Genomic DNA, 112697 nt, shown 5'->3' with positions numbered 1-112697 from the left:
GGTGTCGATCGGCTTGAACCCGGCGGGCGCTTCGAGCTTGCGCCGCAGCCGACCGACCAGCACTTCGATCACGTTCGGATCGCGCTCGTCGTCATCGGGGTAGAGCTGCTCCATCAGGCGCTCTTTGGGGACCACTTGCTGGTGGTGGCGCATGAGGTATTCGAGAATCCGGTATTCGTAGGCGGTCAGCGCCAGGGGCTGTTCGTCCAGCGACGCCTGCTTGCGGTTGAGGTCCAGGCTCAGCGGCCCGGCGACGATGGTCGAGTGGGTGAAACCACTGGAGCGTCGCAGCAAGGCGTTGAGGCGCGCTTCGAGTTCTTCGAACTGGAACGGCTTGACCACGTAGTCGTCGGCGCCGGCGGCCAGGCCTTCGACCTTGTCCTGCCAGTTGCCGCGCGCGGTCAGGATGAGGATCGGGAACGCCTTGTTCTGCACGCGCAGCTGACGGATCAGGTCAAGACCGCCCACACCCGGCAGGCCCAGGTCGATGACCGCCAGATCGTGGTTGAACTGGCCCGCCTGATACAGCGCTTCCTCGGCGTTGCCCACCGCTTCGACGACGTGACCGCTTTCGGTCAGACGGGTCTGCAGGTGGTGACGCAGCAGGGCTTCATCTTCGACAACCAGCAATTTCATGACGCTCTCCCAGGCAAAGGCATACCTCTCGTTTCAAGAGTCTCAACGAGGCGCTGCCGAGCGCGTGCAGTGTGACGAGCCCGGCAGCGATTGTGCAATTCAGACACCGCGAAAAACAGGCTGGCGGCTTATAAAACCGGCTTATAAAACGTAGTGGACGGGTAAATAGGTGTGCTCACTCTCGCTCAAGCTCAGCGAGGGCGGTTGCTGCAGTGTGCGGACCGGTAAGCGGGTGTCGAACAGTCTAGTCGTACTCGGCAAGGACATCTGCGGATCGTAAGCGGTCGGCAGGTTCGCCGTTTGCAGGCTCACACCGTTGACGCGGGCTGTGAGATTTCCGTAGCCGACTGCGTAGGGATCATCAGCAGGCTGCTGGCTCAACGTCTGGCTCCAATTGCCGACCTGGGTGCTGCTGGCAAGGCTGCGGCGCAGGCCGTTGAGGCGGTCGGCGCGTTCGGTGTTCTTGCCGAAATCGGTGCGGGACACGTCCGCGTTGCCATCAGCCGCTTGCGCCGCCGCGCTGCTGCCGAGAAACGCCAGCGCCAGAAAGAGCTTGTTGAACGTCAGCATGAGCAGGTCCTCCGGCGCCAGGCGCCTTGTTGGGTACGGTTTGGAGCATACCCAGCCAGCGCTGAACCCCTCCTGAACATGTACTGACCCACCGCATTCGTCAGCAAGCTGACTCCCACAGGTTCTGTGCGTGCCTTGGGTTTTGCATTCACTGGAATGCAGTTTTGTGCATGACGCTGAAATCCGGGGCAGCGCCGATCCATTGTGGGAGCGAGCTTGCTCGCGAAGGCGGTCTGCCTGTGTCATCAACTTTGCCTGACCCACCGCATTCGTCAGCAAGCTGACTACCACAGGTTCTGTGCATGACGCTGAAGTCTCGGGGCAACACACATCTCCTGTAGGAGTGAGCTAGCTCGCGAAGGCGGTCTGCCTCGGCCATCAACTTTGTCTGAGCCACCCATTCGTCAGCAAGCTGACTCCCGCAGGTTTTGTGCTTGCCTTGGGTTTTGCATTCACTGGAATGCAGTTCTGTGCATGACGCTGAAATCCGGGGCAGCGCCGATCCATTGTGGGAGCGAGCTTGCTCGCGAAGGCGGTCTGCCTGTGCCATCAACTTTGCCTAACCCACCGCATTCGTCAGCAAGCTGACTCCCACAGGTTCTGTGTCCCCCCCTGGATTTTGCGTTGGCCACACAGAGGGTCTGTGCATGACTGTGGATTGGGGATTCAAAGCAAACCGGTTTTGCGCCCAACACCGCGGTTCCGGCAGAATGCCGGGCATGACTCGATCCCCGACACTGCCCGACTGCTGCCCTGCCCTCACCGCTCACTGGCCCTTGCCCCATGGGCTGGCGGACGTGGTGTTGGTGAGCAGTCGGTTCGATCCGCAGAAGCTCATCGACGGCGACTTTCAGCGCTGTTTCATCGAGCCGCCCGCCTCCATTCAACGGTCGGTGGCCAAGCGGCAGACGGAATTTCTCGCCGGTCGTTTGTGCGCGCGGGAGGCGATGAGCCGGTTGGACGGCCGTTCCCATGTCCCGCTGATCGGCGAGGACCGCGCGCCGATCTGGCCTGCGGACGTCACCGGCTCGATCACCCACAGCACCGGTTGGGCCGCCGCGATCGTTGCGCGCAAAACGGACTGGCGCGGATTGGGGCTGGACGTCGAACAGTTGATGAGCAACGAGCGCGCCGTGCGCCTGGCCGGCGAGATTCTGACCCCCGCGGAAATGCAGCGCCTGAACGCCGGGCCCGAACATCAAGCTGCCAAGGTCGTCACCCTGACCTTCTCCTTGAAAGAAAGCCTGTTCAAGGCGCTCTACCCCATCGTGCTCAAGCGCTTCTATTTCGAAGACGCCGAGTTGCTGGAATGGTCAGAAGACGGCAGCGCGCGGCTGCGGCTGAAGATTGATCTGTCGGAGGAATGGCACAACGGCAAAGAGCTGGACGCGCAGTTCAGCGTGCAGGATGGGCAGCTGCTGAGTCTGGTGGCGATTCGGGGCTGACATCAACCTCCTATGCGGCGGAGTACATTGTGGGAGTGAGCTTGCTCACGAAGGGGCCCGTTGATCCACTGATTTTCTGGCCGCCATACCCAACGGGCAATGCTCACACCGCCCCACCCACTCCACCCGATAACTTAGGCAGCACGTGCGCCGCTGCCGAACCGTCTGCCCGTCCTGCTCTATATAGCTAACGGCATTGAACAGCGGATTGCGCCGCCCATCCGGCCTCAGCCGTTCACGCAACAAGCCATACCCAGCACTAAAAGAAACGTCGCCCGACGCGGACAGCTGCCGCAAGCAGGTTTCCAGATAATCCCCGGCGGTGCCCCACAGCACGGCCGCCGGCACATCACCGTAGGCACTCAAGCGGTCGATCACCTCTTGAAGATTCCCCAACAGCGGCGCAAACCGCTCGAACGGATTATCCGAAACCGACACCTCCATAACGTCCCCGTGAAACCGCACCCCATCCAGATAGCCCCGTTCGTGCAGGGCGAAACTCAGGCGGTCCAGCTCCAGCGGCCACCCCGCGCCATGGGCCAGACTCGCCACCACCACCGGCGGAATCAGCTGCATGGCGTAGTACTTCATCCATTGCGAGACCAGTACCGGCAACTGGTCCTTCATCAGTTCCGGCCCATACACCTTCAGCAGCAGGCGATCCAGACCCTCATCCCGCAACAGCTCGGTCAATGGCGACACAGGCCGCTTTTGATCAACCACCACCGTGCGGGCAAACCCGGCCAAGGCACCGTCAAACATCACGCCTCCCCCTGCTGGCGGGGCCAGGCCAGGCTGAAGCACGCGCCGCCCAGGGTTTGACTGCGCCCGATCAGCGCACGCCCGCCATGCCAGTGGATGATGCGGCGCACGATCGACAACCCCAGCCCGTGGCCGCCCGACGCCCGGGTGCGGCTGTCGTCCAGGCGCATGAACGGCGTGAAGATCCGCTCCCAGGCACTTTCCGGCACGCCGGGGCCGTCATCGTCGACGTCGATGCGACAGCGCTCTTCACTCAACTGATAGCCAATGCGCACTTCCGACTCGGCGTGGCGCATGGCGTTGCTCACCAGATTCTGCAGCGCACGGTGCAAGTACCGCGGTTCGGCCTCAACCCAATGCGTCTCGTCGGAACCAATAGGATGCAGCGCATCAACGCATTCTCCGCGCCTGACGCTGATGTGCGGCCGCAGCGGCGCCAGTTCGGCAATCACCTGATCGATCAGGGCGTCGAGGTCGATGCGCTGGAAACTCAGGGTCGGCGCGCCTTGCTCCAGGCGCGCGTAGGTGAGCATCTCGTCGACCAGCTTGTCGAGGTCCTGGATATCGCTGTCCATGCCGACCATGTATTTATGCCGCGCTTCCGGGGTCGTGGCGTCGTTGATCATCTCCAGCCCGAAACGCAACCGCGCCACCGGCGTGCGCAGCTCGTGGGACACCGCGCGGACCAATTCGCGCTGGATCATCAGCGAGCGCTGCAGGTGCTCGGCCATGCCGTTGAACGCCGACGCCAGCCGCCCGACCGAGTCCGCGCCGGCTGCGGGCACGCGGGTTTCCAGGCTGCCCTGGGCGATCTGCGTGGCCGCCGCTTCCAGGCCGCGCAACCGGTGCTCAAGCCGACGCACCAGCAGGTACACGACAAGGCCGATCAGGCACAGACCGAGAAAGGTGATGAGGATCAGCAGCTCCGGCGGATAGGGGTTCATCTGAAACAGCGGGCCGATCTCCAGCACCCACGGGGTTTCGCCGACGCCGGACAGCACGCGGATCGAATCGCCGCCCTTGCCCAGCGCCATCACCGTGTCGCCCTCGTCGATGCGCCGACGCTGGTCGTCATCGACATCCAGTTTTTCCAGCCGGATCAGCTGCATGTCGAAGCCGAACCCCTTGGTATGGTGCAAGGCTTCCAGCCGCGCCGGCTGCTCATCGACCGGCAGACGCACCAGCTCGTCGAGCAGCAGAAAGATCGTCGCGCGAGCCAACTGCTCGCTGATCTGCCGCACCTCGCCGGTCAGCAGCAAGCCGCTGGACGGATTGCCCGACAGCGCCGGCTCGACCTCCCGAAACACCCGCGCGGCATGGGGGCCGGTCTGCTCGACCACTACTTGCCCGCGACTCAACCGGCTGCGGGCGCTGCCATCCAGATGCGCGTGCTCGGCGGTTTCCAGCGTCAGCGGAATGCCCAGCAAGCGTTCCCACACGGCGAGGGCGCGGGTGCGTTCAATGTCATTCATGCCGCGCAGATTGTCGGCCATCAGCGTGAAAGTGCCGTGGGCCAGTTGTTCGCGGTACTGATCGGCGCGCACGGCGTTGACCAGATGCAGGGTCAGCACGCCCAGCAACGCCACCAGCACCAGAACGCCGAGCATGCCGCCATAAATTCGCAGGAAGATGGAATGCATCGGTCAGCCGCCGCGCTTGAGGGAAGGCAGTTGCGCGGCGGCGTGGGGCACAAACAGGTAACCCTTGTTGCGCACGGTCTTGATCAGGCGCGGGTGGTCGGGGTCGTCACCGATGCGCGGGCGGATTTTCGAGATGCGCACGTCGATGGAGCGGTCCTGGCCGTCATAGCCAACGCCGCGCAGGGCCGTAAAGATTTCTTCGCGAGAGAGAATGCGCCCGGCGTTGGCGACCAACAGCCACAACAGGTCGAATTCGGCGCTGGTCAGCTCGACGCTCTGGTCGTTGAGCCAGGCTTCACGCAAGGTGTTGTCCACCACCAGCGCGCCGAATTCCAGACGGTGCTGTTGCTGGACCGGGCTGTCGACGGTTTCGCTGCGCCGTAATAACGCATGGATGCGCGCGAGCAGCACCCGGGGATGCACCGGTTTGCCGACGTAATCGTCGGCGCCCATGTCCAGGCCCTGAATCTGGTCGCTGTCATCGGTGCGTGCAGTGAGCATCAGTATCGGGCCGTCATAGTGGCTGCGCACCTTGCGACAGATGCTCAGGCCGTCTTCGCCGGGGAGCATGAGGTCGAGGATCACCAGATCCGGCTGCTCGTCGATGATGCGCCGGGCCGCCCGCGCGCCGTCCCCTTCCAGGCTCACGCGCAGGCCGTTGTTTTCGAGGTAGTCGCGGGTGAGTTCGGCCAGCCGCTGGTCATCCTCGACGATCAGCACCTGCCAGGGTTGTGGCTGCACGGTGAGGCTCCTTGTTTTTTCTTATTAAAAGTGCTTGCCCAACGGGCTTTTGCGATGGCCTTCACGCCCGCAAAATTCCCGAAAAAATGATTTTGGCCGCCGACAAAGCGCTCATCCCAGACGCCATGCGGCCTACACGGGATTTCCCTGTTTCACACACAAATTACACACAGCTTTATCCACAGCTCATGCGTTGCAGTAAGTGTCCGAAACGCATATCTTGTAGCCCTTCGACGGCGGAGACCCTACATGTGGGGTTTTCGCCTAAATCTCAAACACAAGTCGGTGCGCGATTTCAAGGTTTTTTTCTCGCGCATTACGTGTGTACGAAGGGCTGAATAACCCCCGAATCTACCGCTCTACCCCGCCAGCGCGAACGGCAGACCACCCAGCCTTGGGATCTGCGCGCAGCGGCATACGAGTTGCAACATCAGATGCGCATTCTGCAACAGTTTTTCGGGTGACGGGCTCAAGTCCGGCACCCTTTTCGACTTCAACGCCAGGGAGGGTAATCCACCTTCCCATTCGTCCTGAAGTCATGGCCTGACATTTGTCAGTCCACTGCCGCAAGACGAAACGGTGGGCGTGCATTTTGCGCCCAAACAAACTTAAAGAACGTGGAGACACCCATGCAAACCGACACAACTCGCGAGAATCCGCAGGCCACCGCGCCGCAGACAGGTGCGACCCAGCAGGACCTGTCCGCCACCGCGCCGGGTCAGCTGCGTGTGATCAAGCGTAACGGCACCGTCGTTGCGTACACCGATGACAAGATCACCGTCGCCATCACCAAGGCCTTTCTCGCAGTTGAAGGCGGCACTGCTGCCGCATCGTCGCGTATCCACGACACCGTTGCGCGCCTGACCGAACAGGTCTCCGCGACCTTCAAGCGCCGCATGCCGTCGGGCGGCACCATCCACATCGAAGAAATCCAGGATCAGGTCGAACTGGCGCTGATGCGCGCCGGCGAGCAGAAAGTTGCCCGCGACTACGTGATCTACCGCAACGAGCGCTCCAAGGAGCGTGCCGGTCGCACCGCTGGCGAAACTCCTGTGCAGGCGCACCCGTCGATTCGCATCACCGCCAAAGACGGCAGCCTCGCGCCGCTGGACATGGGCCGCCTGAACACCATCGTTACCGAAGCGTGCGAAGGCCTGGCCGAGGTCGATGCCGACCTGATCCAGACCGAAACCCTGAAGAACCTGTACGACGGCGTTGCGCTGACCGACGTCAACACCGCACTGGTCATGACCGCGCGTACTCTGGTTGAGCGTGAGCCGAACTACTCGTTCGTCACCGCCCGCCTGCTGATGGACACCCTGCGTGCCGAAGGCCTGGGTTTCCTCGGTGTCGCCGAAAGCGCCACCCACCACGAAATGGTCGACCTGTACGCCAAGGCACTGCCGGCTTACATCGAGAAAGGCATCCAGTTCGAACTGCTGAACCCTGTGCTGGCCGAATTTGACCTGGAAAAACTGGGCAAGGCGATCAACCACGAGCGCGACCAGCAGTTCACCTACCTGGGCCTGCAAACCCTGTACGACCGTTACTTCATCCACAAGGACGGTATCCGTTTCGAACTGCCGCAGATCTTCTTCATGCGTGTGGCCATGGGCCTGGCGATCGAAGAGAAAGCCCGCGAAGACCGTGCCATCGAGTTCTACAACCTGTTGTCGTCCTTCGACTACATGGCCTCGACCCCGACACTGTTCAACGCCGGTACCCTGCGTCCACAGCTGTCGAGCTGCTACCTGACCACCGTTCCGGATGACCTGTCGGGCATTTACCACGCCATCCACGACAACGCCATGCTGTCCAAATTCGCAGGCGGTCTGGGCAACGACTGGACCCCGGTTCGCGCGCTGGGCTCTTACATCAAGGGCACCAACGGCAAATCCCAGGGCGTCGTGCCGTTCCTCAAAGTGGTCAACGACACCGCTGTAGCAGTGAACCAGGGCGGCAAGCGCAAAGGCGCTGTCTGTGCGTACCTGGAAACCTGGCACATGGACATTGAAGAGTTCATCGAGCTGCGCAAGAACACCGGTGATGATCGTCGTCGTACCCACGACATGAACACCGCCAACTGGATCCCTGACCTGTTCATGAAGCGTGTCTTCGACGACGGTAAATGGACCCTGTTCTCGCCGTCCGAAGTGCCTGATCTGCACGACCTGACCGGTAAAGCCTTTGAAGAGCGCTACGAGTACTACGAAGCGCTGACCGAGTACCCGGGCAAGGTCAAGCTGTTCAAGACCATTCAGGCCAAAGACCTGTGGCGCAAAATGCTGTCCATGCTCTTCGAAACCGGCCATCCATGGCTGACGTTCAAGGACCCGTGCAACCTGCGTTCGCCGCAGCAGCACGTCGGCGTGGTTCACAGCTCGAACCTGTGCACCGAGATCACCCTGAACACCAACAAGGACGAGATCGCGGTCTGCAACCTGGGCTCGATCAACCTGCCGAACCACATCGTCGACGGCAAGCTGGACACCGACAAGCTCAAGCGCACCATCGACGTGGCCGTGCGCATGCTCGATAACGTGATCGACATCAACTACTACTCGGTGCCGCAAGCGAAGAACTCCAACTTCCGTCACCGTCCGGTCGGTCTGGGCATCATGGGCTTCCAGGACGCGCTGTACCTGCAGCACATTCCTTACGGTTCCGACGCTGCCGTCGAATTCGCCGACCGCTCGATGGAAGCCGTCAGCTACTACGCGATCCAGGCTTCCTGCGATCTGGCGGACGAGCGCGGTGCCTACGAGACGTTCCAGGGTTCGCTGTGGTCCAAAGGCATCCTGCCGCTGGATTCGCAACAGATCCTGATCGAGCAACGTGGCCAGAAGTACATCGACGTCGACCTGAACGAAAGCCTGGACTGGGCGCCAGTTCGTGCTCGCGTTCAGAAAGGTATTCGTAACTCGAACATCATGGCCATCGCACCGACCGCGACCATCGCCAACATCACTGGCGTGTCGCAGTCGATCGAACCGACTTACCAGAATCTGTACGTGAAATCGAACCTGTCGGGCGAATTCACCGTGATCAACCCGTACCTGGTCCGCGACCTGAAAGCCCGCGACCTGTGGGACTCGGTCATGATCAACGACCTGAAGTACTACGACGGTTCGGTGCAGCAGATCGAGCGCATCCCGCAGGAGTTGAAAGACCTGTACGCGACCGCCTTCGAAGTGGACACCAAGTGGATCGTTGACGCGGCCAGCCGTCGTCAGAAGTGGATCGACCAGGCCCAGTCGCTGAACCTGTACATCGCCGGCGCCTCGGGCAAGAAGCTGGACGTGACCTACCGCATGGCCTGGTACCGTGGTCTGAAAACCACTTACTACCTCCGTGCCCTGGCCGCGACCAGCACCGAGAAGTCGACCATCAACACCGGCAAGCTGAACGCCGTTTCCAGCGGTGGCCACGGCCCGGACGACTCGGCGATCACCGCCCCGCGTCCAGCCGAAGCCGCGCCGGCCGGTCCAGCGCCAGTGCCAAAAGCCTGCGCGATCGACGAGCCGGATTGCGAAGCCTGCCAGTAACACCGCGTTAAGCGTCACCTTCGGGTGACGCCCTGATTGAAGGCTCCGCGTCCCCTAGGGCGCGGGGCCTTCTTGCGTTACACTCCCCTCATTCCCAGCCAGGAAAATGCCCATGCCAGCTGCCTCGCTAGAGTCCAAAAAAGCCTACTGCGCCAAAACGCGCCGCTCCAACTACGCCGCCAGCCTGCGTCTGGAAGGTTACGAGAGCTCGCCCGCCGACTCCGAACGCCGCCTGCCCTCACGGGAAGAGCTGCTCACCAGCTACCGCAAAAAACAGGCCTGATGGTCGACAAATACGGCGTCGGACAGGACCCCTACTGTCCGCCCGGCAGCACCGTGCTGCGCAACCGCCTCGACCTCACCGACGCAGAAACCCTGGCGCAAGCCGAGCGCGACCTTTCCGAAGTCGCCGCCGAAGCCATTGACTTCTCCCCTCCTCCTTACGACCTGCGCTACCTGCAAGCCATCCATCGCCAGCTGTTCGCCGATCTCTATGACTGGGCGGGCGAACTGCGCACCGTCGACATCTCCAAAGACCAGACCCACTTCTGCGTGACCCACCGCATCGAGCCCGAGGCCAACAAGCTGTTCAAGGTGCTGGCCGACGCGAACTGGTTTCAGGAGCTGGATCGTGGAGCTTTGATTGCGGCGAGCGCGGAGCTGTTTGGGGATTTGAACGTGGTTCATCCGTTTCGAGAAGGGAATGGGCGGGCGCAACGGATTCTGTTTGAACACCTCATCGTGAATGCGGGGTTTGAGATCAGCTGGTGGCCGGTGGAGGCGGAGGAATGGATACGGGCGAATGTGGAGGCGGTGGGGTGTGATTATGAGGGGTTGGTGCGGGTGTTTGAGCGGTGTGTTGGGGGGGCGATTGGCGCTTCGCCTGAATAAGCATCCCCCGTCTTCGGAGCGCAGATGCCGACACCATTTGTCAGGTCGGCGATGACTCCATTGAGCGCCTTATCGGAGGGTCTTCGGCCGAAGCTCACGTATCACGGGGCTCTCCAAGGTTGAGGTCGTTTGTCGCACACTGACCTGCGTCACGAACGCGCTCACATGTCGAAATACTCATTCCCTCCAATACCATATCGTGTGTATTCTTACGCCACAGACCACTAGATAGGCGATTCAGAAGCATCGAATCGTTGACAGGTCAAGAACAATCCAGCACTGATTCGCCAATCCGAGCAGTCGCTGAAATGACAGACAAAAGGGTCGCAGCAAAGACGTACGGAGCAAATTTCCGTATACTCGCGCCCCCCAATCAAGGACAACGCCATGACCACCTGCGCACCCAAAGCCGACCGGATTTCTATGGTCACCGTGCGTTTGCCGCGTCAGCGTTTTGCTCCTCTCCCGGGTGACAGGCCTAGCGCCTGACAACGTCAACCGGAACACCGAATACCTAGATTTTCAGAGAGCCTCTCTCGACCGCTGTATGGCGTGACCCGTGTCACAACAGCAGCAAACCAATTACTCAAATCCACAGGCCGCGTAAAAACGGTCCTCTAGCAGGAGCCTCCTCACCATGCTGAGCTGGGACGAATTCGACAAAGAAGACGCCGCTGAACCCGCCAAAGGCGCCAACGCCGGCCATGCTTCCGAAGCCGCGATGGACAAACTCGACAGCGCCGGTGGTGCTGCTGCGCTTGAAGCCCGCGCCGTCAGCGCAAACGACTCCGACGCCATTGCCCGCGCCAAAGCTGCGCTGGACAAACTGGACGTCGCTGAAGGTCTTGCCGAACTCGAAGGCTCCGCCGCCCGCGTCGCGGTCGACGAAAAACGCATGATCAACTGCCGCGCCGACCTCAACCAGCTCGTGCCTTTCAAGTACGACTGGGCCTGGCAGAAATACCTCGACGGCTGCGCCAACCACTGGATGCCGCAAGAGGTCAACATGACCACGGACATCGCCCTCTGGAAAGACCCGGAAGGCCTGACCGACGACGAGCGCCGCATCGTCCTGCGCAACCTGGGCTTCTTCTCCACCGCCGACTCCCTGGTTGCCAACAACCTCGTGCTGGCCGTGTATCGCCTCATTACCAACCCTGAATGCCGCCAGTACATCCTGCGCCAGGCCTTCGAGGAAGCGATCCACACCCACGCCTACCAGTACTGCATCGAATCGCTGGGCATGGACGAAGGCGAAATCTTCAACATGTACCACGAGATCCCGTCGGTCGCCAAAAAGGCAGCCTGGGGCCTCAAGTACACCCGTTCGATCTCCGATCCGAAGTTCGAAACCGGCACCGTCGAAACCGACAAAGAACTGCTGCGCAACCTGATCGCCTACTACTGCGTTCTGGAAGGCATCTTCTTCTACTGCGGCTTCACCCAGATCCTCTCCATGGGTCGCCGCAACAAGATGACCGGCGTCGCAGAGCAGTTCCAGTACATCCTGCGTGACGAGTCCATGCACCTGAACTTCGGCATCGACGTGATCAACCAGATCAAAATCGAAAACCCACACCTGTGGGATGCCGAAATGAAAGAAGAAGCAACCCAGATGATCCTGCAAGGGACACAACTGGAAATCGAATACGCCCGCGACACCATGCCCCGCGGCGTACTGGGCATGAACGCAGCGATGATGGAGGACTACCTCAAGTTCATCGCGAACCGTCGTTTGAGCCAGATTGGTCTAAAGGAAGAGTATCCAGGGACCACTAACCCGTTCCCATGGATGAGCGAGATCATGGACTTGAAGAAAGAGAAGAACTTCTTTGAGACGCGGGTTATTGAGTATCAGACTGGTGGGGCGCTTAGCTGGGATTGATTTGATCCCGACTCAGTAAGCTGCACACGAAAGGGCTGCCAGAAATGGCGGCCCTTTTTATTTGCTGAACGCCGAGCAGGCACTCGAGAATTCCTACCTGATCGTTCCCACGCTCCGCGTGGGAATGCAGCCCTCGACGCTCCGCGTCCATCGCGCTGGAGCTAACTAACCAATCTGAAGCACCCAGCAACACCAACCCGGTTCTACCAACCGCCCGCTTCCATTAGCCTCCGACGCTCCGCCCTCATCTCAGATTAAAGGACGAATCCATGGGCCGAAGCCGCTACACGATTACGGAAATCGACAAACCCCATTTCCTGACCTGCACCATCGTTGAATGGCTGCCGCTCTTCACCCGCCCGGCCTTGGTCGATATCGTGCTTAACACGTGGCGCTTTCAACAAGCGAATCAAGGTCTGCAGCTCTATGGATATGTCGTTTTAGAAAATCACCTTCACTAGCTTGCCCAATCACCAGACCTCGCAAAATCCGTAGCTGGCTTCAAGTCTTACACGGCGCGAAACATCATCGACTACCTTCAACTCGCCCATGCTGAGAGCACCCTCCAACGCCTTCGATTCGCTAAGCGCGCGCATAAGGTCGACCGCGTCTATCAGGTCTGGCAGGAAGGCGTGCACGCGGAGATGGTCTCCAGCGAGAGTGTCATGCAGCAGAAGCTCGACTACATACACCAGAACCCGGTAAAGCGGGGGTATGTGGACTTCGGGGAGCAATGGAGATATTCGAGTGCGCGGGATTATCACGGTGAGTCGGGGCTGATCGAGGTGCAGCGCTGGTGCTGAAGGACGCGGAGCGTCCTGGGCTGCATTACCACGCAGAGCGTGGGAACGATCGCTAGCGCAGGAAAAGCAGCTGTCTTTTGTAGGAAATTTCCTAGACGTAGATAATGGCTATTCAGTATCGTTCGAGGGTTTAGAGCCTTCGGCGGTCGCATGGAAATTAAGAACGGCAGTCTCAGATGGACTGATGCCGAGATTCAAGCGTCAGTCGATGCGTATCTTGACATGCTAGAACGCGAGCAGAGTGGCCAGAAAATCAACAAAGCCCATGAGAACCGCACCCTACGCGCAGGGCCGCTGGCGGGACGCAATGCCAGCGCCGTCGAGTACAGAATGCAAAACATCTCAGCGGTTTTGAGTCAGATGGGCCGTCCCAGCATCGTTGGCTACAAGCCCGCAGGTCACGCTGGCGCTAATGTCGAAAAGATCATTCGCGAGAGGCTTACCGAGTGGGACAACAGGCCTAATCCTGAAGACCTCGAGCCTACCGCTGATGACGCGACGCTTGAACGGCGAGCGACTCAGCTTGAAAAGCGCACGATTAAGAATCCTCCGGAAGGTATTGCGAAGCCCCAACAATCAGCCTCGTCTAGAGCGATGTTTGTTCGCGATCCGGCGGTAAGAGCGTGGGTACGTCAGCAGGCCCAAGGCATCTGTGAAGGATGTGGCGAGTCAGCTCCGTTTCTTATGAACGGGGTCCCATTCCTTGAAGTTCATCATGTGAAGCATCTGGCTGATCAAGGTTCGGATCGGATTAGCAACGCAGTCGCACTCTGCCCAAATTGTCATCGCCGCTGCCATCATTCAACCGACAGGGAGACGTTCACCGCGTCGTTGTATGAGAAGGTGCTCAGATTGACGCGAGAAGATTAGGCGGGTGACCCCACTGTTTTCGAACTGAATCGACCAAACTTCACCCGGACTTCATGCGAGCGAGCGACAAAAAGGTAGGCCTATCGCAGCGGCGCAGCCAGCCGATATATCGATATCCGCCTCACCGCATCGCGAGCAAGCTCACCCCTACAGATCGTGCAGCGCTCACGAAATCTCCACTTCAACGGACTAAAGAAAAGACCAAGGACATGGCCAAGAAAACCTCCCTCTTCGAAGACCTGTTTCAGATCGCCAGCAAACTACCCTGGTGGCTCAGCGCACTGATCGCGATCAGCTCAGGCGTTTACTTGCACTCGGTAGCGACCGCGCCGATGCCCGTCTACTCCGATCCTCAACATTTGCAGTCAGTGGTCTTCAGCACCGTGGCGCACACCGGGGCAATGATCGGCCAGTATCTGCTGCCATTCATCTTCACCGCCGGTGCCATCGCCTCAATCATCGGCCGCCGAAAACGCCGTAACCTCCTTGAATCGGCGGCCACCACCAAAGGCAACCCTCTGCTGAGCATCACCTGGCACGAGTTCGAATTACTGGTGGGCGAAGCCTTGCGTCGTCGCGGCTACTCAGTACGAGAAACAGGCCAAAACGGCCCGGACGGCGGGATCGATCTGATCGCGCGCAAGGACGGCGAGACGTACGTGGTGCAGTGCAAGCAATGGCGTTCGGTGCAGGTCGGTGTGCCGGTGGTGCGGGAGTTGTATGGCGCGATGGCAGCTGAGGGCGCTGTCGGTGGTTTCGTAGTCACCAGTGGGACGTTCACTAAACCGGCGAGGGATTTTGCCGCGGGGCGCAACGTGCAACTGGTCGACGGCACAGTGCTGAAGCAGTGGATCGCCGAGGCGAAGAAGCCTGGTCCAAAGCCGAGCGTCGAGGTGGTGCCCGAGCGTGTCGAGCCAGCCATCGTTGAGCCGGAGGTGGTGGTTACGCCAAGTCCCGCTCCAGCTCCAATTCCCGTTCAAGCGCCCGCTCCAACCGCGACGCCACCCGTCACACGTGAAGCCGAGACTGAACCTGCTGCCCTACCCCCAGCGCCTCTGTGCCCGCACTGCCGCAAAACCATGGTGATACGTGTCGCAAGAACCGGCGCCAACGCTGGCGGGAATTTCTGGGGTTGTGTGGCTTATCCGAAATGCCGCGGGATCCGGCCGATTTTCGCGCCGATGACGGTGAAGTAACGCCGCAAGACCAGATGAGCACGTCAGCCAACCCATGACGTGCTTCGCACCAACAAGCCCCCCGCGCAAACACTCTGGCGGCGTCATGAGATGGCGGCGTATCAGTGACGAATCAGGTGCTGACACGACTCTCGCGGGCAAGCGCGCTCCTACAGTGGATGTGTGCCTGGCAGGAACTATCGGGCCGCCCTCATACAGAGCGCCGTGCCGCGAAGGCCTGAAAGTTCCCGCCCCACCCCCTCCCCGCACATAACATTTTCGCTAACAAATAGTTACCCGGGTTTCATTTGCCCCCGCCGCCCATCGTTCCTAAAGTGGCTTCACCCCATCAAATCCGCCTAGCGCAGGAACGATGGAAATCCACACCCAAGCCGGAGAACGTCAAACGCCCGATCAGCTTTTAGCATTTTGTTTCTGTCGTTCGCTGCGTCGTTGCTCCCGACGTGGTGCCTCCAAGCTCCAAACTTCAGCCGCTCCCCAGCGGCTTTTTTTTGCTCAGGATTTGCTGAATCCGCCCTGCCATCTGCGCCATATCAGCAACCGGCCGAGCATGCAGCCGACCGCAAGCCCCAACGTGCAAAACATCACCCAGCAGTCGCGCCACATCCACCATATCCAGCGCGTCCATCCCTTGCCGCGTGATGAATTGCGTCCCCAACCGCAATGCCTGATACCCCCCACGGGAAGGATCAACACACGTCCCGATCAGAATCCCCTGCGCCTCCAACGCGTGCATCACCGCGCGAGGATCAGCATCAAGTGACAGCGGCAGCAGCAATTGATGGGTGTGCGTTTCCCCGTCATTAGCCCCGATGACAGGCAACCCAACATCGACCAGCGCGCGATGCAGCGCCGCGCTGTTGCTGACAATGCTGGCGGCGTATTCGCGGCCACTGGCCTGGGCTTCTGTGAGGGTGACCGCCAAGGACGGCAGCCGGCCCGCGTCGTAGTTAGCAAGCATCCGGGTATCGAGCACCTCGCGCAAAGCGATCGCGTCTTCCGGGTCGCGGCCGAGCACCAAACCTTGCGGCCGGCCGGGCAGGGTTTTGTAGGTGGAGCTGGTGATGAGGTCGACGCCGGCGTTGAACGGGTTGGGGTACGTGCAGCCGGTGATCAGGCCGAGCACGTGGGAGGCGTCGAACAGTGTTTTGGCGCCGACCGCGCGGGCTGCGCTGACCACCGGGGCGATGTCGTCGGCCTTGATCATGATGCTGCGTCCGAGCACGACGAGCCTGGGGCGGGTTCGGGTGATCATCTCCGCCGCGCGCGCTGCGTCCAGCTGGCAGTTGCGGCGGTCGAACGGCAGGTCTTCAACCACCAGACCCGCTAATTCAGGGGTGCCCCCTCGGCGCTGGCTCAGGTGCCCACCGTGCTCGGCGGCAGGTGCCAGCACTTTGTCGCCGGGTCGGCAGTAGGCGTGGAAGATGGCCAGGTTGGCCAGCGTGCAGCTGGCCAACCGGACTTCCGCCCATGCCGCGCCGAACAGGGTCATGGCGGCCTGGCGGGTGAAGGTCTCGAGCTCGCTGACCAGTTCGGTGTCCGGCTGTTCTTTGTAACCGGTCGGGCCCATGGCCGGGTAGGCGCTGAGCGCAGGGTTGTAGGCGGCGATGGCGCGGGCGCTGGGGAGGTTGGCGCCGGCGTAGAGCATCAGGCGCTGGGTTTCCAGTTGCGGCAATCGGTCGGCACAAGCGGCCAGCAAGGCATCGAGATCACGGGGCATGGTCGGCAGCTTCCTTAATGACGCATCAACGACGAATGGAATCCGGGTGCTCGGATTCATCCCTGACCAGCAGCATCAGGGCATCGCGTTTTTCCAGCAGGTGGTGGCGCAGGATGCTGCTCAAGCGCTTGCCGTCCCGGGCTTGCAGGGCCTCGATCATTTCTTCGTGGTCGTGCAGCGCGCGATCCCATTTCGGCGCCTGATGGTTGGACAGAAAGCGTAATGCGTGGATGCGCCGGTTCAGCGACAGGTAGACCTGCCGCAGCGCCGAGTTGCGCGCGGCCAGGTTGATCAGGTCGTGGATGGCGCGGTTGCGCTGGTAGTAACCCGGCAGGTCGTTCTGGTTTTTGCTGACCACCATGGCGTAGTGCAGCGCCTTGATGTCTTCGATTTCCTGAGCAGTAATCCGCTCACAGGCCAGCTCTCCGGCGAAGGCTTCGATGCCGCTCATCAGTTCGAAGGTTTCGCGGATCTCCAGCTCCGACATGCGCGCGACGCTGGCGCCACGGTTCGGGTTGATTTCGATCAGCCCTTCCACGGCCAAGACCTTTAACGCTTCGCGCAACGGCGTGCGGGAGATGCCGAGGGTTTCGCACAGCTCGCGCTCGTTGAGCTTGGTGCCCGGGGCAAGCACGCCTTCGGTGATAAAGCCGCGCAGGTGATCGATGACGATGTCATGGAGGCGCTGGCGTTCGACCTTGGGAATCAGTCGCGCGGCCGGTTGCTGGCCCGGTTGATCGGATAGTTCGTCAAAATTTTGCATACAAAATCCTTATCGGACCCGCTCTGGCATCGAGTCCTTATTCGAAAATGCTCCAGTTCGCCGGGAAGATTAGCGTAATTAGGCCGTTTGACACAGCATCACCCTGTGCTAGGTTAATTTTGAATTCAAAATACAAAATTATAAAAAATCAGGAGTCACCGATGCTAAAGCTCGATTTCCACCCTGCCGGTCGCCACTTCCTTCAGATTCCAGGGCCCAGCCCGGTGCCAGACCGCATCCTTCGCGCGATGAGTTACCCCACCATTGATCACCGTGGCCCGGAGTTCGGCGAGCTGGGGCTCAAGGTGCTGGAAGGCATCAAGCAGATCTTCAAGACCGTGCATCCGGTGGTGATTTATCCGGCGTCGGGCACCGGTGCCTGGGAGGCGGCGCTGTGCAATACGCTGAGTTCGGGCGACGAAGTGTTGATGTTCGAGACCGGCCATTTCGCAACGTTGTGGCAGAAGATGGCGCTGAGCCTCGGCCTCAAGCCGCAGTTCATCGGTCGCCCCGGCATTGAAGGCTGGCGCGGTGGCGTCGATGCGCAAATGATCGAAGACCACCTGCGCGCTGACGGCGGGCATCGCATCAAGGCGGTCTGCGTCGTGCACAACGAGACCAGCACTGGCGTCACCTCGGACATCGCGTCGGTGCGCAAGGCCATTGATGCGGCGGGCCACCCTGCCCTGCTGCTGGTCGACACCATCTCCGGCTTGGCGTCCGCCGACTATCGTCATGACGAGTGGGGCGTGGACGTGACCGTTTCCGGCTCGCAGAAGGGCCTGATGCTGCCGCCCGGCATCAGCTTCAACGCCTTGTCGCCCAAAGCCATCGAGGCCAGCAAAAGTGCCGGTCTGCCCCGCAGTTTCTGGGCGTGGGACGAGATCATCGAGATGAACAAGACCGGTTACTGGCCGTACACGCCGAATACCAACTTGTTGTATGGATTGTCCGAAGCGCTGGACATGATCCTCGGCGAAGGCCTGGACAACGTGTTCATCCGTCACAACCGTCTGGCGAAGGCCTGCCGCACCGCCGTGACCGCCTGGGGCCTGGAAATCCAGTGCGCCGACCCGAGCGTTTACAGCCCCGTGCTCACCGGCGTGATGACGCCCGAGGGCATCGATGCCGATCAGGTGCGCAAGACCATTTACGAGCGCTTCGACATGTCCCTCGGTACCGGCCTGGGCAAGATGAAAGGCCGCATGTTCCGGATTGGCCACCTGGGCGACTGCAACGACTTGATGCTGATGGCCACCCTCACCGGCTGCGAAATGGGCCTGCAGATGGCCGGCGTAAAACTGCAGTCCAGCGGCGTTCTGGCCGCCATGGATTACCTGGGAGGGCAATCGGTGCCGCTGCGACGCGACTAACGCCACACCTGGCTGCGGCACACCCGCAGCTTTTTTGACACATCTCACTATCCCGAATCATCGCGTTGTCAGCGAACACAATAAGAAACTGGAGATAGCACATGAAGTTTTTACGTCTGCGCCCCACCACGGTGGTGCTGTTCATGCTGTGCGCCATGTATTTCATTACGTACCTGGACCGCGTCAATGTCAGCACCGCCGCGGTCGGTTTCGGTAAAGAATTCAATCTGACCAAGACCGAGATCGGCATCGTCTTCTCTGCCTTCGCGTACCCCTACCTGATCTTTCAAATCATCGGCGGCTGGATCAGCGACCGATTCGGTGCCAAGCGAACGCTGGTGGTGTGCGGGCTGATCTGGGCCAGCGCCACGGTGCTGACCGGGCTGGCGGGCGGCTTCGTTTCGCTGATCGTCGCGCGGATCCTCCTTGGCCTCGGTGAGGGGGCAACCTTCCCCGCAGCAACAGCGGCAATGTCTCGCTGGATCCCCAAGGAAAAACGCGGCTTCGCCCAGGGCATCACCCACGCCTTCGCCCGCCTCGGCAACGCATTGGCGCCGGCAGCGATGATCGCGGTCATGGCCACGTACGGCTGGCGCGAATCGTTTTATGTCTGCGCAGCCACCAGCTTCGTCTGGGTCATCCTGTGGATGGTGGTGTTCACCGAGCGCCCGAAAGACCACCCGCGCATCTCGAAACAGGAACTGGACACCCTGCCGCCGCCGAAAGTGAAGTCAAGCGTCGTGCTGCCGTGGGGTCGCCTGTTCAAGCGCATGGCCCCGGTCACGATCGTTTACTTCTGCTATGGCTGGACGCTGTGGCTGCTGCTGAGCTGGGTGCCGATGTACTTCATGAACATGGGCCTGGACTTGAAAGGCACGGCGATTTTCGCTTCCACCGTTTTCTTCGGTGGCGTGGTCGGCGACACCTTGGGCGGTATCGTCAGCGACCGTATTTATGCGCGCACCAAGGATCTGAACAAGGCGCGCAGCCTGATGGTTGCCGTTTGCCTGGGCCTGACGCTGTTGTCGCTGGTGCCGCTGATGTTCACCAAGGACATGCACATTTCCCTGGCCTGCCTGGCGATCGGGTTTTTCTTCTCCGAGATGACCATCGGCCCGATGTGGGCGATTCCGATGGACATCGCGCCGGACCATTGCGGCACCGCGAGCGGCATGATGAACACCGGATCGGCCATGGCTGCCATCGTCAGCCCGGTGGCCGCCGGTCTGTTGATCGACAAGTTTGGCAACTGGCAGCTGCCATTTCTGGTCAGCATTATTCTGCTGGCGATTGGCGTCGTGCTGTCGTTCCGCATGAAGCCGCAGAACAAGTTTGAATACGGCACACCTGCTGCGCCGCTGGCCCCGAGTGTTGAACCCGCGCCGGTGATCAGTAAGTAAAGCGACAACGGAAGCCGCCTTCGGGCGGCGTTCCCACGCGAGCAACCTGAATGGAGGACCCTTTTTGGACACTGACACCCAACCCTCGCGCCTGGCGCAGCTGATCGTCGATGCCCAGAACAAACATGACCTGTTGGGCGAGCTGGATTTCGAGCTGAACCCGCCTGACCGCGACGCGGCCTACCTCACGCAACAGAAAATTCTGCGCTTGCGTGGGGTTGAAGCGGGCGGATGGAAGATCGGTTCGAAGTCTGCGGACGGGCCTATTCAGGGCTCGCCCCTGCCCCGCGACTGCCTGTTTCCATCGACCGGCACGCTGGACCGTAGCGTCTACCCGCCGGTGGGTCTGGAGCTGGAAATCGCCTTCCGCTTCAACCGCACCTTTAGCCCGCGGGACGAGGCGTACAGCGACGACGAGGTCATGGCCGGCATCGGCGAAATGGCGGCGTCCATCGAGGTGGTGTCCAGCCGGTTTGCGGCGTGGCCGAAGATCGAGCCGATGACGCAACTGGCCGATCTGCTTAACCATGGCGCATTAGTGGTGGGTGATTTCGTACCTTACGATGCGTCTTTTTCCTTCGTTGAGCCGACGCTGGCCTTCACGGTAAATGGCGAGAGCATCGTGCCTTCGAAAGTCGCCAATCCTGCGGGCGACCCGCGCCGGTTGTTGCCGTGGCTGGTCAACGATCACACCCTCAACGGTCTGCCATTGCCCGCGGACTTCGTGATAACCACGGGCTCTTACACCGGCATGCACTTCGCCCAAGGCATGGCTGAGGTGCTGGGACAGATCGACGGGTTGCCGCCGGTCTCCCTCACTCTGTCCTGACACGGGACTTCAGTGTCATAAAAAAACCCGCCGGTTTGGCGGGTTCTTTTTGTCCCTCGGGTTTAATCAGGACGGCGGACGTAGGACCGGTAAACCGGCTGCCAGAAGTCTTTCTCGATGGCCGCTGACAATTCTTCTTCCGATTGCGGTGGCGCCACACTGTCGTGCTGGGCCGCCATGCCGACGGCAAAGGCGATGCGCTTGCTGACAGACTGAACATCCCGCAACGGCGGCAACATCTGCCCTGCCGCTGCGCATTCAGCCAGTGCCTGGGCCGACGCCATCAGCATGCCGTCGGTGACGCGGGTGGCTTTACTCGCGATAGCGCCGAGGCCAACGCCGGGGAAGATGTAGGAGTTATTGCACTGCGCGATGGGAAAGGTTTTGCCCAGCACCTCAATGGGCAGAAACGGACTGCCCGTCGCCACCAGCGCCTGCCCGTCGGTCCATTGCAGAATGTCCTTGGGGTGCGCTTCGATCTGCGAGGTCGGGTTGGACAGCGGCATGATGATCGGCTGCGGACAGTGGCTGTGCATGGTCTCGACAATCTGCTGGGTGAACAGTCCTGCCTTCCCTGACACGCCAATCAGCACCGTGGGTTTGGCGTTGCTGACCACCTCCAGCAGCGAGGGCCAGTGGGCGCTGAAATCCCAGTCGTTGAGTGAGTCGCTGGAGTGGGCGAGGCGCTGTTGGAAATCGTAGAGGCCGGGCTGGCGGTCGGTCAGCAGCCCTTTGCTGTTGAGCAGAAACACCTGGCTGCGCGCCTGGGCTTCGGACAAGCCTTCGAGCTGCATGGCGGCGATGATCTGCTCGGCGATCCCACAACCCGCTGACCCGGCGCCTACGAACGCGACGGTCTGATCGGACAAGCGCTGGCCCTTCATCTTGCAGGCGGCCAGCAAGGTGCCGACGGTGACAGCCGCAGTGCCTTGGATGTCATCGTTGAAGCAGCAGAGTTGATCGCGAAAGCGCGCGAGCAACGGCATTGCATTGGTCAGCGCGAAGTCCTCGAACTGCAGAATGGCTTCCGGCCAGCGGCGCTGGACGCCTTCGACGAATGCCTGCACGAACGCATCATATTCGGCGCCGCGCACACGCTCCTGGCCACGGCCGAAATACAGCGGATCCGCCAGCAGCGCCGGGTTGTTGGTGCCCACATCGAGCACCACCGGCAGCGTGTAGGCCGGGCTGATGCCACCGCATGCGGTGTAAAGCGACAACTTGCCGATGGGAATGCCCATGCCGCCGACGCCCTGATCGCCGAGGCCGAGAATGCGCTCGCAATCACTGACGACGATGACTTTGACGTTGTCTTTAGTGACGTTGTTGAGGATTTCGTCGATGCGGTCCTTGTCGGCGATGCTGATAAACAAGCCGCGATGGCTGCGGTAGATGCGGGAAAATTCCTGGCAGACCTTGCCGACGGTGGGGGTGTAGATGATCGGCAGCATCTCGTCGAGATGGTCGTCGACGACGCGGTAGAACAGTGTTTCGTTGGAGTCCTGAATCGAGCGCAGGAGGATGTGTTTGTCCAGATCGGTCGCGCAGGCCTGGTACTGGTGATAGGCGCGGCTCGCCTGTTGTTCGATGGTTTCGACGCGTTCGGGAAGCAGTCCCTGCAGGGCCAGGGCTTCACGCTCATCGAGACTGAACGCCGTGCCTTTGTTGAGAAGTGGCGTGCCCAACAACGTGGGCCCGGCGAAAGGGACTTGCAAGGTGCGATCAGTGGCATGGGTCATGTCTGTCTCCTGTGCTTATTGTATTTTGAATTCAATGTACACCTTTGGCCTGGAAAGCCAATGCGCGGATGGAATCTGCGGTGCCAGGACGGACGCTTTCCCGGCTGAAGCCGGTCCTACTAAACACCGCGTACACCCAGGGAATTGGCTCACGCCGCATACCCTGTGGGACCGGCTTTAGCCGGGAAGGCGTCGGGTGTCTCGCTGAAAATCTTGTGCCGTACATACCGGCCCCTTCCCGGCTGAAGCCGGTCCCACTAAACACCGCGTACACCAAAGGAATTGGACATGCCGCATAACCTGTGGGACTGGCTTTAGCCGGGAAGACGTCAGGCGTCAAGCTGCACATCTTGTGTTGTACATCCCGGCCTCTTCCCGGCTGAAGCCAGTCCTACAGATACACCGCGTACGCCCGGGGAATTGGACATGCCGCATACCCTGTGGGACTGGCTTTAGCCGGGAAGACGTCGGGCGTCACGCTGCACATCTTGTGTTGTACATACGGGCCTCTTCCCGGCTGAAGCCAGTCCCACAATGTACCGCGTGTACGCTGCGGGACCGGCATTTGCGAGTCCCACAGACACCATGGCCATCGCGACTATCACCCTGCCATCACCCTCAGGCAAAATGCCGGACCTATGTAGGAATCATCCCCAGGAGTGGTCGGAATGCGCTTGTTCAGTTTAAGAACCCTGCTGGTCTGCACCGCGCTGGCGTCATGCCTGGGTATGGTCGGCGCGCAGGCGGCGACCAAAGCCAAACCTGCGCCGAAACCTTCCGGGCAAAAAGTCGCGATGCTCGGCGGCAAATTCGCGTTCACCCTGCCGAAGGACTACGTCAAAGGCCCGATGGAAGAGATTGATGCCAAGGCCAGGGCCGCCGGCGTCACCGGCTCGCTGTACATGAACAAGCCGGCCAAGCGCGTGGTCATCATCACCGAAGCGCCGCTGCCCAATGACCAGAAGGTCGGCGCCAACGACAAGCAAACCCTCGACGGCATCATCGCCGACACGCTGCAACAGCAGCAGTCCAGCTATAAGGACTTCAAGAAGCTGGGTGAGAAGAAGATCGTGCGAAAAGGCCTCGGCATGCGTCAGCTGGACATCTCAGGCAGCGTAGACGGCGGCCGGGTGTTGAGCACTACGATTACAGCGGCCTACGGCAAACGCACGGCGATGGTGAACGTGATTTCCCTGGCGAAGGATGCCAAGGCCCACGCCGAGGTGGTGAAGGGTGTGACCGGCGGGAAGTGAGGGTTGCTGCTTTTTCGGCAGCGGTTGCAGCCGGAAAAGCAGCAATGTCAGATCATCAATCGATCACGAAGGCCTGATCATTCCGGGAGCGTCAGTTTCGTCCCGCCCGGATGCGCTTTGATCACGCTGTAAGGCAAAACCGACCATTCCGGACCTTCACACGAGCGCGCAACACGTGCGAAAGACGGTCCGAAAACGATGCCTTTTTCGGTGAAGTACCAAGTAGGAAACTCCCAGACCGATGGGTCCGTGTAGTCGCAGTCGTCTTCGGTAGCAGGCTTCACCATATCTGCAGGGTGCGCCGCTTTTAGCTGGCCAACGAGCCACGGGGCGAAGGCTTTGCCGCGGTAGTCGGAATACGTGTCGAAACTCGTGCCGCCTTCTTCATCACGTTCGTAATGAAACGGCGCGCCCTTACCGACCCACATCACATCTTCCAGCGTTAAGGCCTTCCCCGTGCTGGCATCCAGATTGAGCGGTGAGTCGCCGAAGTCCGGGTGCGCGCCGCCACAATCGTATTCGGTGAAGACGCTCAGGCTCACGATGCCAGGCGTCAGCACGCGCGGCGTGACCGTCTGGGCAAAATCACCGCCGTTGCGACTGGCATTGAGCATGCACTGGTTGTAGGTGACAACCTCCTGCCACAAGCGCGAGCGCAGCTGCTGATTGATACGTGCGGCCTGCTCCGGCGTGTAACCCGACGTGATTTCAAACATCGAGACGCCCGATTCCGGCTCGACCCACCATTGCAGCGCGTGCCCCATGAACGTGGCTTTTTTATCCGCCTTGAGCGTCAGGTGCGTGAGTCGCAGGTAGTCATACGCCGACTGTTTGTAGATGTCCTGCCAACCCGGTTCGGCGGAAGCATCCGGCGCGTTGATGGCCTGTTCGGCCAATTGCACCTTGTAGGACTTGCCCTTGCTGCTCCAGTCCCCGGTCCAGCTCGCATCCGGATTTTTATGAAGGACGAGCTTCGGCAACTTGGCTTCGTCGTTGTAGCTCAGGCCTTCAGTGAGCGTCAGATCATTACCCTTGGAGGTGCCGGAAAGCGGCAGGTCCTTGTGGTACTTCTCATAGAAATACCGGCCCGACACGTCCTCAGCGCTGGTGAGATCCAGCTCGACGACGATGGGCGCTTTGCCCAAGGTGCCTGTCAGCACATGGACCGCGTTATCGGCGTGCAGGGTGAAGGGCGCGATCAGCGCGGCGAGGCAGGTGATACGCAGAACAGAGGGAGAAACAGGCATCAGACGTCCCTTGTGATGATGCTAACGAATCGGGGGCCTTAATCTCGCGAATCGGAGAGCGTCTGGCAAGCGTTTGCCAAGTTCTCAGCGAAACATTACCGCACCATCACCGCCGCCCCCCAACGGCCATCCGCACCGCGAACCCGAACAACACCGTGCCCATCAACCAGCGCTGCACTGCCGCCCACCCCGGCTTCTGCGTCAGAAACATCGCAATGGAGCCCGCCGCCATGGCGACCATTGCGTTCACGCTCAGGCTGACCACAATCTGCGCGCTGCCCAAAACCAATGACTGGCCGAGCACGCTGGCGCCGTCGCCGACGGTGATGAACTGCGGCAGCAGCGACAGGTAAAGCACCGCGACTTTGGGATTCAACAGGTTGGTCATCAGGCCCATGAGGAACAGCTGCCGGTTGCTGTCGTGCGGCAAATCCTTCACCTGAAACGGCGAGCGACCGCCCGGTCTCACGGCCTGCCAGGCCAAGTACAGCAGATACGCTGCACCGGCCATGCGCAGCGTGTCGTAGGCATAGGGAACCGCCATCACCAAACCGGTGATGCCGAACGCCGCGCAGAGCATATAAAAGATGAAACCGGCTGCCACGCCGCCGAGGGAGATCAGACCCGCCCTGCGTCCTTGTGAGATGGATCGCGAAATGACGTAAATCATGTTCGGCCCTGGCGTCAGCACCATACCGAGGGCGATGAGGGAAAAAGCGATGAGGTTTGAGAGTTCGGGCATCGTAGGCTCCTGCCGGCGTGACGGAATGCACATCCGGACCGCGCCGAATTGCCCGCTTATTTCAGCCAGCCTACGCAGACCGGTCTATACACAGATGGCCGGAAAACGGGCCATGACAGACGATCCCCTGCGCTCGCCCAAGGGCACCAGCATTCCCGCCTCCTCGCGACAGCCGGTGCGAATTATTTAACCAATAGTGGCTAAGGGCTCTTCCCAGCATCCCATTGGCGAGCGACACTCGGCGTCGTTGGTCGTGACCGATGTATCAGTCGGGATGCTGCGTTATAACCCGGTGAAGCGCTATGAACACTTCGGTCCAAAAAGGTCTTTCCTTCGCCAGACGCATGTACCTGCCGCGCAGCATCGGCCTGGGCATTGGCTTCTTCGCGGTGGCGGCGGCGCTGTACCCTTCCCATCCGCCAACCTGGGTATGGATCGCCATGATCGCCCACGGTTACGGCTGGCCGCACATGGCTTTCCTCCTCGCCAGGCGTTCCCCTCAGCCCTATGCCGCCGAGCGCCGCAACCTGATTTACGACTCGCTGGGCGGTGGCTTCTGGGCGGGAGCGATGGGAATCAGTCCGCTGCCCACCGTGACGGTGCTGTCGATGATGGCGATGAACAACATCGCAGCCGGGGGCTTGCGTCTGTTTGTGTTGGGTTCGCTGGCGCAGATCGCGGGCGCGCTGGCGGCGTACACCCTCTTCATGCCGGCATTGTTCCCCCACGTCACTCAGCTGCAACTATTCGCCTGCCTGCCCATGCTGGTGATCTACCCGATGGCGATCGGGCTGGTCTGTTATCGCGTCGCCGTGCAGCTGTCCAGAAGCAAGAAAGCGCTGGAAAAACTCAGCACCACCGACAGCCTCACAGGCCTGATGAACCACGGCGCGTGGAAGGATCGACTGGCGCTCGAATTCGATAGGTGCCAGACCCTCAACCGCCAATGCAGCGTGGCGTTGATCGACATCGACCACTTCAAAACCATCAACGACACCTACGGCCACATCACCGGCGACAACGTCCTCAAGCAACTCAGCAATACGCTGTGCGCCAGCCTGCGGCAGACCGATCTGGCCGGCCGTTACGGCGGCGACGAATTCTGCGTCATCTTGCCCGACACCACTCTGGCCCAGGCCACCGAGATACTCGAACGCCTGCGCCGCACGGTCCACGACCACGCTCACTCGGCCCTTCCCGATTTGAAACTGAGTCTGAGCATCGGCGTTGCGGCGCACGGCGCGCACCAGACCGACGCCGCCCAGTGGCTGCACGAAGCGGACATGGCGCTGTACGACGCAAAAAGCGCCGGGCGCAATCGGGTCACGCCGGCGCGGCCGTCCACCAAGGTGTGTGCGCACGAGGGCGCGGCGCTGGGGTGAATTCAGCGCTTCATGCGCCTCAACGTTTCGAACAGCGTAGGGACAGCAGTTTCCTTCAGATAGGCAGTGATGATCTCGCGAATGGAGCGTTCAGGCTGGGTACGCGAATCAGTGTCAGCACATGCCTTATCCGCTGCGGGCGCATCACTGCTATCAGGCTTCGTACCCTTCAAGAACGGCACGCTGCCAGAGAGATCGTATACCTCCTCAGAAATGTTCCGGATCCAGTTTTTTTGATCAAATGAAAAATGGTGGAATTGCCGGCCAAAGTCAGCAACCACATTTCCATTTTCAGAAAATTTGTTGACGATCTGCTCGAGGAAATGAAAATTCAGGCTGCTAAACGGGCTGTAATCGACGTCCAATGCAAAACGCAGAAAGCCGCGATCAATGGCTGTCGTGCTGAAAGCACTTCCATTCAATATGCGATGGGCAGTGTTGGCACTTTCCTCATTGAACGAGTAAGACACCTCGTGGCCTTCGGTATCAAACCGTTTGAGAGGCCGCTGCGGGATGATCTCGCGTCCATTGTCCGATTTCCGGTAATAAGCAATAGACCAAGCCAGATCGTCCACGTAGGCAAGGTCGGCGCCTTCTACATTTGCGAATTCATAAACCGCAGAGAGTAGATTCCGATCTTCTGGTAACAGGAACAGTGTAGGGAATAACGTCGATAAGTTTGGATCGTATGCCACTGTCGCGGGCTCAACCGCATGCCCCTTGAAGAGTCGGGACATCATCAGTCCCCTTCCGCTGATAGTGACAGGTGACTCGGGTATTTGCTGCGCGCCTTGGGGTGAAGCGCTCAAAGCCTCCTTGATTTCAGGTTGAGTGATAGCCAACGAGGAAGCGGACTGAACATTGATCTTTTCTGGAATTGAAATGCTCATCACAAATACTCCACTGAAGTCCGCCCTCGACTGGGGATTGACGGCATGGGGTTTAGCAGACCACAGCACGCTTATCCCGTCTGGCGAGACCGTAGATCATGGAACCATTTCTGCCGAATTATGAATCTGATTGAGCAGCTCTTTAGGCGTGACTGTTTCAAATATTGCAGCAAGGCTGTCGCCCAATATCAGCGGCCCATACAGCCCTTCTTCCCGATCCAGATGCGTTTGCTGCACGTCGCGGTAGGCCTCGGGGTAGATGCTTTTTTCGATCGGCAGCAGGCGGTCGTAGTGCTCGAGCAACCCGCGAAAGACGATCCGCCGCTCCGTGACACCGCGGGTGGTGGCGATCAGTTTGATGAAGAAATCCGAGTCGCTCTGGCGCATGGCTTCATACGCGGCGTAACGCTCTGCCAGGGTGTATGCACCGGTCTCGTCAAATACCACGCAGCACAGGTCCTGACGCGAACGTAAGCCGAACGGGTTGTTGGCCGCGCGCCGGCGATTGCTCTGCGCCAGCGCGAAGGCCACCGCGCGCTCGGCCTCGTTCGTACGCTCCGCGCTGCCAAGGCTGCAGAGGTCATCCAGCGCAGGGGCCTGACGTCCCAGTCGCTCGACCTCTGCACTGAAGGTGGCAAAGATGCCGTGGGGTCCGAGCCATTGCTTGTGCAGCTCGCTCAACTGGTCTCGGGACAGTTGGCTTTGCTCATCGACCAATTGCTGAAACGCAGCGGAGACGTCCGAACTGTGGTGTGCCTCGATGGGCTGTTGTTTCAAAGGCTCAGACGTTGCGACTTGAATGGTCATCGGTTCCATCCTTATTATTGATCATTATTGTGGGTGCGCCTTGACGAGCACTTTTTATTGAAGAAATGAAAGCACTGACAGCGAAGTCATTATTGAAAAAAATCGCGCATTACGAACAAACGCCACCGCAGCAAATCTCGATGACGAAGGGTTATAAGTGTGGCTATCAAATTGGGTTGATTATGCACTTACCGGTCAACGGAACAATCCGTCAGATGTAGGGGTGTGGACAGTTTTTTCTTTCTAGGCGCCGTGATGTGCAGCGCAATGAGCTGTGCCCGATTCTTCACCTCGTTCTTTCGCAGCAATGCCGAAACGTGGTCGCGGGCCGTGTAATCACTGATCCCCAGTCGTTGCGCGATGTCCTTGTTGGTATGCCCCTCCAGCAAGAGAAGCAGGACTTCCTGCTCTCGGGGAGTGGCTTTATTTAATCGCTTACGCTTGCGTTCTTCTTCCAACATTCGCCCTCAACCGTCTCTGCGACTTGCCGACCCCGGCATGACATCTGCCTGGGCCGTGACATTGTTTATATTGATATTCAGGTTTTTAACGCTTTAATCATTTACACAGTCAAGCCCGGTTAATAACCGAACAATAACAAGTAAACTTTCCTACAGATATTTGCGAAGCATCCCTACACAAACACACAGACAAACTATTCGAACACGACCAAGTAAAGGCCGTGTGGATATATAAAAGCGGGTCAGTTGTATAGACAGGGACAATAAACGCTGCAAATGATAATTACAATCATCTGTTACAAAATCAGGGGATCAATCTCGTTTGGAATGGCACGGATTTGAAATTCGCACCACTGACTCGACATGGGCGCCATTGCGACGCCCCTGCCCTCTCAATTTCCAGCTCGCGCCACCCGCGGATCATCGACCTGCATGCCCTTTCGCAGGCCAAAGAACATGGCCGTCACCAGACCAACCGCGCCCATGATCACGCAATAACCGACGCACACCCACGGGCTCCAGGGCATCAAGGCGATCAACGCCAGCGGCGTGGTGCTTGCCCACAGGGCGTAGCTGATGTTGTAGGTCAGCGAGATGCCGGAGACGCGAATGTTCGCCGGGAACAGTCCGACCATCACCGAAGGCACGACGCCGACAATGCCACAGGCCAGGCCGGCCAACGCGTAAGCGATGCTCAACGGCAACCAGTGACTGACCAGACTGGCGTAAAGCACGCCGACGCCGACGGGCAGCAACAGGCTGTAAAGCACTACGCCACGCCAGGCGCCAATGCGATCGACCAGCATGCCGGCCAGCACGCAGCCAATGTTGAGGAAGACGATGCCGACGCTGCTCAGGGCGAACGTGTCGCTGGGACTCATGCCGAAGCGCTGCTGCATCACCGTAGGCGTGATGACCACCAGGGTCACGACGGCGGACGTCAGCACGCAGGTCAGCAACGCCGCCGGCAGCAGAGATTGCCGGTGCTGGCGTAGGACAGCGCGAAGCGGCAGTTCAGTCATGCCCTCGCGTTGCGCATGCATCGCCATGAACACCGGCGTTTCGCTCAGCCAGCGTCGCAGCCACACACCGATAACGCCGAACACGCCGCCCATCAGAAACGGGATGCGCCAGGCGTAATCGAGGATTTCCGCGTGGCTGAACACTTTCGCCAGCCAGGTCGCGGTCAGCGCACCGATCAGGTAACCAAAGGTCAGTCCGGCTTGCAGAACGCCCAGCGCATAACCGCGATGGCCTTTCGGCGCGTGCTCGGCGACGAACACCCAGGCGCTCGGCACTTCGCCGCCGACGGCCGCCCCCTGAAGGATGCGCAGCGCCAGCAGAACCAGGGGTGCCCAGTAGCCGATGTCGGCATAGGTCGGCATCACGCCGATCAGCAGACAGGGCAGCGCCATCATCAGAATGCTGAGGCTGAACACGCGCTTGCGACCCAGCTTGTCGGCGAAGTGCGCCATCAGAATGCCGCCCAGCGGGCGCGCCAGGTAGCCGGTGACGAAGATGCCAAAGCTTTGCAGCAAGCGCAGCCACTCGGGCATTTCCGGCGGGAAGAACAGCTGACTGAGCGTCAGGGCGAAAAACACGAAGATGATGAAATCGTAGATTTCCAGCGCCCCGCCCAGTGCCGCCAGGCCAAGGGTTTTGTAGTCTCCCCGGCTGATGGGTTGTGGGCGTGGTCGAAGAATGGCTGTCATGAAAGACCCCAAATCACAGGTTGAAACGCACGCGGGTGCGACAAAGGCGCGCAGGATAACAAAGCTGACGGCTTGCGGGCGGATCGCTGACGGCTGACGCGTTTCAGCGGCTGATTTAAAAATTCACCGTCGCCGACACACGCGCCGTGCGCGGTGCGCCGAGGAACAGGTAATCGTCCCCCAGGTATTCGCCCGCGTCGCGCCAGTAGCGCTTGTCGAACAGGTTGTCGACGGTCAGGCGCAAGACGGTGTCGTAGCCCTCGATTTTGGTGCTGTAGCGGCTACCCGCGTTAAACACAGCGTAGTCATCGACTTTCACCGAGCCTTCGCGGTTGGCGTATTTGCTGGCGCTGTATTGCACGCCGCCCAACAGCGCCAGCCCTTGAATCGGCAGTGCGTAATCGGCTGAGAGGCTGCCGCGGAATTTGGGCACGTTGATCGCCTGATGATCCTCATACGCCGCGGTGCCGCTGTCTTCCACCCGCGCGCGAATGGCCGCGACGCTGGCCGACATCTGCAACTGCGAGGTCACGTAGCCGTTGGCGCTAAACTCGACGCCGGTGTTTTTCTGCTGGCCCTGCTGGACGAACGTCAGGCTGCCGTCGTCCTGGGGTTTCGAATATTGATACGCCTGGCGGGTTTGAAACACCGCTGCGGTGAAGCTCATGCGGCGCCAGTCGTATTTGACCCCGGCTTCCAATTGACGAGAGATCGTCGGCGCGAGGATTTCCCCGACATTGCTGTCGAACACCGACGCCGTGCCGCCCAGGGACAAGCCTTTGCTGTAGCTCGTGTACAGCGAAACGTTGTCGATCGGCTTGTAGATCAGCGCAGCCTGGGGCAGGAAGATCGACCGCTCGGTGTGACGGTTGTCGCTGCCGTCCTCGTTGTAGGCCTTTTCATCGAGCTTCACTTCACGCCCGCCGATCACTGTCTGCCAGCGCTCGTTGAGGCTGATGCGGTCGGTGGCAAAAAGCCCGTACTGGCGGCTGTCCAGGCGGCGCTCGGTGTGGCCCACGGGCAGGTCCGACGGCGCGAAGGTGTCCGGCGTCTCGTGGATGTTGCCGGAGCCGACGTATTCGCTGAAATACGGCCGGGTGTCGACCGTGCGCCGGAACGCGCTGCTGCCGAAGGTCAGCTCATGCTTGAGCCAGCCGGTGTCGAACAGGCCGGTCATCGACGCTTCGACTTCATCGTTGCGCCGCGTGTCGTCCGGGCTGCGGAAGTCGTAGATATCGTAGCCGCCGCTCGGCGTAAAGTGCCCGGTCAGCGGCTCGGCAGGACAGTCGCTCTGGTAATAGCAGCCGTAGGCGAAAGCGCTGTAATCGTCGATGACCACGCGGCTGCGTGACGCGCTGAGGCTGGCTTTCCAGTCGTCGCTGTGGCGGTATTCGTAGCGACCGGTCATGTTCAGCGAGTCGATGCCCACCGGATTCGAGCCGCTTTGATAGCCCAACAGTTTTCGCGGTGAGGCGTCATGGGGCAGCTCGGTGCCGCCCAGCAGCTGATAGCCCGGCACCGAGCGCTGTTCTTTGGTCTGGTATTCGACGTCGAGCTGCAGGGTGGACTGGTCGTTGATGTTCCAGTCGAAGGCCAGAGAGGCGAAATCCCGCTGGCCATTGGCGTGTTTGACGTAAGAGCGGATGTCCTCGTGGGCAACGTTGGCGCGCAGGCCGAACTGCTTCTCGCTGCCGAACCAGCCGCCGACGTCCGTGGCGATGTAGCGCTCGCCGTGCTCGTTGGTCGAGACCGTCACCGAGCGCACGTCTTCCGGGCGCTTGGTCTTGTAATTGATCACGCCCGCAGGCTCCGACACGCCACTCTGCAGGCCCGAAAGCCCCTTAAGCAGCTCGACCTGTTCCTTGTTTTCCAGCGCCACATTCTGCTCGCCGGTGATGCTCCGCCCGTTGATGCGGTAGCTGTTGGCCGCATTGAGCGAGAAACCGCGCACGACGAAATTCTCGTAATAGCCCACCGGCGCATAGCTGTCGCCCACCGACGCGTCGTTGCGCAGGACATCGCTGAGCAGCTTGGCCTGCTGGTCCTTCAGCCGCTCGGCGGTGAACACCGAAATCGACGCCGGCGTATCGCGCAGCGGCGCTTCACTGAACCCGCCAACCGACGCGCTGCTCGCCTGATAAATCGACTCCTGCTCCCCGGTCACCCGCAACGCATCCAGCGTCACCGGCTCGGCTTCCTGGGCCGCCAGCCACGGCGAAGCGAAAGCGATACTCAGCGGCAACAGCCGACGGGTGAAGCCGGCAGCGGGACGGGACGAGGTGATCATCGAGGGTGAATTCCTGGTGATGGGCAGTCGGGCGACGGGAAACGCAGGCCAGTTCGGCGGCGCTTCTTTTACGTTCTGCGCGGGATTTTTACAACCGGGATTGGTGTGGAATTCGGTGTGCAGGTGACTTTTGTATGACCGGCTTCAGCCGGGAAGACTGCGGCACTGATGAGAGAGATGCGTCGAATTTACCAGCCGCTTCCCGGCTGAAGCCGGTCCTACAGTCCCTTTCTGGCCGACATAGCAATTTCGAATGAGACGAGCTTTTGTAGGACCGGCTTCAGCCGGGAAGGCTGTGGCACTGACGAAACAAACGCGTCGAATGTGCCGACCCCTTCCCGGCTGAAGCCGGTCCCACAGTCCCTTTCAGGCCGACATAGCGATGTCGAAGTAACAAGCTTTTGTAGGACCGGCTTCAGCCGGGAAGACTGCCGCATTGGCGAAACAAACGCGTCGAATGTACCGGCCCCTTCCCGGCTGAAGCCGGTCCTACTCGATAACGTCAGTCATCGTTTTAGGCAGCAACTTCAGGGCAGGCCTACTGCTCCACCTTCAGACCCACCTTCAACAATTTCCCGTTGTCCTCATCCGTCAGCACATACACATACCCATCCGGCCCTTGTCGCACATCGCGGATGCGGGACTTGAGCTCGCCGAGCAGGCGCTCTTCGTGAACCACCTTGTCGTCCTTGAGCTCCAGACGAATCAGCTCGTCGGACGCCAGGGCGCCGATGAAGACGTTGTGGTCCCACGCCTTGAACATACTCGAGTCGTAGAACGCCATGCCGCTGATGCCTGGGGACTTCTCCCACACGTGGAAGGGGTTTTTCACGCCCTCGACGATCTTGCCCTTGGACTCGGCAATGGGCTCGCCGCTGTAGTCGATGCCGAAGGTCGAGATCGGCCAGCCGTAATTGGCGGCGCGTTCAATGATGTTGATTTCGTCGCCACCACGCGGGCCGTGCTCGTTGGTCCACAACGTGCCGGTCCAGGGGTTGAGTGCGGCGCCCTGTTGGTTACGGTGACCGTAGCTCCAGATTTCCGGGCGCACGTTCTTCTGGCCGACAAAGGGGTTGTCCTTGGGCACGGTGCCGTCGGGGTACAGGCGCACGACCTTGCCCTGCAGTTTGTCGAGGTCCTGAGCCGTGGCGCGATCGTTGTTTTCGCCCAGGGCGATGAACATGTAGCCGTCGCGATCAAAGACGATGCGCGAGCCGAAGTGGTTGCCTACCGACAGTTTCGGCTGCTGCTGGAAGATGCGCGTAAAGCCTTCCAGCTTGGTCATGTCCTCCGACAGCCTTGCGCGCCCCGCCGCCGTGCCGCCGGTTTTACCATCGCTGGCGGCCTCGGAGTAGGTCAGGTAGACCATGCGGTCCTTGGCGAAATCGGGCGACAACTCAACGTCCAGCAAACCGCCCTGCCCTTGCACCCAGACCTTCGGCACGCCGGAGATCGGCGCCGACAACTTGCCGTCAGGCATCACCCGACGCAGGTTGCCCGTGCGCTCGGTGACCAGCATGCCTTGGGCGTTCGGCAGAAACGCAACCGCCCACGGATGCTGCAAACCGCCGACGACCTCATCGACGGTCAGCGTGCCGCTCTCGCTCTCGTAAGTCGCGGCAGTGGCCTGCACGGAGAGGCCCAATAACGCGGAGGCACAGAGGGTCGCGAGCAAGGTTTTGCGGAGGGCGAGCTTGTGAAAAGGGGTGGCGCGCAACATAGGCAATTCCTTCTGAAATGGAAGAGAGGCTGGCAGTGGTTTCAGTTGCTGCGGCGGTCGGTATCCCCGGAAGGTCGAGAGGGTTGTTGCCGGGTTGGGTAACCGTTGCCGATGCCACCGTTTTCAAGGGTGGGCGGACGTGGCTGAGTCGGTCCGAGATTCGGGCCACCGACACGCGGCGCGATGGACTCGGTGCCCTGACGGCTGTTGGGGTTGGCGCGGCGCACGGCGCCGTTGTCGGGAACGTTGATCGAGCGGCTCGGGTAACCGGCGGCCGCTATAAGCGGCGGCGAGTGCGCGGTGTGATCATCGGCCTGTGCCAGCCCGGCCGACAGGAGCCCGCCGAGCAGGACGACGGCAAGGCGTCGCGGAAAAGGGTTCATCATTTACCTTCTGTGGGATGGGTAACGATTCCGGTCTTTGATGGCGATCGAGCGCGTAGGTTCGCGCTGTCACGGTGGATGAGCAACGTGTAGGACCTTTCGCTTTGTAACAAGAGTAGTCGGCGACCCGCCGGGCCTTCACACGCGCCGACACTTCGTCGCCCGCTGCACGATTCTTCCAGACCTGCCGTAAGCGGCGCGGTAACGTATTCAGGATTGACCGACCGCCTATCAAAACCAGCCCTTTCAGAGGCACCGCGATGTCCGACCGCAACTGGATCGAGCTCAAGCAGGACGCCACGTCCGGCATCGAGACCGTGCGCGCGCATTTCGAGGGCCATGCCTACGATCCGCACTGGCACGACAGTTATCTGGTGGGCATCACCGAACAGGGTCTGCAGCAATTCAATTGCCGTCGGCAGCAGCACAACAGCACGCCGGGCAAGGTGTTTCTGCTCGAACCGGGCGACATCCACGACGGCACCGCCCCGGAAGCGGGCGGCTTCACTTACCGCACGTTGTACCTGGACCCGCGCTGGCTGGACCGGGAATTGCGCGCGCAGTTTGAAGAAGCGCCGGACAACGCCCAACTGAGCTTCGCCGCGACGCTGGCGGAAGATCCGCGGCTCGCCATCGCTACCGCCAACGCCTTCGAAGCGATGCACCACGACGAACTGCGCATCGTCCGCCAGACCGCGCTGGATCACCTGCTCGCCAACCTGACCAGCCACCTGCGCTGGCGCACCCTGATCACTCCCGATCCGCGCCTTCCGCTGGTGGCCCAGCGAGCGCGGGATTACCTGCACAGCCACTTGCATCAGGACATCGGCCTGGACGATCTGGCGCAGGTGACCGGCGTGGACCGTTTCCGCCTGAGCCGCGCGTTCAAGGCTGCCTTCGGCCTGGCGCCCCATGCCTACCTGATCCAGCTGCGCCTGACCCGCGCCCGGCATCTGCTGGCGCGGGGCGAGGCGCCTGTCAGCGTCGCGGCTGCGTTGGGTTTTGCCGACCAAAGCCATCTGGGCCGCTGGTTCCAGCGCGCCTATCGCATGACCCCGGCCGACTACCGCCGACGTTGCTCAAACGTTCCAGACTGACCGCCGACTGCGCGCCGATCATTGCTCCACGATCAATGACCGCCGAGTGGCCTTATGCAAACCCTCCTGCCCTTTCTGCTGTTCGCTTTCGTCGCGTCCATCACGCCCGGGCCGACCAACATTCTGGTACTGACCAACAGCTCGCGCTACGGCCTGCTGCGGACGCTACCCATCGTACTGGGCGCCTGCGCCGGCGCGGCATTACTGGTGCTGATGGTCGGCACCGGGCTGGGGGATGTGCTGGCCCGTCATCAACAGGTACAAACGCTGATGTCATGGATCGGCATCGGCTGGTTGACCTGGCTGGCGTGGCAGATCTTCAGCGCGCCCGCCGAAGCAGTCGACCCAACGCAAACCCGCAGCGGTCCGAGCCTGGGCCTGTGGGGCGCGGCGAGCCTGCAACTGGTCAACCCGAAAACCTGGATGATGGCGCTGGCCGTGGTCAGCGTCTTTGCGGGCACCGACGCCGACCGCATGCTGAGGGTGATGTGGCTGTCGCTGGCGTTCTTCCTGGTGTCGATCCCGTGCATGAGCGCCTGGGCCTGGCTGGGCGTCAGCGCCGCGAAATTCTGCCGCTCAGCGAACAGCATGAAGCGCTTCAATCAGGTGATGGCGGTGCTGTTTCTGGTGTCGGCGTGGTTGACGTTGGTGGTGTGAATCGCGGGCGGGGCCTGGAGGCATTCGATGGATCTGCCTACGCACAAACCATGGGAGTGACCGGGGTGGCATTCCACCTTTCTCACGAAAGCGGTCTGCCTGGGCTACCCCTTCTCGCCTGACCCACCGCATTCGTGAGCAAGCTCAGTCCCACAAGTTTTATGCGCGGGTCGAGATCTCATGTCAGCCACAGTCTTGTGGGAGCGAGCTTGCTCGCGAAGGCTTACTTGCAGTGATCTGGCCAGATGACCCGGCCTATCTTTGAGAGCAAGGTGAGGGCCACCCCGGTCACCCCCACATGGATGGTGTTTGTCGCCTGATCCAAATCAGGCCTGCCCCTGACTACTCGCCAATATCCTCATTCCACAGCTCCGGCTTGTCCGCGATAAATTGCTTCATCAGTCTGACGCAGGTCTCGTCGTGCAGCACATTCACTTCCACGCCACGGGACTTGAGCAATTCTTCCTCACCGATAAACGTCTCATGTTCGCCGACGATGATTTTGCGGATGCCATACAGCAGGATCGCGCCGCTGCACATCGCGCAGGGCGACAGGGTCGTGTAGAGCGTGGCTTCGCGGTAAACGCGGGCGGGCTGGCGGCCGGCGTTTTCGAAGGCGTCCATTTCGCCGTGCTTGATAGCGCTGCCTTCCTGGACGCGACGATTGTGACCACGGCCGATGATCTTGCCGTCGTGGACGATGACCGAGCCGATCGGAATACCGCCTTCGTCCAGGCCCTTCTGCGCCTCATCAATGGCCGCTTGCATGAACGGGTCCATGGTCTCTCCTTTCCTTTGTGACGGGGGATGATCGAAAAAACGCTTCTAAAAACGCGCGCTCAAGGCTTGGCTTTTTTCAGCGCGTTGTCCAGCGCGGTGGACACGTAAACCTTGAGCAGCTCGCTGGATCGGTCCTTCATGTCAGCGCCAACGTCGCGCTGCTTGTTGCGGAATTTGTTGGCGACATCTGGCGCCGGGTCTGCAGCGTCCAGTGCCTTCAGCTCTTCAGGGCTGAAGGATGCGGCGTAGGCGGCCGCGAGGTTGCGGTCCCATTCCTGCTGATACTGCGGCTGCAGGCTTTGCAACTCGTCCTGCACGATTTCCTGGGCCTTGGTGCGGCCGACGGTCTCAACAATCGTGGCGAAGGTGACTGTGTGGGAAGCGACCTGATAACCCAGCCAGCCCAGACTCTCGCCCAGATGCCGATCCTGTACGAAGGTCAGCGCGGAATCCCCGGCCACAGGTGCGGGTGCGGTTTCGCCGGCCAATGTCACGTTATGCAGGGCCATCACGCCCAACAGCGTTAGCCCGAGTGACGCCTTCATCATCGTCATTGCTGTCGATCTGCAATATCCCATGTCCTCTCCCGGCGACTTTTTATCGGTGATCAACGCTTTGATTGTCTGTTGGACGCTAACAGTTGAGGGGCGAGATATCCATCGGTGAGCGATTTGCGGCCGAGCAATGGGTACCTTGTGGGACCGGCTTTAGCCGGGAAGAGGCCAGTGTGTACACGATGAGTTCTGCATTGCGCCGCCTGACGTCTTCCCGGCTGAAGCCGGTCCTACAGGGATCTTGGTTAAACCGGACACTTACATTAGACGACAGAGGCCCATTGCTGCGCGGTCATGCGGTAAATCCTCACGCCCTGTCGGTGATACTGGCTGTGGACGAACCCGCCGAAACCGAGTTTCTTGATCACATTGACCGACGCGAGATTAGTCGGCTGGACAATGGCGATCAGCGATGACAAGCCCAGCTGTTCAAAGCCGTAAGACATCGCACTGCGAGCTGCTTCGGTGCCCAGGCCTTTCCCCCAGAACCCGGTTGCGAGCCGGTAACCAATCTCGACCTCGTCCTTCTCATCCACACGCTCGGCATTGAGACCGCAGAAGCCTGCCAGGGTTGAGGTGGATTTCTCCACCACCGCCCAGGGACCAAAGCTGCGTTCACGGTAGGACATCCGGCACCAGTCAATGAACTCGCCCGTCGCCTTTTCCGATAACACCCCCGCCACCGAATGGCGCATCACTTCGGCATCGCCCAGCATTTGCGCCAGCGCCGGAGTGTCGTCAGGGGTGAGCTCGCGCAGGATCAGGCGTTCGGTATGCAGGGGAAGGAATGAGGGGTTCAAGAAGTGTCACTCGTGCATGAACGGGATTGCCTGTGGGACAAGCGGCAGCCCGCTTGCCCCACGGTTTGAAGAGAAAGCGCTTACAGGCCCGCCTTCACCTTGCTGGCAACCTCGGCCGGCACCCAGGCGGTCCAGACGTCCGGGTGATCCTTCAGGAAGCTTTTCGCGACGACACTCGGTTCCTGGCGCTTCTCGCTCATCTCGCCCAACGTTTTGTTCAACTGATCGATGGGCAGGTCCACCTTCTCGAAGAAGCTCACCAGATCCGGGTACTGCTGACGGAACGGTTCTGACACGCCGATGGCCAAGTGGGCAGCGAGGGAGCTGGAGCCGATGGGGTTGGGATTGCTGGCGTCGGATAGGGTTTTCCACGCGGCTTCGTTGAATGGCGGCTCTTCCAGCTTGATCAGCTTGAAGCGACCCAGCAGCGGCGTCGGTGACCAGTAGTAGAACAACACCGGCTTGCCGCGACGGATGGACGATGCGACTTCAGCATCCAGCGCCGCGCCGGAACCGGTACGGAAGTTCACGTAGCTGTCGTTGAGCTTGTAGGCCTTGAGCTTCTGGGTGTTGACGATCTCCGACGTCCAGCCGGTCGGGCTGTTGAGGAAGCGGCCCTTGTCCGGAGATTCCGGGTCCTTGAACACGTCCTTGTATTTGGGCAGGTCGGATACCGATTTCAGGTCCGGCGCCAGCGGTTTGATGCCGCGCTCCGGGTCGCCCTTGATCACGAACTCCGGCACCCACCAGCCTTCTGTCGCGCCTTTGACGATGTTGCCCAGGCCGTGGACCTTGCCCTCGGCCTCGGCCTTGACCCACGCCGGGCTGCGACCGGCCCACTCTTCGCCGATCACCTGAATGTCGTTCTTGGCCAGCGCCGCTTCCAGACTCACCGTGCTGCCGGGCAGTGTGTCGGTGGGATAGCCGTAGCCTTTTTCCACGATGGTGCGCAGGATTTCGGTAATCAGGCTGCCGCTCTCCCACGTGATGTCACCGAAATGAATCGGCGCGGTTTTTTCTGCGCCGTACGCCGAGCCCGTCAGGGCAGCCAGTGCCAGCAGCGAGCCGCCCAGCAGTTTTTTGATTGGTGTCATGGATGTCTCTCGTCGCTCGGGGATGGGAGGAGCTCAATCGGTTTGGCACAGTTGGTTGGGCACAGCACACGCTTTATTCCAGACAAGCGCGGCGGCAACAGGTTTCAGCCTGATCCATGTAGTCGCTCACCGAACGCCGGGAAATGCCCAGCTGCGCGGCAATTTCAGGATAGGTCAGCCCGCCGCGGCGCGAGAGCACAAAGGTTGATTTGATCTTTGCAGGCAGGCGGTCAAGGCGTCGATCCAGACGATCAAGGATTTGCAGCGTGGCGGCGTGGCTTTCTGCCGACGCAAAAGGAACAGCGTCTTCCAGGGCCAAGCCCTCCAGATAATCGCGCTCCTGATCACGCCGCCGCCAGCGCTCATACACCAGCCGCTGGGCGATGGTGGTCAGCAGCGCGCGCGGGTCCCGGATGGGCACGACGTTGGGCGAGGCCAACAATTGCAGGAAGGTTTCGGAGGCAACATCTTCGGCGCTCTGCTCGGAGTCGACCAGCCGACGCAGTCGCAGGCATAGCCAGGAGTGGTGCTGCACAAAGAGTTCGCTGAGGTAGTGGCGATGCGTAACGTCGGCGCCAGCCATAAGACATCCCCTGCCCTGAAATTTTTATCATCGGGACTTTCCGAGAGGCCATGCTAGCAAGCGCGGTTATGCAGTAAAAATACTTAAAAGTGATTCTTATAGACGATCAGGGAATAACTGAAGTGAGGCGAGGCCGCGCGCTATTGCCTGCTGCTGGTAATCGAGCAGCACCTGGTAATCCTCGACGCTAGCGGGCAACACCTCGCTGACCGCCAACACGTGGGCGACATCGGGGAATTCGATCAGCGCTTGATTCATCGCCGCGCGGATGGCATCGGCATCGGCGCCGAGCCGCGTGATGTAGGGCAGGCACGGCCCCTCCGCCGTACGAGCAATCACCTTCAAACCGGCGACTTCCTCGCTGCCGTCGCGGGCCAGATAGTCGAAGGTCACGCTGTCGATGGCGGCCAGATCACCATCCCCCGCCTTGATCGCCGCAATACTGGCGCGATGACCGCCGGTGAGCGTGACATCAGCAAAAAACACCCCATTCTGTTGAAGCGGCGCCAGGGCGTGGCGGAACAGGTTCATGCCGGAATTGGAATCCCGCGAATTCAGCAGGCCATGACTGCCTCTGAACTCGACGAGGGCCTGACGCGGATCGTCCTCACGGGCGACCATCAGGCTGCAATGGTTGCCATCGGCGCTGTGGGGCAACTGATAAACAGGCCGCCCGACCACCTGCACCTTGCCCTGCAATTCCGTCATCAGCGGATAACCGCAGGTTTGGGCCAGCAGCAAGTGCGGCGACAGCCACAGCGCTTTCAGGTCCAAAGTCTGCGCATCGAGACGCTCCACGCCAAGGATTTCCACTGTTCGTTTCAGCCACTGCTCTTGCGCCTGCTGAACGCGCGGCGGCGCGACGTACATCAGCAGTTCGGCGAAGCCTTGGGGCATGTTAGGTGTTCCTCATCAGACCTGGGATTTCAAACATGGGGATGTTGCGGGCTGTCGATAGGATTGAAGCTGTGGCGACGAAAGAGTTCCGCGTAACCGGCCACCAGAAATCCGCCGCTGCGTGCCAGCCACTGCTCGCGCCGCGCCCGATACACGACCGGCATGTGATACCACGACAAGCCGGGCAAGTCGTGGTGCACGAGATGCAGGTTCAGGTTCAGGAACAGCCAGGCCCATGGCCAGGAGGCTTCGTTGATCACCGTGCGCTCCTGGGAATACTCGCCAGGGCGGTGCTCGTAATAAGAGCGAACCATCGACACCGCCAGCGCCGGTACGCTGCAGAAGATCACGTAATGCACGGCCGAGATCGCGCTGTAATGCTCAATGAATAAAAACATCAGCACCAGCACTCCACCGTGGGTCGACCACATCGCCCAGGCCTGACGCTCGCCACGCAGCAGTCGCCGGGTCTCGCCAACGATCAGGCTGCTCAACGCCAACGGCACACCAAACACCAGACGCCCCGGCGGCGTCTTGTCGAGCCACCGCAACACACGCATCAGCGTGCCGGTCTGCTTCCAGTCCAGCTGGCTCAAGTAGCGGCTTTCCGGATCGCGACCGGGAACGGTCAGGTCTTCATCGCAGTGATGCTGCATATGGGTGTCGCGATACAGCGTGTACGGATACCACACCGCAAAGGGCGCGTAACCGAGCAGCTTGTTCAGGCGCAACGAACGGGTCGGGTGGCCGTGCAGCACCTCGTGTTGCACCGACATCCACAGCACCAGCAGCGGGATCATCAACAGCGTTGTCGGCCACACGCCCAGGTGCGGACTGGCAACCAGCAACGTCGGCCAGCCTGTGAACACACCGATCAGCAGCAACCAGGTCGGCCATTCCGTACGGCCAGTAAAGCTTGCACGCAGACGCTTGATCTCTTCGCGCTGCGCGTCGTCCAGGTAGTTGGGCATTGCCGGTTCCTGCATTCGGGCTGATAACCGGTTGTGCAACGACGCAGGAAAAACTTGTAGATCGATTGGTTATGAGGGTAGAACGATGCGCCCAAGCCGACCTTGATTCGACGCCCAGCGCACATGCCCGACATTCAGTTCTTGCCCCTCCCCGACCTGCAGCGTCCGTTGCTGGAGAAGTTTTACCGCGCCCATCGCTCGCCCATGCGTGCCAGAGGCGAGGCGCAGATATGGGTGGCGCGCCAGCCGGACATTGTTGGCGCCTTGTGCCTGACGCCTGTTGCGGGTGGGCACTGGTTGACCGGGTTGTTCGTTGCGCCGGCCGAGCGCGGGCGCGGTGTCGCAGCAGGGTTGATCGCGGCAGCGTTGATATCGGTTGAAGGGAGCGTCTGGCTGTTCTGTGAGCCAGCGTTGAGCGGGTTTTATCAGCGGATCGGCTTCGTTGAGGTTGAGGACTTGCCGCAGGAACTGGCCCCACGGCTGGCGCGTTATCGACAGACCAAGCCGTTGATCTCGCTTGTGCGCAGCGCTGATTGACCGGCTGACAGGCTTAGAACTTTTCCTGCGGTAAACCAAACCAAACGTGCCATCGCAGGCCCGGCCTTGCGTGCTAGCCTCGCCGATCATTTCTTGGTTGAGCAGGATGCACATGAAACCGGCGCTTATGGTTCTCTCTCTCGCGGCACTTTCGGCGACAGGCTTGGCGACGGCGAGCGCTGCGCCTGAATCCACAGTGACTCACGCGCAGTTCGCGAGCGTCCTCAGCGGCGACTGGCGAGTCCCGCAAAATGCCGCACGCGATCAATACCGGCACCCCGAGCAGACGCTGAAATTCTTCGGCCTGCGCCCTGATCAGACGGTCATCGAAATCACACCGGGCAATGGCTGGTACAGCGAACTGTTGGCGCCACTGCTCAAAGACAAGGGGCATTACGTTGCTGCCATCGTCGACCCCGCCATCAGCGATTACGCGAAGAAATCCGCCGACAGCCTGAAGCAAAAATACGCCGCCGACCCTGCCCATTACAGCGAGGTCGAGGTCGTGGCTTATGCGCCCGAGGCGCCGGTCTTCGGCAAGCCAGGCTCGGCCGACACCGTGCTCACCTTCCGCAACGTGCACAATTGGGTCGATGCCGGCAACGAAGCGGCGACATTCAAGGCGTTTTACGAAGTATTGAAGCCGGGCGGGACGCTCGGCGTGGTCGACCACCGGGCCAAACCCGGCACCACCGCCAAGGACAACGAAAAAAACGGCTATCTGCCGACGGACTATGTGGTGAAACTGGCGCAGAAGGCGGGTTTCAAGCTGGCGGCCGAGAGCGAAATCAATGCCAACCCCAAGGACACCAAAGACTATCCTGACGGGGTCTGGACACTGCCGCCGGCGTTGGTCAAGGGAGAACAGGACAAGGCGAAGTATCTGGCGATCGGCGAATCCGATCGCATGACCCTGCGGTTCATCAAGCCAGAGAAATAATGAGCTGGCCGACGCTAGAACTTTCTATGTCATCGTGGCGTTGACACCAACGCCAAAGGAACAGACCAGCTCTCGCGGCCGTTGCATAACCTGTGGGAGCGAGCTTGCTCGCGAATAGGAGGTTCGAACCGGTGGATATCGGGCGGATGTACCGGCCTTTTCGTGAGCAAGCTCACTCCCACACAGATAATCAGCTGCCCTAGAGATTTCGTTGAATTCCGAAGCCGTTATTCGTCCGCGTTCGGGTCCATTCCCGGGAACAGCACTTCGATAAAGCCGAAGCGGCTGAAGTCGGTAATGCGTGACGGGTACAGGCGGCCGATCAGGTGATCGCACTCATGCTGAACGACCCGCGCATGAAACCCGCGGGCTTCCCTTTGGATAAGCTTGCCGTCCGGGTCGAAACCCTCGTAGCGAATGTGCTCGTAGCGGTCCACCACACCACGCAGGCCCGGGACGGACAGACAGCCTTCCCAGCCCTCTTCCAGGGTTTGCTCCAGCGGCGTGATCAGCGGATTGAGCAGGATGGTCTGGGGAACGGCCTCTGCATCCGGGTAGCGATCGCTGCTCTCAAAACCGAAGATCACCAGTTGCAGATCAATGCCAATCTGGGGCGCAGCCAGGCCGACACCGCCGACGCTTTCCATGGTTTCGAACATGTCTTCGATAAGCGTCTTCAGCTCACGGGAGCCGAACATCGACTCCGGGACAGGTGGCGCAATGCGCAGCAAGCGCTCGTCACCCATTTTCAGAATTTCGCGAATCATTGCGGGCCCTCTGCAACGGGCAACGGCGCCAAAAGCAGGCGCCGTGTGCCTTGAGCGTGATCAGAATTTGTCGGTTTTCAGCACCGGTGGCGTTGGGGTGTAGTCTTGGTCATGGGTATGATCGCGGCCGAGTCTGGAAACGTGCTGCTTGAGGTGGACCGTATTGAAATCGGCCATCCCATCGCGCTCGCCCTCTTCCTTCTCACCTTTTTCTTTGCCTTCGGCTGACATGTGCTCGATGACAGCGTTCATCTCAGCGCCCAGCAACAACACCGCTGCGGAGATGTAGAAATACAGCAGCAGCACGATGATCGCGCCGATGCTGCCGTACATCGCGTTGTAGTCAGCGAATGTCTTCACGTAATAGGCAAAGCCCAGCGAAGCGACGATCCACACCACAACTGCAAGCACTGAGCCTGGGGTAATGAAGCGGAAGCTCTGCTTAACGTCGGGCATCACGTAATACATGATCGCCACCGCCACCATCAGCAGCAGGATAATCAGCGGCCAGCGCAGAATCGTCCACAGTGTGACGATGAAATCTTCCATGCCAATCTGCGCGGCGAGCCAGTTCATGACCTGCGGGCCGGTGACCATCAGCGCCGCAACCGTGAGCAACATCCCGGCGATGCCAATGGTGTAGAACACCGAGAGCGGGATGCGCTTCCAGGCCGGACGCGCTTCGACCACGTCATACGCGGCATTCATGGCGCTCATCATCAGCCGCACGCCGGCCGACGCGGTCCACAGCGCGATGACGATACCGATTGACAGCAGACCGCCCTTGGACTGTTGCAACTGGTCAATGACCGGGTTCACCTGATCGAGGGCCTGGGGCGGCAGAACCAGCTCGGACTGCAGTCGCAACCAGCTGAAAAAGTCCGGCAGGTGCAGGAAACCGATCAGGGCGATAAGGAAGAGCAGGAACGGGAACAGCGAAAACAGCATCTGGTAGGCCAGTGCCGAGGCGTAGGTCGACATCTCGTCATCGAGAAACTCTTTGACCGTTCTGACCAACACTGTCTTGATGCTGAGCTGGCGCAAGTCCGGGAATATCATGGCGTCTCCTTCGCGACACAGATGTAGCCGAAGCACGGTTATTGATTCAGGCGTTTCTACAAGCGGTATGCATACGAGCGGGCAATTGCGTTGAAATTCCGTCGGTTGCCCGAACGGGCAGGCTTTTTACAGGGCGCCCGGGGTATTGGCTACATTTGATGTGTTTCAGGCGGTCGGCGACGCAAATGATAACGGCCATCAAAGGATGGCCGTTACGGTGTTGCGACTCTGGTCGCCGGGAGCATGCGGGCTCCGGGCGCAAGGGATTCAGACCTTGTCGACGCCTTTTTTCACAGCGTCTTTTGCGTCGCCAACGGTTTGTTGCGCTTCGCCTTTGATTTCTTGCGCTTTGCCTTCGGCACGCAGTTTGTCGTTGTCAGTCACTTTGCCGACGCCCTGCTTGACGTTACCTACCGCTTCGTTGGCCATGCCTTTGACTTTATCGCCGGTGCTGCTCATAGGATTCACTCCAGGGTGGAAATAGGATGTCATTAACTCGACACTAGAACTGACCGGAGCGGTGAATCAGAGGTTCAATTATTTCGCGAGGGTGCGTTAAGCAGGTCAAGAGCTTCCCGGCTGAAGCCGGTCCTACAGGCACTCGGTGGTTTTAGTGGGACCGGCTTCAGCCGGGAAGAGGACAGTCGAGGCGCTGACATTTTGATCGTTCCCACGCTCTGCGTGGTCACGCATCCCGGGACGCTCAGCGTCCCTGTTGGAGCTCGCGAATTTTGCCTTTATGTTTCCCTGAGAACCCCGGAGAATGCGCGACCGAACCGGCGGCGCTCAGGGCGTCGGGCCAGGTTGACGAGACCGTGATCCAGGAATGTTATGAAACTCGATAAGCAGCAAGCCATTGCGCGCCGTAATGAACAGCTCGGCGGCGCCGTGCTCGGCACCAACAACACGCACTTCGCCGTGCTCGACCCCAAGCGCAATATCTGGTGGTTTGATTTGCCCATGAGCCGTCTGGCGGTGGGTCAGTACGAGTGGCTGCATTTGCTTCTGCACACGCCCAGCACCGATGAGTTGATTCACCTGAAGGTGACGACCAAGTTCCTGCGCGATCAAAAAGACGCAGTGGTGGTTCGCAATGAAGGCAAGCGCAAGTCCACCGTGAGCCTGGAGCTTTCGGCGGACAAGGATTCGTATTTGAAGGACATGCGCCCGAACGGCGCGAATCTGAGCTTCGCCAGTTTCGTACAGAAGTGATCTGGCAAGGCTAATCAGAAGGCCGCAGCGCAGATTAACCCGCGCTGCAGCCGAGTATCACGTCAGACCAGTTCGATACGGTCGGCGTGAATGACGATCTGGCCCTGTTTGTACAGTGCACCGATCGCTTTCTTGAAGTTTCCTTTGCTGACGCCGAACAGATTGCTGATGACCTGTGGATCGCTCTTGTCACTGACAGGCAGCACCCCGTTGTTGTCGCGCAATTTGCCAAGGATTTGCGCGTTGAGGCTGCTGGCAAGCTGTTCGCCCACCGGCTGCAGACTCAGGCTGATGTTGCCGTCGCTGCGCACTTCCTTGATGAAGCCTTTTTCCTGTTTGCCCGAACGCAGGAACTTGAACACCTCATTCTTGTGAATCAGGCCCCAGTGCTTGTTGTTGATGATTGCCTTGAAACCCATCGCGGTCTCTTCGGCGACCAGCAAGTCCACTTCCTGCCCGACTGAATAGTTCGCCGGCGCCTTGTCCAGATAGCGATCCAGACGCGTGGTCGCGGTGATGCGGCGGGTGTGTTTGTCGAGGTAGACATGCACCACGCAGTAATCACCGGCTTTCAGCGGCTGCTTTTCTTCCGAGTACGGCAGCAGCAAATCCTTGGGCAGGCCCCAATCCAGAAAGATGCCAATGCTGTTGACTTCAACCACTTTGAGACTGGCAAATTCACCCACCTGAACCTTGGGCTTCTCGGTGGTGGCGATTAACTTGTCATCGCTGTCCAGATAAATAAAGACGTTGAGCCAGTCTTCATCTTCGCTGGGAATATCTTTGGGGATATATCGATTGGGCAGCAAAATTTCGCCGTCTTGTGCCCCGTCCAGATATAAACCGAAGTTGGTGTGTTTCACCACTTGCAAACTGTTGTAGCGCCCGACTAAAGCCATGTGCAGATACCCTCGTTACGTGGGCGGCATTCTACCCGAATTCGGACGGGCATTCCGGATTGGCCACTGACGTCAGCTCGCGACCTTGAAAATCAACGGGTTGGTGAACGACTCTGCGCAGAGGATGCCGGACGCAAGCCATTCGTCAGGTCGCTGAGCGTCGTTGCCGCCTTGAACGCTGGCTCGATTTAAGAGAAAGCCATGTTGAACATCGCAATTAAAACAGTCATTTAGCGGCTCATCTCAGGAAATGTTTCCGCTGCTCATCGCGATGAGCAGCCCTCCCCTCGTCCGATAATACCCAAGCAATTTCCGGCCAATTCCGATAGGATGGCCGGCCGTATTAAATTTATATAGGTCAATTGCAGCCATGCGTGTAAAAGCATCCAACTCGAAAGCCAAGCCAGCTCCTGCCGTTGAGACCAGCGATTCGATCAACGCACAAATTGCAGCTTTCCTGAAATCCGGTGGCGAGATCCAGCAGATCGCCAAAGGTGTCAGCGGCCAGACCTTCGGCCCATCCAAACAGATCTCCCTCGGCAAAAAGTAAATTTTCTCCCGCCTCCGCGGTCGACATCCAGGCGCTTTGATCACAAAGCGCCAGGTCTATCGCTCCCTCGCTGCACAAAGCTCTGCTTTACTCTCGTCACATGACCGCTCATTGATGCTGCTATGCATGGGTCATGGGAAAGAACGGACGATACCCTGATCTGCTGACGTCTCTGCGGAAACCGCTATGAACAAACGGATGATCATCGGCGCCCTGCTTAGCCTCGGGCTGACCGGCTGTGCGACCCACGGTTGCGACACCTCGGTGGCAGGCAGCGCATGCCGGGCCGACTATCTGCTGTATCAGAACGACATGCTCCAGGCCAAGCTGCTGATCAACGAGCGCCGCGCCGAAAACGACGAGCTTGCCAGCGCGCTGCTTGAGCGGGCAGCGCGCGAGGACACATCCGGCGAAGCGGAGTTTTACCAGGCGATACTGCTCTTGCGTCAGAACGCCAGCGCGAAACAGGTTGATGCCAAGCTCGATGACTCGGCCGATCGCAACTATCCGCTGGCCATCGCCTTACAGGCACAACGGGCTGGAAAGGAAGATCAGCAAAAGGCCCGCGCCTGCCGTGCCAGGTACGAAAAGCTCGATGTCGCCACCAGTGGTTACCCCTCTTTCCCCCAAGCGTTGATCGTCGTCAATCAGCTGATTTCCCCCGGGAACTGATCGCTACATTCAGCCCATCTGCATCGAATCGACCAATGGTCGCGAGATATCGCCAATCGGCGGTATCCTTGCGACGCTCTAGATCGCGGTTCTTGTCGGGCCATTCGCTGCCAGCACAGATACCTTCGACCCACTCCTCTGAAACCTGAAAGGAGTGAAGCATGCCTTATGCTCGCTGTTTCAACCGTTGGACCGGTGCGGTGTTTGCCTGCGCCGCTCTCATGCATCACGCCGCCAGCGCTCAAGTCATCGAGCGGGAGCTGGGCGACTTCAGCCTGAAGCTCGGCACCACGCCCAGCCGCACCATGGCCCAGGGCCTGGTGACGCCGAGCGGTGCCGATTCCAAATTCCATGGCGGACTCGACCTGACCCACGACAGCGGCTTCTACTTCGGGCAATGGTCCCCCAGCACCGGGCTAGCGCCCGATACTTCGCTGGAAGTCGATTCCTACATGGGGTTCAAGAAGCCCTTCGACAAAACCCTCGGCTATGAACTGGGTGTCATTCGCTACAGCTACCCAAACACCGCTCAGCTCGACAGTCATGAGCTTTACGCCGGTTTCCGCATTTTCGACAGCCGCATCGGCACCGCTTTCAGCACTGACGCCGGCCGGCAGGACAGCACCCTGTTCCTCGACCTGGGCAGCATGATTCCGCTGGGCCTGGACCTGCGCATGCAGTACGGCAATCACCAGCTTGACTCGCCTTCGATCATCGACGGCGGCGGCGTGGTCAATGCCTACAGCGACTGGTCCTTCAACGTGTCGCGCCCCGTGCTGGGCATGGACATGAACCTGATGTACAGCGGTTCGAGCCTGACCGGCGCCGATTGCAGCGCTTACAGCGGGCACAACACGCAGTGCGAAAGCACGGTCACGCTCAAGGTTGTGCGCTCGTTTTTCTGATGGGTTGAACCGCCATGACCTGACTTGCTCTATAACGGGGAGACGAACCGGCAAGGAGCTGTCATGGGCATTGTGTTGAAGACCTTTATTTCGCTATGGCTGAGCCTGACGCTGCTGGCAGGGTGCAGTCAGATCGGACTGACGTATCGGCATCTGGACTTCATCATCCCCTGGTCGCTCAACGACTACCTGGACATGAACGCGTCGCAGAAAGACTGGCTCGACGAGCGCTTGAAGGAGCATTTGAGCTGGCACTGCACCACCCAGATCCCCGGTTACCTCGACTGGCTTGACCGTCTGCAAGGGATGGTCGAAAACAACCAGGTCAATCAAGAGCAGCTCAAGGCACGCACCGCCGAAGCGCGGCAAGCCATCGCCACCCTCTCCAAAGAAATCACGCCGTCGGCGGTCGAGCTGCTGCGTCAGCTGGACGATCAGCAAGTGGGCGAGATGCAAGCCGCGTTCGCCAAGGACCTGCGCAAGCATGAGGACGAGTACGTCGACCAGCCGCTGGACAAGCAGATCAGTGAACGCGCTCAACGCATGGAGAAACGGTTGACGCCGTGGATGGGCAAGCTGAATGCCGCGCAGCAGGCGCGAGTGATGCAGTGGTCGACGTCGCTGGGCGAGCAGAATCGGTTATGGATCGACAACCGCGCGCATTGGCAGTCGCTGTTGCTGGCGGCGGTGAAACAGCGCAAGGCCCCCGATTTCGATCAGAAGATCGCCAGTCTGTTGCAGGATCGTCAGACCTTCTGGACACCTGAGTACCGCGCGACCTACGACCATACCGAGCAGGCAGCGATTTCCCTCATTGCAGACCTGATGGCGCAGAGTACGGCGGATCAACGGCAGAAGTTGCTGGCGAAGATCGCCGACGTGCGCAAGGACTTCACGGATTTGAGTTGCTACAAGAGCATGAAAAAAGCGTCCTGATCAGGACGCTTTCGGGATCAGGCGATTTGCGCCTTTGAGGCCACTTCGTCAAAAGTGGCCGGATCCAGCGCATCGGCCTGTTCATCCAGCACCTGACGCGGATGGTCATTGCCCGGAATGCTGCTGTCGATCATCGCCAGCAGGCTCGCGCCGTTTGCGGTGAGGGTAGCGCCTTCGCCACTCCCACCTGCACCGCTGGTGTGGGCGGCAATGAACCCGCGTTCGAGCAACAGCGCTCTCAACTCTGCGGCATGGGTTTCTGATGCATCCTCGATTGCAACGCTGTTTTGTACGTGGTGCAGCAGACGCTCGATCAGGTCCCAGTCGTATCGTTTAGACATGTTTTAACCTCCAGTGGGCCAACAGGGCAATACCCGTGACGTCCGGTCATCGGGCTTGATGCTCAGTGGTTGTGACCCAGTGGAGGGCCAGCCGTTCAGCGGGCTGGCCGGGAAGCAGGAGGGGGTTATTCGGCGACGGGCGGACGCGTGACGCGCTTTTTCAGCGGCGCCATCCCGTCCTGGCTGACCAAAGGCTCGGCCTTCGGACGATTTACCGATTTGCGTTTGGTCGGGCCCTTGGCGACGGCTTTCTTTTTGTCGCCCTTCTTGTCACCTTTGCCATCGGTTTTTTTCTTCTTCACGCCAACAGCCTTGCCTGACGCCTTGACCTTCTTCGGCCCGGTGTAGGTGCCTTTGACTTCCTTGATCGTGCGGCGCTCGAACTTCTGCTTCAGGTAGCGCTCGATGCTGGACATCAAGTTCCAGTCACCGTGGGTGATCAGCGAGATCGCCAGCCCTTCGCCACCGGCACGGCCGGTGCGGCCAATGCGGTGAACGTAGTCGTCACCGGTGCGCGGCATGTCGAAGTTGATGACCATGTCCAGGCCGTCGACGTCCAGACCACGGGCCGCGACATCGGTCGCCACCAGAATCTTCACGCCGCCCTGCTTCAGACGATCGATCGCCAGCTTGCGGTCCTTCTGGTCTTTGTCGCCGTGCAGCACGAACGCTTTGTACTCGAGCGCCACGAGGCGGCCGTAAATGCGGTCGGCCATGGCCCGCGTGTTGGTGAAGATAATGGCTTTCTGGTAGGTCTCGTTGGCCAGCAGCCAGTTGAGGACCTGCTCTTTGTGCACGTTGTGGTCGGCGGTGATGATCTGCTGACGGGTGCCCGGGGCCAGTTCGCTGACACTGTTGACCTGCAGGTGCTGCGGGTCTTTCAGGACTTTGCCGATCATTTCGCGCAGGCCCGAACCACCGGTGGTGGCCGAGAACAGCATGGTCTGCTGACGATTGGCGCATTCGCCGGCCAGACGCTCGACGTCTTCGGCAAAGCCCATGTCGAGCATGCGGTCGGCTTCGTCGAGGACCAGCAGTTCAACCTGCTTGAGGTCGAGGTTGCCGGCGTTGAGTTGCTCCAGCAGGCGGCCCGGCGTACCGATCAGGATGTCCGGAACCTTGCGCAGCATCGCCGCCTGGACCTTGAAGTCTTCGCCGCCGGTGATCAGGCCGGCCTTGATGAACGTGAACTGGGAGAAACGCTCCACTTCCTTGAGCGTCTGCTGGGCCAGCTCGCGGGTCGGCAGCAGGATCACGGCGCGGATGTCGACGCGAACCTTGGCCGGGCCCATCAGGCGATTGAGCATCGGTAATACGAACGCGGCAGTCTTGCCGCTGCCGGTCTGCGCCGTCACCCGTAGATCGTGTCCTTCCAGCGCCAGCGGAATGGCCGCTGTTTGCACAGGCGTAGGCTCGACGAAATTGAGTTCGGCCACGGCTTTTAGCAGGCGTTCGTGCAGGGCGAATTGGGAGAACACGGGTGTTACCTCGGCGTAATACAAAAAAACAGTCGCATAGGGTACCGGTTTACGCCTGATTCGCCGAGTCTCTTTAGCTCAAAGGGCCTATTTTGTTACCGGATTTGGCCTACCCTGCCCTCGCTTCCCTATCAATGCTCTAATCGCGCCCCCCATTTCTGATCAGGAGATCCAGCGCCCATGGACACCCATTCGCTTTGGCTACGCGCCCAGGAAATCTGGACGCTGCTGGAAAACCAGCCAATGCTGCGCACGATCACCGGATTGCTGTTACTCCTCGTCGCCGCTTTCGCGCTCGGGCGTCTGGCGCGATGGATGATCCTCTACGCCATGAAAGCCCTGAGCCGCCAGCCATCACTGTTCTGGCTCAACGATTTTCTGCACAACAAAGTCTTTCACCGACTGGCCCAGGTCACGCCCTCGGTGGTCATTCAATTCGGGCTGAATCTGGTCCCGAACCTCAGCACTGCCGCCAATCACGTGCTCGGCAACATTGCGCTGGCGTTCACCATCCTCTTTCTCATGCTGACCGTCGGCGCGCTGCTCAACGCGCTGCTGGACATCTACGCGCGCACCGAACACGCCCGCACTCGCTCGATCAAGGGCTACGTGCAGCTGACGAAAATGATCCTGTACGTATTCGCGGGGATCATCATCGTTGCCACATTGATCGATCGATCACCGTTATTGCTGCTATCCGGGCTCGGCGCGATGTCGGCGGTGATTCTGCTCGTCTACAAAGACACCCTGCTGTCCTTCGTTGCCAGCGTGCAGTTGACCAGCAACGACATGCTGCGGGTCGGCGACTGGATCGAAATGCCACAAGTCGGCGCTGACGGGGACGTGGTGGACATCACCCTGCACACCGTCAAGGTGCAGAACTTCGACAAGACCATCGTGTCGATCCCGACCTGGCGGTTGATGTCCGAGTCGTTCAAAAACTGGCGCGGGATGCAGCAATCCGGCGGGCGCAGGATCAAGCGCAGCCTGTTCATTGACGCCAGCGGCGTGCGGTTCGTCTCCGATGAAGAAGAACTGAAGCTGACCCAGGTTCGTCTTCTGACGGACTACATGGGCCGCAAAAAAGCCGAGCTCAGGGCGTGGAACGAGGCACAGGGCAACGTCGCCGAGATGTCAGCCAATCGCCGTCGCATCACCAACATCGGCACGTTCCGCGCCTACGCGCTGGCGTACCTGAAAAGCCACGCCGACATTCACCCGGACATGACCTGCATGGTCCGCCAGATGGAAGCCACGGCCCAAGGGGTTCCGCTGGAAATCTACTGTTTTACCCGCACCACGAGCTGGGGGGACTACGAGCGGATTCAGGGGGATATTTTCGATTACCTGCTGGCCGTGCTGCCGGAGTTCGGGCTGGGCGTTTATCAACAGCCGAGTGGCGCGGATTTGCGGATGGGGTTGGCGAAGATGTCGTCGAATGAGAGTGTGCAATTGCCATTAGCGTCACGGCCCGAAGCGCCAACGCCAGTCAAAATCCCTCTGCGCGGATCGGAACATTTATGAGTCAAGTCCCCAACGCTTACCTCGGGGTCTGGAAGCGGCGATTGATCCAGCGTCGCTCAGGGCACACGGACAGCGAAACGGCAGTGTATTGGCTACAGACACCACGACTGTTCGCAGACCTGCGAATCCCTAACACTCCGCTGCCAGGCTTGGCGCTTGACGACCTCAGCGACGCTCAGCACGTGGCGATGAGCGAGCAGCAAGGCTTTGCCGGGGTCACTCAGGTCGACGCCGACATTTGCCAATGGCATCGCAAAATGGACTATCAGCCGGTCAACGGCGACGAAGACATTGGACGCATCCGCTTTGAAACCAGCGATTGCCTCATCGAAACAGCGCTGGATGACAGCTACTACGAAATATGGGATCGACTGCCTCGATCGATTGGCGCATGCCGTGGGCAATGGTTGCAGGGGATAGATGACCCGGCGCGTCAGGGCTGTTTGCTGTTGGCGGGGGACTACTTTCTGTTCGCCGCGAGCCGTCCTGAGCCACTGCCATCGGGTACCGATTTAAGAGAGTTGCTCAGCCAATCCGGAAGCCGCGAACAAAGCGTCCCCCTGTTGGCTTGCGAGCTCTCGTTCGGCCAGCATCGCGCGGGTGAAGCGCCCTGGAAAATCGAGTGCTCGACACTGCCCGCGAACATAGGCCAGGTTCTGTTGCCAGCTTCGGTGGATCCTGATGGCTCAGGTATATTCGCCAATGAAGCGGTATTGTCTTCATTGGGGGCATTTACCCCACCCGGGGGTTGGTGCTGTGCTCCCGATCCATAACCATCCCAGAGGCAGGTCTTGGATATGCAGTTGGCAGTGAGTCACAACGCCGCGCCGTTTCTGACCCGCACCGCCCCTGGGGACATGCCCACCGACCGTTTGAACGCGCGGCTGAACGCGGCCAATGATCCGTAACCCAGTTCGCTGGCGACGGTTTCAACCGGTTGACGTTCGCGACTCAACCGGAGAACCGCCAGACGCATTCTCAAGTCCGTCAGGTATCGAAGCGGAGTGACGCCGGTTGCAAGGAAAAACCGCTGAGCAAACACCGAGCGGGATTGCCCGGCTTCCTTTGCAAGCGATGCCACTGTCCAATGGTGGCCAGGCTGTTTGTGCATCATGACCAGCGCCATGCTGAGTCGGGGATCCTGTAACGCGCTCAACCAGCCCGAGGCGCCGCCGCATCCGCCAGCCACCCAGCCTCGTACGATCAGGGCGGCGACCACTTCGGCCAGACGCGCCAGGATTCCCATGTGCCCCGCCTGGAGGGTCAGCGACTCACGCTCCATCGCCTCAAGCATGGGGCGGATCTCGGGTGATGACTCAAGCAGGGTACTCACCTGCAACACCTCTGGCATGGCCGTTACGAGCGGTTGCATGCCACCGAGCTCCAGCGTCATGCAGCAACTGAAGAGAATCGGCGCGCGGCCTTCTCGCTTCTGATCAACAAGGGACTTCTCACCGCCGTCATCCCTCGCCAAAGCGTCCAGAGCAAAGGGCTTCACCTCGGCGGCGCGGGTATTTTCAGAGGCCAATACCCCATGGGGCCCTCCATGGGGAAGGAGCACGGCATCCCCCGTGTCGAGCCGATGAAGATGGCCGCCTGGGCTGCGCAGCCAAAGCGGCCCGCGCCCTGCAAAATGAAATTGCGCCCGGCCCACTTCGTTGCTGAAGCCAATGCCCTGAGAGACTGGAACTTCCATTCTGCGGAACTGCACGCCGAACAAGCGCATACCTGACAGCAATTCACCCACTAGGGCGTTGGAAGAAGGATGCATAAAGAGGGAACCAAGTCAGGACGTATAATCAAATAATAAGCGTTCTGGATCATAGAACGTCCCAACGAGCCTGCCTAGACTTTGCTTCCCACCTTGAAGTCAGGAAGCAGTCCCCATGAACTACCTTCGATTTACCCGAATGCTGCGCAGCACCTGCGCGGTCCTCCTTTTGGGAGGCCTGTCCTCGCTGACCCTGGCCGCAGACCGGAGCTACACCGTGACTGCGCCGGATGGCATCAAGCTGGCGGTGCAAGAGTCAGGCAATCCACAGGGCCCTGCCATTGTCTTCATTCATGGACTGTTGGGCAGTCGACTCAACTGGGAGAAACAAACGAGCAGTGCCGAACTGCAACGCTATCGCATGATCACCTACGACCTGCGTGGTCATGGTCTTTCCGACAAGCCGGAACATGCCGACGCCTATACCGACGGGCGCCGATATGCCGATGACTTGGCCGCGGTGCTCAAGGCAACCGGCACCAGGAAGCCGGTATTGGTCGGCTGGTCATTGGGCGGCGTGGTCATGTCGAACTACCTCGCCGCGTATGGGGACGCTGATATTGGCGGGGTGATGTACGTCGACGGCGTCATCGAACTTAACGCCGCGCTGATCACTTCTCACCCTGATGTCTATGCAGGCCTGGCGTCCGATGATCTGGAAACACATCTGGACGCCGTGCGCACTTTTCTGTCGCTCTGCTTCAACACCCGGCCAGACTCGGCCACGTTCGAGCTGCTGTTATCCAATGCTGCCATGGCTTCCTGGCCGATGACCCGCGCCACGCCCTCGATGACCGTTGCCGTGGCGGAAGGACTGCCCAAGGCACGCGTGCCGGTCCTGATGGTGTATGGCGAAAAGGATGAGCTGGTTCAGGTTCAGCCCAGCATCGTCCGCGCCAGGCAGTTGAACCCTCGCATTCAGACGAAGCTGTACGAAAACTCGGGCCATGCGCCGTTTCTGGAAGAAGCCACGCGCTTCAATCGGGATTTGGTTCAGTTCATGGACACATCTGTGACCGCTGGTCAGGGCCACTGAAAGCAGACTAAGAGGCTGGCTGATGTCCGAGCTGAGACGTGCAACCTCCACACCTTTCTTTAGTGACTTCCGGTCACTCGACATGGAAGCAGGCGGAGTTCGCTTCGCCGGTGTCATTGGGGGTAATGGCCCACCAGTGCTCCTGCTCCACGGCTACCCGCAAACCCACATCGCCTGGCGGCGAATTGCACCAGCGCTGGCGCTGACTCATACGGTGATCACCCCGGACCTCCCAGGGTACGGCTCGAGCCTGATCAGGCAAACAACACCTCGATGGACGAAGCGCCGCGTCGGGAACGCACTGGTGGCACTCATGGAGAAGCTGGGACATAAGCGATTCTCTGTGGCCGGCCACGACCGAGGGGCAAGGGTCGGATATCGCATGGCCCTTGATCACCCTGAGCGGATCACCGCATTCGCCTCCCTCGCGGTGGTGCCGACGCTGGACGCGCTGGCCTCAATGGATTTTCGCGGCGCCTACAAGGCCTTCCACTGGTTTTTGCTCGCTCAGCAGGCGGACCTGCCCGAGCGCTTGCTGGCTGCTGACCCGGATGCATTCATTGATTTCGCGCTGGAAAAGATGACTGAGGGGCGAGAGGTGATCGACGCGGCGGCCATGGAAGCTTACCGGGCGGCATTTCGCAGACCTTCGGTGCGTCTGGCCATGATTGAAGATTACCGGTCTGCGCTGGATGAGGATCTTGCGCTGGACGAAGCAGACTTCGCGGCAGGGCGAAAGCTGCGGTGCCCGGTGCTGGTGCTATGGCCGGATGCCGATCACGCTGATAACCGCCCGACACCCATCGACATCTGGCGGCGCTGGGCAACCAACGTGACCGGCAGCCCAACGCGGGGTGGGCATTTGCAGCCAGAAGATGCTCCAGAACAAGTAGCGGCAGCACTTGTTCCCTTCTTGCGAATGCACAACATCTAATGACGTTTGAAGGTAAGTTGTTATCAGCTGAGCATAAAAACGGAGTAAACCCGACGCACTTTAATTCAAACCACAAAAAACCCGGCGTCTGCCGGGCTTTTATGTTTGGGCATTCAAACACCCAAGGAATTAACGTTCACGCTGGTAGCTCGAACCGAACTCTTTACGGTTTTCAGCGACGGTCACAGTGCCCGAAGTCTGGGTAGCGAAAGGCTTGACCGCCTCTTTGCTGGCGACTTTGCTGTCCAGAACGGTAGCAGTGGAAGCGTCGACGATGGCACGTTGGTTAATGTGCTCAGGGCTGGCGAATGCAGAACCGGCGGCCAGGATGGACAAGGCGAAACCGAAGGCGATGGACTTTTTCATGATGTAGATCTCCGCGTAGTTGCTGGTAAGTTGGTTAAGTCGTTTCGTTGGGGCCAATCTATTCGGTTGATCCCAACATGAAAAACCAAGCATGCAGATATCTAACATCACTCTCGCTGATGTCGTTAACGCGGGCGTCTAACCCGGCTGTTTCAGAGAACAGCCCGGCGTTGAGCAATACCGCGGCGACTGATCCACACCGACGAAACAATCACCAGACCGCCCAAAAACAGCTTGCCCAGGTCCTCGTTCTGTCCCCAGATCAACAGATTGATCAGCAGCCCCACCGGCACATGCAGGTTATTCATCACCGCCAGCGTGGCGCCGTTGACCAGGCAAGCGCCTTTGTTCCACCAGTACATGCCGAGCGCGGTGGAACACAGGCCGAGGAACAGCAACACCACCCACTGTTGAGGCGCATCCGGCAGATGCTGCGGGTTGCCAAACAGTAGAAACGCCGGCAAGGCCACAGCCAGGGCGCCGAGGTAGAAATAGCCAAAGCGGCGGTAGTGCGGCAGATCGCTGGGGTGACGGGCCACCAGGTGTTTGTACAGCACCTGCCCCGCTGCGTAGGTGAAGTTGGCCAGTTGCAGCAACAGGAAGCCGCCGAGGAAGTTCGGATCGACCCGGTCGTAACGGATGATCACCGCGCCGAGCACCGCGACCAACGCCGCCAGCAGGCCCCACGGATTGAAGCGCCGATTGAGAGCGTCTTCGATCAGCGTGACGTGGAGCGGCGTGAGGATGGTAAACAGCAGCACCTCGGGGACCGTCAACACGCGGAAGCTCAGGTACAGGCAGACGTAGGTGACGCCGAACTGAAGCGCGCCGATCAGCAGCATGCCGCGCATGAAGGGAGGCTCTACACGACGCCAGCGCGTCAGTGGAATAAAGACCAGGCCGGCCAGCACCACGCGTAGCAGCACGGCAAAGTAGCTGTCGACGTGCCCGGCCAGATAAACGCCAATCAGGCTGAAGGAAAACGCCTGAATCAGCGTCACGAAAAGTAGATAGCCCATGGTCGCCCCTTTTTTGAAGGCGGCGACCTTAGCCGGTTGGCCGTGGCGTGTCTATTGAACAGGTCAGCCGGGCCACCGTTGGCAGCGATCCCGGACCCGGAAAGAAAAAACCCGATCGACCCGGCGCAGTCCTGCAGGTCGATCGGGCAATGCACTCAGGAGCGAACGAGTGCCAATGGAGTGTCGATGAACACGAGCATCATCAGGCGACGGGATTAACGGGCGATTAAGCGATGTGTGGGAGGTCGCTCCCGCGAGAGAACGTTCATTTCCCTGGCCGGTCAGCGGCAGCTGTCTCGATCAAAGAAGCTGCCAATCGCCGAGAACCCATCTAAGAATTTGTTTTATCGACGAAGCCGAAGTACGCTCCGTCGACGCTGATGCGCGGGTTACAGAGGCTCGCAGCTCAGGGAGATGCGCAGCTTGACGATGTCGCGGGTGAATTTCGCGGTAACTTCGGTGCTGCTCTTCGGCGCGACCTGGACCCGGCGCGTGCGTGGGGCCTCCGGCCCGTTGCGAAAGACCACGCTGCACTTGGCGGGAACGTCGCCAAAGTTGTTCAGGGTGATGTTGCCGATGTCGTAGGCGACGTCATGACTGTTGTAGTCCACCTGCACGCCCTTGATGTCTTTCTCGACGTCGATCGGGTAGGCAAACGCGCTCAGCGGCAGCATCGCCAGCAGCACACACCAGATTCTTTTCATGGGGCAGTCTCCATTCAGGGACCGCCAGCTTAGGACAACAGGAGCGAGAGATGAAAGCGCCCCGCGTGACCCTTGATCAATGGCGCACGCTGCAAGCCGTTGTCGACCATGGCGGCTTTGCTCAGGCTGCCGAAGCGCTGCACCGCTCGCAGTCGTCGGTCAGCTACACCGTTGCCAGGATGCAGGACCAGCTGGGCGTTCCGCTGTTGCGCATCGATGGCCGCAAGGCCGTGCTGACCGAGGCCGGCGAGGTCTTGTTGCGACGTTCGCGGCAACTGGTGAAGAACGCCAGCCAGCTGGAAGACCTGGCCCATCACATGGAACAGGGTTGGGAAGCCGAGGTGCGGCTGGTGGTCGACGCCGCTTACCCGAACGCGCGACTGGTGCGGGCGCTGACAGCCTTCATGCCACAGAGCCGCGGATGTCGGGTGCGACTGCGTGAGGAAGTGCTGTCGGGCGTGGAGGAAGTGTTGCTGGAAGGCGTAGCCGATCTCGCCATCAGCGGCTTCAGCATTCCGGGGTATCTGGGTCATGAGATGAGCAAGGTCGAGTTCGTCGCCGTGGCCCACCCTGGCCATGCCTTGCATCAACTACAGCGTGAGTTGAATTTCCAGGACCTGGAAAGCCAGTTACAGGTGGTGATTCGTGACTCCGGTCGCAATCAACCGCGCGATGTCGGCTGGCTCGGTGCCGAACAGCGCTGGACAGTTGGCAGCCTTGCGACGGCAGCTGCGTTTGTCAGCAGCGGGTTGGGGTTTGCCTGGTTGCCGCGCCACATCATCGAGCGGGAAATCCGGGAGGGCGTGCTGAAGATTCTGCCTCTTGATAAAGGCGGCAGTCGGCATCCGACGTTCTATCTGTACTCCAGCAAGGACAAACCGCTCGGGCCTGCGACGCAGATTCTGATTGAGCTGATTCAGAGTTTCGACACCGCGCCGCTGGATGCGCCCTTCCCGGCGCCGCAGCAGATGCTTTGAATAGGCTCTATCCGGGGACAGATTAATTTACGGTGAAGCGCTGTAAATAAATCAGTCCCCTCAGTCTACTGTAGGACTGGCTTTAGCCGGGAAAGCGTCAGGAGTCACACCGCAAATTTGAGGGTGATCACGCTGGCCTCTTCCCGGCTGAAGCCGGTCCTACGAATGCACCGCATTACCCTGTGGGACTGGCTTTAGCCGGGAAAGCGTCAGGGGTCACACCGCAAATTTGAGGGTGATCATGCTGGCCTCTTCCCGGCTGAAGCCGGTCCTACGAATGCACCGCATTACCCTGTGGGACCGGCTTTAGCCGGGAAGGCGTCGGGCGTTACACCGCAGGTTTGGGGGTGATTAAACCGGCCCCTTCCCGGCTGAAGCCGGTCCCACTAAAACAGGGCGGGGCATGCCCCCACTGTCCAAATCCCCGCAAACGTGCTTCCCTTACGTCCTGTTTTTTCGCAGTCGACATCAATTTCAGGACTCTGCCCATGCTGAAGAAAATCGCCCTCTCCGCCGCTGCCGTGTTGTTCGCTGGCAATCTGATGGCCGCTCCGGCGCCTCACGTTGTGCTGACCACCAGCTTCGGCGATGTGGAAATCGAGCTGAACCAGGACAAGGCGCCCGTCAGCACTCAGAACTTCCTCAAGTACGTCGACAGCAGCTTCTACAACAACACTATCTTCCACCGGGTGATCCCGGGCTTCATGGTGCAAGGCGGCGGCTTTACGGCGCAGATGCAGCAGAAATCCACCAACGACCCGATCAAGAACGAAGCCGATAACGGCCTGCACAACGTGCGCGGCACTGTCGCGATGGCGCGGACTTCGGACGTTAACTCGGCCACCAGCCAGTTCTTCATCAACGTCGTTGACAACGCAATGCTCGACCACGGCGCCCGCGACTACGGTTATGCGGTGTTCGGCAAGGTCGTGAAAGGCATGGACGTCGTTGACCAGATCGTCAACGTGCAGACCGCCAACAAAGGCGGCATGCAGAACGTGCCGGTGGACCCGATCTACATCAAGACGGCCAAGCGCGTGAACTAAGCCTGTCGCAAGGGCAAAAGCCGGGCGCCTGCCCGGCTTTTGCATTTTAGGGGCAAGGCCTTTGAATCAGCGTGAGCAATCGCGTTTTGCTGTGGTCTGAACCGAAGACTGCCATTGAGCTGCTCTCAAGCCGCTGCCTATCACCCCATTGAAAGGAGAGCCCGCTCAAGCGTGGGCGTCATTGCCAATGCTCTATCGCCGTTTTGAACAGCTGATCGATATTTTCCGCGAAGCCCCTTCCGCCGCCCCGCCCAACACCGTCACATCGTTCTACCTGTATTACCTGCGTCAGGTGTGGCCCAGCTTTGCTGCGCTGCTGGTGGTCGGACTGATCGGCGCGCTGATCGAAGTCTCGCTGTTCAGCTATTTGAGTCGCATCATCGACCTGGCCCAGGGCACGCCCAACCCGAATTTCTTCCAGGAACATGCGTTCGAGCTGACGTGGATGGTCATCGTCGCGCTGGTGCTGCGGCCGATCTTCGTTGCGCTGCACGACTTACTGGTGCATCAGACCATCAGCCCCGGCATGACCAGCATGATCAACTGGCAGAACCACAGTTACGTGCTCAAGCAGAGCCTGAATTTCTTCCAGAACGACTTCGCTGGTCGCATCGCCCAACGCATTGTCCAGACCGGCAACGCGCTGCGCGACTCGGCGGTGCAGTCAGTGGACGCGTTGTGGCACGTGCTGATCTATTCGATCAGCGCGCTGGTGCTGTTCGCCGAGGCCGACTGGCGCCTGATGATCCCGCTGCTGAGCTGGATCATCGCGTTCATCCTTGCCCTCCGGTACTTCGTGCCGCGGGTTAAAGCGCGCTCGGTGATCTCCTCCGATGCGCGTTCCAAACTGATGGGCCGCATCGTCGATGGCTACACCAACATCGCCACGCTCAAGCTCTTCGCCCACACCAATTCGGAGCAGCAGTACGCCCGCGAGGCCATCAGCGAACAAACCGAGAAGACCCAGCTCGCCGGCCGCGTGATCACCGAAATGGACTCCGTGATCACCACGCTCAACGGCATTCTGATTGTCACCACCACGGGCCTGGCGTTGTGGCTGTGGACCCAGTCGCTGATTTCCGTGGGTGCGATCGCGCTGGCGACCGGTCTGGCGATTCGGATCGTCAACATGTCCGGCTGGATCATGTGGGTGGTCAACGGCATCTTCGAAAACATCGGCATGGTGCAGGACGGTCTGCAGAGCATCGCGCAACCGGTAGGCATCACCGACCGGGACGCTGCACCGAAGCTGGCCGTCAGCCGTGGTGAAGTGAAATTTGAGAACCTCAACTTCCAGTACGGCAAGGGCAAAGGCGTGATTCATGGCCTGAACCTGGACATCAAGCCGGGCGAGAAAATCGGGTTGATCGGGCCGTCGGGCGCGGGTAAATCGACTTTGGTTAACCTCCTCCTACGCCTGTATGACGTACAAGGCGGGCGGATCCTGATCGACGATCAGGACATTTCCCACGTCGCTCAGGAAAGCCTGCGCTCACACATTGGCATGATCACCCAGGACACGTCGCTGTTGCACCGCTCGATCCGCGACAACCTGCTGTATGGCAAACCCGATGCGACCGACGCCGAGCTGTGGGAAGCCATGCGCAAGGCCCGCGCCGACGAGTTCATCCCGCTGCTCACGGACTCTGAAGGCCGCACCGGGCTGGATGCCCATGTGGGCGAGCGCGGCGTGAAGCTGTCCGGTGGTCAGCGTCAGCGCATCGCCATCACCCGCGTGCTGCTCAAGGACGCGCCGATCCTGATCATGGACGAAGCGACGTCCGCGCTGGATTCGGAAGTGGAAGCGGCGATTCAGGAGAGTCTGGAAACGCTGATGCAGGGCAAGACGGTGATCGCTATTGCTCACCGGTTGTCGACCATCGCGCGGATGGACCGCCTGATCGTGCTGGAAAACGGCGTGATCGCTGAAAGCGGAACCCATGGCGAGCTATTGGCCCACAAAGGTTTGTATGCGCGGCTGTGGGCGCATCAGACGGGCGGGTTTGTCGGGGTGGATTGACCCTTGAAGAGATAGGCCCACGGCGAATGTCCCGGGAGGTTCCGGTGCCGCCTTCGTGAGCAAGCTCACTCCTACAAGGGCTGAGCTTGCCACGAGACATCGGTGTCAGGGCGAAGCCAACAAAGCTGCTCTCGCTTGATCGGACCCAAACAGATCGAGCTACACCTGCCGATAGGGCAACGCCCCGCGGGCCTCGTCGGCGTACGCCAGAATCCCCGCCCGTTCCTGAGTCAGGAAATCCGCCACCGCCTCTCTCAACCCCGGATGCGCCAGGTAATGCCACGAGTGGGTGATCACCGGCTCGAAGCCGCGGATCAACTTGTGCTCACCTTGGGCGCCCGCGTCGAAGCGCTTGAAGCCGTGGGCGATCGCGTAATCCATGCCCTGATAGAAACAGGTCTCGAAGTGCAGCCGATCGAACTCGGCCAGACAGCCCCAGTAGCGTCCGTAAAAACTGTCCCCGCCAATCAGGCTGAACGCCATCGCCACCGGCCGCGAACCTTGCCGTGCCAGCACCACGCGAATTGCGTCGGGCATGCGCTCTGCCACAAGGCTGAAGAATTCCCGCGTGAGGTACGGCGTTTGCCCACGTACTTCGTAGGTATTGGAATAACAGGCGTAAACAAAATCCCAATGCGCCTCGCTCAGCTCGTGCCCTTCGAGCCAGTCGAAGTCAAAGCCCTGCCCCGCCACTTGCTCCCGCTCCTTGCGCATCTGCTTGCGCTTGCGTGAGCTCAAGGCATCGAGAAAGTCCTGAAAATCCCGATAGCCGCGATTCTGCCAGTGATACTGGCAGCCAATGCGTTGCAGCCAGCCTGGTTGTTCGGCGAGCAAGGCGTCGGCAACCGGATCGGTGAAGTTGACGTGAACGCTGGACAGCTCCTCGCCCTGGGCATAGCCCGGCAGGCAGGCGAGCAGTTCGCGGCCGTCTTCGGGTGTCTTCGCCAGCAGCCGAGGCCCGCTTACCGGGCTGAACGGCACTGCTACCAGCAGCTTGGGGTAATAGGCCAGCCCGGCGCGACGACAGGCGTCCGCCCAGGCGTGATCGAAGACGTATTCGCCGTAAGAGTGCCACTTGCGGTACGCCGGCAGCGCAGCGATCAGCTGCTCGCCCTCGTAATGCAGCAAGTGCTCGGCCCGCCAGCCGGAACGCGGTCCGAGGCTGCCGCTGTCTTCCAGCGAACTGAGAAACGCATGGCGCAGAAACGGTGAATCGCCCGGTATCAGGGCGTCCCACTGTTCAGGCGCCAGGTCCGACAGTTTATCCAAACGGTGTAACGACATCTCGCCACTCCTGGTCCAGTCCGGTGGTCGCTAACGTTTGCGCAGTATCACTTATTAACAGGGCCTGCACGTGAATTTACTCGATCCGCCGCTCTAGCCCGCGGCTTCGACAAAATTTTCACATGTCATCGACATGACATCACTTCGCCACCGTTTCGTCATAAACGCTGGCAATACTGGCGCCTGTTTTTAGAGCCAGAGGTTCTAAGACTTCCGATTTTTTCCCGCCCGCCTTTGGTCGGTTGATCCCTGGATGATTCGGTCATCCCTTCTCGATTACGGAGATTGATATGCGTCTTGCTTCCACGAAAACTGCGGCAGCCCTGTGTGGTGGTGTGCTGCTGGCCATGAGCGTTCCGGCCAGCGCCGCAGTCGACGCGAAACTGCTCGACATGCTCAAGGCCAACGGCTCGATTTCACCTGCCCAGTACGCCGAACTGCAAACCGAGCTGACCAAAGACCAACTGGCTCAGCAACAGGCCCAGAAAGCGACGTCCGACCAGATCGCCGCCGCCACCGCTGCCAAGTCCTCCGAACTGTCTGCCTTCGAGCAGAAAGTGGCATGGGCGGCGAAGACTCAATTCAAGGGCGACGTTCGCGTTCGGCAAGAGACGGTCAAGATCGACGACCAGAACAACAGCCAGGACAAAAACCGTCAGCGTATCCGTGTGCGCCTCGGTGCCTACAGCGAGATCAACCCGCAGGTCAGCACCGGTATCCGCATCGCCACCGGTGGCGACAACAAGGCCAACTCGACAAACGTTGATCAGAACGACTACTTCACCAAGAAAGACCTGTGGCTGGATCAGGGCTTCATCGATTACCACCCGACCAACATCAAGAACCTGCACGTCATCGGCGGCAAAATGGCTCAGCCATGGGTCAGCGAAGGCGACGTGATCTGGGACAACGACATCAACCCTGAAGGTCTGGCCGCGACTTACAGCCTGCCGATCAACAAAGCGTTCGAGCTGTTCGGCAGCGCCGGTACCTACACCCTCAAAGACAACATCAGCGGCGAAGGTACGCAGTTCAAGAACGACCTGCGCCTGAACGCTGCCCAGTTGGGCACGCGTGTCGCGATCACCGACAACGTGAAAATGACGGTCGGCGGTTCGGTCTACAACTACGAGAACTCCAATGACTGTAATCCGGCTGCTGCCAGCACCAGCACGACGTTCTGTGGCCTGAGCATCAACGGCAACAACACCACTGACTTCCGTCTGTACGAAGGCTTCGGTCAACTGGACCTGACCGGCTTTGCAGTACCGGTTGGCCTGTACGGTCAATACGTAGTCAACAGCGCCACCAACAGCGACGAAGACACCGCCTGGCTGGCCGGTGTGAAAACCAAGGTGTTCGGTTTCGGTCTGGACTACAACTACCGCGATACACAGCGTAACGCTGTGGTGGGTGCCTTCACTGACTCCGACTTCGCCAACGGCACCACTGGTTCGCGCGGTCACAAGCTGGCGATTTCCTACGACATCGACAAGAACTTCGCCGTCGGTGCAACGTACTTCCTGACCAAAGCGGACTTCGCGACCTCTGCTCTGCCGCGTGATCAGGATGCGAATACGCTGCAACTGGACGTGCTGGCGAAGTTTTAAGGAAGGCAGCTATAAGCTGCAAGTTACAAGCTGAAAGCTTCAAGCGGCGTGCTGCTGCCGCTTGAAGTCGCTGGACCTCATGCCCGCCGTTGCCCTGTCGGATCCCCCTCATCCGTTCCGACAGAGCAGCGCCGGGCTTTTTTCGTTGGCGCTACACAGTCACGTGTACGAGCGTTATTTCTTGCGCAAAATCACGCTACCAATCGAATAGCCCGCGCCGAACGAGCTGAGCACGCCCAGCGCGCCGCTTGGCAAGTCGTCCTGGTGTTCGTGAAAGGCGATCACCGAGCCGGCGGAGCTGGTGTTGGCGTATCGGTCGAGGATCACCGGGGCTTCTTCCACGGTGGCGTCGCGGCCCAGCAGTTTCTTCACGATCAGGTGGTTCATGCTCAGGTTGGCCTGATGCAGCCAGAAGCGTTGCACGTCGCCGACGTTCAGCTGGTTCTCGTCCAGGTGTGCAGCCACCAGCTCGGCGACCATCGGGCAGACGTCGCGGAACACCTTGCGGCCTTCCTGCACGAACAGCTTGTCCGCCTTGCCTTCGCCCTCTTCCGCCGCGCGGTTGAGGAAGCCGAAGTTGTTGCGGATGTTATTGGAGAACGTCGTCAGCAGCTTGGTGCCGACGATGTCGAACTGGTGCGGCGAGGTTGCCAGATCAGCACGCTCAACCACCACCGCCGTGGCCGCATCGCCGAAGATGAAGTGGCTGTCACGGTCGCGGAAATTGAGGTGAGCCGTGCAGATTTCAGGGCTGATGACCAACAGCGCGCGGGCCTGGCCCAGCTTGACGCTGTTGCACGCCGTCTGAATGCCGAACGTGGCCGATGAGCACGCCACGTTCATGTCAAAGCCGAAGCCCTGAACGCCCAGCGCCGCCTGGATTTCGATGGAGATCGCCGGGTAAGCACGTTGCAGGTTTGAGCAGGCGACGATCACGCCGTCGATGTCGGCCGCGGTCTTGCCGGCACGCTGGAGGGCCTGTTTGGCCGCGGCAACGCCCATCTCGCAGAGAATCGACCATTCGTCATTCGAGCGCTCGGGCAGGCGAGGCTTCATGCGCTGGGGGTCGAGAATGCCGTCCTTGTCCATCACGTAACGGCTTTTGATGCCGCTGGCTTTCTCGATGAACGCCGCGCTGGATTCCGTCAGTGCCTGAATCTCGCCCGCGTCGATCGCGGCGGCATTTTCGGCGTTGAACTGGGCAACGTAGGTATTGAAAGACTGCACCAGCTCATCGTTGGAAATACTGTTGGCGGGGGTGAAAAGCCCGGTGCCACTGATCACGACTTCGTACACGGTCGTTCCTCTCGAGATAAAAGCAGCTCATTGACGGCAGCAGCTGAACAGCCAGCACAAGCAGGGCGTCGGTGGTTCTGGGACGAAAGTCCCAATGCAACGAGGCAGTAACCCGCTTGGCGGACGACGGATGTTTATGACGCTATGAAGTTTAGCCGCGAAGTTTGCCATAACGGCCGCCATTTCGCGCTATCGGGTAATGTAATCGGGACTGCGGGCCGAGGGGATCACCCCTCGACCTGGGTCCACTGCTTGTTCAGGCGTTTGTCCGAGATCGGCACTTTGGTGCCCAGTTGCTGGGCAAACAGCGACACGCGGTATTCCTCCAGCCACCAGCGATACACCACCAGCTCCGGGTCGCGCTTGCCTTCCTGGGCATGTTTGTCGGCGCGGGTCTGGTACTGCGCCCAGAGATTGCCCAGTTCGATGCTCCAGACCCGGTCCTTCTGCGCCTGGCTGCCGAGTTTCTCGAGGCGCATTTCGATGGCCTTGAGGTAACGCGGCAGTTCCTTGAGCCACACCGCCGGCGTCTCGCGGACGAAACCGGGATAAACCAGCTTGCTCAGCTGGCCCTTGATGTCGTTCAGCGCCACGGCCTGGGCCAGATCGATCTTGCCCTTGAAGCGCTTTTGCAGGCCGTGCCAGAGCTTGAGGATTTCCAGCGTCAGCTTCGCCAGCCGCTCGGCATGCTCGGTCAGACCGCCACGCTTGCGCTCGGCCAAAGACAGCAAGCCGGCACCGTCTCGCGGCAACGTCGCTTCACCCTCAAGGATGCAGCTGTCGAGGCTCGCCAGCAGAATGTCTTCGATCAGCCCATCGACCCGACCCAGATCGCGATACAGCAAAGCCAACTCGGTCTGGCCCGGCAGCTTGCTGCGCAGGAACTTGGTTGGCTCGGCCAGTTGCTGTAACAACAGCCGTTGCAGGGCTCGACGGTGCTGGTATTCGGCCTCGGCCTGGGTCGAGAAACGCCCTTCCTTGACCGTACCTCCCTCTTCCACCAGCGCCGGATACACCGTCATCGACAGCCCAGCGATCTTCTGCTGAGTCTTCTCGGCCACTGCGGCAAAGCCCTTGGCCTCGACCGGCTGCTGGCCTTTCGCCGATTGCGGCACCGCCAACGCGGCTTGTCCAGCTTCGGCGAAACGGGCGGTCAGCTCATCCAGCTCACGGCCCTCACCGAGGAACTTGCCGTTGGCATCGACCACTTCAAGGTTCATTTTCAGGTGGCTTTCTACCTGCTGCGCCGCCTCGGCCCAGGCTTCGTCAGTCACCCGCACGCCGGTCATGCGCAACAACTCGCGGCCCAGTGCCTGAGGCAGCGAGCCTTCGGCGAAGACCATGCGCTGCAACGCGGCTTTGACGAAGTCCGGCACCGGCACGAAATTCTTACGCAGCGCCTTGGGCAGATTGCGCACCAGCGCCACGCACTTGGTCTCCAGCAGCCCCGGCACCAGCCACTCCAGGCGCTCGGCGGGCAACGACAGCAACAGCGGCGCCGGCACCCGAAGGGTCACGCCGTCGCGCGGGTGGTTCGGTTCGAAGTGATAGGTCAGCGACAACGTCAGTTCGCCCAGGCGCAAAGTGTCCGGGTATTGGTTGGCCGTGACCTCGCTGGCTTCCCGGGCGAGCACATCTTCCTCGCGCATGATCAGCAGCTGGGGGTTTTTCTGGCTTTCCATCCGGTACCACGCGTCGAACGTCGCGGTCTGGTGGATCTCCGCCGGCAAGCGTTCGTCGTAATAGCGGTACAGGGTTTCTTCGTCGGCCAGAATGTCGCGCCGACGCGCCTTCGCTTCCAGTTCGTCGAGCTGTTCCAGCAACCTGGCGTTGGCGGCGAGGCATTTGGCCCGGGACTGGATTTCGCCGCGCACCAGCCCTTCGCGAATGAAGAACTCGCGGGACACCACTGGATCGATCGGCCCGAAATGCACCGGCCGACGGCCAACGACGATGAGGCCGAACAGGGTGATCTGCTCGAAGGCGACGACCTGGCCGCGCTTCTTTTCCCAATGGGGCTCGAAGTGGTTTTTCTTGATCAGGTGGCCGGCGAGGGGTTCGATCCAGTCCGGTTCGATCTTCGCCACCATGCGCGCATACAGCTTGGTGGTTTCCACCAACTCAGCGGCCATGATCCACTGCGGGCGCTTGCGACCCAGTCCCGACGACGGATGCACCCAGAACCGCCGCTGACGCGCGCCCAGGTAGTCGCCATCTTCAGTCTTCTGACCGATCTGGCTGAGCAGGCCCGAGAGCACCGCCTTGTGGAATTTAGGGAAATCGGCCGGCTCTTTGTTGACCGTCAGTTGAAGGTCGCGACAGATCAAACTCAATTGGCGATGGGAGTCACGCCATTCACGCAGGCGCAGGTAATTGAGGAAGTTGCGCCGGCACCAGTTGCGCAGCGGACTGGCGGTCAGGGCCTGGCGCTGTTCTTCGAAACCACGCCACAGATTGACCAGCCCGGCGAAGTCGGAGTCCTGATCTTTCCACTGGGCGTGGGCTTGATCGGCGGCCTGCTGACGCTCCGGCGGACGTTCGCGGGGGTCCTGAATCGACATCGCGCTGGCGACGATCAGCACTTCCTGCAAGCTGCCCTGCTTCGCCGCTTCCAGCAACATGCGGCCCATGCGCGGGTCCACCGGCAAGCGCGCCAATTGACGGCCCATCGGCGTCAGGTTGTTCTCGCGGTCGACCGCCGACAGCTCTTGCAACAGGTTGAAACCGTCGCTGATTGCCTTGCCGTCCGGCGGCTCGATGAACGGGAAATCGGTGATCTGGCCCAGTCGCAGGTGGAGCATCTGCAGGATGACCGCCGCGAGGTTGGTGCGCAGAATTTCCGGATCGGTGAATTCAGGCCGCGAGAGAAAATCCTCTTCGCTGTACAGGCGCACGCACAGGCCCGGCTCGACTCGGCCGCAACGGCCCTTGCGCTGGTTGGCGCTGGCCTGGGAGATCGCTTCGATGGGCAGGCGCTGCACTTTGGCGCGGTAGCTGTAGCGGCTGATGCGTGCGGTGCCGGTGTCGATGACGTAGCGGATGCCCGGCACGGTCAGCGAGGTCTCCGCGACGTTGGTCGCCAGCACCACGCGACGGCCCGGGTGGGACTGGAAGATTCGTTGCTGTTCGGCCGGCGACAAACGCGCGTACAGCGGCAGGATTTCGGTGTGTCTGAGTTGCGCCTTGCGCAGCATTTCAGCGGCGTCGCGAATCTCTCGCTCGCCGGGCAGAAACACCAGCACATCGCCGGGGGATTTGCGCTCGCTGCGTTCGAAGGCGGCCAGCTCGTCCAGCGCGGCGAGAATCGCCTGATCGACCGTCAGGTCTTCCTCGACGCTGTTACCTTCTTCGTCCTGCTGAGCGGTCATCGGCCGGTACCAGGTCTCCACCGGGAAAGTCCGGCCCGAGACTTCGATGACCGGCGCTTTGTCGAAATGCTCGGAGAAGCGCTCAAGGTCGATAGTCGCCGAGGTGATGATGACCTTCAGATCCGGACGACGGGGCAGCAGGGTTTTCAGGTAACCGAGCAGGAAGTCGATGTTAAGGCTGCGTTCGTGGGCTTCGTCGACGATGATCGTGTCGTAGCGCTCAAGAAAGCGGTCGTGCTGGGTTTCGGCGAGCAGGATGCCGTCGGTCATCAGCTTGATCAGTGTGTTTTCGTCGCTCTGATCTTCGAAGCGCACCTGATAACCCACCAGTCCGCCCAGAGGCGTGCCGACTTCCTCGGCGACCCGACTGCCTACGCTGCGTGCTGCAATACGACGTGGCTGGGTGTGGCCGATCAGGCCGTGCTGACCGCGACCGATTTCCAGACAGATTTTTGGCAGCTGCGTGGTTTTGCCCGAGCCGGTTTCGCCGGCGATGATCAAGACCTGATGTTCAAGAATCGCTTTCTTGATCTCGTCACGCTTGGCGGCGATCGGCAGGTTTTCGTCGTAGCGCATGGCGGGCACGCTTTGCGCGCGACTGACTACACGGGCACACGATGCCTGCACGCGCTCGACCCACTGCGCCAGCTTCGTCTCGTCCGGTTTCTTGCGCAGCTCATGCAATTGCCGGCGCAAGCGATGACGATCGCTGATCATCGCGTGGTCGAGGTTTTTGAAGAGTTGGTCGATGGAGGTCGAATCGTCGGTCATCAGGGCGCGGAATCTTTCTATCTGAATGCAGGGCGCGGATTGTCGCAGATTTGGTGGGGCGGATGCAGGTCTATGGCGCAAAGGCATTCACGGGCAGGGTGTGAGTCCTCGCGAGCAATGTGGAGCGCCACCCCGGTCGCTGCCACGAGGTCGGTGACGGCCTCCACATGGAGGGTGTATGCCAAAAAATTAATGGCGGTCATGCGGGCCTCTTCCCGGCTAAAGCCAGTCCTACAGGGGGTGCGCAGTAGGTCTGTGGGACCGGCTTTAGCCGGGAAGCTTGTGATCTGCTTTTGATCTTCAACGCAAAAGGCTCAAACACCACAAATCGCGACTTGGGTGCAGGCTGAACGCAGGTCTCGCGCAGTGGGCCGAGCCGCATGGATGCGGCGAGAGCGCCGTCAGGACATGGATGTCCGTTCGGCGCGGGCCCACGGAGCGAGACCGGAGTGAAGGAACCCCGACGAAGTCGGGGCCAAACCGAGAGCAAGCACCTTTGGTTACTTGGGGTGCTTTTCCAAGTAACTCGCCGAAGGCGAAACCCGAGGCCGTTAGGCCGACCACGGTGCCGGGATCTGTGGGTGTAACGGCTGACTTACGCGGGTTTTTTCAGCGCCAGCTTTTTCAGCTCTTCGTCACGCAGTTCGCGGCGCAGGATCTTGCCGACGTTGGTGGTCGGCAGGGCGTCGCGGAATTCCACGCTGCGCGGCACTTTATAAGCGGTGACGTTGGCGCGCATGTGCTCCATGACCTGATCCTTGCTCAGGGTCGTGCCGGGTTTGCACACCACGAACAGTTTAATCGCCTCGCCGGATTTCTCGTCCGGAATGCCGATGGCCGCGCACTGCAGCACGCCCGGCAAAGTTGCCAGCACGTCTTCCAGTTCGTTCGGGTACACGTTGAAGCCGGAGACCAGAATCATGTCTTTCTTGCGATCAACAATGCGCATGTAGCCATCCGGCTGGATGATCGCGATGTCGCCGGTCTTCAACCAACCGTCGGCATCCAGCATGTCGTCGGTGGCGGCCTGGTTCTGCCAGTAGCCCTTCATCACCTGCGGGCCCTTGATGCACAGCTCGCCCACTTCGCCCAACGGCAGCTCTTCGCCAGCGTCGTTGATGGTCTTGCACAGCGTCGAGGGCACGGGAATGCCGATGGTGCCCATCTGGATCTTCTGGAACGGGTTCACCGACGCCACCGGGCTGGTTTCTGTCATGCCGTAACCTTCGCAGATCGAGCAGCCGGTCACTTCTTTCCAGCGCTCGGCGGCAGCGGTTTGCAGGGCCATGCCGCCTGACAGGGTGAGCTTCAGTGAAGAGAAATCCAGGTGGCGGAAGTCGGCGTTGTTGCACAGCGCGACGAACAGCGTGTTGAGCCCGACAAAACCGGAAAACTTCCACTTCGACAACTCTTTCACCATCGCCGACAGATCACGCGGGTTGCTGATCAGCACGTTGTGGTTGCCGCTCAGCATCATCGCCATGCAGTGAAAGGTGAAAGCATAGATGTGATACAGCGGCAACGGCGTGATCAGCACCTCGGTGCCTTCATTAAGGTTGGCCGCCATCAGCGCCCGACACTGCAGCATGTTGGCAATCAGGTTGCGGTGGGTCAGCATCGCCCCTTTGGCCACGCCCGTGGTGCCACCGGTGTATTGCAGCACCGCGACATCGTCGCCGTTCGGCGAAACATCCTGCACCCGCTGACCGCGACCCTTGGCCAGCACGTCGTTGAATTTGATCGCCTTGGGCAGGTGAAACGGCGGGACCATCTTCTTCACGTACTTGATGACGCTGTTGACCAGCAGGCGCTTGAGCGGCGGCAGCAGGTCGGCGACTTCGGTGACGATGATGTGCTTGACGCCGGTCTTGGGCACGACCTTTTCGGCCAGGTGCGCCATGTTCGCCAGGCAGACCAGCGCCTTGGCGCCGGAGTCGTTGAATTGATGTTCCATCTCCCGCGCGGTGTACAGCGGGTTGGTGTTGACCACGATGAGCCCGGCACGAATGGCGCCGAACACCGCGACCGGGTACTGCAGCACGTTGGGCAGCTGCACGGCGATGCGGTCGCCGGGTTGCAGGTCGGTGTGCTGTTGCAGATACGCAGCGAATGCACCGGACAGCGCGTACATTTCGCCGTAGGTGAGGGTCTTGCCCAGGTTGCTGAACGCAGGTTTGTTGGCGAAACGCTCGCAGGACTGTTTCAATACGGCCTGTACGTTCGGATACTGATCCGGATCGATATCGGCGGCGATACCTGTCGGATACTTATCCTTCCAGAAGTTTTCGAACATAAAAGCCGACTCCTCAGCGACAGCGTTTCTACACACCGCTTGGTGCGATGATTTCTTGTGTTTGGAATTGTGTAGTCACTGCTTTTTGTTGGCCGATGGCACAAAAAGCGGGGCGAGCGTATCAGCTTTGCCAAAGGCCGCCTAGAGCCAAAAGCGGGCTCTCCAGTCACATCGATGACTCTTGAATAGGCCACGGTCACGTTTAGAGCAATGAACCTAAATGTCGGAAATGCCTTACGTCGATGTTCATTTACGCGTTCCGATTCAATCGAGCCGCAAATCACCAGGCAAAAAAAACGGCGTGATGGACACGCCGTTTTTCCGGGGTTGGAAGCTGATGAGCAATCGCCGAACGATCAGGCGATATCCCGCAGCTCCCGCCGCAGGATTTTTCCTACCGGCGTCATCGGCAAGGACTCACGCAGCACAATGAGCTTGGGAATCTTGTAGCCGGTGAAGTTCTCCTTGCAGTATGCCTTCAACTCCTCGCTGGTCAGCGTTGCATCCCTCGGCACCACGAACAGCTTCACAGCTTCGCCCGAACGGTCGTCGGGAACGCCGATCACCGCACAGTTCGCCACTTTCGGATGCCGTGAAACCACGTCCTCGATCTCGTTCGGGTAGACATTGAAGCCCGAGACGATGATCAAATCTTTCTTGCGATCGACAATGCGAATGAACCCGTCCGGGTCGATCACCGCGACGTCGCCGGTTTTCAGCCAGCCTTCGCGGTCCAGCACTTCGGCGGTGGCCTCCGGTTTGTTCCAGTAACCGAGCATGATCTGCGGCCCCTTGAGGCACAGCTCGCCGCGCTCACCCACGGGCAATTCGACCCCGTCGTCACTGATGACCTTTGCTGTGGTGCCTGGCACCGGCATGCCCACCGTGCCCAGCCTGGACTGATTGCCATAGGGGTTGGCGGTGGCGACGGGAGAGGTTTCGGTCAGGCCATAGCCTTCGACGATCGGGCAGCCAGTCAGCTCCAGCCAGCGTTCGGCCGTGGCTTTGACCAGCGCGGTGCCGCCGGAGTTGGTCAGACGCAGGGTGGAGAAATCCAGGTGCTTGAATTCGGGATGGTCCATGAGGGCCACGAACAGCGTGTTGAGGCCGAGCATCGCGGAGAACTTCCACTTCTTCAGCTCCTTGATGAAGCCGCCAATGTCCCGCGGGTTGGTAATCAGCACGTTGTGATTGCCGCTGACCATCATGCACATGCAATTACAGGTGAACGCATAGATGTGATAAAGCGGCAGCGGCGCCACCATGATTTCGCTGCCCTGCTTGAAGATCGGCTGCCCGTCCGGCCCGTGCTGCAGCATGCAGGCATAGACCTGCTGCATGTTGGCGACCAGATTGCCGTGGGTCAGCATCGCGCCTTTCGGCGAACCGGTGGTGCCACCGGTGTATTGCAGAACGGCGACATCATCCAGGGCCAGCGGCACGGGTTGCAGACGATCACCCTTGCCGAGTTTGAGCACACGTTTGAACGCAATCGCCTGGGGCAAGTGGTACGCGGGCACCAGCTTCTTGAGCTTTTCTACCGCTGTGTTGATCAGCCAGCCTTTGGCCGCCGACTGCATGTCGCCCATCTTTACTTCAATGAGGTATTCAATGTCAGTGTCCGGCAGCACTTCCTGCACGTTCTTGCCGAAGACGTTGAGGTAGACCAGTGCGCGCGCGCCGGAATCCTTGAACTGATGGCGCATTTCCCGGGCGGTGTACAGCGGGTTGGTGTTGACGACGATGAGGCCGGCGCGCATGGCACCGAACACGGCGATGGGGTACTGGATCAGGTTGGGCATCTGCACGGCGATACGGTCGCCGGGGTTGAGGTCGGTCTGCTGTTGCAGGTAACCGGCGAACGCTGCTGAATGGCGGTCAAGCTCTGCGTAGCTCAGGGTGACGCCCATGTTGCTGTAAGCCGGCCGATCGGCGTATTGGCGGCAACTGCGCTCAAAGACCTCGACCACCGATGTGTACGCCTGAAGGTCCACCTCAGAAAGAACGCCAGCGGGGCGCTTGTCGTTCCAGAAGTCAGGTTGCATGTTGTTTTTATCCTCTTACCTGAGTGTGCTGGCCCCGTGGTATTTAAACGGGCGTTTGCCGGACGTTAGCAGCTATGGCATAGAAGGCAAATAGTCGTCGGCACGTCATCACCGGTGTGAATCTTGCCGGTAACCAGCCTGCCATCCGCCTACCGCTATACACTCAAGCGAAGCGCTCGCCACTGCGTTTTTTGAGACAACTTTTTACAGGGGCCAGGGAACCGCGATGGAACACGAAGCTTTTTGGCTGGACGCTCAAGATCACAGTCGCCTCTATGTGCATGCCTGGAGGCCGATGGGCAATGCCCGAGCGGTGATCCTGCTTTCCCATGGAATGGCTGAGCACGGCGGGCGCTATGACAGACTGGGCATGGCATTGATGCGGGCAGGTTTCGCCCTGTATGGCGCCGATCAGCGTGGCCACGGCCATTCCGCTTCCTATGGCACCCAGGGCCATTACGCCGATCAGGATGGCTGGAACAAAGTGGTCGGCGATCTTGCCACCCTCAAAGCGTCGGTTGCGGTGCGCCATCCGGGGGTGCCGGTGTTCCTGCTCGGTCACAGCATGGGCAGTTACATCGCCCAGGGGTATTTGCTGCACCACAGCGCCAGTTTGCAGGGCGCGATCCTCAGCGGCTCGAATTACCACCCCGTCACTTTTTATCGCTCGGCGGCGCTGGTCGCCCGCATTGAACGCTGGCGGCAAGGGCCGACAGGGCGCAGCGCGTTGATCGAGCACCTGTCGTTCGGCGCGTTCAACAAACGCTTCAAACCTGCCCGCACCTGCTACGACTGGCTCAACCGTGATCCGGCCGAGGTCGATGCCTACAGCAACGACCCGCTGTGCGGCTTTCGTTGCACCAATCAGTTGTGGATGGACTTGCTCGGCGGCCTGCAACAGATCAGCAAGCGTTCGAACCTGGCGCAGATCGATCCCGGGCTGCCAATCCTGATTATCGGTGGCGAATGTGATCCGGTGAGTGATGGCAAGCGTCTCACGCATCTGGCCGACGCTTTGAGCGGCACCGACCACCCGTTTGTTACGCTGAAAGTCTATCCGCAGGCGCGCCACGAGATTCTCATCGAGACCAATCGTGAAGAAGTCACCCGGGACCTGCTCGCCTGGCTGGAACAGGCGCTGAAGCAGCCAAGGCCGCGCCGCAGCGAATGACGTCAGTGAATCACCTTTCCTAACTGTCACAGGACACCCCATGACCCAAGTCACCAACACGCCGTACGAAGCCCTCGAAGTCGGCCAGACCGCCAGCTACAGCAAAACCGTCGAAGAGCGTCACATCCAGCTGTTCGCCGAGATGTCAGGCGACCGCAACCCGGTGCACCTGGACGCCGAGTTCGCGGCCAAGAGCATGTTCAAGGATCGTATCGCCCACGGCATGTTCAGCGGCGCGTTGATCAGCGCGGCGGTGGCTTGCGAACTGCCTGGTCCGGGCACGATTTACCTGGGCCAGCAGATGACCTTTCAGAAGCCGGTGAAGATCGGCGACACCTTGACCGTACGCCTGGAAATCCTCGAGAAACTGCCGAAGTTCCGCGTACGCATCGCCACCCGCGTCTTCAATCAGAACGATGAGCTGGTGGTGGATGGCGAGGCCGAAATCCTCGCGCCACGCAAGCTGCAGACCGTGACCCTGGCCGAGCTGCCGCCCATCACCGTGGGTTGAGCCGGCTCTCAGCAAACATGACCCCACCGCACATGAGCAAACAGCACGCAAAAAAAAGGGCAACCGAAGTTGCCCAAAATGCCTTGCGTGCTCTTTTATAGAAAACTCAGCGTCTGCCGCGCCGGGGTGAGTCTCTCCAGATAACCAGTCCGACGCTTGAATAAATCACCATCGTCAGCCCCACCGTCATGACGCCGGCTATCACTGCGTGGTCGAGAAACATGCGCGTGCCCTCTGCCTAAACCTTTGATGGGCGCAGAGTAACCAGTGGGGTGACGGGAGGGATTGACTCAGGTCAATGCCGGCGTGGATAAGCAGCCGGCAGACGGGGGATGAACGAAAGGCGGGGGTCAACGTTTTTTCGGTTTGCTCTTGGCTTTCTTCTTGCCCTTGCCCAGCGGCATGGCCTGCTCGAACGCGCTTCGCACTTCGTTCAGGCGTTTGTCATTGAGGTCGTGAACACGCTTGGCGCGTTCGGCGCTCAGGTCTACCAGTTTTTCGTCATTGCTCATGGCGTATCGCTCGTGGATGCCCGTTGCCGCCAATAATGCGCAATCGAAGCGGCGCTGACCAGCGCCTCAGACTTTCAGGTCGACCCACAAACCCTGGCGCGGCTCGTCGTCGATGATCGGCACCACCGGCACGGTGTCGTCGGCATTGAGGAAGTCCCCGGGGATGGCCGGGCCCTCTTCGAGATCGGGATGGCGGTCAACCACGCGCCGGTCGCTGCGGCGGCGTTGATGGCGGCGTTGTTCTTTGCGCAGCAGCACTTCGGCCTGCTCGCGGTCACGTTCGCCCATGTCGATGTTGGTTTCGCTCGAACTCTTTTGAATCGGCGTTACCGGCGGGATGTCCGGGTTGGGTTTGACCGGGTCCAGCTGCGAAGTCACGGGGGCCGCGCTCAGTGGGATCAGCGGTGGCAGCATGGTAATGGTCTCCTGTTATCAAGCTGTCGGCTGACGGTTCGTCGACTTGAGCCGATTCAAGCGCGAGTTTCGACTATGTTTTTCCCAGCAAGTGCCCGCCTCAGGCGCGCGACCCACTCTATCCGGGCGTTTTTACAATGTGGCTTTGGCCTGGGCGCCTTGTTCCGTTAACATAGTCGGCTTTTTCAAGGCGGGAGTCAGGCAGCATGTCGCAGCAGTATCAACCGGGGCAACGCTGGATTAGCGACAGCGAAGCCGAGCTGGGTTTGGGCACCGTTCTGGCTCAGGACGGCCGCTTGTTGACCGTGCTCTATCCGGCCACTGGCGACACGCGCCAGTATGCTTTGCGCAATGCGCCGCTGACGCGAGTGCGCTTCTCGCCGGGTGACACCATCACCCACTTCGAAAACTGGAAGATGACCGTCCGCGAAGTCGACGACGTCGACGGCCTGCTGGTCTATCACGGCCTCAACGCGCAGAACCAGCCGGTGACGCTGCCGGAAACCCAGCTGTCGAACTTCATTCAGTTCCGCCTGGCCACCGACCGCCTGTTCGCCGGGCAGATCGATCCCCTGCCGTGGTTCTCCCTGCGTTATCACACCCTCGAACACACCAGCCGCCAGCTGCAATCCTCGCTGTGGGGCCTGGGCGGTGTGCGCGCGCAACCGATCGCGCACCAGTTGCACATCGCTCGCGAAGTCGCTGACCGTATAGCGCCGCGCGTATTGCTGGCGGACGAAGTGGGGCTGGGTAAAACCATCGAAGCCGGTCTGGTCATCCACCGCCAGTTGCTGTCGGGCCGCGCCAACCGTGTGCTGATCCTGGTGCCGGAAAACCTGCAGCACCAGTGGCTGGTGGAAATGCGCCGCCGCTTCAACCTGCAGGTCGCGCTGTTCGACGCGGAACGCTTCATCGAAAGCGATGCCAGCAACCCGTTCGAAGACACGCAACTGGCGCTGGTGTCGCTGGAATGGCTGGTTGAGGACGAGAAGGCCCAGGACGCATTGTTCGCGGCGGGCTGGGACCTGCTGGTGGTCGACGAGGCCCACCACCTGGTCTGGCACGAAGAAAAGGCCAGCCGTGAATACTCGCTGGTCGAGCAACTGGCCGAGGTCATTCCCGGCGTGCTGCTGCTGACCGCAACGCCCGAGCAGCTCGGCCAGGACAGCCACTTCGCCCGTCTGCGCCTGCTGGACCCGAACCGTTTTCATGACCTGCACGCCTTCCGCGCCGAGAGCGAAAACTATCGCCCGGTGGCCGAAGCCGTTCAGGAACTTCTGGACAAGGGCACGCTGTCGCCCAAGGCCAACGAGACCATCCGTGGTTTCCTCGGCGCCGAAGCCGAGGCACTGCTGACCGCGGTGGCCGCCGGCGACGCCGAAGCCAGTGCCCGCCTGATCCGTGAGCTGCTTGACCGTCACGGCACCGGCCGCGTGCTGTTCCGCAACACCCGCGCCGCCGTGCAAGGGTTCCCGGAGCGCAAACTGCACCCGTATCCCCTGCCCTGCCCGGCCGAATACCTGGAGCTGCCGATTGGCGAACACGCCGACCTGTACCCGGAAGTCAGCTTCCAGGCCAACGGCGAGAGCACTGAAGAAGAACGCTGGTGGCGTTTCGATCCGCGCGTTGACTGGCTGATCGACACCCTGAAAATGCTCAAGCGCGTGAAGGTGCTGGTCATCTGCGCCCACGCCGAAACCGCGATGGACCTGGAAGACGCCCTGCGCGTACGTTCCGGCATCCCGGCGACAGTCTTCCACGAAGGCATGAACATCCTTGAGCGTGACCGCGCGGCGGCATATTTCGCCGACGAAGAGTTCGGCGCCCAGGTGCTGATCTGCTCGGAAATCGGCAGTGAAGGCCGCAACTTCCAGTTTTCCCATCACTTGGTGCTGTTCGACCTGCCTGCGCACCCGGACCTGCTGGAGCAGCGTATCGGCCGTCTGGACCGGATCGGCCAGAAGCACATCATCGAGCTGCACGTACCGTATCTGGAAACCAGCCCGCAAGAGCGGCTGTTCCAGTGGTATCACGAAGCGCTCAACGCATTCCTCAACACCTGCCCGACCGGCAACGCGCTGCAACATACGTTCGGTCCGCGCCTGTTGCCGCAGCTGGATGGCGGTGACGAGGATGACTGGCAGGCCCTGGTGACCGAGGCCCGCACTGAGCGCGAACGTCTGGAGAGCGAACTGCACACCGGCCGCGACCGTCTGCTGGAGCTCAATTCCGGCGGTGCGGGCGAAGGCGAGGCGTTGGTGGAAGCCATCCTTGAGCAGGACGACCAGTTCACCCTGCCGATCTACATGGAAACCCTGTTCGACGCGTTCGGCATCGACAGTGAAGACCACTCGGAGAACGCGCTGATCCTGCGGCCGAGCGAGAAGATGCTCGACGCCAGCTTCCCGCTGGGCGACGACGAAGGCGTGACCATCACCTACGACCGTAATCAGGCGCTGGCCCGCGAGGACATGCAGTTCATTACCTGGGAACACCCGATGGTGCAGGGCGGCATGGATCTGGTGCTGTCCGGCTCGATGGGCAACACCGCCGTGGCGCTGATCAAAAACAAGGCGCTGAAGCCCGGCACCGTGTTGCTGGAATTGCTCTACGTCAGTGAAGTGGTCGCGCCGCGTTCACTGCAACTGGGCCGCTACCTGCCCCCGGCCGCATTGCGCTGCCTGCTGGATGGCAACGGCAACGACCTGTCGGGCCGCGTGTCCTTCACCACCCTGAACGATCAGCTGGAAAGCGTGCCCCGGGCCAGCGCCAACAAGTTCATTCAGGCCCAGCGCGACGTGCTCAACCCGCAGATCAACGCTGCTGAAAGCAAGATCGCACCGAAGCACGCTGAACGTGTCGCGGAAGCACAGCGACGTCTGGCGGCGGACACTGAAGAAGAACTGGCGCGTCTTACCGCGTTGCAAGCAGTCAACCCGACGGTCCGCGACAGCGAACTGGTTGCGTTGCGCGAACAACGTGAACAAGGCCTGGCGATGCTGGAAAAAGCTGCGCTGCGCCTCGAAGCCATTCGGGTGCTGGTGGCGGGGTAAGTGCAGTAACGCTCCTTGGGGTGGTAAAAGACCCTGAGTCGGCCGCTGTCCCGTGGGAGCGAGCTTGCTCGCGAAGACCTACTTTCAGTCACTCAAGAAAATGGCTGAACGTTCCGACCCCTTCGTGAGCAAGCTCACTCCCACATGTTCTGCGGCGTGACTTAGATCTCGAGTCCACCGCTAGACTGTGGGAGTCATTAGAGGATCACGCCACCGACGGTTTCACCCACTGCCCCACCGGCTCATCCGCCACCATTCCCTCGCGCATCCGCTGCGCATCGGCGCTGAAACACGTCGACGCCTTCACCAGAAACACCAGCGCGAAAAACAGCGCCACCGGTATCAGGTACATCGCATCGTGCAGCCCCACCGCCTTGAACGGTTCGGTCATCTGTTCGACCTGCGCGGTGTACATCGCCGAGTGAGCGAAATGGTCCGACAGCAGCCCCACCACCACGGGCCCCAGCCCGCCGCCCAGCAGATACAGACCGGCAAAGAACAACGCCATGGCCGTGGCGCGGAGCCGGGGCTGCACCACGTCCTGAATGGCGGTGTAGACACAGGTGTAGAAGTTGTAGGAAAACAGCCAGCCCAGGCTGAATACACCGACGAACACGCCGATCTCGATACGCCCGGCGTGCAGCGCGTAACCGGTACACAGTGTTGCGACCACCATGCTCAGAGCGGCAAACATCAGGCGGCCGTTGCTCCAGCGTTGATGCAGCTTGTCCGCCACCCAGCCGCCGAGGGTCAGTCCTACGAGCCCGGTCACGCCGACGATAAGGCCGGTGGCCATCGCGGCTTCCTGCAAAGGCAGCAGAAAGTAGCGCTGCAGCATCGGCACCATGAACGAGTTGCACGCGTAGGTGGCGAAGTTGAACGCCAGACCGGCGAGCACCAGCCAGCGGAACGTAGGAATCGACAGCACGCGGCGGATCGGCCGGTCGATTTTCTCCTGGGAAATGGCCACGCTTTCAGCGGCGCCCCGGACTGGCTCGCGGATGAAGAACATGAACACCGCCAGCACCAGCCCCGGCACCGCAGCGATGAAGAACGGCGCGCGCCAGCTGCCGAACGCCTGCACCATCGCGCCGATGGTGAAGAACGCCAGCAGCAGCCCCAGGGGCAATCCCAGCATAAAGATGCCCATGGCCCGGGCGCGGCGGTGGGCGGGGAACAGGTCGCCGATCAACGAGTTGGCCGCTGGCGCATAGCTGGCCTCACCAATGCCCACGCCCATGCGCACCAGCAAAAACCCCCAAAAACTGCCGACCAGGCCATTCACCGCCGTCAGCCCACTCCATACCGCCAGGCCCCAACCCATCAATTTGCGCCGCGAGCCGTTGTCAGCCATGCGCCCCAGCGGAAGACCGGCCACGGCGTACACCAGCGTGAAGGCGGTGCCGATGATGCCGAGCTGAAAATCGCTCAGCGACCATTCCTTGCGGATGGGTTCAATGATGATCGCGGGGATCGTGCGGTCGAAGAAATTGAACAGGTTGGCCAGAAACAGCAGAAACAGAACGCGCCAAGCGTTCCTTGCCTGAATAGAGTGGTCCATGGGGCGATCTCTTTCTTGTTATAGGAGGCTGTCCCGGCTGACGCTCCGGTTTGCCTGAAATCTAGTCACCCCATGGCACTCTGTCTGTGAACATTCGCCCCGCTGATACCGGCCCATGTAAGGCATGCCTCAGTCCGACCGTGACTCTCACGTGAAGCGCGCGGTCAGTGAGATATTCCGCTACCGGCAACACACTGGCAGTTACCGCCCTACCCACTTTGCCATCACTTGACGCACCAATTTTGAGCAGCGGACTGCATCACGCCCTTTCATGGATCAACACCCAGGGTGCGACGACGACGGCCCACAGCGGCGGATCGCGCTCGAAAAGATCCAGAGCCTTTGATTCAGAGACCTTGCCGACGTCCCCGCTCTTGAGCCACGCCGCCACCTGCGCCTCGCGGTTCTCGGCAAATGCCTCTGCCACGGCGATCAAATCCAGCGTCGGCTCGACCCACAACAGGGCACCCTTCGCAAAGAATGGTTGCAATTCTTTCCAGGTAATCGAAGCGGTTTCGCCAAGCAGCTTGGCATAGAGGGTGCTAGGTTCTTGCGTCATGGGTTTTCACCGTATTGGAAATCGGCGCAATGATAGCGCCGCCTTTCATACCGACAAACCCGGATTCAAGTGATTGATTGCAGGGAAGTTCGCGCTAGCCGTCCGGTTGCTCGTCCGAGAAGACGAAACCAGCCGCCTGATTGTGTATCTTTCTGTCGATTAAGCGACATCCACAGGTTTTGGCCCCCGCAGCCAGCTATTCAAGCGCTCGACCGGCGCTCTAAACTGTTCCGGTACAGTTGCTGGGGTGCGGCCTGGAGATTCAATCCGGTCCTGCAGCTTTGGCCGTCAGGATTATAAAAACGACAACGCAAGAGTGGAGCATCATGACTAAGGGTATTAATCAGATTTCCAAGCTGTTTGCCGCACTGGTTCTGGCGGGGGTTGCCAGTCACTCGTTTGCAGCTGACACCATCAAGATCGGCATCGCCGGCCCTAAAACCGGTGCAGTGGCCCAGTACGGCGACATGCAGTTCAGTGGCGCCAAGATGGCCATCGACCAGATCAACGCCAAAGGCGGCGTTGATGGCAAGAAGCTTGAAGCGGTTGATTACGATGATGCCTGTGACCCGAAACAAGCGGTCGCCATCGCCAACAAAGTGGTTAACGACGGCGTCAAGTTCGTGGTTGGCCACCTCTGCTCCAGCTCCACTCAGCCTGCTTCGGACATCTACGAAGACGAAGGCATCATCATGGTGACCCCGGCGGCCACCAGCCCGGAAATCACCGCCCGCGGTTACAAAATGATCTTCCGCACCATCGGCCTGGACAGCGCCCAGGGCCCGGCCGCTGGCGACTACATCGCCAAGCAGGTCAAGCCGAAGATCGTTGCGGTCATCCACGACAAACAGCAATACGGTGAAGGCATCGCCACCGCCGTCAAGCAGACCCTGGAAAAAGACGGCGTGAAAGTCGCCCTGTTCGAAGGCATCAATGCCGGCGACAAGGACTTCTCCTCGCTGATCGCCAAGATGAAGCAAGCCAACGTCGACTTCGTCTACTACGGCGGCTACCACCCTGAACTGGGTCTGATTCTGCGTCAGGCACAGGAAAAAGGCCTGAAAGCCGGCTTCATGGGTCCGGAAGGCGTGGGCAACGCGTCCATCTCGCAGATCGCTCAGGATGCATCTGAAGGTCTGCTGGTCACCCTGCCGAAATCCTTCGATCAGGACCCGGCCAACAATGAACTGGTTGCCGCGTTCAAGGCGAAGAAAGAAGACCCAAGCGGTCCGTTCGTGTTCCCGGCCTATGCCGCTGTGGAAGTGATCGCCGACGCCATCAAGACCGCCAAGTCAGAAGACACCACCAAAGTGGCTGCAGCCATTCACGCCGGTACCTTCAAAACCCCTACCGGTGATCTGTCGTTCGACGCCAAGGGTGACTTGAAAGACTTCAAATTCGTCGTTTACACCTGGCACAAAGATGGCACCAAGACTGAAGCCCCTGTGAAATAACGCAGCCTTCATGCTTACCCGAAGCCCACTGCAACCGCAGTGGGCTTTGTTTTAGCTGGGCAGCGAATTTCACAAGAATTCCGATCCCTGAACATCTTGAAACCGCACCAGTGACCCACTGGGCTCGTGCCGGACGCGGACGTAGATCACGACGCGCGAGCGGGAAAAAAACTTCACCAGTGAAACACCAGGCAGGTTTTTAGGAGCACTCAGCAATGCCGATAGATCTCTATCACTTTCTTCAACAGCTGGTTAATGGGATGACCATTGGCAGCACTTACGCCTTGATTGCCATCGGCTACACCATGGTTTACGGCATCATCGGCATGATCAACTTCGCCCATGGCGAGGTGTACATGATCGGGTCGTATGTGGCGTTTATCGCTCTGGCCGGTCTGACCATGCTTGGCCTGGACAGCCTGCCCCTGCTGATTACCGCAGCCTTCGTCGCCAGTATTGTGGTGACCAGCGCCTACGGTTACGCCATCGAGCGAGTTGCCTATCGTCCGTTGCGCGGCAGCAACCGTTTGATCCCTCTGATTTCCGCCATCGGTATGTCGATTTTCCTGCAGAACACCGTGCTGTTGTCGCAGGACTCAAAAGACAAATCGATCCCCAACCTCATTCCCGGCAACTTCGTTTTCGGCCCCGGCAGCACCCATGAAGTGGTGATCTCCTACATGCAGATCCTCATCTTCGTCGTTACGCTGGTGGCCATGCTCGGTCTGACCTGGTTCATCTCCCGCTCTCGCCTGGGTCGCGCCTGCCGTGCCTGTGCCGAAGACATCAAGATGGCCAACCTGCTGGGGATCAACACCAACAACATCATTGCCCTGACCTTTGTCATCGGCGCTGCCCTGGCGGCCGTCGCTGCGGTCCTGCTGAGCATGCAGTACGGCGTGATCAACCCGAACGCCGGTTTCCTCGTCGGCATCAAAGCCTTCACCGCTGCGGTACTGGGCGGCATCGGCAGTATCCCGGGCGCGATGCTCGGCGGTCTGGTGCTGGGCATCGCCGAAGCCTTTGGCGCCGATATCTTCGGTGACCAATACAAGGATGTGGTGGCGTTCGGTCTTCTCGTATTGGTGTTGTTGTTCCGGCCAACAGGCCTGCTCGGCCGTCCGGAGGTTGAAAAAGTATGACCAGGAATCTCAAATCGGCCCTCTTCAGCGCAGTGCTGGTGCTGGCCGTCGCTTACCCGATCCTCGGGCTCAAACTGGACATCGTCGGGATCAATCTCGCGGTAGTCGGCGCCAGCACCACCACCGTGCTGGTGATCTTCGCCGCGGCGTTTCTGATGTTCCTGCGCGTGCTGTTCAACGAACAGATCAGCGCCATGTGGCGTTCGCGTCCGCAGAAACAGCTGATGTCCGACAAAACCAGCAGCTTTCTGACCCTGCCGTCGACCCAACGCTGGTTCCTGGGCGCGCTGGTGATCGCTGCGCTGGTGTGGCCGTTCTTCGGTTCCCGCGGCGCAGTGGACATCGCGACCTTGATCCTGATTTACGTGATGCTCGGCCTGGGCCTGAACATCGTCGTCGGTCTGGCGGGTCTGCTCGACCTGGGCTACGTCGGCTTTTACGCCGTGGGCGCGTACACCTACGCCCTGCTGCAGCACTACTTCGGCTTCGGTTTCTGGATCTGCCTGCCGCTGGCGGGGCTGGCGTCGGCGACGTTCGGCTTTCTGCTCGGCTTCCCGGTCCTGCGCTTGCGTGGTGACTATCTGGCGATCGTGACGCTGGGTTTCGGTGAAATCATTCGCCTGTTCCTGCGTAACCTGACCGACATCACCGGCGGCCCGAACGGTATCAGCAACATCGAAAAACCAACGCTGTTCGGCCTGACCTTCGAGCGCAAGGCTGCCGAAGGCATGCAGACGTTCCACGAATACTTCGGCCTGCCCTACAACTCCATCAATAAGGTGATCTTTCTCTACCTGATCGCCCTGCTGCTGGCGCTGTTGGCGCTGTTCGTGATCAACCGGTTGCTGCGCATGCCCATCGGCCGCGCCTGGGAAGCCCTGCGTGAAGACGAAATCGCCTGCCGCGCGCTGGGTCTGAATCCGACCATCATCAAGCTGTCGGCCTTCACCCTCGGTGCTGCGTTCGCCGGTTTCGCCGGCAGCTTCTTCGCCGCGCGTCAGGGTTTGATTACACCGGAGTCGTTCACCTTCCTGGAGTCGGCGATCATCCTCGCCATCGTGGTCCTGGGCGGCATGGGCTCGCAACTGGGCGTGATCCTCGCCGCCGTGGTGATGATTCTGTTGCCTGAACTGCTTCGCGAATTCAGCGAATACCGGATGCTCGGCTTCGGCGCCTTGATGGTGCTGATGATGATCTGGCGTCCTCAGGGCTTCCTGCCGATGCAGCGTCCCGTCATGAAACTCAAGGGGGAGCGCTGATGAGCCGTCCACTTCTGCAAGCGTCCGGCTTGTGCATGCGCTTTGGCGGTCTGCTGGCCGTCAACGGCGTCGGTCTGACCGTTAACGAGAAACAGGTTGTGTCGATGATCGGCCCGAACGGCGCCGGCAAGACCACCGTGTTCAACTGCCTGACCGGTTTCTACAAGCCCACATCCGGCACGATTCTGCTGGACGGCGAGCCGATTCAGGGCCTGGCCGGCCATGAAATCGCCCGCAAAGGCGTGGTGCGTACGTTTCAGAACGTGCGCCTGTTCAAGGAAATGACGGCGGTGGAAAACCTGCTGGTGGCCCAGCATCGCCACCTCAACACCAATTTCCTGTCCGGCCTGTTCAAGACCCCGGCGTACCGCAAGAGCGAGCGTGAGGCGATGGAATATGCCGAGCACTGGCTGGAAGCGGTTGACCTGAAGGAATTCGCCAACCGTCCTGCCGGCACGCTGGCCTACGGTCAGCAACGCCGCCTGGAAATCGCCCGCTGCATGATGACGCGCCCGCGCATTCTGATGCTCGACGAGCCGGCGGCCGGTCTGAATCCTAAAGAAACCGAAGACTTGAAAGCGTTGATCGGCGTGTTGCGCAACGAGCACAACGCGACGGTGTTGCTGATCGAGCACGACATGAAGCTGGTCATGAGCATTTCCGACCACATCGTGGTGATCAATCAGGGCACGCCGCTGGCCGATGGCACGCCCGAGCAGATCCGTGACAATCCTGAAGTGATCAAAGCCTATCTGGGGGAAGCGTAAATGCTGCAGTTCGATAACGTTTCCACGTTCTACGGCAAGATCCAGGCATTGCACGGTGTCAGCATCGATGTGCAGCAGGGTGAGATTGTCACGCTGATCGGCGCCAATGGCGCGGGCAAATCGACGCTGTTGATGACGCTGTGCGGTTCGCCGCGCGCACACAGTGGCAGCATCCGTTATATGGGTGAAGAGCTGGTCGGTCTGGAGTCGTCGGTGATCATGCGCAAGAGTATTGCGGTGGTGCCGGAGGGCCGTCGTGTGTTCGCGCGCCTGACGGTGGAGGAGAATCTGTCGATGGGCGGGTTCTTTACCGACAAGGCTGATTATCAGGTGCAGATGGATAAGGTGCTTGAGTTGTTCCCGCGTCTGAAGGAGCGTTTCAATCAGCGCGGCGGGACGATGTCTGGCGGCGAGCAGCAGATGCTGGCGATCGGGCGTGCCTTGATGAGCAAGCCGAAGCTGTTGTTGCTGGATGAGCCTTCGCTGGGTCTGGCGCCGATTATTATTCAGCAGATTTTCGAGATTGTTGAGCAGTTGCGGCGGGATGGGGTGACGGTGTTTCTGGTGGAGCAGAATGCGAATCAGGCGTTGAAGATCGCTGATCGTGCGTATGTTCTGGAGAATGGCCGGGTGGTGATGCAGGGGTCGGGGGCGGAGTTGCTGGTTGATCCGAAAGTGCGGGATGCTTATCTGGGCGGGTGAATCTTAAGCAAGATCAAGGGCGTCTGCCTGGGGGCAGACTGTTTCGCCTTCGGCGAGTTACTTGGAAAAGCACCCCCCTCTTGGTTTTAAAGAGCAGCCAAGGGTGCCTGCTCCTGGTTGGGCCCGACTTCGTCGGGTTCCTTCACTCCGGTCCCGCTCCGTGGGCCCGCGCCGAACGGACATCCATGTCCTGACGGCGCTCTCGCCGCATCCCTGCGGCTCGGCCCACTGCGCGAGACCTGCGTTCAGCCTGCACCCAAGTCGCGTTTTGCGGTGTCTGGGCATCTTGTGTTTGAAGATCAAAAGCGCTCTTAAAGCAGATCAAGGGCTTCCCGGCTGAAGCCGATCCTACAGGGGCGCCGCCGGGTTTACAGGTCGCAGCCGGGTCTACTGACTGCATGCATTGCTTTTTGTGGGACCGGCTTTAGCCGGGAAGAGGCCAGTGGCTGCGCCATCATTTTTGAATGTTAAAACCTGCCTGATCTCCCCCGCTCGACCTGTTGATGATCGTTCCCTCGCTCCGCGTGGGAATGCATCCCCTGACGCTCCGCGTCAGCTATGTTCTCGCCCCAACAACAAAGCCAATCCCCTGCGCTCTCAGAGCTTTTCCAGCGCCGCCGTGCTGCGCTCGAACCATTCGCTCAAATAATCCGCCATGACTTGAACCCGCCTCGGCAGCCGTCCTTCGAAGGGGTGGACCAGATACAACGAGGAGACCGGCGTCTGGTAATCGCGCAGCAACCAGTGCAGCCGCCCTTCTTTCAATTCCTCATGAACCATGTACGACGGCAGGCGGGCGATGCCGGCGCCGACCAGTGCGGCTTTTTTCAGGAGGCCGTAGTGGTTGCTGGCGAAGGTGCCACGGACGTTGACGCGGGTCAGGTCGTGTTTCTGGTGGTAAGCCCAGGATTCGCGGCCGGTGTGGTGGCTGTTGAGCAGGCATCGATGAACCCGCAGTTCTTCCGGGGTGTGTGGAGTACCGTGTCTGGCGAGGTAGGCCGGGCTGGCGCAGGTCAGTTCCTGTAACGACAGCAACGGCTTGGCCACCAGACGCTCATCGATGCCCACGCTGGAGCGTATGCCCAGGTCAAAGCCGTCCCGGCGCATGTCGCGGAAGTGGTTGTTGAGGTCTAGCTCGACCTGCACGTCGGGGTAGGTCTGGGCGAATTCGGTGAGCAGGCCTTCAAAGAAGGTTTCGCCCAAGGACACCGGCACGGTCAGGCGCACGGTGCCGATCAGGCTTTCGCTCAGGTAGGCCATGGCGTCGCGAACGCGGTCGCGCTGGGCCAGCAGCGCGCGGGCCTCCGGCAGCAGAATGGCGCCTGCCGAGGTCAGCGTCAGGCTGCGGGTGGTGCGATGGAGCAGCGTCACGCCGAAGTTTTTTTCCAGTTTGCTGATGCGCTTGGACAGTTGGCTGGTACTGGTGTCCAGCCATTGCGCGGCCAGGGTGAAGCTATTGGCCTCCACCAGCATCGCGAACGCGGCCAGGTCGTCCATTTCGCTCATGATTGTTTCCTTTCTGACAAACCGGGATTGCCGTTTAGCCCCTGTATCGGTGGGAAAAGGCGACTCACACTGAGCGCCTGATCCATACCAGGGGAAAACAGCATCATGAAAATTCTATTGATTGGCGCCAGCGGCACCATCGGCTCGGCGATCGAGAAAGAGTTGGCGCCACGCCACGAGATCGTTCGCATCGGCAGAACCGGCGCAGACGAGCACGTCGATATTAGTGACAGCGACTCGATCCGCAAACTATTCGAACGGACAGGCCCTTTCGACGCATTGATTTGCGCGGCGGGCAATGTCACCTTCGCCCCGCTGGGCGAGATGACCGCCGACTCCTGTGCCCTGGGCCTGCGGGACAAGCTGATGGGTCAGGTCAATCTGCTGTTGATCGGCCGGGAATTCGCCAACGACGGCGCGTCCTTCACCTTCACCACCGGCATCCTCAGCGTCGACCCGATTCGCACCGGGGCGTCTGCCAGCCTGGTCAACGGCGCCATCGACGCCTTCGTGCGCGCCGCCGCCATCGAGATGCCGCGCGGCATGCGGGTCAATTCGGTCAGCCCCACTGTGCTGGTCGAAGCCATGGGCAGTTACGCGCCGTACTTCCGCGGCTTCAAGCCGGTCCCCGCAGCGGATGTAGCCTTGGCGTACGCAAAAAGTGTCGAAGGGCTACAAACCGGACAGACCTATCACGTGGGTTAATCGCCCCTTGTGATGCGCGAGCAGGCTGAGTAACGTGGCGGCACTTGTCTGGAGACCGCCCCATGTCCGCTGCTCGCTCTGCCCTGATGTTCGCCCTGTTGCCTCTGTTCGCCGGCTGCCAGTTGATGCCCATGTCGTCCAATGACAGCAAGGTGTCGACGGCCGGCATGATCCGCATGCAGGGCACCCTCAGCGGTGACGGCGGCAAACTGTTCTTCGCCCCGTGCAACGAACAGCGCCGCTATGCAGTAACTGACAAGGGCAACACTGGCATCTTGCAGGAAGCCGCCTCGGTGGTGGACAAGAACGGCAAGGCGTTCGCCGATGTACGCGGCAACTTCGTCGCGAGCAAGGCCCAGGGCAGTGACGGCCAGGCGGACATCTATCAGCTCTACCGCGTCGAACGCCCGAGCGGGGCCTGCGAGGACCCCAACTTCAAGCGCCTGACGATTCATGCCAGCGGCAACGGTCCGAAATGGAACCTCAACGCCAGCGGCAAGGGTCTGGTGCTGGAGCGCGAAGGCAAAGAGCCGTTCGCCGTGCCGTACATGGAAGAGCAGATGCCCGAGGGCCGCTTCAACCTGATCACCGACGCCAACAATCAACACGTCGAGCTCTACGTTGCGCCGCTGCGCTGTGTGGACCCGTCGAACGGCTCGGTGCAGCACCTGACCGCCGAGTTGCGAGTCAACGGCCAGGTTCAGCGCGGCTGCGCGTACTTCGGGGCGATGCGTAACGATTGATAGCCTTACGCTGAACCTGAAATTTCAAACCTGAATCTGGACAGGCGCAACACTTGTGGGAGTGAGCTTGCTCGCGAATGCGGTAGGTCAGGCGCTCACTGCGCCGACTGACAAGACGCTTTCGCGAGCAAGCTCGCTCCCACCTATTCTCCATCAGCCTTGAGATCAAGCTTTCCCAACTGACTCGGTGCAAAGCTAAACGGCGGCTGCGCGGCGGATGTCGTCGCTCGGGCCACCGCTCCCTGCCCAATGTGGCTTATAATCGCGCGCTCTTGTAGTGCTGCCGGGCCGATCCTGCGGCCCGAAACCGGATCTTTCAATGTTACGAATCACCGAATTCAAACTGCCGCTGGACCACGCGGACGACGAACTGCGCCCCGCACTTCTGCAACGCCTGGGCATCGGCAGCGACGAGCTTCTGGATTTCACTCTGTTCAAGCGCAGCTACGATGCGCGCAAGAAATCCACCGAGCTGCAGTTCATTTACACCATCGACTTCCAGGTGCGCGACGAAGCTGCCCTGCTCCAGCGCCTGAGTCACGACAAACACATCGGCCCGGCCCCGGACGTCAGTTACAAAGTGGTTGGCCACGCCCCCGCCGATCTGAGCCAGCGTCCGTTGGTGGTAGGTTTCGGCCCCTGCGGGATCTTTGCCGGCCTGCTGCTGGCGCAGATGGGCTTCAAACCGATCATCCTCGAGCGCGGCACCGAAGTCCGTCAGCGCACCAAGGACACGTGGGGGCTGTGGCGCAAGAACGTGCTCAACCCTGAATCCAACGTACAGTTCGGCGAGGGCGGCGCGGGGACGTTTTCCGACGGCAAGCTCTACAGCCAGATCAAAGACCCGAAATTCATCGGTCGCAAGGTCTTGCACGAGTTCGTCAAAGCCGGCGCGCCGGAAGAGATTCTCTACGTCAGCAAGCCGCACATTGGCACCTTCCGGCTGACCGGCGTTGTCGAGAACATGCGTCATCAGATCGAAGCGCTGGGCGGCGAAGTACGCTTCCAGCAACGCGTCACCGATGTGCTGATCGAAGACGGCCAGATGCAGGGCGTCCTGCTCGACAGCGGCGAGCGCATCGACTCTCGGCACGTGATTCTGGCGCTGGGCCACAGCGCCCGCGACACCTTCCGCATGCTCCACGGCCGCGGCGTGTTCATGGAGGCCAAACCGTTTTCGGTCGGCTTCCGCATCGAGCACCCACAAGGCTTGATCGACCGCGCCCGACTGGGTAAATACGCCGGTCACCCGAAGCTTGGCGCTGCCGATTACAAACTGGTGCACCACGCCAAGAACGGCCGTTCGGTGTACAGCTTCTGCATGTGCCCCGGTGGCACGGTGGTGGCGGCGACTTCCGAGCCCAACCGCGTGGTCACCAACGGCATGAGCCAGTACTCGCGCAACGAGCGCAACGCCAACTCCGGCATCGTCGTCGGCATTACGCCGGAGCAGGATTATCCGGGCAGCCCGCTGGCCGGCATCGAACTGCAGGAGCGACTGGAGTCCCACGCCTACCTCATGGGCGGCGAAACCTACGAAGCCCCGGCGCAACTGGTGGGTGATTTCATCGCGGGCAAAGCGTCGACGGCGTTGGGCGGCGTAGAACCTTCCTACAAGCCGGGCGTCAAGCTGACCGACCTTGCCGACGCATTACCCGCCTTTGCCATCGAAGCCATTCGTGAGGCGCTGCCCGCGTTCGAGAAGCAGATCAGGGGCTTTTCGCAGCACGATGCGATCCTCACCGGCATCGAGACCCGCACCTCCTCGCCCCTGCGCATCACCCGTGGCGAAGACCTGCAGAGCCTCAACGTCAAAGGCCTGTTCCCGGCTGGCGAAGGCGCGGGCTATGCGGGCGGCATCCTGTCGGCCGGCGTCGACGGGATTCGCATCGCTGAAGCGCTGGCCCGAAATATCCTGGGCATCACTGAATAAGCCGCCACAGCGCAAAGCCTGTAGCTGAGACAGCGTACTGAAATGCAAAACGCCCCGAATGATCGGGGCGTTTTTGCAAGCGGGCTTTTACACCAGGCTTCAGGCCATCCAGCGCGGTTTAGTGGCTGACGCGGCTGGTACCGTTGACGGTCATGATGCGGACACGCTCACCCACACGGAAGATCTCGTTTTCCTGAACTTCCTGCACATAAGCACGCATGGTGCCGTCGTCTTCACGCACGGTGATCTCGACGCCTTGAGCACGGGTCAGGCCGCCTTCCGCTGCCGAACCCAGCAAACCACCGGCGACCGCACCGATCACGGCCGTCACGATGCTGCCGCGGCCGCCACCGATGGCGCTGCCACCCACGCCGCCGACAATGGCACCGGCGCCAGCGCCGATCGGGGTTTTGGTGCCTTCAATCTTCACCGGACGCAGCGATTCGATAGTGCCCAGGCGTACGGTCTGCACCTGACGAGCTTCGTCGCGCGAGTACGAGTCGCCGGTGAGGCTTGAAGTACAGCCGCCCAGCGTCAGCGCCATGGCGGTGAACGAAGCAACCAACAGAACAGACTTACGCATAACAGTATCTCCAGAGGAACAGGTAGCCATTAGACTCTGCGACGCCAATCGATGTCACGGTCCTGTACCGATAATTTACGTTTATTCAGGCGTGATACAGCAACCCGCCGACGTCTACAGCAGTGGACGACGGCGCCGGAAATTGATTCAAAGAAAAGTGTGACAGAGCCCCGAGGCTGACAATCAGCCAGTCCGAAAAGCCAGCAATCAGGGGGCCAGGCGCTCTCGCTGCCATTCACTTTCAACCCGTCGATAGTTCAGGCGGTCGTGCAGACGGCTTGGACGTCCCTGCCAGAATTCGATGCGATCCGGTACCAGACGATAACCGCCCCAGTGATCGGGACAGTCAGGCTGGGTGTCCATGAAACGCGCCTCGGTGGCTTTGAGCAAACCTTCGAGTTCTTCACGGTCGGCGATCACCTGGCTTTGCGGCGATGCCCAGGCACCCAGGCGGCTACCGAGGGGGCGTACCTGGAAATAGGCGTCGGATTCTTCGTGGCTGACTTTGGCCACGCGGCCCTCGATGCGCACCTGACGTTCCAGCGTGGGCCAGAAGAACGTCATGGCGGCAAAAGGACGTGCGTTCAACTGCTGGCCTTTGGCGCTTTCGTAGTTCGAAAAGAACGTGAACCCCTGAGCGTCCAGGCCTTTGAGCAGCAGGACCCGGCAATGCGGGCGGCCGTCGGCATCGACAGTCGCCAGCGTCATGGCGTTGGCCTCCACCGGCGCTTGCTCGGTCTGGACCGCTTCGTTGAACCAGTGATGAAACAGTGCGAAGGGTTCTTCCGGAGCCTGGGCTTCGGTCAACCCTTCGCGGGCATAGTTACGACGCATATCGGCCAAACGCTGGCTCATCACTGCCTTCCTTAATCGAGATTCGTGAACAGATTCCCGATCTTAACCTCAGTTGCTGGCTTGAGCATCCGGGGCAGGTTTTTTGGCGGCTGCTTTCGCAGGCGCTGCCTTGGCTTTCGCTGGCGCAGCTTTCTTCACCGGCGCTTTTTTGGCCGCAGGCGCTTTGGCGGCAGAAGCCTTGGTGGCAGCGGCCTTCTTGACCGGTGCGGCCGATTTGACAGGCGCAGCCGCCTTGGTCGGTGCGGCAACCGGTGCCGGAGCCGGCGCGTTGGCAGTTTGCACGGCCAGCAGGGTTGGCGCCGGCGGCAAGTTGTACTTGGCCATCTGGGCAACCATGGTGTCTTGCGGGGTCAGGATGATTTCCACGCGGCGGTTCAATGCGCGACCCGGCGCGCTGTCGCTGGCTGCACGGGGCATGTCGGCGCCCATGCCACGCAGGCTCAGGCGGTTACGCTGCAGGCCGCTGAGGCGGAAAATTGCCGCGACCGATTGTGCGCGCTGCTGGCTGATCTTGAGATCGGCATCGCCGGCGACATCACCGTGACCCAACACCAGAACAGCGGCGCGCGGGTCGACTTCAACGATCTTGGCCATGCGGCTGATCGGGCCGAGGTTGGTCGGCAGGAGCATTTCCGGACGTTTCGGATTGAAAGTACTGTCGACCGGCGCGGTCACCACGAGAATGTCGTCACGGCGCTCAAGCTGGAACTGGCTGTCCTTGATCGCTTCGCGGACTTTCGGCTCATTCAGATCCAGCCAGGCTTGGGTCACTTTAGGGTCGACTTTGGGAACAGCTGGCGCTGCGTCTTTTTTGGCTTCGGTTGCGCCGAACGGCCACCACCATTTGTTGGCGTCGCCGGCCTGAGCAACCGCCGGGGCTGCAGCCGGTTGAGTGGCGGCAACTTCCGGTTTCTTCTGGGTCTCGCCGTGGTCAGAATCAAACGGCCAGTACCAGCGCGTGCCGGTCTCGGCCTGGGCTTTTGCCACTTGCGCAGCCGCGGGGGTTGGCGCCGGGGCTGCAGGCGCAGCATCGGCGCCTTTGCCTGAGCCGAACGACCACCAGTGGTCATTGCTGGCCGATTGGTCCTGAGGGGTTTGCGCACAGCCGGTGACGGCGAGGCAGATGGCGAATGCGAGGCTTTTGTTAGCTGACATGGGTGACCCACATGAATAATTGATCAGAAAATGAACGAAGCAGCGCTCATATAACACGCATAAAGACCGTTTTGGAAAAAGAAACCGCCCTACGGTTCGGTTATCCAGATTTAACTGACAGTCGGTAGAACAAGCACTTAACGACGATAGTTATTGCAAACACTCACCAAGCTCGCGCACGAGACGCTGAGCGCGTGGATCCATCAGCACGTAAGGACCGAGGGTATTCGTCACGAAACCGAACGCGACATCGCGCTCGGGATCAGCGAAACCTACCGAGCCGCCTGCGCCGGGATGGCCGAACGACTTGGCACCCAGGCCAAATGTTGCGTTAGGCACCGCGGGTTGATCGAGCATGCAGCCCAGACCGAAGCGCGTCTGGGTGAGCAGCGTCTTGTCCTGGCCGATGCTGTGCTCGCGGGTGAGTTCGTTGAGCAAGTCGCCGTCCAGCAGGCTGCCATCCAGCAAGCCGCTGTAGAAACCGGCCAGACTGCGTGCGTTGCCATGGCCATTGGCGGCAGGTTGCTGCATGCGCCGCCATTCCGGCTTGTTGGTGCTGGTCATGATCGACGGCGGGTTGGTGAACGCCCTGGCGGTCATGGAAGCGGGTTCGCGCATCGTGGTTTGCAGCAGCCGCTGTGCGGACTCATCGCCGGTATTGCCCTTGCCTCTGGCGATGTGGGCGACGCGGTGAAACTCTTCATCAGCGAGACCGACATGGAAATCCAGGCCCAATGGCCGTGAAATACGCGCCGCAATGGATTCGCCCGGGCCACGCCCGTCGGCACGGCGAATTATCTCGCCCACCAGCCAGCCGTAGGTGATGGCGGCATAGCCGTGGCCCTGCCCCGGCGTCCACCAGGGCTCCTCGGCAGCCAACGCACTTGTCATGGTCTGCCAGTCGTAAAGCGCTTCGGCCGGCAATATTTCCCGGATCGCCGGGAGCCCGGCCTGATGGCAGAGCAACTGCCGCAATGTGATGGACTGTTTGCCGTTGGCAGAAAACTCGGGCCAAAGACGCGCGACGGGCTCATCCAGACTCAGCTTGCCCTCGCCCACTAATTGCAGGGCCGTGACCGCGGTAAAGGTCTTGGTGCAGGAGAACAGATTGGCGATGGTGTCGCTGTGCCAGACCTCGCCGCCATCCTTGTCTGCCGTGCCCGCCCACAGATCCAGCACCGTCTCGCCGCCAATCTGCACGCACAGCGCAGCGCCACGCTCCTGCGGATCGTCGAACAGCGCCGCGAACGCCTCGCGTACGGCCTCAAACTGAAGCTCGAAATGGCCTTGAATCTGCACGGTCTGGCTCTCCGGTCGGGCTGCAAAAATGGCGAACATTGTTCCAGCGAATGATCGCTTTGGGAACCGCCCGGTTAAGGGCGCTTGCCGATCACATCCACGACCTGTCCATTGGCCTTGCGCACTGCCTCAACAAAGCCCTGGTACGGCACGTCGGTGATGCCCACCAGCCCGAGATGGCCGTTTTCGCCGTCGAGCAAGCGGCCCGTGACAGGCTGATCCAGGTACTGGAACCAGTGCACGCCGACGATGGAGGGCTCGGCCAGCGCGCTTTTCAGGAAGTTGGCGTAAGCCGGCCCACGATCTTCCTCACGTGGCACTTCGAGCACCCCGCCCCAGAACGGCCCGCGATCACGGGAGCCGAAATGAAACTCGGTGACCATCACAGGCTTGTCGAGCACGCGCAGTTTCGCGAAGTCCACGCCGTCCTGGGGTTTGAGGGTGTATGAGTTGAAGCTCAGCACGTCGCAGAACTTGGCGCAGGCTTCAACCGCTTCGGGGCTGGTGACGCCAAAGCGGCCACCGAGCAGCAGATGGTTCGGCGCATGCCACTTGAGCGCGTCGGAAATGGTCTTGAAATAGGTCTCGGCGAACACACGCTGGAAATACCGGAAGTCGTTTTCGATCTCCGGGTGCTCTGCGCTCGGCAGCGGCGGCTCGAAGCCCGGGTCCTCCATCAACTCCCAGGCCGATAGATTGATGCCCCACGCTTTGGACAGCCCTTCTTCATTGCGGTATTTATCGCGCAACTGCTTGAGGAATGCGCGCTTGGCCGGCACATCGGTGGTCAACTTTAGGGTGCCGTAGGCCAATGCGTAGCGATCCTTCGGATCGTTGCCCGGCGCAGCCCAGGCCAGTTCGTTATCGGCGAAGTAGCCGATCAGATACGGGTCATCCCGATGATCGCGCGCAGCGATGGCGACGGCCCGCTCGGTGGCCATGGCGAAGCGCGGATCGAACGGATCCGGCATGCCGCCCCACCAGTCCAGGCCGGTGCTGATGCTCACGTAGTCGCCAACAATGGACAGCGGCAGTGTGTAGGGCACGCGCTCCTTCTTGCTGCTTTCGAGGTTTTGCAGCGCGGGCTCGCTCCAGTTGCCGACGGTGTTGAAACCCCAGGCCTGCAAGCGTTGCAAGGTGTGGTCGACCCAGCGTCTGCTGTCCACGATCACCGGTTTGCATTCAACAGCAGGCGCAGGCGCGGCGGGCTTTTCGGGCTGAGGCGCTGGCGCGGTCTGCCCGGCAGCGCTGTCGGCAGTGGAGGCCGTCGCGGCTGTGCTTGCGTCTTCGTCGTCAGCCGGATCGGCAGGCTTTGAGACTTCCACGCACTTCGGCACACCGTACGTGCGCTGCAGGTTGGCCCCATAGAAATCGAACCAGCGGCCCTGATCGAACTGTCGGTTACGGTTGGCGCCCGTCTCGCGGTTGTCATCGCCCTTGCCGTAGAACGCGGCGAGCGGATCGTCGCTGCCAGGCAGGCCGGTGAACAGGGCTTCGCGGCCTTCGACGTAGGTCTGGCTGTCGTCAGCGGCGACAGCGTTTACCCCCAGTGAGTAAAAAGGGTGCCCTTCGGGCGTCACCAAGTACCAGCGCTCGTCGCGCTTCTCGGTGCGGAAAAAGCCCTTCGCTTCGAACGCCGGTCCGTTGAGCAAGCCGCCGTATTTGTCGTGGGCCGGACGGTCTTTCAGCCAGCCTTGCAGTTGTTGCTGTTCCTTGGCCGTCAACGTCTTGAGCTGATCGTCACTGGTGACCTTCTCCGGCCACTTGCCCCGGGTGAACTGACCGTAGCCATCAACCAGGTTGCTGTAGGCGGCGGTTTGCAGCGCGTCGCCCTCTTGCACGCCGAACTTCTCGATCAGGACGGACTGCGCCACATTGGGTTGAGACATCGACACGGTGACCGATGACACCTCAGCGCTGTTCAGCTCACCCTCGGTGTTCGCCAGCAACACGCGCTGCCCTTCGTATATCCACGGCATCGGAGGGCCGGCGCGCATGCCCTGGCTCAGTGGCGAGCTGGCCTTGAGCGGCAGCACCAGGGTTTGCGCCGGCCCGGCCGGCAGGTCGATGCGGCTGGTGAGGATTTTGCCGTCGCGGCTTTCGATCTGCACGTACACCGTCAATGCCCAGTCCATCGCGCTCTGCAGCCGCAAGGTCATGGCGCTGTCGTGGCTCCAGTCCCAGACGCCGGTCTGCGGGGTCAGTCGCAGGCTGGGTTTGGCGACCGGATTGAAAACCACGCGGCGCAATACTTCGCCCTCGGCGGTCTGCTCGGCGTTGGCTTGGGGAAACCCGGCATCCTGAGTCGTGACCTTGACCACGTCGGCGGGCCGGACGAAATTGAACAGCGTTTGCTGCACATCAGGCGCGGCGTGGGCCATACCGGCGCACAGCGTGGCAAGGAGGGCGGACAGTGAACGGCGAATCATGTGATCTGAAGCTCCTTGATCGTCTGAGGCCCGGAGCACGACGAGGTTGCGCGCCTCCGGGCGGACCGAGTGTTAAGACCCGGTCAACCGTGTTTCATTTGCAACACGGACTCAGGAAATTTCGCGCCGGAATGGCGGCAGGGCGTTGAGGATGGCTTTGCCATAGCGCTGGGTCACGACCCGGCGATCCAGCAACGTGATGATGCCGCGGTCCTGCTCGGTGCGCAGCAGACGACCGCAGGCCTGGATCAGGCGCAACGAGGCGTCGGGAACGGCGATTTCCATGAACGGATTACCGCCTCGCGCTTCGATCCATTCGGCGAGCGCAGCTTCGACCGGATCATCCGGCACGGCGAAGGGAATCTTGGCAATCACCACGTGCTCGCAATACGCCCCCGGAAGATCGACCCCTTCGGCGAAGCTCGCCAGCCCGAACAGAACGCTTTCATCGCCACCGTCGACCCGCGCCTTGTGCTTGTTGAGGGTTTCTTGTTTCGACAGGTTGCCCTGGATGAACACCCGCTTGCGCCAGTCACGTTCCAGCCCGTCGAACACTTCCTGCATCTGCTTGCGGGACGAGAACAGCACCAGCGTGCCTTTGGAGCCTTCGACCAGATTTGGGAGTTCACGGATGATGGCGGCCGTGTGTTCGGCCGCGTTGCGAGGGTCGGCTTTGAGGTCCGGCACGCGCAACACGCCCGCGTCAGCATGGTGGAACGGACTGGGCACCACGGCGGTAACAGCGTCTTTCGGCAGCCCGGCGCGCATGCGGAAGCGGTCGAACTTGCCCAGCGCGGTCAACGTAGCCGAAGTCACCAGCGCGCCGTAAGCCACGTTCCACAGGTTGCGGCGCAGCATTTCGGCGGCCAGGATCGGGCTGGCGTTGACCTCGATGTCGAACAGCGAACCGCTGTCGGCCAGGGTCAACCAACGCGCCATGGGCGGGCTGTTTTCCGGGTCTTCAGCGGTGAAGGCGGTCCACAACTCCCAGTTGCCGTGGGCGCGGGCCAGCAAGCTGCCGAACAACGGATACCACTCTTCCGCCTGATGGCTGGCGATGCCGATGTTGACCTCGCCGTCCATGCCTTCTTTAAGCAGCTCGGTCAGGCGCGTGAACAGATCGTCGAGCCGGGCGAAGCCTTTTTTCAGCTCAATGCCCATCTCGCGCATGTGTTCGGGGACCACACCGCCGACGAAGCGATGGCGCGGACGCTCGCGGCCTTCCATGTCTTCGCCTTGCTTGAAGTCAGCCAATTGCTCGCAGGCGGTGAACATGAATTGCTGCTGGGTTTTGATCTCCCGTGCCAGCTCGGGCACCTGCTCGATCAACTTGCCCAGATCGCCCGGCAGCGGGTGCTGGGCGAGCAATTTGGTGAGGTTTTTGGCGGTTTGCTCCAGCCAGTCGGCGGTGGAGCGCAGGCGACTGAAATGGGCGAAGTGGCCGATCGCCTTGTCTGGCAGGTGGTGGCCTTCGTCGAACACATACAGGGTGTCGCGGGGATCGGGCAGGACTGCACCGCCGCCCAGCGCGAGATCGGCGAGGACCATGTCGTGGTTGGTGACGATGACGTCGACTTTGCCCATGCCCTCGCGGGCTTTGTAGAAGGCACACTGCTGAAAGTTCGGGCAATGGCGGTTGGTGCACTGGCTGTGATCGGTGGTCAGGCGCGCCCAGTCCTGATCGGCCAGCTCCTGGGGCCAGCTGTCGCGATCGCCGTCCCATTTGTTACCGGCAAGCTTTTCGATCATGGTGGTAAAAAGCTTCTGGCTGGCCTCATCCACTTCGATCTTGAAGCCTTCTTCTTCGAACAGCTGCGCGGTCGCGCTCTGGGCGTCGCCTTCCTGCAGCAGCATGTCGAGTTTGGACAGGCACATGTAGCGGCCGCGGCCCTTGGCCAGCGCGAACGTGAAATTCAAGCCGCTGTTGCGCATCAGGTCGGGCAGGTCTTTGTAAACGATCTGCTCCTGCAGCGCGACGGTCGCAGTGGCGATGACCAGGCGCTTGCCCGCGGCCTTGGCGGTCGGAATGGCTGCGATGGCGTAGGCAACGGTTTTGCCGGTGCCGGTCCCCGCCTCGACCGCTACCACGGCGGGATCACCCGAACGGCGGCCTTCTTCGTCGGTATCGACGTCGCCCAGTACCTTCGCCACTTCAGCGATCATCAGGCGCTGGCCGTAACGAGGCTTGAGGCTCTTGGCTTCGAGGAAACGCGAGTAGGCGCCCTGAATCTGGGATTTGAGTTCGGTGCTGATCATGGGCTGGGTCGTTGGCTCGGCGTCACGGGTGCTGAATGAAAACACGAAAACCGCTGGATATATCTTCAGTAGTCGCAGCGGGCGGCTATCATACCGCGCTAATTCTTTCTGCGCAGATCGGAGTTCTTGATGTCACCTGTAGCCTTTGTCTACGCCTTGCATGTGCTGGCAGCGATTGTGTGGGTAGGAGGTATGTTTTTCGCCTGGATGATTCTTCGACCGGCGGTCACCGTCGCTCTGGAGGGCCCGGCCCGTTTGAAGCTGTGGCTGCAGGTGTTGCCGCGTTTCTTCGTCTGGGTCTGGTGCGCGGTGATCATGCTGCCGGTGACTGGCATTGGCATGATCAATGTCAACTTCAGCGGCTTCCAGACTGCGCCCCGTTATGTGCAAGTAATGATGGGGCTGTATGTGGTGATGGTGGCGTTGTTTCTGCGGGTTTCGACGTTGAACCTGCCGCAATTGCGCAAGGCTGTGCTTGCCGAGCAATGGGCTGACGGCGCTGCGGCGCTGGCTGGAATGCGACGTCTGGTGGGGATCAATCTGATGGTTGGGGTGGCCGTAGTGGCAATCGCTGCCATGAGGCCCATGTTTTAGAGGTGGGAAGAGCTGCTCACGAAAAGGCGGTCCACCCGCTGGATATCCGGCGGCTAAGCGGCCGTCTTCGTGCAAGCTCACTCCCGCATGAACCGTGTCGGCTCCACCAATGAGAGCCGTCTGGACGGTAAATAACGCCTGTGGGTTATCGGGCTTATAAGTTGCGAACCACGATAGCGCCCGTTGGCCCTGCGGCACCGGACTGCCCTTTGTCACCGTTCTTGCCGGACCTGGCGCCGTCCGCGCGATAGACCACGCAGCCTTTGGACGCGCCGCCTTTGCCGCCGCGACCACCGTCGCCGCCAATCCCACCGGCGCCGCCCTGAACGTTGACCTTGATGCGTTCATTGCCGAAAGTCGCTGGCAGCTCAAGACGAACAAGCGCACCCGGCGCGCCATCACGGCCGTTGCCGCCATTGTCGCCGTCGATCCCGCGACTGGCGGAACCCCAGGTGCAGCCCGGATCGATGCCGTTGCCGCCGTCGAGGCCGACGTACCCGGGTGAGCCCGCGCCGCCACGGGCGTCGACGAAGAGTTGGTCAGCGTTGAGTTGTTCAATCCTCACGTTGAGGTTGCGGCCTGGGGTTGGCGCTTTTTCGAAGGTGCCCGGGGCGCCCCGCGCGGTGATTTCGGCGCCACTGCCGAGGTCGCCCTGTTTGACTTGCAGGCTGAACGGTTCGGCGCTGGGGACGATGGCGATGCGTGATTCGTGGCCCATGACGAGTTGGCCGACTTTGACTTCGGTGAGCCCGGCCGGGATCAGCAGGGTGCCGTAGTCGGCGACTTCGAGTCGATCCAGTTGCAATACGCTGGTTTTGGAGGGCAGGCGCATGAGCGAGTGGGTTTCGACGGAGATGGTCTGGGCCATGATCCAGGGGCTGGTCAGGGCGGACAGCAGGCCTGCCGTCATCAGCATCGCGTTACGCATGGTGTACCTCCGCCAGTGGGCGTTTGAATGTGTTCAGGTGAAAGAGGCCGAAGAGCAGAATCTGGAGACGATCGCGCATGGGATGGGGACGGCCGCGCAGGCTGGCGTTGTAGCCGATCAGTTCGATGAGGTGGACGAGCAGCAAGAGGCCGCCTGCCAGTTTGAATAACAGGTCGAAGGGGTGTGGCATGGCGATGGTCAGGCTGGTGATTACCAGTAGCCAGAATGCTGTTGTCAGTACTTTCCCTGTTCCCCAAATCACACTCATGTGGTGCCTCTGCTGTTTTTGGTTTTGTGCGGTGAAAACGGTTTGCGCACAGTACGGTGAGGCGGGGGACTATGCCAGAGGCAGGCTTTAAAGTTTCTGGTGTTTGACGGCTTGGATTGGGTGAATATCCGTTATCTCGGGTGGTGCTGAGATGAGGTCTGCCTAGGGGCAGACATTTCGCCTTCGGCGAGTTACTTGGAAAAGCACCCCAAGTAGCCAAGGGTGCTTGCTCCTGGTTTGGCCCCTCGTGCCTCGGGGTTCCTTCACTCCGACGACGCTCCGTGGGCCCAAGTCGCGTTCTGCGGTGTTTGAACCTTGTGCGCACGAAGATCAAAAGCAACGGCAACGGCTTCCCGACTGAAGCCGGTCCCACTGAATGCACGCGCAGCTGCTAGTGGGACCGGCTTTAGCCGGGAAGGGGCCGGTCTGGACAATGGTTGTTTTGAACATGAAAACTAAATGCCAGAAATAGAAAAACCCCGGCTTTCAAACCGGGGCTTCCTTTAAAGCTTCAACCTTGTCTCAACGGTTGATTTTGATCTCGACGCGGCGGTTCAGGGCTCGGCCGTCGGCGGTTTTGTTGTCGGCGACGGGGCGGGCTTCGCCGTCACCTTCGACGGACGCGAACGAAGCGCGCGGGATGCCGGCGCTGACGAGGTAGTCAGTCACCGATTGCGCACGTTTTTGCGACAGTTTCTGGTTGTAGGCATCGCCGCCCACGCTGTCGGTGTGACCGCTGACATGGAGCTGGACGTTCGGGGCTTCGGTTTTGAGTTTGGTCGCGACCATGTCCAGTTGTTGTTTGTCACCCGGTGTCAGGGTGGCTTTATTGAACTCGAAGTGCACGTCACGGATGGTGATGATCTCTTCTTTCGGCAGCACCACCGGAGCGGCCATCGGTTCAGGCGCCGGAGTCACGATCGGGCAACCAGTGGCATCAACCGGTGTGCCTTTAGGTGTGTCCGGGCATTTGTCCCTGCTGTTGAGGACGCCGTCGCCGTCATCATCGCCATCCCCATGGACCCAGCAATACGCGCCAGCCATGACGCCCACCGCAGCACCGAAGCCTGCCGCAACCGAGGCGGACTGGAAGGCGCCGATCGCTGCGCCGCTCAGTGCGCCACCGGCCGCACACAGAGGCCAGTCGGTCTTTTGCAAGCCCGCACAGCCCGTCAATACACTGGTCACCAAAATCAGAGGTAACGCTGTCCGAATCATGCTCATACCGTTCTTCTCCTTTGGAATCGGCTAAAACCGATTGAAGTGCAGTAAAGACGGGTGTGGGGCCGTTCGCCACCCTGATTTCAGGGCTTTTGCGGGATTCGAACCCAAGAATTCGGACGGCACTGAGTGCAATACCCCTCTGCTATCCCCCCGGGCGCGTTGTCAGCTCGCGAAAATGAGGAAGCTCAAGCACTAGGCCATTGAAGTCCAGCGCGCTAACCTTGCCCGCCTGACCGAGGAACTCCAATGACCGACCGCTTCTCCAGCCGTACGCCGCAACAGGCCCTGGCCGCCCTGCTCGACCTTTGTGCGCCGAAGCGTTTGCTGCTGGTGGGTGCCGAGGGGTTTCCGGCGTTGCAGGCTTTTTGCGAAGCGCATCCGCAGACCGAGCTGGCCCAAGCGGGGCCCGGTCAGCTACCGCCCGACCTGGCCGGGCAGCGCTTTGATCTGGCGCTGGTGGTGGGCTGCCTTGAGCACATGCCCAAACGTGCGGGGCTGGAGTTGTTGGGCGGCATTCGCAACCTCAATGCCAGCCGGATCGCCGTGCTGGCGGATCTCGATGCCTGCGGCTGGCAGCTCCCCGATTTCTACTCCCTGGCACTCCAGGCCAGCGAACGGTTTTCCCGGGATGAACAAGTGCTCACGCTGTTCACCTACGATCTGCGTGAATACAAACAGGTGCCGGACTGGCTGAACGCGAGGTTCTGGGCCAATCCGGAGAATTACGGCAAGTATTGGTGGTGAGGGACGCATCATGAGCAGCGCAACATGCCCTTGCGGCAGCGGCAATCTTCTCGACGGTTGCTGCGGCCGCTATCACGCCGGCCAGCCCGCACCGTGCGCCGAAGCGCTGATGCGTTCGCGCTACAGCGCCTATGTACTGGGGTTGGTGGATTATCTGCTGGACACCACGCTGCCGGCACAAAATGCCGAACTGGATCGTGATGCGATCAGCCAGTGGAGTGCCCAGAGCACCTGGCTGGGTCTGGAAGTCGAGGGCGCCGAGTTGATCGGCGGTCAGCCTGAACATGCATTCGTGACCTTCACCGCCCGCTGGCACGATACCGACGGCGAGCACCGTCATCGCGAGCGCTCGGCGTTCGTGCAGCATGACGGGCGCTGGTATTTCATCGACCCAACGGTGTCGCTCAAAGCCGGTCGTAATGATGCCTGCCCCTGCGGCAGCCAACAGAAATTCAAGAAGTGCTGTTCGGCTTATCTAAGCTGACGTTCACCGCGGCAACGCCAGCGACCACTCAGAGACAGGCAGTCGTCAGGCCAGTCTGATGTGGGAAACGTCCGGTACCAGCGCATGCTCAACCGGCTTGTCCTGACCCAGATCGGCGCCCGCCGGTGCCAGACTCAACCCAGACAGGTCGAGCTGCGGCGCACGCACCGGCATTTTCGGATCCTGCACGTCCTGGCCCGGCTCCGAGAGCGTGTAGTCAGGCGCCTCCACATCCACAAACGCTGCCATATAAACGTCCCGCGGTTTGACGCTGGCCTTGCGCGTCGGCGTCGCGTCGTTGCGCGGCGCGGTCAGGTTTGATGGCTTGCGCGTCCAGCTCGGCTCGTCCGGGGGCGGCGCCAGTTCGACCTCTTCCACCTCAACCAGGCCCGGGGCCGCCACCACCGGAGCCTGAACGACTGGCGCCATAGGCACGACCTGGGCCATGGCCCCGGCGCGTTCAAGGGTCGAGCGGTACTTTTCCGCCGCCGCCTCATCGAGGTTGTTTTTCAGGACCAGCCGACGGCCGGAGAACAGCAACGCGATGCGTTGGGCGTCCGCCTGAAACAGCTTTACCATGTTGGCCTTGACCAGATCCGGCTGCGCGCCGGGGACCAATTGGCCGGAAAATACGATTTCGTAGAGCTTCATGGTCAATACTCCTTCGACACATGGCGCGAGTATGGCGCAGGCTGTGGAGAACGGCGAGTCACGTGCAGTGGCGGTCAGACCGGGCCTATCAGACCGGACATAAGGGAGCGACCCATGATGTTTGCAGCACGCGTCCTCAAAATCGCAGGCCTCTTCGCGCTCCTTGCGCTGTCGGGCTGCTCGACCTGGATAACCGGCGGCTTCGAAGACCCCGACGTCAAGCTGCTGAAGGTCGAGGTGGTCAAGGCCAAGTTGCTGCGTCAGGACTTCAAACTGCGCTTCAGGGTCGACAACCCCAACGACTCCAGCCTGTTGGTCCGCGGCCTGCGCTACAAGATCCTGCTCAACGACATGCTGCTCAGCGAAGGTGTCTACAGCGACTGGTTCATCGTCAAAGCCAACAGCCACAAAAACTTTTCCGTGCCGATCCGTACCAATCTGTGGGAACACCTCAAGGACATCTCCAAGGTGCTTGGAAAAGCCAATCAGCCGGTGCATTACCGGTTGGAAGGCAAGCTCAAGACCGGATTTTTATTCGGGCACAGCGTGCGCATCGGGCGCAATGGCGACATAATCCCCGGCGATTTGATTCCGGAGTAACCCCATGAACCAGCAAGCTCACGTGCACGGTCCCGACTGTGACCACGATCACGACCACCACGATCACCATCATGACCACGGCCATGTGCACGGCCCGCATTGCGGCCACGCGCCTCAAGAGCCGGTACGCAACACGCTCAAGGACGTCGGCCGCAACGATCCTTGCCCTTGCGGCAGCGAGAAAAAATTCAAGAAGTGCCACGGCGCGTAACGCACCCTGCCCTTTCTACGGCCTGAATCTTCAGGCCGTTTTCATTTGTGCGATGGACGTTTGAAGGCGTAAAACAGGTGCAGCCTTAATGGCAGTCGTGATGACTTCACCTGGAGCGCGCAATGATCGATCTGCACTACTGGACCACCCCCAACGGCCACAAAGTCTCGATTTTCCTCGAAGAAGCGGGCCTGCCGTACAAGATTTTCCCGGTCAACATCGGGGCGAACGAACAGTTCGAAGCCGATTTTCTGAAGATTTCCCCCAACAACAAGATTCCGGCCATCGTCGACCACGAACCTGCTGACGGCGGTGAACCGCTGAACCTGTTCGAGTCCGGCGCTATCCTGCTGTACCTGGCCGAGAAGACCGGCCGGTTCATTGCGAAGGACCTGCGCGGCCGCCAGGAAACCCTGCAATGGCTGTTCTGGCAAATGGGCGGCCTGGGCCCGATGGCTGGTCAGAATCACCACTTCAACCGGTTCGCCAAAGAGAAGATTCCCTACGCGATCAAGCGCTACGTTGACGAGACTGCGCGCTTGTACGGCGTGCTGAACGAGCGTCTGGCCGATCGCTCCTTCGTTGCGGGCGAGGACTACGGCATCGCAGACATGGCGATCTACCCGTGGATCGTGCCGCACACGTTCCAGGAGCAGAACCTGGATAACTTCCCGCACCTGAAGCGTTGGTTCGAGACGGTCGCCAATCGCGACGCGGTGAAGCGCGCCTATGCGCTGGCCGACAAGATCAATCCGCCGAAGCCGTAATCCCAGGGTCGACAGGGTTCAGGGGGACGCGCTGATATCCCCTCTGAAACCCGAAAATAAACTCCCTCCCCCTGCTTGCGTGACGCCCGCCTGCTCTCTAACGTAGCGCCTTTTCTACGCCCACCCCCGCAGGAGCTACATCATGGCCTCGCCAGCCCTTTCGACGTTGAAAACGCGCATGAGCGCGGCCGCTGCCATGATTGGACTATTGAGCCTGGCCGGTTGCCAGCTGGGCGGTGAAGACCGCGACAGCCTGCCGCCTGCCAGCGGGGTGTTTGCCATTAAGGGGCTGGCGCAGAACGTCTCGATTCGCCGCAACAATCTGGGCATGCCGCTGATTGAAAGCAGCACATTCCATGACGCACTGTTCACCCTCGGGTATGTTCACGCGACAGACCGCATCACTCAAATGATGCAAATGCGCTTGCTGGCCCAGGGCCGGCTGTCGGAAATCGCCGGGCCGGGCGCCCTCGATCTCGACCGCATGATGCGCGCCGCCAACCTCAAACAGACCGCCGGCCAGTTGTATGCCGCCTCGTCGCCGCGCCTGAAACGCTTCTTCGAGGTGTACGCGCGCGGCGTTAACGCCTACCTCTTCCGCTACCGCGACAAACTGCCGGCTGACCTCGCCGACTCGGGTTACAAGCCTGAATACTGGAAGCCGGAAGACTCGGCGCTGATCTTCAGCCTGCTCAACTTCAGCCTGTCGGTGAACCTGCAGGAGGAGATTTCCTCGCTGGTGCTGGCGCAGAAAGTCGGCGCGGACAAGCTGGCCTGGCTGCTGCCGACCTATCCCGACGAAGCGTTGCCTTTTGCTGAAGCCGACAAGCTCAAAGGCCTGAATCTGGGCAGCCAACTGCCGGGCCTCAGCGATCTGGACAAAGCGGCGCTGCAGCTTTCCGACCTCAATCTGCTGGGCGTTTCGGCGTCGAACAACTGGGTGATCTCGCCCCAGCGCGCCCGTGCCGGCAAGAGCCTGCTGGCCACCGACAGTCAACTGGCGCCGACCCTTCCGTCAATGTGGAATTTCGTGCAGATCCGCTCGCCGAAATACCAGGCCGCCGGCGCGACCGTTGCGGGATTGCCACTGGTCTTGTCCGGTTTCAACGGCAAACTGGCCTGGGGCATGGGACCAGCAATGGGCGACAACCAGGACCTGTTCCTGGAAAAGCTCAAGCGCGAAAACAATCGCCTGATGGTCATGGCCGACGGCAAATGGATCGCGGCAGGCGCCCATGAAGAAACCTACTTCGTCAAAGGCCAGAGCCCGGTGCGCGAGCCCGCGTACGAAACACGTCACGGCCCACTGCTCAACGCGAGTTCCGCGCAACTGGCCAGCGGCTTGGGCATCGCCCTGCAGACGCCGGACGCCAAGGATGACAAAACCCTCGACGCCCTCTTCGATCTGACCCGGGCGCAGAACGTGCAGCGAGCTTTCGACACTACCCGGGAGATCCGCGCCATTACCCTGAACATGGTGTTTGCCGATGCCTCGAACACCGGTTGGCAAGTGACCGGCAAATACCCGAACCGCCGTGACGGGCTCGGCCTGATTCCTTCGCCGGGCTGGGACGGCCGATTTGACTGGGACGGCTACGCCGACGCGATGCTGCATCCGTACGATCAGGATTCGCAGCAAGGCTGGATCGCCACCGCCAACCAGCGCACCGTACCGAAAGGCTATGGCATGCAGCTGTCCAATTCCTGGGACTACCCGGAGCGCGCCGAACGCATCGCCGAACTGGCCAATGCCGGCAAGCAGGACACCCGCAGCACCGTCGCCATGCAATACGACCAGACCACGACCTTCGCCGCCAAACTGAAGAAAATGTTCTCCGCGCCCGGCATGTCAGCGCCTTTGAAACAGGCCATCGACGCCTTGCCCGCGCCAGACCGCGACAAAGCCCGCGAAGCGTTCACCCGCCTGATGGCGTTCGACGGCAGACTGTCGCCGGGTTCGGCCGATGCGGCGATTTACGAACTGTTCCTGCAAGAAAGCGCCCGCCAGACCTTCCTCGACGAACTCGGCCCGGAAACCAGCCCAGCCTGGAAAGCGCTGGTGCAAAGCGCGGACCTGTCCTACTCGCCCCAGGCCGATCACCTGCTGGGCCGTGAAGACAGTCCGTATTGGGACGACGTGAAAACCCCGCAGAAAGAAGACAAACCCGCCAT

103 protein-coding genes and 1 pseudogene (2 of these 104 running past the window's edge) are annotated in these 112697 nt (G+C 60.6%); 48 read left to right on the top strand and 56 right to left on the bottom strand.

The window, feature by feature from the left end; all coding sequences use genetic code 11:
• Positions 1–636, bottom strand: partial view of a response regulator transcription factor gene (locus AC3ISG_RS06265; protein ID WP_122535748.1) — the 5' portion only. Its footprint begins 42 nt before the window's first position; 636 of the gene's 678 nt are visible here — the first part of the coding sequence; the start codon lies at positions 634–636; its stop codon lies beyond the left edge, outside the window.
• Positions 637–777: 141 nt separating this feature from the next.
• Entirely contained in the window at positions 778–1206 is a 429-nt protein-coding gene (locus tag AC3ISG_RS06260; protein ID WP_489298756.1) for a hypothetical protein, read from the bottom strand.
• A 719-nt stretch (positions 1207–1925) separates the two neighbouring features.
• Here AC3ISG_RS06260 and AC3ISG_RS06255 point away from each other — a divergent pair.
• Positions 1926–2651, top strand: a complete 726-nt coding sequence (locus tag AC3ISG_RS06255) for a 4'-phosphopantetheinyl transferase family protein (RefSeq protein WP_489298755.1) — start codon at positions 1926–1928, stop codon at positions 2649–2651.
• A 45-nt stretch (positions 2652–2696) separates the two neighbouring features.
• Here the strand turns inward: AC3ISG_RS06255 and fhuF are convergent, their stop codons facing one another.
• The 3 genes from fhuF to AC3ISG_RS06240 are packed head-to-tail and all read right to left on the bottom strand — an operon-like array spanning position 2697 to position 5794.
• Positions 2697–3455, bottom strand: coding sequence for a siderophore-iron reductase FhuF (gene fhuF, locus AC3ISG_RS06250; RefSeq protein ID WP_489298754.1), 759 nt, complete (start codon positions 3453–3455; stop codon positions 2697–2699).
• Complete coding sequence (locus AC3ISG_RS06245) at positions 3413–5053, bottom strand: ATP-binding protein (protein ID WP_489298753.1); 1641 nt, start codon at positions 5051–5053, stop codon at positions 3413–3415. The genes fhuF and AC3ISG_RS06245 overlap by 43 nt, the downstream gene beginning before the upstream one ends.
• A gap of 3 nt (positions 5054–5056) precedes the next feature.
• On the bottom strand, positions 5057–5794 hold the full coding sequence (locus AC3ISG_RS06240) for a response regulator (protein ID WP_205487005.1): 738 nt from the start codon (positions 5792–5794) through the stop codon (positions 5057–5059).
• 629 nt (positions 5795–6423) lie between these two features.
• Between AC3ISG_RS06240 and AC3ISG_RS06235 the strand changes: the two genes are divergently transcribed.
• From AC3ISG_RS06235 to AC3ISG_RS06205, 7 genes and pseudogenes are all read left to right on the top strand, one after another.
• Positions 6424–9339: a ribonucleoside-diphosphate reductase subunit alpha gene (locus AC3ISG_RS06235; RefSeq protein WP_489298752.1), complete on the top strand. Its 2916-nt coding sequence runs from the start codon at positions 6424–6426 to the stop codon at positions 9337–9339.
• A 112-nt stretch (positions 9340–9451) separates the two neighbouring features.
• Positions 9452–9622 (top strand): YhfG family protein, encoded by a 171-nt coding sequence (locus tag AC3ISG_RS06230; protein WP_122535490.1) that lies wholly within the window; start codon positions 9452–9454, stop codon positions 9620–9622.
• A complete protein-coding gene (locus tag AC3ISG_RS06225; protein WP_489298751.1) occupies positions 9622–10230 on the top strand; it encodes a putative adenosine monophosphate-protein transferase Fic in 609 nt (202 codons plus the stop codon). Before AC3ISG_RS06230 ends, AC3ISG_RS06225 begins: the two co-directional genes overlap by 1 nt.
• A 637-nt stretch (positions 10231–10867) precedes the next feature.
• On the top strand, positions 10868–12115 hold the full coding sequence (locus AC3ISG_RS06220) for a ribonucleotide-diphosphate reductase subunit beta (RefSeq protein ID WP_037012114.1): 1248 nt from the start codon (positions 10868–10870) through the stop codon (positions 12113–12115).
• A gap of 269 nt (positions 12116–12384) precedes the next feature.
• A pseudogene (locus AC3ISG_RS06215) lies at positions 12385–12918 on the top strand (REP-associated tyrosine transposase).
• A gap of 150 nt (positions 12919–13068) precedes the next feature.
• On the top strand, positions 13069–13788 hold the full coding sequence (locus tag AC3ISG_RS06210) for an HNH endonuclease (RefSeq protein ID WP_489298750.1): 720 nt from the start codon (positions 13069–13071) through the stop codon (positions 13786–13788).
• Between the two features lie 53 nt (positions 13789–13841).
• On the top strand, positions 13842–14984 hold the full coding sequence (locus AC3ISG_RS06205) for a restriction endonuclease (RefSeq protein WP_489298749.1): 1143 nt from the start codon (positions 13842–13844) through the stop codon (positions 14982–14984).
• Between the two features lie 466 nt (positions 14985–15450).
• Here AC3ISG_RS06205 and AC3ISG_RS06200 read toward each other — a convergent pair whose 3' ends face one another.
• A complete protein-coding gene (locus AC3ISG_RS06200; RefSeq protein ID WP_489298748.1) occupies positions 15451–16704 on the bottom strand; it encodes a glycine hydroxymethyltransferase in 1254 nt (417 codons plus the stop codon).
• Between the two features lie 25 nt (positions 16705–16729).
• Complete coding sequence (locus tag AC3ISG_RS06195; protein ID WP_489298747.1) at positions 16730–17467, bottom strand: GntR family transcriptional regulator; 738 nt, start codon at positions 17465–17467, stop codon at positions 16730–16732.
• 161 nt (positions 17468–17628) lie between these two features.
• Between AC3ISG_RS06195 and AC3ISG_RS06190 the strand changes: the two genes are divergently transcribed.
• The 3 genes from AC3ISG_RS06190 to AC3ISG_RS06180 all read left to right on the top strand — a co-directional run bounded on the left by AC3ISG_RS06190 (position 17629) and on the right by AC3ISG_RS06180 (position 21069).
• Positions 17629–18840, top strand: a complete 1212-nt coding sequence (locus tag AC3ISG_RS06190; protein WP_122622270.1) for an aminotransferase class V-fold PLP-dependent enzyme — start codon at positions 17629–17631, stop codon at positions 18838–18840.
• A 101-nt stretch (positions 18841–18941) separates the two neighbouring features.
• Entirely contained in the window at positions 18942–20240 is a 1299-nt protein-coding gene (locus AC3ISG_RS06185; protein WP_489298746.1) for an MFS transporter, read from the top strand.
• A gap of 64 nt (positions 20241–20304) precedes the next feature.
• Positions 20305–21069 (top strand): 2-keto-4-pentenoate hydratase, encoded by a 765-nt coding sequence (locus AC3ISG_RS06180; RefSeq protein ID WP_489298745.1) that lies wholly within the window; start codon positions 20305–20307, stop codon positions 21067–21069.
• A gap of 62 nt (positions 21070–21131) precedes the next feature.
• On the opposite strand, the gene AC3ISG_RS06175 is transcribed toward AC3ISG_RS06180, so the two are convergent.
• Positions 21132–22808 carry an NAD-dependent malic enzyme gene (locus AC3ISG_RS06175; RefSeq protein WP_489298744.1) on the bottom strand — a complete coding sequence of 559 codons (1677 nt, stop codon included), beginning with the start codon at positions 22806–22808 and terminating at the stop codon, positions 21132–21134.
• 668 nt (positions 22809–23476) lie between these two features.
• On the opposite strand from AC3ISG_RS06175, the gene AC3ISG_RS06170 reads away from it, so the two are divergent.
• The gene (locus AC3ISG_RS06170; RefSeq protein ID WP_074892817.1) at positions 23477–24061 is read left to right on the top strand and encodes a DcrB/PsbP domain-containing protein; all 585 of its coding nucleotides are present in this window, start codon (positions 23477–23479) and stop codon (positions 24059–24061) included.
• Between the two features lie 77 nt (positions 24062–24138).
• On the opposite strand, the gene AC3ISG_RS06165 is transcribed toward AC3ISG_RS06170, so the two are convergent.
• Entirely contained in the window at positions 24139–25308 is a 1170-nt protein-coding gene (locus AC3ISG_RS06165; RefSeq protein ID WP_489298743.1) for a hypothetical protein, read from the bottom strand.
• A 106-nt stretch (positions 25309–25414) separates the two neighbouring features.
• Positions 25415–26050 carry a LysE family translocator gene (locus tag AC3ISG_RS06160; protein WP_489298742.1) on the bottom strand — a complete coding sequence of 212 codons (636 nt, stop codon included), beginning with the start codon at positions 26048–26050 and terminating at the stop codon, positions 25415–25417.
• A gap of 302 nt (positions 26051–26352) precedes the next feature.
• Between AC3ISG_RS06160 and AC3ISG_RS06155 the strand changes: the two genes are divergently transcribed.
• Positions 26353–27432: a diguanylate cyclase gene (locus AC3ISG_RS06155; RefSeq protein ID WP_489298741.1), complete on the top strand. Its 1080-nt coding sequence runs from the start codon at positions 26353–26355 to the stop codon at positions 27430–27432.
• 2 nt (positions 27433–27434) lie between these two features.
• Here the strand turns inward: AC3ISG_RS06155 and AC3ISG_RS06150 are convergent, their stop codons facing one another.
• From AC3ISG_RS06150 to AC3ISG_RS06120, 7 genes are all read right to left on the bottom strand, one after another.
• Positions 27435–28322 carry a hypothetical protein gene (locus tag AC3ISG_RS06150; RefSeq protein ID WP_489298740.1) on the bottom strand — a complete coding sequence of 296 codons (888 nt, stop codon included), beginning with the start codon at positions 28320–28322 and terminating at the stop codon, positions 27435–27437.
• Between the two features lie 96 nt (positions 28323–28418).
• Positions 28419–29129 (bottom strand): hypothetical protein, encoded by a 711-nt coding sequence (locus AC3ISG_RS06145; protein WP_489298739.1) that lies wholly within the window; start codon positions 29127–29129, stop codon positions 28419–28421.
• Between the two features lie 188 nt (positions 29130–29317).
• Complete coding sequence (locus AC3ISG_RS06140; protein ID WP_122535470.1) at positions 29318–29590, bottom strand: LuxR C-terminal-related transcriptional regulator; 273 nt, start codon at positions 29588–29590, stop codon at positions 29318–29320.
• 392 nt (positions 29591–29982) lie between these two features.
• Positions 29983–31302: an MFS transporter gene (locus AC3ISG_RS06135; protein WP_489298738.1), complete on the bottom strand. Its 1320-nt coding sequence runs from the start codon at positions 31300–31302 to the stop codon at positions 29983–29985.
• Positions 31303–31417: 115 nt separating this feature from the next.
• A complete protein-coding gene (locus tag AC3ISG_RS06130) occupies positions 31418–33589 on the bottom strand; it encodes a TonB-dependent siderophore receptor (RefSeq protein ID WP_489298737.1) in 2172 nt (723 codons plus the stop codon).
• Between the two features lie 538 nt (positions 33590–34127).
• Entirely contained in the window at positions 34128–35309 is a 1182-nt protein-coding gene (locus tag AC3ISG_RS06125) for a PQQ-dependent sugar dehydrogenase (protein WP_489298736.1), read from the bottom strand.
• Between the two features lie 41 nt (positions 35310–35350).
• Positions 35351–35692 (bottom strand): hypothetical protein, encoded by a 342-nt coding sequence (locus AC3ISG_RS06120; protein WP_489299459.1) that lies wholly within the window; start codon positions 35690–35692, stop codon positions 35351–35353.
• A gap of 260 nt (positions 35693–35952) precedes the next feature.
• Here AC3ISG_RS06120 and AC3ISG_RS06115 point away from each other — a divergent pair, with 260 nt between their 5' ends.
• Both AC3ISG_RS06115 and AC3ISG_RS06110 read left to right on the top strand, forming a co-directional pair.
• Positions 35953–36789, top strand: coding sequence for an AraC family ligand binding domain-containing protein (locus AC3ISG_RS06115; RefSeq protein WP_489298735.1), 837 nt, complete (start codon positions 35953–35955; stop codon positions 36787–36789).
• 54 nt (positions 36790–36843) lie between these two features.
• Positions 36844–37446: a LysE family translocator gene (locus AC3ISG_RS06110; RefSeq protein WP_489298734.1), complete on the top strand. Its 603-nt coding sequence runs from the start codon at positions 36844–36846 to the stop codon at positions 37444–37446.
• Positions 37447–37788: 342 nt separating this feature from the next.
• On the opposite strand, the gene AC3ISG_RS06105 is transcribed toward AC3ISG_RS06110, so the two are convergent.
• The 7 genes from AC3ISG_RS06105 to AC3ISG_RS06075 all read right to left on the bottom strand — a co-directional run bounded on the left by AC3ISG_RS06105 (position 37789) and on the right by AC3ISG_RS06075 (position 43125).
• Positions 37789–38226: a nucleoside deaminase gene (locus AC3ISG_RS06105; protein WP_489298733.1), complete on the bottom strand. Its 438-nt coding sequence runs from the start codon at positions 38224–38226 to the stop codon at positions 37789–37791.
• Between the two features lie 59 nt (positions 38227–38285).
• Positions 38286–38780, bottom strand: coding sequence for a hypothetical protein (locus tag AC3ISG_RS06100; RefSeq protein ID WP_122622284.1), 495 nt, complete (start codon positions 38778–38780; stop codon positions 38286–38288).
• A gap of 263 nt (positions 38781–39043) precedes the next feature.
• Positions 39044–39580, bottom strand: a complete 537-nt coding sequence (locus AC3ISG_RS06095; protein ID WP_122535461.1) for a GNAT family N-acetyltransferase — start codon at positions 39578–39580, stop codon at positions 39044–39046.
• Between the two features lie 80 nt (positions 39581–39660).
• Positions 39661–40674 carry an ABC transporter substrate-binding protein gene (locus tag AC3ISG_RS06090; protein ID WP_489298732.1) on the bottom strand — a complete coding sequence of 338 codons (1014 nt, stop codon included), beginning with the start codon at positions 40672–40674 and terminating at the stop codon, positions 39661–39663.
• A 73-nt stretch (positions 40675–40747) separates the two neighbouring features.
• Positions 40748–41257: a sigma-70 family RNA polymerase sigma factor gene (locus AC3ISG_RS06085; RefSeq protein ID WP_489298731.1), complete on the bottom strand. Its 510-nt coding sequence runs from the start codon at positions 41255–41257 to the stop codon at positions 40748–40750.
• Between the two features lie 96 nt (positions 41258–41353).
• A complete protein-coding gene (locus tag AC3ISG_RS06080; protein WP_489298730.1) occupies positions 41354–42154 on the bottom strand; it encodes a phosphate/phosphite/phosphonate ABC transporter substrate-binding protein in 801 nt (266 codons plus the stop codon).
• 29 nt (positions 42155–42183) lie between these two features.
• Positions 42184–43125 (bottom strand): fatty acid desaturase, encoded by a 942-nt coding sequence (locus tag AC3ISG_RS06075; protein WP_122535457.1) that lies wholly within the window; start codon positions 43123–43125, stop codon positions 42184–42186.
• Positions 43126–43248: 123 nt separating this feature from the next.
• Here AC3ISG_RS06075 and AC3ISG_RS06070 point away from each other — a divergent pair, with 123 nt between their 5' ends.
• On the top strand, positions 43249–43662 hold the full coding sequence (locus tag AC3ISG_RS06070; RefSeq protein ID WP_489298729.1) for a GNAT family N-acetyltransferase: 414 nt from the start codon (positions 43249–43251) through the stop codon (positions 43660–43662).
• Between the two features lie 112 nt (positions 43663–43774).
• Entirely contained in the window at positions 43775–44602 is an 828-nt protein-coding gene (locus AC3ISG_RS06065; protein WP_489298728.1) for a class I SAM-dependent methyltransferase, read from the top strand.
• A 227-nt stretch (positions 44603–44829) separates the two neighbouring features.
• On the opposite strand, the gene def is transcribed toward AC3ISG_RS06065, so the two are convergent.
• The 3 genes from def to AC3ISG_RS06050 all read right to left on the bottom strand — a co-directional run bounded on the left by def (position 44830) and on the right by AC3ISG_RS06050 (position 46887).
• Positions 44830–45369 (bottom strand): peptide deformylase, encoded by a 540-nt coding sequence (gene def / locus AC3ISG_RS06060; protein WP_065992704.1) that lies wholly within the window; start codon positions 45367–45369, stop codon positions 44830–44832.
• A 60-nt stretch (positions 45370–45429) separates the two neighbouring features.
• Entirely contained in the window at positions 45430–46428 is a 999-nt protein-coding gene (locus tag AC3ISG_RS06055) for a YihY/virulence factor BrkB family protein (RefSeq protein WP_489298727.1), read from the bottom strand.
• 267 nt (positions 46429–46695) lie between these two features.
• A complete protein-coding gene (locus tag AC3ISG_RS06050) occupies positions 46696–46887 on the bottom strand; it encodes a CsbD family protein (RefSeq protein WP_272630440.1) in 192 nt (63 codons plus the stop codon).
• A gap of 372 nt (positions 46888–47259) precedes the next feature.
• Between AC3ISG_RS06050 and AC3ISG_RS06045 the strand changes: the two genes are divergently transcribed.
• A complete protein-coding gene (locus tag AC3ISG_RS06045; RefSeq protein ID WP_065992698.1) occupies positions 47260–47640 on the top strand; it encodes a hypothetical protein in 381 nt (126 codons plus the stop codon).
• A gap of 62 nt (positions 47641–47702) precedes the next feature.
• Here the strand turns inward: AC3ISG_RS06045 and AC3ISG_RS06040 are convergent, their stop codons facing one another.
• The gene (locus AC3ISG_RS06040; protein WP_122622291.1) at positions 47703–48539 is read right to left on the bottom strand and encodes a CvfB family protein; all 837 of its coding nucleotides are present in this window, start codon (positions 48537–48539) and stop codon (positions 47703–47705) included.
• A 370-nt stretch (positions 48540–48909) separates the two neighbouring features.
• On the opposite strand from AC3ISG_RS06040, the gene AC3ISG_RS06035 reads away from it, so the two are divergent.
• The 4 genes from AC3ISG_RS06035 to AC3ISG_RS06020 all read left to right on the top strand — a co-directional run bounded on the left by AC3ISG_RS06035 (position 48910) and on the right by AC3ISG_RS06020 (position 51602).
• Entirely contained in the window at positions 48910–49089 is a 180-nt protein-coding gene (locus AC3ISG_RS06035; protein ID WP_037012170.1) for a hypothetical protein, read from the top strand.
• 186 nt (positions 49090–49275) lie between these two features.
• On the top strand, positions 49276–49761 hold the full coding sequence (locus AC3ISG_RS06030) for a hypothetical protein (RefSeq protein WP_489298726.1): 486 nt from the start codon (positions 49276–49278) through the stop codon (positions 49759–49761).
• Between the two features lie 161 nt (positions 49762–49922).
• Positions 49923–50666, top strand: coding sequence for a TorF family putative porin (locus AC3ISG_RS06025; protein WP_122536616.1), 744 nt, complete (start codon positions 49923–49925; stop codon positions 50664–50666).
• Positions 50667–50729: 63 nt separating this feature from the next.
• Entirely contained in the window at positions 50730–51602 is an 873-nt protein-coding gene (locus AC3ISG_RS06020) for a DUF6279 family lipoprotein (RefSeq protein WP_122622293.1), read from the top strand.
• 17 nt (positions 51603–51619) lie between these two features.
• Here AC3ISG_RS06020 and AC3ISG_RS06015 read toward each other — a convergent pair whose 3' ends face one another.
• Positions 51620–51943, bottom strand: coding sequence for a hypothetical protein (locus tag AC3ISG_RS06015; protein ID WP_172609377.1), 324 nt, complete (start codon positions 51941–51943; stop codon positions 51620–51622).
• Between the two features lie 125 nt (positions 51944–52068).
• The gene (locus AC3ISG_RS06010) at positions 52069–53421 is read right to left on the bottom strand and encodes a DEAD/DEAH box helicase (protein ID WP_074891698.1); all 1353 of its coding nucleotides are present in this window, start codon (positions 53419–53421) and stop codon (positions 52069–52071) included.
• Between the two features lie 180 nt (positions 53422–53601).
• Between AC3ISG_RS06010 and AC3ISG_RS06005 the strand changes: the two genes are divergently transcribed.
• Positions 53602–54945, top strand: coding sequence for a mechanosensitive ion channel family protein (locus tag AC3ISG_RS06005; RefSeq protein WP_122536619.1), 1344 nt, complete (start codon positions 53602–53604; stop codon positions 54943–54945).
• Between the two features lie 188 nt (positions 54946–55133).
• A complete protein-coding gene (locus AC3ISG_RS06000) occupies positions 55134–55718 on the top strand; it encodes a hypothetical protein (protein WP_489298725.1) in 585 nt (194 codons plus the stop codon).
• Positions 55719–55759: 41 nt separating this feature from the next.
• Here AC3ISG_RS06000 and AC3ISG_RS05995 read toward each other — a convergent pair whose 3' ends face one another.
• On the bottom strand, positions 55760–56716 hold the full coding sequence (locus AC3ISG_RS05995; protein WP_489298724.1) for an AraC family transcriptional regulator: 957 nt from the start codon (positions 56714–56716) through the stop codon (positions 55760–55762).
• Positions 56717–56831: 115 nt separating this feature from the next.
• Here AC3ISG_RS05995 and AC3ISG_RS05990 point away from each other — a divergent pair, with 115 nt between their 5' ends.
• On the top strand, positions 56832–57752 hold the full coding sequence (locus AC3ISG_RS05990; RefSeq protein ID WP_489298723.1) for an alpha/beta fold hydrolase: 921 nt from the start codon (positions 56832–56834) through the stop codon (positions 57750–57752).
• Between the two features lie 73 nt (positions 57753–57825).
• Here AC3ISG_RS05990 and AC3ISG_RS05985 read toward each other — a convergent pair whose 3' ends face one another.
• Complete coding sequence (locus AC3ISG_RS05985) at positions 57826–57963, bottom strand: hypothetical protein (RefSeq protein ID WP_489299587.1); 138 nt, start codon at positions 57961–57963, stop codon at positions 57826–57828.
• Here AC3ISG_RS05985 and AC3ISG_RS05980 point away from each other — a divergent pair.
• A complete protein-coding gene (locus AC3ISG_RS05980) occupies positions 57922–58686 on the top strand; it encodes an alpha/beta fold hydrolase (protein ID WP_489299458.1) in 765 nt (254 codons plus the stop codon). The genes AC3ISG_RS05985 and AC3ISG_RS05980 overlap by 42 nt on opposite strands.
• Positions 58687–58815: 129 nt before the next feature.
• Here AC3ISG_RS05980 and AC3ISG_RS05975 read toward each other — a convergent pair whose 3' ends face one another.
• From AC3ISG_RS05975 to AC3ISG_RS05965, 3 genes are all read right to left on the bottom strand, one after another.
• Complete coding sequence (locus tag AC3ISG_RS05975; protein WP_122536624.1) at positions 58816–59052, bottom strand: hypothetical protein; 237 nt, start codon at positions 59050–59052, stop codon at positions 58816–58818.
• Positions 59053–59204: 152 nt separating this feature from the next.
• A complete protein-coding gene (locus AC3ISG_RS05970; protein ID WP_489298722.1) occupies positions 59205–60071 on the bottom strand; it encodes a carboxylate/amino acid/amine transporter in 867 nt (288 codons plus the stop codon).
• A gap of 389 nt (positions 60072–60460) precedes the next feature.
• On the bottom strand, positions 60461–60775 hold the full coding sequence (locus tag AC3ISG_RS05965; protein ID WP_489298721.1) for a 3-phosphoglycerate kinase: 315 nt from the start codon (positions 60773–60775) through the stop codon (positions 60461–60463).
• Positions 60776–60825: 50 nt separating this feature from the next.
• On the opposite strand from AC3ISG_RS05965, the gene AC3ISG_RS05960 reads away from it, so the two are divergent.
• From AC3ISG_RS05960 to AC3ISG_RS05950, 3 genes are all read left to right on the top strand, one after another.
• Complete coding sequence (locus AC3ISG_RS05960; protein WP_122536626.1) at positions 60826–61752, top strand: LysR family transcriptional regulator; 927 nt, start codon at positions 60826–60828, stop codon at positions 61750–61752.
• 488 nt (positions 61753–62240) lie between these two features.
• Positions 62241–62798, top strand: coding sequence for a peptidylprolyl isomerase (locus AC3ISG_RS05955; protein ID WP_122536654.1), 558 nt, complete (start codon positions 62241–62243; stop codon positions 62796–62798).
• Between the two features lie 187 nt (positions 62799–62985).
• Positions 62986–64818 (top strand): ABC transporter ATP-binding protein, encoded by a 1833-nt coding sequence (locus tag AC3ISG_RS05950; RefSeq protein ID WP_122536653.1) that lies wholly within the window; start codon positions 62986–62988, stop codon positions 64816–64818.
• A gap of 159 nt (positions 64819–64977) precedes the next feature.
• On the opposite strand, the gene AC3ISG_RS05945 is transcribed toward AC3ISG_RS05950, so the two are convergent.
• Positions 64978–66102 (bottom strand): GNAT family N-acetyltransferase, encoded by a 1125-nt coding sequence (locus AC3ISG_RS05945; RefSeq protein WP_205486966.1) that lies wholly within the window; start codon positions 66100–66102, stop codon positions 64978–64980.
• A gap of 290 nt (positions 66103–66392) precedes the next feature.
• Here AC3ISG_RS05945 and AC3ISG_RS05940 point away from each other — a divergent pair, with 290 nt between their 5' ends.
• Positions 66393–67712 carry a putative porin gene (locus AC3ISG_RS05940; RefSeq protein ID WP_122536651.1) on the top strand — a complete coding sequence of 440 codons (1320 nt, stop codon included), beginning with the start codon at positions 66393–66395 and terminating at the stop codon, positions 67710–67712.
• Positions 67713–67886: 174 nt separating this feature from the next.
• Here the strand turns inward: AC3ISG_RS05940 and AC3ISG_RS05935 are convergent, their stop codons facing one another.
• From AC3ISG_RS05935 to fadD2, 4 genes are all read right to left on the bottom strand, one after another.
• Positions 67887–69008 (bottom strand): beta-ketoacyl-ACP synthase III, encoded by a 1122-nt coding sequence (locus AC3ISG_RS05935; RefSeq protein ID WP_489298720.1) that lies wholly within the window; start codon positions 69006–69008, stop codon positions 67887–67889.
• Between the two features lie 227 nt (positions 69009–69235).
• Positions 69236–73147 carry an ATP-dependent RNA helicase HrpA gene (gene hrpA / locus AC3ISG_RS05930; RefSeq protein WP_489298719.1) on the bottom strand — a complete coding sequence of 1304 codons (3912 nt, stop codon included), beginning with the start codon at positions 73145–73147 and terminating at the stop codon, positions 69236–69238.
• A gap of 595 nt (positions 73148–73742) precedes the next feature.
• Complete coding sequence (fadD1, locus tag AC3ISG_RS05925) at positions 73743–75440, bottom strand: long-chain-fatty-acid--CoA ligase FadD1 (protein ID WP_489298718.1); 1698 nt, start codon at positions 75438–75440, stop codon at positions 73743–73745.
• A gap of 356 nt (positions 75441–75796) precedes the next feature.
• On the bottom strand, positions 75797–77485 hold the full coding sequence (gene fadD2, locus AC3ISG_RS05920; RefSeq protein ID WP_272630735.1) for a long-chain-fatty-acid--CoA ligase FadD2: 1689 nt from the start codon (positions 77483–77485) through the stop codon (positions 75797–75799).
• Between the two features lie 226 nt (positions 77486–77711).
• Between fadD2 and AC3ISG_RS05915 the strand changes: the two genes are divergently transcribed.
• The gene (locus tag AC3ISG_RS05915) at positions 77712–78656 is read left to right on the top strand and encodes an alpha/beta hydrolase (RefSeq protein ID WP_122622305.1); all 945 of its coding nucleotides are present in this window, start codon (positions 77712–77714) and stop codon (positions 78654–78656) included.
• Between the two features lie 40 nt (positions 78657–78696).
• The gene (locus tag AC3ISG_RS05910) at positions 78697–79167 is read left to right on the top strand and encodes a MaoC family dehydratase (RefSeq protein ID WP_122536645.1); all 471 of its coding nucleotides are present in this window, start codon (positions 78697–78699) and stop codon (positions 79165–79167) included.
• Positions 79168–79273: 106 nt separating this feature from the next.
• Here AC3ISG_RS05910 and ccoM read toward each other — a convergent pair whose 3' ends face one another.
• From ccoM to AC3ISG_RS05895, 3 genes are all read right to left on the bottom strand, one after another.
• Positions 79274–79390 (bottom strand): cytochrome c oxidase subunit CcoM, encoded by a 117-nt coding sequence (ccoM, locus tag AC3ISG_RS05905; RefSeq protein ID WP_275900180.1) that lies wholly within the window; start codon positions 79388–79390, stop codon positions 79274–79276.
• A gap of 127 nt (positions 79391–79517) precedes the next feature.
• Positions 79518–79679 (bottom strand): hypothetical protein, encoded by a 162-nt coding sequence (locus AC3ISG_RS05900; RefSeq protein WP_163021980.1) that lies wholly within the window; start codon positions 79677–79679, stop codon positions 79518–79520.
• Between the two features lie 66 nt (positions 79680–79745).
• Positions 79746–80093 (bottom strand): aspartate-semialdehyde dehydrogenase, encoded by a 348-nt coding sequence (locus AC3ISG_RS05895; RefSeq protein WP_122536644.1) that lies wholly within the window; start codon positions 80091–80093, stop codon positions 79746–79748.
• Between the two features lie 206 nt (positions 80094–80299).
• Here AC3ISG_RS05895 and rapA point away from each other — a divergent pair, with 206 nt between their 5' ends.
• Positions 80300–83146, top strand: a complete 2847-nt coding sequence (rapA, locus tag AC3ISG_RS05890) for an RNA polymerase-associated protein RapA (RefSeq protein WP_122536643.1) — start codon at positions 80300–80302, stop codon at positions 83144–83146.
• A gap of 205 nt (positions 83147–83351) precedes the next feature.
• On the opposite strand, the gene AC3ISG_RS05885 is transcribed toward rapA, so the two are convergent.
• Positions 83352–84707, bottom strand: coding sequence for a spinster family MFS transporter (locus tag AC3ISG_RS05885; protein WP_489298717.1), 1356 nt, complete (start codon positions 84705–84707; stop codon positions 83352–83354).
• 259 nt (positions 84708–84966) lie between these two features.
• The gene (locus tag AC3ISG_RS05880; protein WP_122622308.1) at positions 84967–85266 is read right to left on the bottom strand and encodes a DUF2288 domain-containing protein; all 300 of its coding nucleotides are present in this window, start codon (positions 85264–85266) and stop codon (positions 84967–84969) included.
• 326 nt (positions 85267–85592) lie between these two features.
• Between AC3ISG_RS05880 and AC3ISG_RS05875 the strand changes: the two genes are divergently transcribed.
• From AC3ISG_RS05875 to AC3ISG_RS05855, 5 genes are all read left to right on the top strand, one after another.
• Positions 85593–86720: a branched-chain amino acid ABC transporter substrate-binding protein gene (locus AC3ISG_RS05875; protein WP_489298716.1), complete on the top strand. Its 1128-nt coding sequence runs from the start codon at positions 85593–85595 to the stop codon at positions 86718–86720.
• A gap of 215 nt (positions 86721–86935) precedes the next feature.
• Complete coding sequence (livH, locus tag AC3ISG_RS05870) at positions 86936–87862, top strand: high-affinity branched-chain amino acid ABC transporter permease LivH (RefSeq protein WP_122536639.1); 927 nt, start codon at positions 86936–86938, stop codon at positions 87860–87862.
• Positions 87859–89121: a high-affinity branched-chain amino acid ABC transporter permease LivM gene (locus tag AC3ISG_RS05865; RefSeq protein WP_122536638.1), complete on the top strand. Its 1263-nt coding sequence runs from the start codon at positions 87859–87861 to the stop codon at positions 89119–89121. Before livH ends, AC3ISG_RS05865 begins: the two co-directional genes overlap by 4 nt.
• Complete coding sequence (livG, locus tag AC3ISG_RS05860; RefSeq protein ID WP_122536637.1) at positions 89121–89888, top strand: high-affinity branched-chain amino acid ABC transporter ATP-binding protein LivG; 768 nt, start codon at positions 89121–89123, stop codon at positions 89886–89888. The genes AC3ISG_RS05865 and livG overlap by 1 nt, the downstream gene beginning before the upstream one ends.
• On the top strand, positions 89889–90590 hold the full coding sequence (locus tag AC3ISG_RS05855; protein WP_065992624.1) for an ABC transporter ATP-binding protein: 702 nt from the start codon (positions 89889–89891) through the stop codon (positions 90588–90590).
• A gap of 597 nt (positions 90591–91187) precedes the next feature.
• Here the strand turns inward: AC3ISG_RS05855 and AC3ISG_RS05850 are convergent.
• Positions 91188–92096 carry a LysR family transcriptional regulator gene (locus AC3ISG_RS05850; RefSeq protein ID WP_489298715.1) on the bottom strand — a complete coding sequence of 303 codons (909 nt, stop codon included), beginning with the start codon at positions 92094–92096 and terminating at the stop codon, positions 91188–91190.
• A gap of 105 nt (positions 92097–92201) precedes the next feature.
• On the opposite strand from AC3ISG_RS05850, the gene AC3ISG_RS05845 reads away from it, so the two are divergent.
• From AC3ISG_RS05845 to AC3ISG_RS05835, 3 genes are all read left to right on the top strand, one after another.
• Positions 92202–92801 carry a short chain dehydrogenase gene (locus AC3ISG_RS05845; protein ID WP_489298714.1) on the top strand — a complete coding sequence of 200 codons (600 nt, stop codon included), beginning with the start codon at positions 92202–92204 and terminating at the stop codon, positions 92799–92801.
• Between the two features lie 62 nt (positions 92802–92863).
• Complete coding sequence (locus AC3ISG_RS05840) at positions 92864–93544, top strand: COG3650 family protein (protein WP_489298713.1); 681 nt, start codon at positions 92864–92866, stop codon at positions 93542–93544.
• 319 nt (positions 93545–93863) lie between these two features.
• On the top strand, positions 93864–95477 hold the full coding sequence (locus tag AC3ISG_RS05835; RefSeq protein WP_489298712.1) for an NAD(P)/FAD-dependent oxidoreductase: 1614 nt from the start codon (positions 93864–93866) through the stop codon (positions 95475–95477).
• Between the two features lie 118 nt (positions 95478–95595).
• Here the strand turns inward: AC3ISG_RS05835 and AC3ISG_RS05830 are convergent, their stop codons facing one another.
• The 6 genes from AC3ISG_RS05830 to dinG all read right to left on the bottom strand — a co-directional run bounded on the left by AC3ISG_RS05830 (position 95596) and on the right by dinG (position 104054).
• Positions 95596–96060, bottom strand: coding sequence for an outer membrane lipoprotein (locus AC3ISG_RS05830; protein WP_037012225.1), 465 nt, complete (start codon positions 96058–96060; stop codon positions 95596–95598).
• 207 nt (positions 96061–96267) lie between these two features.
• Positions 96268–96915 (bottom strand): pyridoxamine 5'-phosphate oxidase, encoded by a 648-nt coding sequence (gene pdxH, locus AC3ISG_RS05825; RefSeq protein ID WP_122536632.1) that lies wholly within the window; start codon positions 96913–96915, stop codon positions 96268–96270.
• A 48-nt stretch (positions 96916–96963) separates the two neighbouring features.
• The gene (locus AC3ISG_RS05820) at positions 96964–98070 is read right to left on the bottom strand and encodes an OmpA family protein (protein WP_489298711.1); all 1107 of its coding nucleotides are present in this window, start codon (positions 98068–98070) and stop codon (positions 96964–96966) included.
• A 150-nt stretch (positions 98071–98220) separates the two neighbouring features.
• Positions 98221–99369, bottom strand: coding sequence for a serine hydrolase domain-containing protein (locus tag AC3ISG_RS05815; protein WP_489298710.1), 1149 nt, complete (start codon positions 99367–99369; stop codon positions 98221–98223).
• Positions 99370–99443: 74 nt separating this feature from the next.
• Positions 99444–101798, bottom strand: a complete 2355-nt coding sequence (locus AC3ISG_RS05810) for a beta-galactosidase (protein WP_489298709.1) — start codon at positions 101796–101798, stop codon at positions 99444–99446.
• Between the two features lie 111 nt (positions 101799–101909).
• Positions 101910–104054: an ATP-dependent DNA helicase DinG gene (gene dinG / locus AC3ISG_RS05805; protein ID WP_065992603.1), complete on the bottom strand. Its 2145-nt coding sequence runs from the start codon at positions 104052–104054 to the stop codon at positions 101910–101912.
• Positions 104055–104183: 129 nt separating this feature from the next.
• Here dinG and AC3ISG_RS05800 point away from each other — a divergent pair, with 129 nt between their 5' ends.
• Complete coding sequence (locus AC3ISG_RS05800; protein WP_489298708.1) at positions 104184–104648, top strand: CopD family protein; 465 nt, start codon at positions 104184–104186, stop codon at positions 104646–104648.
• A 154-nt stretch (positions 104649–104802) separates the two neighbouring features.
• Here the strand turns inward: AC3ISG_RS05800 and AC3ISG_RS05795 are convergent, their stop codons facing one another.
• The 3 genes from AC3ISG_RS05795 to AC3ISG_RS05785 all read right to left on the bottom strand — a co-directional run bounded on the left by AC3ISG_RS05795 (position 104803) and on the right by AC3ISG_RS05785 (position 107068).
• Positions 104803–105576: a collagen-like protein gene (locus AC3ISG_RS05795; protein WP_205486944.1), complete on the bottom strand. Its 774-nt coding sequence runs from the start codon at positions 105574–105576 to the stop codon at positions 104803–104805.
• Positions 105569–105844, bottom strand: a complete 276-nt coding sequence (locus AC3ISG_RS05790; protein WP_272630765.1) for a DUF1145 domain-containing protein — start codon at positions 105842–105844, stop codon at positions 105569–105571. Before AC3ISG_RS05790 ends, AC3ISG_RS05795 begins: the two co-directional genes overlap by 8 nt.
• A gap of 522 nt (positions 105845–106366) precedes the next feature.
• Positions 106367–107068, bottom strand: a complete 702-nt coding sequence (locus AC3ISG_RS05785; protein ID WP_122536131.1) for a PA1041 family peptidoglycan-binding anchor lipoprotein — start codon at positions 107066–107068, stop codon at positions 106367–106369.
• Positions 107069–107314: 246 nt separating this feature from the next.
• Here AC3ISG_RS05785 and AC3ISG_RS05780 point away from each other — a divergent pair, with 246 nt between their 5' ends.
• Together AC3ISG_RS05780 and AC3ISG_RS05775 are read left to right on the top strand one after the other, a co-directional pair.
• A complete protein-coding gene (locus AC3ISG_RS05780) occupies positions 107315–107812 on the top strand; it encodes a DUF6231 family protein (RefSeq protein ID WP_489298707.1) in 498 nt (165 codons plus the stop codon).
• Positions 107813–107822: 10 nt separating this feature from the next.
• Complete coding sequence (locus AC3ISG_RS05775; RefSeq protein ID WP_489298706.1) at positions 107823–108296, top strand: YchJ family protein; 474 nt, start codon at positions 107823–107825, stop codon at positions 108294–108296.
• A gap of 45 nt (positions 108297–108341) precedes the next feature.
• Here the strand turns inward: AC3ISG_RS05775 and AC3ISG_RS05770 are convergent, their stop codons facing one another.
• Positions 108342–108947 carry a hypothetical protein gene (locus AC3ISG_RS05770; protein ID WP_489298705.1) on the bottom strand — a complete coding sequence of 202 codons (606 nt, stop codon included), beginning with the start codon at positions 108945–108947 and terminating at the stop codon, positions 108342–108344.
• A 114-nt stretch (positions 108948–109061) separates the two neighbouring features.
• Here AC3ISG_RS05770 and AC3ISG_RS05765 point away from each other — a divergent pair, with 114 nt between their 5' ends.
• From AC3ISG_RS05765 to AC3ISG_RS05750, 4 genes are all read left to right on the top strand, one after another.
• On the top strand, positions 109062–109547 hold the full coding sequence (locus AC3ISG_RS05765) for an LEA/WHy family protein (RefSeq protein ID WP_122536127.1): 486 nt from the start codon (positions 109062–109064) through the stop codon (positions 109545–109547).
• Between the two features lie 4 nt (positions 109548–109551).
• Complete coding sequence (locus tag AC3ISG_RS05760; protein WP_065992586.1) at positions 109552–109758, top strand: SEC-C metal-binding domain-containing protein; 207 nt, start codon at positions 109552–109554, stop codon at positions 109756–109758.
• A gap of 122 nt (positions 109759–109880) precedes the next feature.
• Complete coding sequence (locus tag AC3ISG_RS05755) at positions 109881–110525, top strand: glutathione binding-like protein (RefSeq protein WP_489298704.1); 645 nt, start codon at positions 109881–109883, stop codon at positions 110523–110525.
• 142 nt (positions 110526–110667) lie between these two features.
• Positions 110668–112697, top strand: partial view of a penicillin acylase family protein gene (locus AC3ISG_RS05750; RefSeq protein ID WP_489298703.1) — the 5' portion only. Its footprint extends 454 nt past the window's final position; 2030 of the gene's 2484 nt are visible here — the first part of the coding sequence; its start codon is at positions 110668–110670; its stop codon lies off the right edge, out of view.

This window comes from Pseudomonas sp. GL_135, from assembly GCF_057834665.1.
This window is presented reverse-complemented; position numbering and strand designations above follow the sequence as displayed.

What these genes read in the sequence shown, in the direction of transcription:
- AC3ISG_RS06220 (WP_037012114.1), top strand. Translation starts at nt 10,868, where the DNA reads ATGCTGAGCTGGGACGAATTCGACAAAGAAGACGCCGCTGAACCCGCC.
- AC3ISG_RS06035 (WP_037012170.1), top strand. Translation starts at nt 48,910, where the DNA reads ATGCGTGTAAAAGCATCCAACTCGAAAGCCAAGCCAGCTCCTGCCGTT.
- fadD2 (WP_272630735.1), bottom strand. Translation starts at nt 77,485, where the DNA reads ATGCAACCTGACTTCTGGAACGACAAGCGCCCCGCTGGCGTTCTTTCT.
- AC3ISG_RS05900 (WP_163021980.1), bottom strand. Translation starts at nt 79,679, where the DNA reads ATGAGCAATGACGAAAAACTGGTAGACCTGAGCGCCGAACGCGCCAAG.
- AC3ISG_RS05820 (WP_489298711.1), bottom strand. Translation starts at nt 98,070, where the DNA reads ATGTCAGCTAACAAAAGCCTCGCATTCGCCATCTGCCTCGCCGTCACC.
- AC3ISG_RS06145 (WP_489298739.1), bottom strand. Translation starts at nt 29,129, where the DNA reads ATGACCATTCAAGTCGCAACGTCTGAGCCTTTGAAACAACAGCCCATC.
- AC3ISG_RS06080 (WP_489298730.1), bottom strand. Translation starts at nt 42,154, where the DNA reads ATGCCCCAAGGCTTCGCCGAACTGCTGATGTACGTCGCGCCGCCGCGC.
- AC3ISG_RS05955 (WP_122536654.1), top strand. Translation starts at nt 62,241, where the DNA reads ATGCTGAAGAAAATCGCCCTCTCCGCCGCTGCCGTGTTGTTCGCTGGC.
- AC3ISG_RS05830 (WP_037012225.1), bottom strand. Translation starts at nt 96,060, where the DNA reads ATGCGTAAGTCTGTTCTGTTGGTTGCTTCGTTCACCGCCATGGCGCTG.
- AC3ISG_RS06045 (WP_065992698.1), top strand. Translation starts at nt 47,260, where the DNA reads ATGAAACTCGATAAGCAGCAAGCCATTGCGCGCCGTAATGAACAGCTC.
- AC3ISG_RS06085 (WP_489298731.1), bottom strand. Translation starts at nt 41,257, where the DNA reads ATGGCTGGCGCCGACGTTACGCATCGCCACTACCTCAGCGAACTCTTT.
- AC3ISG_RS05785 (WP_122536131.1), bottom strand. Translation starts at nt 107,068, where the DNA reads ATGAGCATGATTCGGACAGCGTTACCTCTGATTTTGGTGACCAGTGTA.
- hrpA (WP_489298719.1), bottom strand. Translation starts at nt 73,147, where the DNA reads ATGACCGACGATTCGACCTCCATCGACCAACTCTTCAAAAACCTCGAC.
- AC3ISG_RS06200 (WP_489298748.1), bottom strand. Translation starts at nt 16,704, where the DNA reads ATGCCCCGTGATCTCGATGCCTTGCTGGCCGCTTGTGCCGACCGATTG.
- AC3ISG_RS05765 (WP_122536127.1), top strand. Translation starts at nt 109,062, where the DNA reads ATGATGTTTGCAGCACGCGTCCTCAAAATCGCAGGCCTCTTCGCGCTC.
- AC3ISG_RS05965 (WP_489298721.1), bottom strand. Translation starts at nt 60,775, where the DNA reads ATGAAAAGAATCTGGTGTGTGCTGCTGGCGATGCTGCCGCTGAGCGCG.
- AC3ISG_RS05855 (WP_065992624.1), top strand. Translation starts at nt 89,889, where the DNA reads ATGCTGCAGTTCGATAACGTTTCCACGTTCTACGGCAAGATCCAGGCA.
- AC3ISG_RS05880 (WP_122622308.1), bottom strand. Translation starts at nt 85,266, where the DNA reads ATGACGCAAGAACCTAGCACCCTCTATGCCAAGCTGCTTGGCGAAACC.
- AC3ISG_RS05875 (WP_489298716.1), top strand. Translation starts at nt 85,593, where the DNA reads ATGACTAAGGGTATTAATCAGATTTCCAAGCTGTTTGCCGCACTGGTT.
- AC3ISG_RS06000 (WP_489298725.1), top strand. Translation starts at nt 55,134, where the DNA reads ATGAGCGAGCAGCAAGGCTTTGCCGGGGTCACTCAGGTCGACGCCGAC.
- AC3ISG_RS06115 (WP_489298735.1), top strand. Translation starts at nt 35,953, where the DNA reads ATGTCCGACCGCAACTGGATCGAGCTCAAGCAGGACGCCACGTCCGGC.
- AC3ISG_RS06055 (WP_489298727.1), bottom strand. Translation starts at nt 46,428, where the DNA reads ATGATATTCCCGGACTTGCGCCAGCTCAGCATCAAGACAGTGTTGGTC.
- AC3ISG_RS06205 (WP_489298749.1), top strand. Translation starts at nt 13,842, where the DNA reads ATGCGAGCGAGCGACAAAAAGGTAGGCCTATCGCAGCGGCGCAGCCAG.
- AC3ISG_RS06050 (WP_272630440.1), bottom strand. Translation starts at nt 46,887, where the DNA reads ATGAGCAGCACCGGCGATAAAGTCAAAGGCATGGCCAACGAAGCGGTA.
- AC3ISG_RS06005 (WP_122536619.1), top strand. Translation starts at nt 53,602, where the DNA reads ATGGACACCCATTCGCTTTGGCTACGCGCCCAGGAAATCTGGACGCTG.
- AC3ISG_RS06105 (WP_489298733.1), bottom strand. Translation starts at nt 38,226, where the DNA reads ATGGACCCGTTCATGCAAGCGGCCATTGATGAGGCGCAGAAGGGCCTG.
- AC3ISG_RS06065 (WP_489298728.1), top strand. Translation starts at nt 43,775, where the DNA reads ATGAAACCGGCGCTTATGGTTCTCTCTCTCGCGGCACTTTCGGCGACA.
- AC3ISG_RS05975 (WP_122536624.1), bottom strand. Translation starts at nt 59,052, where the DNA reads ATGAAAAAGTCCATCGCCTTCGGTTTCGCCTTGTCCATCCTGGCCGCC.
- AC3ISG_RS06235 (WP_489298752.1), top strand. Translation starts at nt 6,424, where the DNA reads ATGCAAACCGACACAACTCGCGAGAATCCGCAGGCCACCGCGCCGCAG.
- pdxH (WP_122536632.1), bottom strand. Translation starts at nt 96,915, where the DNA reads ATGAGCCAGCGTTTGGCCGATATGCGTCGTAACTATGCCCGCGAAGGG.
- AC3ISG_RS06020 (WP_122622293.1), top strand. Translation starts at nt 50,730, where the DNA reads ATGGGCATTGTGTTGAAGACCTTTATTTCGCTATGGCTGAGCCTGACG.
- AC3ISG_RS06170 (WP_074892817.1), top strand. Translation starts at nt 23,477, where the DNA reads ATGCGCTTGTTCAGTTTAAGAACCCTGCTGGTCTGCACCGCGCTGGCG.
- livG (WP_122536637.1), top strand. Translation starts at nt 89,121, where the DNA reads ATGAGCCGTCCACTTCTGCAAGCGTCCGGCTTGTGCATGCGCTTTGGC.
- AC3ISG_RS06090 (WP_489298732.1), bottom strand. Translation starts at nt 40,674, where the DNA reads ATGACACCAATCAAAAAACTGCTGGGCGGCTCGCTGCTGGCACTGGCT.
- AC3ISG_RS06040 (WP_122622291.1), bottom strand. Translation starts at nt 48,539, where the DNA reads ATGGCTTTAGTCGGGCGCTACAACAGTTTGCAAGTGGTGAAACACACC.
- AC3ISG_RS05845 (WP_489298714.1), top strand. Translation starts at nt 92,202, where the DNA reads ATGAAAATTCTATTGATTGGCGCCAGCGGCACCATCGGCTCGGCGATC.
- AC3ISG_RS05895 (WP_122536644.1), bottom strand. Translation starts at nt 80,093, where the DNA reads ATGCTGCCACCGCTGATCCCACTGAGCGCGGCCCCCGTGACTTCGCAG.
- AC3ISG_RS06015 (WP_172609377.1), bottom strand. Translation starts at nt 51,943, where the DNA reads ATGTCTAAACGATACGACTGGGACCTGATCGAGCGTCTGCTGCACCAC.
- AC3ISG_RS05940 (WP_122536651.1), top strand. Translation starts at nt 66,393, where the DNA reads ATGCGTCTTGCTTCCACGAAAACTGCGGCAGCCCTGTGTGGTGGTGTG.
- AC3ISG_RS06125 (WP_489298736.1), bottom strand. Translation starts at nt 35,309, where the DNA reads ATGTTGCGCGCCACCCCTTTTCACAAGCTCGCCCTCCGCAAAACCTTG.
- AC3ISG_RS05885 (WP_489298717.1), bottom strand. Translation starts at nt 84,707, where the DNA reads ATGGACCACTCTATTCAGGCAAGGAACGCTTGGCGCGTTCTGTTTCTG.
- fadD1 (WP_489298718.1), bottom strand. Translation starts at nt 75,440, where the DNA reads ATGTTCGAAAACTTCTGGAAGGATAAGTATCCGACAGGTATCGCCGCC.
- AC3ISG_RS06260 (WP_489298756.1), bottom strand. Translation starts at nt 1,206, where the DNA reads ATGCTGACGTTCAACAAGCTCTTTCTGGCGCTGGCGTTTCTCGGCAGC.
- AC3ISG_RS05950 (WP_122536653.1), top strand. Translation starts at nt 62,986, where the DNA reads ATGCTCTATCGCCGTTTTGAACAGCTGATCGATATTTTCCGCGAAGCC.
- AC3ISG_RS06165 (WP_489298743.1), bottom strand. Translation starts at nt 25,308, where the DNA reads ATGCCTGTTTCTCCCTCTGTTCTGCGTATCACCTGCCTCGCCGCGCTG.
- AC3ISG_RS05780 (WP_489298707.1), top strand. Translation starts at nt 107,315, where the DNA reads ATGACCGACCGCTTCTCCAGCCGTACGCCGCAACAGGCCCTGGCCGCC.
- AC3ISG_RS05770 (WP_489298705.1), bottom strand. Translation starts at nt 108,947, where the DNA reads ATGAAGCTCTACGAAATCGTATTTTCCGGCCAATTGGTCCCCGGCGCG.
- AC3ISG_RS05970 (WP_489298722.1), bottom strand. Translation starts at nt 60,071, where the DNA reads ATGGGCTATCTACTTTTCGTGACGCTGATTCAGGCGTTTTCCTTCAGC.
- AC3ISG_RS06025 (WP_122536616.1), top strand. Translation starts at nt 49,923, where the DNA reads ATGCCTTATGCTCGCTGTTTCAACCGTTGGACCGGTGCGGTGTTTGCC.
- ccoM (WP_275900180.1), bottom strand. Translation starts at nt 79,390, where the DNA reads ATGTTTCTCGACCACGCAGTGATAGCCGGCGTCATGACGGTGGGGCTG.
- AC3ISG_RS05800 (WP_489298708.1), top strand. Translation starts at nt 104,184, where the DNA reads ATGTCACCTGTAGCCTTTGTCTACGCCTTGCATGTGCTGGCAGCGATT.
- dinG (WP_065992603.1), bottom strand. Translation starts at nt 104,054, where the DNA reads ATGATCAGCACCGAACTCAAATCCCAGATTCAGGGCGCCTACTCGCGT.
- AC3ISG_RS06130 (WP_489298737.1), bottom strand. Translation starts at nt 33,589, where the DNA reads ATGATCACCTCGTCCCGTCCCGCTGCCGGCTTCACCCGTCGGCTGTTG.
- AC3ISG_RS06100 (WP_122622284.1), bottom strand. Translation starts at nt 38,780, where the DNA reads ATGACGATGATGAAGGCGTCACTCGGGCTAACGCTGTTGGGCGTGATG.
- rapA (WP_122536643.1), top strand. Translation starts at nt 80,300, where the DNA reads ATGTCGCAGCAGTATCAACCGGGGCAACGCTGGATTAGCGACAGCGAA.
- AC3ISG_RS05790 (WP_272630765.1), bottom strand. Translation starts at nt 105,844, where the DNA reads ATGAGTGTGATTTGGGGAACAGGGAAAGTACTGACAACAGCATTCTGG.
- AC3ISG_RS05850 (WP_489298715.1), bottom strand. Translation starts at nt 92,096, where the DNA reads ATGAGCGAAATGGACGACCTGGCCGCGTTCGCGATGCTGGTGGAGGCC.
- AC3ISG_RS06140 (WP_122535470.1), bottom strand. Translation starts at nt 29,590, where the DNA reads ATGTTGGAAGAAGAACGCAAGCGTAAGCGATTAAATAAAGCCACTCCC.
- AC3ISG_RS06175 (WP_489298744.1), bottom strand. Translation starts at nt 22,808, where the DNA reads ATGACCCATGCCACTGATCGCACCTTGCAAGTCCCTTTCGCCGGGCCC.
- AC3ISG_RS05795 (WP_205486944.1), bottom strand. Translation starts at nt 105,576, where the DNA reads ATGCGTAACGCGATGCTGATGACGGCAGGCCTGCTGTCCGCCCTGACC.
- AC3ISG_RS05945 (WP_205486966.1), bottom strand. Translation starts at nt 66,102, where the DNA reads ATGTCGTTACACCGTTTGGATAAACTGTCGGACCTGGCGCCTGAACAG.
- livH (WP_122536639.1), top strand. Translation starts at nt 86,936, where the DNA reads ATGCCGATAGATCTCTATCACTTTCTTCAACAGCTGGTTAATGGGATG.
- AC3ISG_RS05760 (WP_065992586.1), top strand. Translation starts at nt 109,552, where the DNA reads ATGAACCAGCAAGCTCACGTGCACGGTCCCGACTGTGACCACGATCAC.
- AC3ISG_RS05915 (WP_122622305.1), top strand. Translation starts at nt 77,712, where the DNA reads ATGGAACACGAAGCTTTTTGGCTGGACGCTCAAGATCACAGTCGCCTC.
- AC3ISG_RS06225 (WP_489298751.1), top strand. Translation starts at nt 9,622, where the DNA reads ATGGTCGACAAATACGGCGTCGGACAGGACCCCTACTGTCCGCCCGGC.
- AC3ISG_RS05840 (WP_489298713.1), top strand. Translation starts at nt 92,864, where the DNA reads ATGTCCGCTGCTCGCTCTGCCCTGATGTTCGCCCTGTTGCCTCTGTTC.
- AC3ISG_RS06160 (WP_489298742.1), bottom strand. Translation starts at nt 26,050, where the DNA reads ATGCCCGAACTCTCAAACCTCATCGCTTTTTCCCTCATCGCCCTCGGT.
- AC3ISG_RS06150 (WP_489298740.1), bottom strand. Translation starts at nt 28,322, where the DNA reads ATGAGCATTTCAATTCCAGAAAAGATCAATGTTCAGTCCGCTTCCTCG.
- AC3ISG_RS06195 (WP_489298747.1), bottom strand. Translation starts at nt 17,467, where the DNA reads ATGCAAAATTTTGACGAACTATCCGATCAACCGGGCCAGCAACCGGCC.
- AC3ISG_RS06155 (WP_489298741.1), top strand. Translation starts at nt 26,353, where the DNA reads ATGAACACTTCGGTCCAAAAAGGTCTTTCCTTCGCCAGACGCATGTAC.
- AC3ISG_RS06210 (WP_489298750.1), top strand. Translation starts at nt 13,069, where the DNA reads ATGGAAATTAAGAACGGCAGTCTCAGATGGACTGATGCCGAGATTCAA.
- AC3ISG_RS06110 (WP_489298734.1), top strand. Translation starts at nt 36,844, where the DNA reads ATGCAAACCCTCCTGCCCTTTCTGCTGTTCGCTTTCGTCGCGTCCATC.
- AC3ISG_RS05995 (WP_489298724.1), bottom strand. Translation starts at nt 56,716, where the DNA reads ATGCATCCTTCTTCCAACGCCCTAGTGGGTGAATTGCTGTCAGGTATG.
- AC3ISG_RS06190 (WP_122622270.1), top strand. Translation starts at nt 17,629, where the DNA reads ATGCTAAAGCTCGATTTCCACCCTGCCGGTCGCCACTTCCTTCAGATT.
- AC3ISG_RS06030 (WP_489298726.1), top strand. Translation starts at nt 49,276, where the DNA reads ATGAACAAACGGATGATCATCGGCGCCCTGCTTAGCCTCGGGCTGACC.
- AC3ISG_RS06075 (WP_122535457.1), bottom strand. Translation starts at nt 43,125, where the DNA reads ATGCCCAACTACCTGGACGACGCGCAGCGCGAAGAGATCAAGCGTCTG.
- AC3ISG_RS05775 (WP_489298706.1), top strand. Translation starts at nt 107,823, where the DNA reads ATGAGCAGCGCAACATGCCCTTGCGGCAGCGGCAATCTTCTCGACGGT.
- AC3ISG_RS06070 (WP_489298729.1), top strand. Translation starts at nt 43,249, where the DNA reads ATGCCCGACATTCAGTTCTTGCCCCTCCCCGACCTGCAGCGTCCGTTG.
- AC3ISG_RS05810 (WP_489298709.1), bottom strand. Translation starts at nt 101,798, where the DNA reads ATGATTCGCCGTTCACTGTCCGCCCTCCTTGCCACGCTGTGCGCCGGT.
- AC3ISG_RS06245 (WP_489298753.1), bottom strand. Translation starts at nt 5,053, where the DNA reads ATGCATTCCATCTTCCTGCGAATTTATGGCGGCATGCTCGGCGTTCTG.
- AC3ISG_RS05960 (WP_122536626.1), top strand. Translation starts at nt 60,826, where the DNA reads ATGAAAGCGCCCCGCGTGACCCTTGATCAATGGCGCACGCTGCAAGCC.
- AC3ISG_RS05985 (WP_489299587.1), bottom strand. Translation starts at nt 57,963, where the DNA reads ATGAGTCAGCGCCAGCGCTGGTGCAATTCGCCGCCAGGCGATGTGGGT.
- AC3ISG_RS05755 (WP_489298704.1), top strand. Translation starts at nt 109,881, where the DNA reads ATGATCGATCTGCACTACTGGACCACCCCCAACGGCCACAAAGTCTCG.
- AC3ISG_RS06135 (WP_489298738.1), bottom strand. Translation starts at nt 31,302, where the DNA reads ATGACAGCCATTCTTCGACCACGCCCACAACCCATCAGCCGGGGAGAC.
- AC3ISG_RS05835 (WP_489298712.1), top strand. Translation starts at nt 93,864, where the DNA reads ATGTTACGAATCACCGAATTCAAACTGCCGCTGGACCACGCGGACGAC.
- def (WP_065992704.1), bottom strand. Translation starts at nt 45,369, where the DNA reads ATGATTCGCGAAATTCTGAAAATGGGTGACGAGCGCTTGCTGCGCATT.
- AC3ISG_RS06120 (WP_489299459.1), bottom strand. Translation starts at nt 35,692, where the DNA reads ATGAACCCTTTTCCGCGACGCCTTGCCGTCGTCCTGCTCGGCGGGCTC.
- AC3ISG_RS05910 (WP_122536645.1), top strand. Translation starts at nt 78,697, where the DNA reads ATGACCCAAGTCACCAACACGCCGTACGAAGCCCTCGAAGTCGGCCAG.
- AC3ISG_RS05990 (WP_489298723.1), top strand. Translation starts at nt 56,832, where the DNA reads ATGAACTACCTTCGATTTACCCGAATGCTGCGCAGCACCTGCGCGGTC.
- AC3ISG_RS05865 (WP_122536638.1), top strand. Translation starts at nt 87,859, where the DNA reads ATGACCAGGAATCTCAAATCGGCCCTCTTCAGCGCAGTGCTGGTGCTG.
- AC3ISG_RS06255 (WP_489298755.1), top strand. Translation starts at nt 1,926, where the DNA reads ATGACTCGATCCCCGACACTGCCCGACTGCTGCCCTGCCCTCACCGCT.
- AC3ISG_RS06185 (WP_489298746.1), top strand. Translation starts at nt 18,942, where the DNA reads ATGAAGTTTTTACGTCTGCGCCCCACCACGGTGGTGCTGTTCATGCTG.
- AC3ISG_RS06230 (WP_122535490.1), top strand. Translation starts at nt 9,452, where the DNA reads ATGCCAGCTGCCTCGCTAGAGTCCAAAAAAGCCTACTGCGCCAAAACG.